General features: G+C 56.7%; 100 protein-coding genes and 1 pseudogene (2 of these 101 cut by a window edge). 41 read left to right on the plus strand and 60 right to left on the minus strand.

All coding sequences use genetic code 11. The annotated features are described in order from the left end of the window. Positions 1-830, minus strand: partial view of a GMP reductase gene (locus tag LGL98_RS20900; RefSeq protein WP_136028971.1) — the 5' portion only. Its footprint begins 214 nt before the window's first position; the window shows 830 of its 1,044 coding nt (coding positions 1-830); the start codon lies at positions 828-830; its stop codon lies off the left edge, out of view. Between the two features lie 343 nt (positions 831-1,173). On the opposite strand from LGL98_RS20900, the gene coaE reads away from it, so the two are divergent. From coaE to yacG, 3 genes are read left to right on the plus strand one after another with little or no spacing between them, the layout of a single operon-like run. Then, positions 1,174-1,794: a dephospho-CoA kinase gene (gene coaE, locus LGL98_RS20905; RefSeq protein ID WP_136028969.1), complete on the plus strand. Its 621-nt coding sequence runs from the start codon at positions 1,174-1,176 to the stop codon at positions 1,792-1,794. After that, positions 1,794-2,537, plus strand: coding sequence for a cell division protein ZapD (gene zapD / locus LGL98_RS20910; RefSeq protein WP_136028967.1), 744 nt, complete (start codon positions 1,794-1,796; stop codon positions 2,535-2,537). The genes coaE and zapD overlap by 1 nt, the downstream gene beginning before the upstream one ends. A gap of 9 nt (positions 2,538-2,546) precedes the next feature. Next, positions 2,547-2,741 (plus strand): DNA gyrase inhibitor YacG, encoded by a 195-nt coding sequence (gene yacG / locus LGL98_RS20915; protein WP_136028965.1) that lies wholly within the window; start codon positions 2,547-2,549, stop codon positions 2,739-2,741. A gap of 52 nt (positions 2,742-2,793) precedes the next feature. On the opposite strand, the gene mutT is transcribed toward yacG, so the two are convergent. The 23 genes from mutT to leuO form a co-directional block, all read right to left on the minus strand. Next, the gene (mutT, locus tag LGL98_RS20920; RefSeq protein WP_136028963.1) at positions 2,794-3,186 is read right to left on the minus strand and encodes an 8-oxo-dGTP diphosphatase MutT; all 393 of its coding nucleotides are present in this window, start codon (positions 3,184-3,186) and stop codon (positions 2,794-2,796) included. A 60-nt stretch (positions 3,187-3,246) separates the two neighbouring features. Beyond that, positions 3,247-5,952 carry a preprotein translocase subunit SecA gene (gene secA, locus LGL98_RS20925; RefSeq protein WP_136028961.1) on the minus strand — a complete coding sequence of 902 codons (2,706 nt, stop codon included), beginning with the start codon at positions 5,950-5,952 and terminating at the stop codon, positions 3,247-3,249. 63 nt (positions 5,953-6,015) lie between these two features. Further along, positions 6,016-6,513, minus strand: coding sequence for a secA translation cis-regulator SecM (gene secM, locus LGL98_RS20930; protein WP_168435171.1), 498 nt, complete (start codon positions 6,511-6,513; stop codon positions 6,016-6,018). Between the two features lie 322 nt (positions 6,514-6,835). Next, the gene (gene lpxC / locus LGL98_RS20935) at positions 6,836-7,753 is read right to left on the minus strand and encodes a UDP-3-O-acyl-N-acetylglucosamine deacetylase (RefSeq protein WP_025710992.1); all 918 of its coding nucleotides are present in this window, start codon (positions 7,751-7,753) and stop codon (positions 6,836-6,838) included. Positions 7,754-7,853: 100 nt separating this feature from the next. Then, positions 7,854-9,005, minus strand: coding sequence for a cell division protein FtsZ (gene ftsZ / locus LGL98_RS20940; protein ID WP_136028958.1), 1,152 nt, complete (start codon positions 9,003-9,005; stop codon positions 7,854-7,856). A 62-nt stretch (positions 9,006-9,067) separates the two neighbouring features. Then, a complete protein-coding gene (gene ftsA, locus LGL98_RS20945) occupies positions 9,068-10,330 on the minus strand; it encodes a cell division protein FtsA (RefSeq protein ID WP_002888625.1) in 1,263 nt (420 codons plus the stop codon). Beyond that, positions 10,327-11,157, minus strand: a complete 831-nt coding sequence (gene ftsQ, locus LGL98_RS20950) for a cell division protein FtsQ (protein WP_004204342.1) — start codon at positions 11,155-11,157, stop codon at positions 10,327-10,329. Before ftsQ ends, ftsA begins: the two co-directional genes overlap by 4 nt. Position 11,158: 1 nt before the next feature. Continuing rightward, positions 11,159-12,079 (minus strand): D-alanine--D-alanine ligase, encoded by a 921-nt coding sequence (locus LGL98_RS20955; RefSeq protein WP_136028956.1) that lies wholly within the window; start codon positions 12,077-12,079, stop codon positions 11,159-11,161. Then, on the minus strand, positions 12,072-13,547 hold the full coding sequence (gene murC / locus LGL98_RS20960; protein WP_136028954.1) for a UDP-N-acetylmuramate--L-alanine ligase: 1,476 nt from the start codon (positions 13,545-13,547) through the stop codon (positions 12,072-12,074). Before murC ends, LGL98_RS20955 begins: the two co-directional genes overlap by 8 nt. Before the next feature lie 47 nt (positions 13,548-13,594). Next, the gene (gene murG, locus LGL98_RS20965) at positions 13,595-14,665 is read right to left on the minus strand and encodes an undecaprenyldiphospho-muramoylpentapeptide beta-N-acetylglucosaminyltransferase (RefSeq protein ID WP_136028952.1); all 1,071 of its coding nucleotides are present in this window, start codon (positions 14,663-14,665) and stop codon (positions 13,595-13,597) included. Then, on the minus strand, positions 14,662-15,936 hold the full coding sequence (gene ftsW, locus LGL98_RS20970; protein ID WP_136028950.1) for a cell division protein FtsW: 1,275 nt from the start codon (positions 15,934-15,936) through the stop codon (positions 14,662-14,664). The genes murG and ftsW overlap by 4 nt, the downstream gene beginning before the upstream one ends. Then, entirely contained in the window at positions 15,936-17,252 is a 1,317-nt protein-coding gene (gene murD / locus LGL98_RS20975) for a UDP-N-acetylmuramoyl-L-alanine--D-glutamate ligase (RefSeq protein WP_136028949.1), read from the minus strand. Before murD ends, ftsW begins: the two co-directional genes overlap by 1 nt. 2 nt (positions 17,253-17,254) lie before the next feature. Further along, a complete protein-coding gene (mraY, locus tag LGL98_RS20980) occupies positions 17,255-18,337 on the minus strand; it encodes a phospho-N-acetylmuramoyl-pentapeptide-transferase (RefSeq protein ID WP_004204335.1) in 1,083 nt (360 codons plus the stop codon). Continuing rightward, positions 18,331-19,689, minus strand: a complete 1,359-nt coding sequence (gene murF, locus LGL98_RS20985) for a UDP-N-acetylmuramoyl-tripeptide--D-alanyl-D-alanine ligase (protein WP_136028947.1) — start codon at positions 19,687-19,689, stop codon at positions 18,331-18,333. Before murF ends, mraY begins: the two co-directional genes overlap by 7 nt. Beyond that, complete coding sequence (gene murE / locus LGL98_RS20990) at positions 19,686-21,173, minus strand: UDP-N-acetylmuramoyl-L-alanyl-D-glutamate--2,6-diaminopimelate ligase (RefSeq protein ID WP_136028945.1); 1,488 nt, start codon at positions 21,171-21,173, stop codon at positions 19,686-19,688. Before murE ends, murF begins: the two co-directional genes overlap by 4 nt. Beyond that, entirely contained in the window at positions 21,160-22,926 is a 1,767-nt protein-coding gene (locus LGL98_RS20995; RefSeq protein WP_032736662.1) for a peptidoglycan glycosyltransferase FtsI, read from the minus strand. The genes murE and LGL98_RS20995 overlap by 14 nt, the downstream gene beginning before the upstream one ends. A gap of 15 nt (positions 22,927-22,941) precedes the next feature. Beyond that, positions 22,942-23,307, minus strand: coding sequence for a cell division protein FtsL (gene ftsL, locus LGL98_RS21000; RefSeq protein ID WP_002888550.1), 366 nt, complete (start codon positions 23,305-23,307; stop codon positions 22,942-22,944). Continuing rightward, on the minus strand, positions 23,304-24,245 hold the full coding sequence (gene rsmH, locus LGL98_RS21005; RefSeq protein WP_025711004.1) for a 16S rRNA (cytosine(1402)-N(4))-methyltransferase RsmH: 942 nt from the start codon (positions 24,243-24,245) through the stop codon (positions 23,304-23,306). Before rsmH ends, ftsL begins: the two co-directional genes overlap by 4 nt. Positions 24,246-24,247: 2 nt before the next feature. Further along, on the minus strand, positions 24,248-24,706 hold the full coding sequence (gene mraZ, locus LGL98_RS21010) for a division/cell wall cluster transcriptional repressor MraZ (RefSeq protein ID WP_004204327.1): 459 nt from the start codon (positions 24,704-24,706) through the stop codon (positions 24,248-24,250). A gap of 640 nt (positions 24,707-25,346) precedes the next feature. Further along, entirely contained in the window at positions 25,347-26,351 is a 1,005-nt protein-coding gene (gene cra, locus LGL98_RS21015) for a catabolite repressor/activator (protein WP_109546653.1), read from the minus strand. Positions 26,352-26,531: 180 nt separating this feature from the next. Continuing rightward, positions 26,532-27,023 carry an acetolactate synthase small subunit gene (ilvN, locus tag LGL98_RS21020; protein ID WP_136028943.1) on the minus strand — a complete coding sequence of 164 codons (492 nt, stop codon included), beginning with the start codon at positions 27,021-27,023 and terminating at the stop codon, positions 26,532-26,534. A gap of 2 nt (positions 27,024-27,025) precedes the next feature. Continuing rightward, a complete protein-coding gene (ilvI, locus tag LGL98_RS21025) occupies positions 27,026-28,750 on the minus strand; it encodes an acetolactate synthase 3 large subunit (protein WP_136028941.1) in 1,725 nt (574 codons plus the stop codon). Positions 28,751-29,142: 392 nt separating this feature from the next. Next, on the minus strand, positions 29,143-30,111 hold the full coding sequence (gene leuO, locus LGL98_RS21030) for a transcriptional regulator LeuO (RefSeq protein ID WP_136028940.1): 969 nt from the start codon (positions 30,109-30,111) through the stop codon (positions 29,143-29,145). 614 nt (positions 30,112-30,725) lie between these two features. Here leuO and leuL point away from each other — a divergent pair. The 9 genes from leuL (at position 30,726) to aroD (ending at position 40,903) form a co-directional block, all read left to right on the plus strand. Then, positions 30,726-30,812, plus strand: coding sequence for a leu operon leader peptide (leuL, locus tag LGL98_RS21035; RefSeq protein WP_136029099.1), 87 nt, complete (start codon positions 30,726-30,728; stop codon positions 30,810-30,812). 95 nt (positions 30,813-30,907) lie between these two features. Further along, positions 30,908-32,479 carry a 2-isopropylmalate synthase gene (gene leuA / locus LGL98_RS21040; protein ID WP_136028938.1) on the plus strand — a complete coding sequence of 524 codons (1,572 nt, stop codon included), beginning with the start codon at positions 30,908-30,910 and terminating at the stop codon, positions 32,477-32,479. After that, positions 32,479-33,570 carry a 3-isopropylmalate dehydrogenase gene (gene leuB, locus LGL98_RS21045; protein WP_025711010.1) on the plus strand — a complete coding sequence of 364 codons (1,092 nt, stop codon included), beginning with the start codon at positions 32,479-32,481 and terminating at the stop codon, positions 33,568-33,570. The genes leuA and leuB overlap by 1 nt, the downstream gene beginning before the upstream one ends. Before the next feature lie 2 nt (positions 33,571-33,572). Beyond that, a complete protein-coding gene (leuC, locus tag LGL98_RS21050) occupies positions 33,573-34,973 on the plus strand; it encodes a 3-isopropylmalate dehydratase large subunit (RefSeq protein WP_136028936.1) in 1,401 nt (466 codons plus the stop codon). Between the two features lie 10 nt (positions 34,974-34,983). Further along, on the plus strand, positions 34,984-35,589 hold the full coding sequence (gene leuD / locus LGL98_RS21055; RefSeq protein ID WP_136028935.1) for a 3-isopropylmalate dehydratase small subunit: 606 nt from the start codon (positions 34,984-34,986) through the stop codon (positions 35,587-35,589). Between the two features lie 394 nt (positions 35,590-35,983). Beyond that, positions 35,984-38,017, plus strand: coding sequence for an oxidoreductase (locus tag LGL98_RS21060; RefSeq protein ID WP_136028933.1), 2,034 nt, complete (start codon positions 35,984-35,986; stop codon positions 38,015-38,017). 11 nt (positions 38,018-38,028) lie between these two features. Further along, positions 38,029-38,892 (plus strand): shikimate dehydrogenase, encoded by an 864-nt coding sequence (locus LGL98_RS21065; RefSeq protein ID WP_025711014.1) that lies wholly within the window; start codon positions 38,029-38,031, stop codon positions 38,890-38,892. Positions 38,893-38,902: 10 nt separating this feature from the next. Further along, positions 38,903-40,117: an MFS transporter gene (locus tag LGL98_RS21070; protein WP_004178591.1), complete on the plus strand. Its 1,215-nt coding sequence runs from the start codon at positions 38,903-38,905 to the stop codon at positions 40,115-40,117. A 30-nt stretch (positions 40,118-40,147) separates the two neighbouring features. Then, on the plus strand, positions 40,148-40,903 hold the full coding sequence (aroD, locus tag LGL98_RS21075) for a type I 3-dehydroquinate dehydratase (RefSeq protein WP_136028930.1): 756 nt from the start codon (positions 40,148-40,150) through the stop codon (positions 40,901-40,903). Positions 40,904-40,940: 37 nt separating this feature from the next. Here the strand turns inward: aroD and LGL98_RS21080 are convergent, their stop codons facing one another. Continuing rightward, positions 40,941-41,837: a LysR family transcriptional regulator gene (locus tag LGL98_RS21080; protein WP_095033450.1), complete on the minus strand. Its 897-nt coding sequence runs from the start codon at positions 41,835-41,837 to the stop codon at positions 40,941-40,943. A 231-nt stretch (positions 41,838-42,068) separates the two neighbouring features. On the opposite strand from LGL98_RS21080, the gene LGL98_RS21085 reads away from it, so the two are divergent. Continuing rightward, positions 42,069-43,379 (plus strand): MFS transporter, encoded by a 1,311-nt coding sequence (locus tag LGL98_RS21085; RefSeq protein ID WP_136028927.1) that lies wholly within the window; start codon positions 42,069-42,071, stop codon positions 43,377-43,379. A 40-nt stretch (positions 43,380-43,419) separates the two neighbouring features. Here the strand turns inward: LGL98_RS21085 and LGL98_RS21090 are convergent, their stop codons facing one another. Then, positions 43,420-44,604 (minus strand): sugar efflux transporter, encoded by a 1,185-nt coding sequence (locus LGL98_RS21090; protein ID WP_136028926.1) that lies wholly within the window; start codon positions 44,602-44,604, stop codon positions 43,420-43,422. A 279-nt stretch (positions 44,605-44,883) separates the two neighbouring features. Continuing rightward, on the minus strand, positions 44,884-45,036 hold the full coding sequence (gene sgrT, locus LGL98_RS21095) for a glucose uptake inhibitor SgrT (RefSeq protein ID WP_004204309.1): 153 nt from the start codon (positions 45,034-45,036) through the stop codon (positions 44,884-44,886). An 87-nt stretch (positions 45,037-45,123) separates the two neighbouring features. Between sgrT and sgrR the strand changes: the two genes are divergently transcribed. From sgrR to thiQ, 4 genes are all read left to right on the plus strand, one after another. After that, positions 45,124-46,779, plus strand: a complete 1,656-nt coding sequence (gene sgrR, locus LGL98_RS21100) for an HTH-type transcriptional regulator SgrR (protein WP_136028924.1) — start codon at positions 45,124-45,126, stop codon at positions 46,777-46,779. Between the two features lie 288 nt (positions 46,780-47,067). Then, positions 47,068-48,051: a thiamine ABC transporter substrate binding subunit gene (gene thiB / locus LGL98_RS21105; RefSeq protein ID WP_136028922.1), complete on the plus strand. Its 984-nt coding sequence runs from the start codon at positions 47,068-47,070 to the stop codon at positions 48,049-48,051. Further along, a complete protein-coding gene (gene thiP, locus LGL98_RS21110) occupies positions 48,027-49,637 on the plus strand; it encodes a thiamine/thiamine pyrophosphate ABC transporter permease ThiP (protein ID WP_136028920.1) in 1,611 nt (536 codons plus the stop codon). Before thiB ends, thiP begins: the two co-directional genes overlap by 25 nt. After that, positions 49,621-50,322 (plus strand): thiamine ABC transporter ATP-binding protein ThiQ, encoded by a 702-nt coding sequence (gene thiQ, locus LGL98_RS21115; RefSeq protein ID WP_136028918.1) that lies wholly within the window; start codon positions 49,621-49,623, stop codon positions 50,320-50,322. Before thiP ends, thiQ begins: the two co-directional genes overlap by 17 nt. Here the strand turns inward: thiQ and LGL98_RS21120 are convergent. After that, positions 50,309-51,076, minus strand: a complete 768-nt coding sequence (locus LGL98_RS21120; RefSeq protein ID WP_136028916.1) for a DedA family protein — start codon at positions 51,074-51,076, stop codon at positions 50,309-50,311. The two genes, thiQ and LGL98_RS21120, sit on opposite strands and share 14 nt — an antisense overlap. A gap of 128 nt (positions 51,077-51,204) precedes the next feature. Beyond that, positions 51,205-52,050: an arabinose operon transcriptional regulator AraC gene (araC, locus tag LGL98_RS21125; protein WP_004204301.1), complete on the minus strand. Its 846-nt coding sequence runs from the start codon at positions 52,048-52,050 to the stop codon at positions 51,205-51,207. Positions 52,051-52,387: 337 nt separating this feature from the next. On the opposite strand from araC, the gene araB reads away from it, so the two are divergent. The 6 genes from araB to rluA all read left to right on the plus strand — a co-directional run bounded on the left by araB (position 52,388) and on the right by rluA (position 62,982). Beyond that, on the plus strand, positions 52,388-54,097 hold the full coding sequence (gene araB, locus LGL98_RS21130) for a ribulokinase (protein ID WP_136028914.1): 1,710 nt from the start codon (positions 52,388-52,390) through the stop codon (positions 54,095-54,097). A 10-nt stretch (positions 54,098-54,107) separates the two neighbouring features. Continuing rightward, complete coding sequence (gene araA / locus LGL98_RS21135; RefSeq protein ID WP_025711021.1) at positions 54,108-55,610, plus strand: L-arabinose isomerase; 1,503 nt, start codon at positions 54,108-54,110, stop codon at positions 55,608-55,610. A 378-nt stretch (positions 55,611-55,988) separates the two neighbouring features. Further along, a complete protein-coding gene (araD, locus tag LGL98_RS21140) occupies positions 55,989-56,684 on the plus strand; it encodes an L-ribulose-5-phosphate 4-epimerase (RefSeq protein WP_136028912.1) in 696 nt (231 codons plus the stop codon). Positions 56,685-56,859: 175 nt separating this feature from the next. Continuing rightward, on the plus strand, positions 56,860-59,217 hold the full coding sequence (gene polB, locus LGL98_RS21145; RefSeq protein WP_136028911.1) for a DNA polymerase II: 2,358 nt from the start codon (positions 56,860-56,862) through the stop codon (positions 59,215-59,217). A gap of 187 nt (positions 59,218-59,404) precedes the next feature. Beyond that, complete coding sequence (gene rapA / locus LGL98_RS21150; protein WP_136028909.1) at positions 59,405-62,311, plus strand: RNA polymerase-associated protein RapA; 2,907 nt, start codon at positions 59,405-59,407, stop codon at positions 62,309-62,311. 11 nt (positions 62,312-62,322) lie between these two features. Next, the gene (rluA, locus tag LGL98_RS21155) at positions 62,323-62,982 is read left to right on the plus strand and encodes a bifunctional tRNA pseudouridine(32) synthase/23S rRNA pseudouridine(746) synthase RluA (protein ID WP_136028907.1); all 660 of its coding nucleotides are present in this window, start codon (positions 62,323-62,325) and stop codon (positions 62,980-62,982) included. A 42-nt stretch (positions 62,983-63,024) separates the two neighbouring features. On the opposite strand, the gene citX is transcribed toward rluA, so the two are convergent. Together citX and LGL98_RS21165 are read right to left on the minus strand one after the other, a co-directional pair. After that, positions 63,025-63,564, minus strand: a complete 540-nt coding sequence (citX, locus tag LGL98_RS21160; protein ID WP_136028905.1) for a citrate lyase holo-[acyl-carrier protein] synthase — start codon at positions 63,562-63,564, stop codon at positions 63,025-63,027. Positions 63,565-63,743: 179 nt separating this feature from the next. Then, positions 63,744-65,108, minus strand: coding sequence for a 2-hydroxycarboxylate transporter family protein (locus LGL98_RS21165; RefSeq protein WP_136028903.1), 1,365 nt, complete (start codon positions 65,106-65,108; stop codon positions 63,744-63,746). A gap of 314 nt (positions 65,109-65,422) precedes the next feature. Between LGL98_RS21165 and LGL98_RS21170 the strand changes: the two genes are divergently transcribed. Then, entirely contained in the window at positions 65,423-67,048 is a 1,626-nt protein-coding gene (locus tag LGL98_RS21170; RefSeq protein ID WP_136028901.1) for an ATP-binding protein, read from the plus strand. Next, a complete protein-coding gene (locus LGL98_RS21175; protein WP_136028898.1) occupies positions 67,038-67,736 on the plus strand; it encodes a response regulator in 699 nt (232 codons plus the stop codon). Before LGL98_RS21170 ends, LGL98_RS21175 begins: the two co-directional genes overlap by 11 nt. A 33-nt stretch (positions 67,737-67,769) precedes the next feature. On the opposite strand, the gene djlA is transcribed toward LGL98_RS21175, so the two are convergent. Beyond that, positions 67,770-68,597 (minus strand): co-chaperone DjlA, encoded by an 828-nt coding sequence (gene djlA, locus LGL98_RS21180; RefSeq protein WP_136028897.1) that lies wholly within the window; start codon positions 68,595-68,597, stop codon positions 67,770-67,772. A 243-nt stretch (positions 68,598-68,840) separates the two neighbouring features. On the opposite strand from djlA, the gene lptD reads away from it, so the two are divergent. The 6 genes from lptD to apaH are packed head-to-tail and all read left to right on the plus strand — an operon-like array spanning position 68,841 to position 75,576. Beyond that, the gene (gene lptD, locus LGL98_RS21185; protein ID WP_136028895.1) at positions 68,841-71,189 is read left to right on the plus strand and encodes an LPS assembly protein LptD; all 2,349 of its coding nucleotides are present in this window, start codon (positions 68,841-68,843) and stop codon (positions 71,187-71,189) included. Between the two features lie 54 nt (positions 71,190-71,243). Further along, positions 71,244-72,530 carry a peptidylprolyl isomerase SurA gene (surA, locus tag LGL98_RS21190; RefSeq protein ID WP_136028893.1) on the plus strand — a complete coding sequence of 429 codons (1,287 nt, stop codon included), beginning with the start codon at positions 71,244-71,246 and terminating at the stop codon, positions 72,528-72,530. A gap of 5 nt (positions 72,531-72,535) precedes the next feature. Beyond that, a complete protein-coding gene (gene pdxA, locus LGL98_RS21195) occupies positions 72,536-73,525 on the plus strand; it encodes a 4-hydroxythreonine-4-phosphate dehydrogenase PdxA (RefSeq protein WP_136028891.1) in 990 nt (329 codons plus the stop codon). Further along, on the plus strand, positions 73,522-74,343 hold the full coding sequence (rsmA, locus tag LGL98_RS21200) for a 16S rRNA (adenine(1518)-N(6)/adenine(1519)-N(6))-dimethyltransferase RsmA (protein WP_004204275.1): 822 nt from the start codon (positions 73,522-73,524) through the stop codon (positions 74,341-74,343). The genes pdxA and rsmA overlap by 4 nt, the downstream gene beginning before the upstream one ends. 2 nt (positions 74,344-74,345) lie before the next feature. Beyond that, entirely contained in the window at positions 74,346-74,723 is a 378-nt protein-coding gene (gene apaG / locus LGL98_RS21205) for a Co2+/Mg2+ efflux facilitator ApaG/CorD (protein WP_002888323.1), read from the plus strand. Between the two features lie 4 nt (positions 74,724-74,727). Further along, positions 74,728-75,576, plus strand: coding sequence for a bis(5'-nucleosyl)-tetraphosphatase (symmetrical) ApaH (gene apaH, locus LGL98_RS21210; protein WP_136028889.1), 849 nt, complete (start codon positions 74,728-74,730; stop codon positions 75,574-75,576). Between the two features lie 501 nt (positions 75,577-76,077). On the opposite strand, the gene folA is transcribed toward apaH, so the two are convergent. From folA to LGL98_RS21240, 6 genes are all read right to left on the minus strand, one after another. Beyond that, positions 76,078-76,557: a type 3 dihydrofolate reductase gene (gene folA, locus LGL98_RS21215; RefSeq protein WP_002888320.1), complete on the minus strand. Its 480-nt coding sequence runs from the start codon at positions 76,555-76,557 to the stop codon at positions 76,078-76,080. 173 nt (positions 76,558-76,730) lie between these two features. Beyond that, positions 76,731-78,596 (minus strand): glutathione-regulated potassium-efflux system protein KefC, encoded by a 1,866-nt coding sequence (gene kefC, locus LGL98_RS21220; RefSeq protein ID WP_136028886.1) that lies wholly within the window; start codon positions 78,594-78,596, stop codon positions 76,731-76,733. Beyond that, positions 78,589-79,122 carry a glutathione-regulated potassium-efflux system oxidoreductase KefF gene (gene kefF / locus LGL98_RS21225; protein ID WP_136028884.1) on the minus strand — a complete coding sequence of 178 codons (534 nt, stop codon included), beginning with the start codon at positions 79,120-79,122 and terminating at the stop codon, positions 78,589-78,591. The genes kefC and kefF overlap by 8 nt, the downstream gene beginning before the upstream one ends. Positions 79,123-79,217: 95 nt before the next feature. Further along, positions 79,218-80,522, minus strand: a complete 1,305-nt coding sequence (locus LGL98_RS21230) for an MFS transporter (protein WP_023297059.1) — start codon at positions 80,520-80,522, stop codon at positions 79,218-79,220. Between the two features lie 70 nt (positions 80,523-80,592). After that, positions 80,593-81,543 (minus strand): 2-hydroxyacid dehydrogenase, encoded by a 951-nt coding sequence (locus LGL98_RS21235; RefSeq protein WP_012542880.1) that lies wholly within the window; start codon positions 81,541-81,543, stop codon positions 80,593-80,595. 210 nt (positions 81,544-81,753) lie between these two features. Further along, positions 81,754-82,746: a LacI family DNA-binding transcriptional regulator gene (locus tag LGL98_RS21240; RefSeq protein WP_008807481.1), complete on the minus strand. Its 993-nt coding sequence runs from the start codon at positions 82,744-82,746 to the stop codon at positions 81,754-81,756. Between the two features lie 236 nt (positions 82,747-82,982). On the opposite strand from LGL98_RS21240, the gene idnO reads away from it, so the two are divergent. The 3 genes from idnO to LGL98_RS21255 are packed head-to-tail and all read left to right on the plus strand — an operon-like array spanning position 82,983 to position 84,757. Then, complete coding sequence (gene idnO / locus LGL98_RS21245; RefSeq protein ID WP_008807482.1) at positions 82,983-83,747, plus strand: gluconate 5-dehydrogenase; 765 nt, start codon at positions 82,983-82,985, stop codon at positions 83,745-83,747. Between the two features lie 15 nt (positions 83,748-83,762). Continuing rightward, positions 83,763-84,293: a gluconokinase gene (locus LGL98_RS21250; protein ID WP_008807483.1), complete on the plus strand. Its 531-nt coding sequence runs from the start codon at positions 83,763-83,765 to the stop codon at positions 84,291-84,293. Further along, positions 84,290-84,757, plus strand: coding sequence for a NanQ anomerase/TabA/YiaL family protein (locus LGL98_RS21255; RefSeq protein ID WP_008807484.1), 468 nt, complete (start codon positions 84,290-84,292; stop codon positions 84,755-84,757). Before LGL98_RS21250 ends, LGL98_RS21255 begins: the two co-directional genes overlap by 4 nt. Before the next feature lie 47 nt (positions 84,758-84,804). Here LGL98_RS21255 and LGL98_RS21260 read toward each other — a convergent pair whose 3' ends face one another. The 5 genes from LGL98_RS21260 to LGL98_RS21280 form a co-directional block, all read right to left on the minus strand. Beyond that, on the minus strand, positions 84,805-85,038 hold the full coding sequence (locus LGL98_RS21260; protein WP_002888059.1) for a YgdI/YgdR family lipoprotein: 234 nt from the start codon (positions 85,036-85,038) through the stop codon (positions 84,805-84,807). 170 nt (positions 85,039-85,208) lie between these two features. Beyond that, complete coding sequence (carB, locus tag LGL98_RS21265; RefSeq protein ID WP_136028882.1) at positions 85,209-88,433, minus strand: carbamoyl-phosphate synthase large subunit; 3,225 nt, start codon at positions 88,431-88,433, stop codon at positions 85,209-85,211. Positions 88,434-88,450: 17 nt separating this feature from the next. Continuing rightward, positions 88,451-89,599, minus strand: a complete 1,149-nt coding sequence (gene carA / locus LGL98_RS21270) for a glutamine-hydrolyzing carbamoyl-phosphate synthase small subunit (protein WP_025713778.1) — start codon at positions 89,597-89,599, stop codon at positions 88,451-88,453. Between the two features lie 457 nt (positions 89,600-90,056). Further along, the gene (gene dapB, locus LGL98_RS21275) at positions 90,057-90,878 is read right to left on the minus strand and encodes a 4-hydroxy-tetrahydrodipicolinate reductase (protein WP_136028880.1); all 822 of its coding nucleotides are present in this window, start codon (positions 90,876-90,878) and stop codon (positions 90,057-90,059) included. A gap of 294 nt (positions 90,879-91,172) precedes the next feature. Further along, positions 91,173-91,802, minus strand: coding sequence for an alanyl-tRNA editing protein (locus LGL98_RS21280; RefSeq protein ID WP_136028878.1), 630 nt, complete (start codon positions 91,800-91,802; stop codon positions 91,173-91,175). 92 nt (positions 91,803-91,894) lie between these two features. Here LGL98_RS21280 and LGL98_RS21285 point away from each other — a divergent pair, with 92 nt between their 5' ends. Further along, entirely contained in the window at positions 91,895-92,824 is a 930-nt protein-coding gene (locus LGL98_RS21285; protein ID WP_136028876.1) for a LysR family transcriptional regulator, read from the plus strand. Here the strand turns inward: LGL98_RS21285 and LGL98_RS21290 are convergent. The 8 genes and pseudogenes from LGL98_RS21290 to LGL98_RS26355 form a co-directional block, all read right to left on the minus strand. After that, positions 92,772-93,137 (minus strand): DUF805 domain-containing protein, encoded by a 366-nt coding sequence (locus tag LGL98_RS21290; protein WP_136028874.1) that lies wholly within the window; start codon positions 93,135-93,137, stop codon positions 92,772-92,774. The genes LGL98_RS21285 and LGL98_RS21290 overlap by 53 nt on opposite strands. A 30-nt stretch (positions 93,138-93,167) precedes the next feature. Further along, positions 93,168-94,082, minus strand: coding sequence for a ribonucleoside hydrolase RihC (gene rihC / locus LGL98_RS21295; RefSeq protein ID WP_136028872.1), 915 nt, complete (start codon positions 94,080-94,082; stop codon positions 93,168-93,170). 66 nt (positions 94,083-94,148) lie between these two features. Further along, complete coding sequence (gene ispH, locus LGL98_RS21300; protein WP_136028871.1) at positions 94,149-95,099, minus strand: 4-hydroxy-3-methylbut-2-enyl diphosphate reductase; 951 nt, start codon at positions 95,097-95,099, stop codon at positions 94,149-94,151. Position 95,100: 1 nt separating this feature from the next. Next, the gene (fkpB, locus tag LGL98_RS21305) at positions 95,101-95,550 is read right to left on the minus strand and encodes an FKBP-type peptidyl-prolyl cis-trans isomerase (RefSeq protein WP_004204241.1); all 450 of its coding nucleotides are present in this window, start codon (positions 95,548-95,550) and stop codon (positions 95,101-95,103) included. Between the two features lie 117 nt (positions 95,551-95,667). Continuing rightward, positions 95,668-96,168, minus strand: a complete 501-nt coding sequence (gene lspA, locus LGL98_RS21310) for a signal peptidase II (RefSeq protein ID WP_136028869.1) — start codon at positions 96,166-96,168, stop codon at positions 95,668-95,670. Then, positions 96,168-98,984: an isoleucine--tRNA ligase gene (ileS, locus tag LGL98_RS21315; protein ID WP_136028867.1), complete on the minus strand. Its 2,817-nt coding sequence runs from the start codon at positions 98,982-98,984 to the stop codon at positions 96,168-96,170. The genes lspA and ileS overlap by 1 nt, the downstream gene beginning before the upstream one ends. Positions 98,985-99,027: 43 nt before the next feature. After that, positions 99,028-99,966: a bifunctional riboflavin kinase/FAD synthetase gene (gene ribF / locus LGL98_RS21320; protein ID WP_008807494.1), complete on the minus strand. Its 939-nt coding sequence runs from the start codon at positions 99,964-99,966 to the stop codon at positions 99,028-99,030. Positions 99,967-99,973: 7 nt separating this feature from the next. Further along, positions 99,974-100,179: pseudogene (locus LGL98_RS26355) on the minus strand (DUF2575 domain-containing protein); the annotation flags it as partial. A 116-nt stretch (positions 100,180-100,295) separates the two neighbouring features. Here LGL98_RS26355 and rpsT point away from each other — a divergent pair. Beyond that, on the plus strand, positions 100,296-100,559 hold the full coding sequence (rpsT, locus tag LGL98_RS21325) for a 30S ribosomal protein S20 (RefSeq protein WP_002887965.1): 264 nt from the start codon (positions 100,296-100,298) through the stop codon (positions 100,557-100,559). 118 nt (positions 100,560-100,677) lie between these two features. Here the strand turns inward: rpsT and nhaR are convergent, their stop codons facing one another. The 4 genes from nhaR to dnaK all read right to left on the minus strand — a co-directional run bounded on the left by nhaR (position 100,678) and on the right by dnaK (position 106,118). Next, on the minus strand, positions 100,678-101,574 hold the full coding sequence (gene nhaR, locus LGL98_RS21330) for a transcriptional activator NhaR (protein ID WP_002887961.1): 897 nt from the start codon (positions 101,572-101,574) through the stop codon (positions 100,678-100,680). A 54-nt stretch (positions 101,575-101,628) separates the two neighbouring features. Further along, positions 101,629-102,804, minus strand: coding sequence for a Na+/H+ antiporter NhaA (gene nhaA, locus LGL98_RS21335; RefSeq protein WP_136028864.1), 1,176 nt, complete (start codon positions 102,802-102,804; stop codon positions 101,629-101,631). 176 nt (positions 102,805-102,980) lie between these two features. Further along, positions 102,981-104,114, minus strand: a complete 1,134-nt coding sequence (gene dnaJ / locus LGL98_RS21340; protein WP_002887955.1) for a molecular chaperone DnaJ — start codon at positions 104,112-104,114, stop codon at positions 102,981-102,983. An 87-nt stretch (positions 104,115-104,201) separates the two neighbouring features. Next, positions 104,202-106,118 (minus strand): molecular chaperone DnaK, encoded by a 1,917-nt coding sequence (dnaK, locus tag LGL98_RS21345; protein ID WP_004204234.1) that lies wholly within the window; start codon positions 106,116-106,118, stop codon positions 104,202-104,204. 383 nt (positions 106,119-106,501) lie between these two features. Here dnaK and LGL98_RS21350 point away from each other — a divergent pair, with 383 nt between their 5' ends. The 3 genes from LGL98_RS21350 (at position 106,502) to satP (ending at position 108,339) form a co-directional block, all read left to right on the plus strand. Next, entirely contained in the window at positions 106,502-106,906 is a 405-nt protein-coding gene (locus tag LGL98_RS21350; RefSeq protein WP_136028862.1) for a DUF2541 family protein, read from the plus strand. A 28-nt stretch (positions 106,907-106,934) separates the two neighbouring features. After that, on the plus strand, positions 106,935-107,684 hold the full coding sequence (gene msyB, locus LGL98_RS21355) for an acidic protein MsyB (RefSeq protein WP_136028860.1): 750 nt from the start codon (positions 106,935-106,937) through the stop codon (positions 107,682-107,684). An 88-nt stretch (positions 107,685-107,772) separates the two neighbouring features. After that, the gene (gene satP / locus LGL98_RS21360; protein ID WP_136028858.1) at positions 107,773-108,339 is read left to right on the plus strand and encodes an acetate uptake transporter; all 567 of its coding nucleotides are present in this window, start codon (positions 107,773-107,775) and stop codon (positions 108,337-108,339) included. A gap of 46 nt (positions 108,340-108,385) precedes the next feature. Here satP and LGL98_RS21365 read toward each other — a convergent pair whose 3' ends face one another. The 3 genes from LGL98_RS21365 to tal all read right to left on the minus strand — a co-directional run bounded on the left by LGL98_RS21365 (position 108,386) and on the right by tal (position 111,450). Then, positions 108,386-109,690 carry an MFS transporter gene (locus tag LGL98_RS21365; protein WP_136028856.1) on the minus strand — a complete coding sequence of 435 codons (1,305 nt, stop codon included), beginning with the start codon at positions 109,688-109,690 and terminating at the stop codon, positions 108,386-108,388. A 119-nt stretch (positions 109,691-109,809) separates the two neighbouring features. Further along, positions 109,810-110,397, minus strand: a complete 588-nt coding sequence (mog, locus tag LGL98_RS21370) for a molybdopterin adenylyltransferase (protein ID WP_136028854.1) — start codon at positions 110,395-110,397, stop codon at positions 109,810-109,812. Positions 110,398-110,496: 99 nt separating this feature from the next. Then, positions 110,497-111,450 carry a transaldolase gene (gene tal / locus LGL98_RS21375; protein WP_136028852.1) on the minus strand — a complete coding sequence of 318 codons (954 nt, stop codon included), beginning with the start codon at positions 111,448-111,450 and terminating at the stop codon, positions 110,497-110,499. Between the two features lie 202 nt (positions 111,451-111,652). Between tal and LGL98_RS21380 the strand changes: the two genes are divergently transcribed. Beyond that, on the plus strand, positions 111,653-113,083 hold the full coding sequence (locus LGL98_RS21380; RefSeq protein WP_136028850.1) for an alanine/glycine:cation symporter family protein: 1,431 nt from the start codon (positions 111,653-111,655) through the stop codon (positions 113,081-113,083). Between the two features lie 77 nt (positions 113,084-113,160). Beyond that, complete coding sequence (gene yaaA / locus LGL98_RS21385; RefSeq protein ID WP_136028848.1) at positions 113,161-113,934, plus strand: peroxide stress protein YaaA; 774 nt, start codon at positions 113,161-113,163, stop codon at positions 113,932-113,934. A gap of 69 nt (positions 113,935-114,003) precedes the next feature. On the opposite strand, the gene LGL98_RS21390 is transcribed toward yaaA, so the two are convergent. Next, entirely contained in the window at positions 114,004-114,381 is a 378-nt protein-coding gene (locus LGL98_RS21390; protein WP_136028846.1) for a hypothetical protein, read from the minus strand. Between the two features lie 314 nt (positions 114,382-114,695). Beyond that, a protein-coding gene (thrC, locus tag LGL98_RS21395) for a threonine synthase (RefSeq protein ID WP_136028844.1) crosses the window boundary here: on the minus strand, positions 114,696-115,343 show its 3' portion. Its footprint extends 633 nt past the window's final position; 648 of the gene's 1,281 nt are visible here — the last part of the coding sequence; its start codon lies off the right edge, out of view — the gene reads right to left on this strand; the stop codon is at positions 114,696-114,698.

Below are 115,343 nucleotides of genomic sequence, written 5' to 3' on the forward strand. Positions count from 1 at the left end.
CGCGTCATCGCCGACTCGGAGCTCATGCCATAGAACAGCATGAATTTCTCGCCGTTCTCTTCGACAATGGTGCCACCGCTCTCTTCGTGGCCTGCCAGCATGCCGCCAAGCATCACGAAATCGGCGCCGCCGCCAAAAGCTTTCGCCACATCCCCCGGCATGGTGCAGCCGCCGTCGCTGATGATCTGGCCACCAAGACCGTGCGCAGCATCGGCACATTCGATTACGGCGGAGAGCTGCGGATAGCCGACGCCGGTCTTAACGCGGGTGGTGCAGACAGAGCCTGGGCCAATCCCAACTTTGACAATATCGGCACCGGAGAGGATCAGCTCTTCACACATTTCACCGGTGACCACGTTCCCGGCGATAATGGTTTTTTGCGGCCAGGCTTCGCGGGCTTTCGCCACGAACTGAACGAAGTGTTCAGAGTAGCCGTTAGCAACGTCGATGCACACAAAGTTCAGTTGCGGATTCTGAGAAAGGATCTGTTGCGTTTTTTCGAAATCCGCATCGGACGTGCCGGTGGAAACCATCACATGCTTGAGGACGTCTGCGGAGGCTTCCTGCACAAATGCCTGCCACTCTTCAGCAGTGTAGTGCTTGTGTACCGCGGTCAGAATGCCAAAAGTGGCCAGTGCTTTCGCCATGCTGAAGGTGCCGACGGTATCCATGTTAGCCGCAATAATCGGCACACCGGACCAGGTCTGGCCTGAATGTTTAAAGGTGAATTCACGTTCCAGCTCAACATCAGAACGGCTTTTGAGGGTAGAGCGTTTCGGGCGGATAAGAACGTCTTTGAAACCAAGCTTCAGATCTTCTTCAATACGCATGTGCGAATTCCTGGGGTTAATGGCATTAATGTGAGAGCACAACTCCAGTGACGTTATCATACGCACGAATCAGGCCCGCGCAAGACTGCGATTTTCACTTTTTTTACGCTACAATCGTATAAATTTACCTGGTGAATAGTGAAAAAAGCGCTAACGCCTTCACCCGCCAGTGTATTATTTTTAACCATTTGATTTGCTTGATTAAAAGAAACAGAATAGCGGACGGCGTTCCCGGTTGGCACGGGACCTCACGACATGATCACTGTTGCCTCCCCGGCGTACCGCCAGTTATCGCTGTCTGAATACAAATAAATACGAGCAATCCGTTTCAGGGTCAGAAGATATGGGGTACACAGTCGCGTTAACAGGCGGGATCGGTAGCGGTAAAAGTACGGTCGCCGACGCCTTCGCGCAGCTCGGGGTTAACGTTATCGATGCCGATGTCATCGCCCGTCAGGTCGTCGAGCCCGGTACCCCGGCACTCCAAGCCATTGCCGGCCACTTCGGGCCACAGATGATTGCCGCCGACGGCACGCTAAACCGTCGCCTGCTACGGGAAAAAATTTTTGCTCATGTGGAGGAAAAAGCCTGGCTCAACGCGCTGTTGCATCCGCTGATTCAGCAGGAAACGCGCCGCCAGATGCAGGCCGCTACCTCCCCTTATCTCCTCTGGGTCGTACCTTTGCTGGTCGAAAACCGCCTGTCCAGCCAGGCCGATCGCGTACTGGTCGTCGATGTGCCAAAAGAGACGCAAATCGAACGCACTATGCTGCGCGATAAGGTCAGCCGCGAACATGCTGAACATATTCTTGCCGCCCAGGCCACGCGCGAGCAGCGTCTGGCCATCGCGGACGATGTTATTGAAAACACTGGCACGCCGGATGCAGTGGCATCGGATGTTGCCCGCCTGCACGAAAAGTATTTAACGCTGGCATCGCAGGCCGCCTCACAGGAAAACTCGTAATGCATACCCCCGTTCTGTTTGAACATCCTCTTAATGAGAAAATGCGCACCTGGCTGCGCATTGAATTTCTGATCCAGCAGATGGCTTTCCATCCGCTGATTGCCACTCATGCCGATGCGCTCCATTTTTTCCGTAACGCAGGCGATCTGCTGGATGTCCTGGAGCGCGGCGAGGTGCGCACTGATCTGGTTAAAGAGTTGGAACGCCAGCAGCGTAAGCTCCAGTCCTGGGCAGAAGTGCCTGGCGTCGATCAGGAGCGTATTAACGAGCTGCGCCATCAGCTGAAGCAGTCCTCCAGCACCCTGATGGCCGCGCCGCGCATTGGTCAGTTTCTGCGTGAAGATCGCCTGATTGCGCTGGTGCGTCAGCGTCTGAGTATTCCTGGCGGCTGCTGCAGCTTCGATTTACCGACCCTGCATATCTGGCTCCATATGCCGCAGGCGCATCGAGACGAGCAAGTAGCCAGCTGGCTCGCCAGCCTCGATCCGCTGGTCCAGTCCCTGAGCCTGATCCTCGATCTGATCCGTAACTCTGCACAGTTCCGCAAACAGACAAGCCTCAATGGCTTTTATCAGGATAATGGCGAAGATGCCGATCTGTTGCGCCTGCGTCTCGATCTGGCCTATCAGCTTTATCCACAAATTTCCGGCCATAAGAGCCGTTTCGCCATCCGTTTTCTGCCGCTGGACAGTGAATATGGGATTGTGCCGGAACGCTTTGATTTTGAACTGGCCTGCTGTTAAGGAGATATCATGTCAGAAGAGACTATCGTCAACTGCCCGACCTGCGGCAAAAACGTGGTGTGGGGCGAGCAGAGCCCGTTTCGTCCGTTCTGTAGCAAGCGCTGCCAGCTGATCGATTTGGGTGAATGGGCTACGGAAGAGAAGCGCATCCCCAGCGCGGGGGATCTCTCCGATAGCGATGACTGGAGTGAGCAGCAGCCCTGATTTACCGGCACGCTAACCCGAAAATTATCGGGTTAGCGTTATAGCCTGATGCTCAGCCCTGGGCAATAAGTTTGCTGATAACTGGTTCATTCGCCGGAGGAAACGCCGCCGGATCCAACGTCGGTCCCGCCATCCACTGCCCCGGCTGCCCTTCTTTACCCCACGGCTCGCCTTGCCAACTTTCCACGAGGAAAAACCACAGCGTAATATGGCGATCGGGGAACTGATACTCCAGCTTATCAAAGAGCGAAGAGGTGGTGACCGTAATCCCAACCTCTTCCTGCAGCTCACGTACTAGCGCCTGCTCCGGCGTCTCATCAGATTCAATCTTCCCGCCCGGGAACTCCAGCTTATTCGCCATATGGGCATCGGCAGCGCGCTGGGTAATAAAGATTTCGCCTTGCGGATTGCGAATGATCCCGACGGCGATTTGCAGTTTTTTCAATGAATCAGCTCCATAAAAAAGGCGCAGAAATCTGCGCCCTGGTTTTCTTTTTATCAGCCCTTAGCTCAGACGGCCGTGGCACTGTTTGTATTTTTTGCCAGATCCGCACGGGCATGGATCGTTACGGCCCACTTTACGCTCACCGGTTTGCGCCGCCAGATCCTGGGCTGCGGCTTCATCATCGCTCTGATGGCTGAGCTGCTGCATCTGCGCCAGGCGCTCGGCCTCTTCACGACGCTGCTGCTCCATCGCCTCGACTTCTTCCGGCATCCGCACCTGGACTTTGCTCAGGGTGCTGATCACTTCATACTTCAGTGACTCCAGCATCGCGGCAAACATCGAGAACGATTCGCGCTTGTACTCCTGCTTCGGATCTTTCTGCGCATAGCCGCGCAGGTGGATACCCTGGCGCAGGTAATCCATCGCCGCCAGGTGCTCTTTCCACAGTGAATCCAGGGTCTGCAGCATCACACCTTTCTCGAAGTGGCGCATCATCTCGGCACCGACCACTTCTTCTTTACGCTGGTAGGTTTCTACCGCGCTCTGCAGAATACGTTCGCGCAGGGTTTCTTCATGCAGCTCCGGCTCTTTATCCAGCCACTCTTTGATTGGCAGGTCGAGGTCGAAGTCGTTTTTCAGGCGCTCCTGCAGACCGTCGATATCCCACATCTCTTCCAGCGACTGCGGCGGAATATGGGCATCGATAGTCGCTTTAAAGACGTCTTCGCGAATGCTGTTGATGGTTTCGCTGACGTCAGACACGTCCAGCAGCTCGTTACGCTGGGTGTAGATCGCCCGGCGCTGGTCGTTGGCCACATCATCATATTCCAGCAGCTGCTTACGAATATCGAAGTTACGGCTTTCCACTTTACGTTGGGCATTGGCGATAGCCTTGGTCACCCACGGGTGTTCGATAGCTTCGCCCGGCTTCATCCCCAGTTTGCGCATCATGCCGGACACGCGATCGGAAGCGAAGATACGCATCAGGGCATCTTCCATTGACAGGTAGAAGCGGGAAGAACCGGCATCCCCCTGACGACCAGCACGGCCGCGCAGCTGGTTATCGATACGGCGAGATTCATGACGCTCGGTACCGATGATGTGCAGACCGCCTGCGGCCAGTACCGCATCGTGGCGTACCTGCCAGTCGGCTTTGATTTTCTCAATCTGCTCTGGCGTTGGGTTTTCCAGCGCGGCGACTTCGGCCTGCCAGCTACCGCCCAGCATAATATCGGTACCACGACCCGCCATGTTGGTGGCGATGGTCACCGCAGAAGGGTAGCCCGCCTGGGCGACGATATCTGCTTCGCTGGCGTGGAATTTGGCGTTCAGGACATTGTGCTTGATGCCGGCTTTGGTCAGTTCGCGGGAAACCACTTCAGATTTTTCGATCGAGATAGTACCGACCAGCACCGGCTGACCGGCAGCGGTACGGGTTTTGATATCTTCGATAATCGCCTGAATTTTTTCCGCTTCGGTCATATAGACCAGGTCCGCCATATCTTTACGGATCATCGGACGGTTGGTCGGCACAACCACGGTATCCAGCTTATAGATAGAGCTGAATTCAAAGGCTTCGGTATCGGCTGTACCGGTCATCCCGGCCAGCTTCTCGTACAGACGGAAATAGTTCTGGAAGGTAATTGAAGCCAGAGTCTGGTTCTCGTTCTGGATCTCCACGCCCTCTTTGGCCTCCACGGCCTGGTGCAGACCATCGGACCAGCGGCGGCCCTGCATCGTACGACCAGTGTGTTCATCGACGATAATGACTTCACCATCTTTAACAATGTAGTCAACGTCGCGGGTAAACAGCGCATGGGCGCGCAGCGCAGCGGTCACGTGGTGCATCAGCATAATGTTGGTCGGAGAGTACAGGGACTCACCTTCATCCATAATGCCTTCCTGTACCAGCAGCTCTTCGATCAGCACCAGACCACGTTCAGTCAGGTTGACCTGGCGCGCTTTCTCGTCAACGGAGAAGTGGCCTTCACCGGTGAAGGTATCCGAATCCTCTTTTTCCTGACGGATCAGGTGCGGAATGATCTTGTTGACCTTGCGGTACATTTCCGAGCTGTCTTCCGCCGGGCCGGAAATAATCAGCGGGGTACGCGCTTCGTCGATCAGGATGGAGTCCACCTCATCCACCAGCGCATAGTGCAGTTTACGTTGAACGCGCTCTTCCGGGCTGAAGGCCATATTGTCGCGCAGATAGTCGAAGCCGTATTCGTTGTTGGTGCCGTAGGTAATATCGGCAGCGTAGGCTTCACGCTTCGCCGGTGCCGGCAGACCGGACATGTTGACGCCAACCGTCATGCCAAGGAATTCAAACAGCGGGCGGTTATTTTCGGCGTCACGCTGGGCCAGGTAGTCGTTGACGGTCACTACGTGAACGCCTTTACCGGTCAGCGCGTTGAGGTACGCCGGCAGGGTCGCGGTCAGAGTTTTACCTTCACCGGTACGCATCTCGGCGATGCAGCGATCGTTAAGCACCATACCGCCCAGCAGCTGGACGTCAAAGTGCCGCATGCCGAACACGCGCTTACTGGCTTCGCGAACGACGGCGAAGGCTTCCGGGATCAGGTTCTCCAGCACTTCGCCTTTTTCCAGGCGCGCGCGGAATTCAGCGGTTTTCGCTTTCAGCTCGTCATCAGAGAGTTTTTCCATCGCCGGTTCCATACCGTTGATGATATTGACGACTTTGCGCATACGACGCAGTGTACGGTCGTTACGGCTACCGAAAACCTTGGTTAACATTTTAATAAGCATAATAAAATCTCAAACGCCCCGCGGTGCGGAGTCACAAAAAAATAAGATGGTCCGTGTATATTTTCAGCTGAGACGTTGAGGCCCTGCGCGGATCCCCGTCACCTGGCTTATCCAGGCGCTGACGCGGAACGCGGAATAGGAGGAAGGAATATACGCCGCCTGGCGGATCACCACCGGCGGCGTGCTGTCCTGAGTCAGTAGCGCACTGAGCGTGTCGAGCAGCGCCAGATGCTGCGCCTGTAATGGGGACGCTTCTTCCGCCACTGGCAACGCCTGCGGCGCCATGGCGAAAGAGAGATGACGAATGACAGTGCGAATGGCGTGTTGATGCCAGTAATCGACGGTAAAGTTGGGCCGACGATTGGTCTCCAGTAGCGCCAGCTGAGAGAAATTAACTTTGCTCGGATTGTGGTTGCTGGCGGTCGCTTTCGCCGGCGCCGTGGTTTCATGGCCGTTGTTTAGCGCAGGCAGGCCGAGGCTAGCCGCGACCATCCCCAACAGGAGATGCGGCCAAAAATACCGTCTGCCAAACTGTCGCCAACGCGTCAGCAATCCACTCACGTTCATTACCTTTCTTTGGTATACCCGTTGTCGTTCAGGCTGTCTCTTTATTGACGTTTTTCGCAGGACAACCTGATGTCCACGGGGTAAAGCAACCCGGAGAAATAATTTTGCGCTCAAATACTAACATTAATACCGCCCAGAGGCAGCAGGAATGAAGTCGATTGCCCGGGCAAAACGCTTAATAAAGCAGCGAACGCGCGCTAATTATTATCCAGGGATTGCAGCGAAAAATAACCGATAGGGACTAAAAAGAAAAACGACTGGCTCCCTGGTCGGAGAGAGTACCAGGTTACCAGTCGAATTTACTGAATGGTCAGGCTTACGCCAGAACCATCGACGGTGCGCGGAACGCCAGGGGCAGTTTTGCGTCGTCTTCGAAGGTCACATACTCCCAAGCTTCCTGTTTTGCCAGAACAGCCTGCAGCAGTTTGTTATTCAACGCGTGACCCGATTTGTACGCCGTGAATGCGCCGATAATATTGTGACCACACATAAACAGGTCACCGATCGCATCCAACATTTTGTGGCGAACAAATTCGTCTTCAAAGCGCAGACCGTCTTCGTTCAGTACGCGATAATCGTCAACAACGATGGCACAATCGAAGCTACCGCCCAGGCACAGGCCGCGGGACTGCAGATATTCGATATCGCGCATAAAACCGAAAGTACGCGCCCGGCTAATTTGACGCATGAACGCATCGGCCGAGAAGTTCAGCGTATAGCGCTGGGTGCTGGCATCAATTGCCGGATGGTTAAAATCGATGGTGAAATCCAGCGAAAAACCATTGTACGGTTTGAATTCAGCCCATTTGTCGCCATCTTCGACGCGAACCGTCTCTTTGATACGAACAAATTTCTTGGCGCAGTTCAGTTCATCGATGCCGGCGTCCAGCAACAGATAAACGAACGGAGCCGCACTACCGTCCATAATCGGGATTTCTGGCGCATCGACTTCAACAATGATGTTGTCGATACCCAGGCCAGCCAATGCGGCGTTCAGGTGTTCAACCGTAGAAATCCGCACGTCATGCTCATTAACCAGGCAAGTACAGAGCATGGTATCACGCACAGATTTGGCATCAGCCGGAAAATCAACCGGTGGATTCAAGTCGGTGCGACGATAGATGACCCCGGTATTTGCCGGCGCAGGGCGTAACGTCAGCGTGACTTTCTTGCCGGTATGCAAACCGACACCAGTCGCCTGAACGATACGTTTAAGAGTCCTTTGTTTGATCATCGTATAATCTCGCCAATTTACCTATCCAACCGAAGTGTACACCACTATCGGGAGGCCAGTTTAGCACAAAGAGCGCAGATGCCCAACTTCCAGTCGATTCTTAATCGGCTTGCTTACGCAGGAAAGCAGGGATATCCAGATAATCTGGCTCTTTCGCGGTTTGCGGCGTGTTGTCGTTCACCACTTTTGCTGCCGGCTTCTGGTCTTGCGTCAGCGGCGACATACCGTGCTGCTGGTAACGATCCATTACCGGCTGCTGAACCTGCTTGTTGGTCACCAGGGTAATTTCCGGACGCTTGTCCATGCCGATGCCGGTCGCGACCACGGTCACGCGCAGCTCGTCGTTCATATCCGGGTCCAGAGAGGTACCGATAACCACGGTCGCATTATCCGAGGCAAATGCACGGATGGTGTTCCCCACCGTTTCGAACTCGTCCAGACGCAGGTCAAAGCCCGCAGTAATGTTGACCAGCACGCCGCGCGCACCGGACAGATCGATGTCTTCCAGCAGCGGAGAAGAGATAGCCATTTCAGCGGCTTCTTCCGCACGGTCTTCACCGCTTGCCACGCCGGAGCCCATCATGGCGTAGCCCATTTCAGACATCACGGTACGCACGTCCGCGAAGTCAACGTTCATCAGACCCGGGCGGGTAATCAGTTCGGCGATACCCTGCACTGCACCTTTCAGAACGTCGTTTGCTGCGCCGAATGCGTCGAGCAGGGAAATGCCACGACCGAGGACCTTCAGCAGCTTGTCGTTCGGGATGGTGATCAGTGAGTCAACGTGCTTGGACAGCTCGGTGATCCCCTGCTCAGCAAACGCCATGCGCTTCTTGCCTTCAAAATTAAACGGCTTAGTGACTACCGCAACGGTGAGGATCCCCAGATCCTTCGCCACTTCCGCAACAACAGGTGCCGCACCGGTACCGGTACCGCCGCCCATGCCTGCCGCGATGAACACCATGTCTGCGCCATCAAGGGCCGCACGCAGCGCTTCACGGTCTTCATCAGCCGCGTTACGGCCGACTTCCGGGTTCGCACCCGCGCCCAGACCTTTGGTAATACCGCTACCGATCTGGATGGTCTGGCCAACAGCCGTCTTACGCAGCGCCTGCGCATCGGTGTTCACCGCGAAGAATTCAACACCCTCAATGCGCTCGCGCACCATGTGTTCAACGGCATTACCGCCGCCGCCACCGACGCCGATGACTTTAATCACCGCGTCGTTGGTCAGTTCCATAGGTTCAAACATAGTTTCTCTCCGTCTTGTGCCTGTCGCCTGAGAACGCTAATTGTCTGCGTTCTCTTAAAAAATTAAAACTCTTTTCGCAGCCAGCTGTTCAGTCGTTTGATCCACGACCCCACTGAGGCTGTCACACGTTTTTCCACTTCTGCCTCACCACTGAGATGTGACTCTTTCCCGTAGTGCAGCAGCCCCACTGCCGTTGAATAATACGGCTCCTGGGCATAATCCGTTAAACCGGTGATGTTCAGCGGCGCGCCAATACGCACCTGAGTATGGAATACCCGCTGAGCACAGGCGGCAAGCCCTTCAATTTGCGCCGCACCGCCGGTTAACACAATTCCCGCTGCAAGATGATGTTTGACACCCTGCTGGCGGAGCTGTTCCTGCAGCTGCAGGATCTCTTCATTGACCAGATTAAGCAGCTCGGTGTAGCGTGGTTCAATGACCTCTGCCAGCGTCTGACGCTGCAGACTACGCGGCGGACGCCCACCAACGCTCGGTACCTCGACGTTTTCGTCTTTGCCGACAATGGAACCTAATGCACAACCGTGACGAACCTTGATCGCTTCGGCATCACTCGGCGGTGTACCGAAGGCATAGGCGATATCGCTGGTCACCACGTTCCCTGCATAAGGGATCACCTTGGTGTGACGCAGCGCGCCGCCGGTGTAGACGGCGATGTCCATTGTACCACCGCCAATGTCCACGACGCAGACGCCCAGCTCACGTTCGTCTTCTGTTAATACCGAATAACTGGCCGCTAAACCGGCGAAAATCAGTTGGTCAACTTTCAGACCACAACGTTCCACCGCTTTAACAATGTTTTTTGCCATATCGTTATGGCAGGTAATTAAATGTACCTTCGCCTGCATACGCACGCCGGACAGCCCTACCGGGTTTTTAATGCCTTCCTGGTAGTCAATGGCGTATTCCTGCGGGATGACATGCAGGACGCGATGCTCATCGCGTACACGAACCGATTTCGCGGTATGGACCACGTTCTCGACGTCGTCCTGTGTCACTTCTTCTTCCGAAATCGGTACCATCCCGATTTCATTCTGACAGCTTATATGTTTACCCGAAAGTGCCAAATAAACTGATGAAATCTGGCAATCCGCCATCAGTTCGGCCTGATCGATGGCGCGCTGTACGCATTTCACCACCGACTCAAGGTCGTTCACACCGCCTTTATCCATACCCCGCGATGGGCAACTGCCCACGCCGATGATATTAATCATGCCGTCGGGCAGAACTTCCCCTACTAAAGCGGCCACCTTGGCGGTGCCAATCTCCAGTCCAACTACCAGTTTTCTGTCCGTCGCCTTGATCATTGTTGTTCTGCCTGTGCCTGATTCTGTTGTTGATTAGTTTCCTCTGCGGGAGCAGGTACCCAGCCTACTGCCGCACCCGAGTCATAACGCAAATCAACGTAGCTAATCCGTTTGCCGTCGGTCTGCGCCTGCTGCTGAAGAACCGGGTAGAGTTCCATAAAGCGCTGAAGCCGTTTCATGGTATCGCCACGGCCAAGGTTGAGCTTAATGTCATTATTAAGCGTCAACTGCCAGGAGCGACGGGCGGTCATCGCCGCCACTTTCAACGTGAATTTATCCTTTGCCAGCACCTGCCCCATGTCACGATACCCTTGCAGCACTTCGTTCTCACTGCCTTCCGGGCCGTATAACATCGGTAAATTCTGTTTACTGGTGCGATCCGCCGGTACGCTGAAGGCATTTCCTTCTGCATCCACCATATGTTGATCATTCCAGCGCGCAATCGGCACATATTCAACCAGATGAATCTTCAATTCATCGGGCCACTGCTTACGAACGCTCGCCTGCTTAATCCACGGTAGGCGTTCAATTTGACTCTGAATGATATTCACATCCTGAGTCATAAAGGTGCCCGGCGATCCTAGCGCCAGGATCGCCTGGCGGATGTCATCATTGCGCGTATAGTGGCGCTCACCGGTAACGACCATCTTCGACAGCGGCAAGCGCTGCGCATCTTCCATCCAGCCAAGAACCATCCACCCGCTGACCAGCACGGTAAACAGCACCGCCAGCAGGAAAACAATCCCTGCCAGCCGCGTTCCATTACTCCGACGCGAAGAAGAAACGTCCTCTTCATGGTTCCGCGTATTCAGCGCAGCCTGCGACATATCACCCCGCCAGGTCCAGAATTCTTACAACAAGCTGGGAGAAGCTCATTCCTGCCTGACGCGCCGCCATCGGTACAAGGCTATGGCTGGTCATGCCCGGGGAAGTATTTGCTTCCAGCAGATAAAACTGGCCATCGCTGTCCAGCATCACGTCAATACGGCCCCAGCCTTTGCAACCCAAAACATTCCAGGCTTTAAGCACCAGGCTCTGGATAGCTGACTCACGCGCGGGATCTTTAAATCCTGGGCAGAAATATTGCGTCTCATCAGAGAGATACTTTGCCTCATAATCATAGAAGGTTCCCGCGGCCTGGATACGTATTGACGGTAAAATTTCTTCACCGACGATTGCGACGGTAAATTCCGGCCCACTGAGCCATTTTTCAACCAAAACTTCATCATCATGCTGAAAAGCCAGCGCCAATGCACTCGATAAATCACAGCTTTCACTGACTTTCGACATCCCGACACTTGAGCCTTCACGGCTGGGCTTGATGATGACCGGCAACCCCAGCGCCGCAATCTGTTGTTCGTCGTCAGCAGAAAGTCCTGCATTAAACTGTGCACGGGTCAGTGCGACCCACGGCGCGACCGGCAATCCTGCCCCCTGCCATAGCCATTTGCTGCGCAGTTTATCCATCGACAGCGCGGAGGCCATCACACCGCTGCCGGTATAAGGCAACTGGATCAGATCCAGCAGCCCCTGCAGTGTGCCATCTTCCCCGCCGCGGCCATGCAGGGCAATAAACGCTTTCTTAAAGCCCAGATTTTTTAGCTGGGTAATATCGACATCGCGCGGGTCAACCGGATGGGCATCCACCCCGCCTTCACGCAACCCGGCCAACACCGCGGCGCCTGAATTCAGCGACACTTCACGTTCAGCGGAGGTTCCACCGAAAAGCACCGCGATTTTATCAGCCATGGCGCTCTTCCTCCGTTTTTTGCGGAACCAGTTTGATTTCAGCCAGGTGACGGGCAATTTTTCCGATGTTTCCGGCGCCCTGCACCAACACGAGATCGTTACCGGTCAGTACCGAGGCCAGCATCTCCGCCGCCTGAGCCGGATCGGATACCAGGATCGGGTCCACCTTCCCGCGGCCGCGAATGGTGCGACACAGGGAACGACTGTCGGCGCCCGGGATCGGCGCTTCGCCCGCCGGATAGACGTCCAGCATCAGCAGGGCATCGACCTGGGTCAGCACGTTGGCGAAATCGTCATACAGATCGCGCGTACGGGTGTAACGGTGCGGTTGGAAAACCATCACCAGGTTTTTATCCGGCCAACCGGCACGTGCTGCTTTAATCGTGGCGTCCACTTCCGTCGGATGGTGGCCATAATCATCGATCAGCATCGCGCTGCCCGGCTTGCCGTTGACTTCCGCCAGCGGAAACTCACCGAGAAAATCAAAGCGGCGCCCGGTACCCTGGAAGCTTTCCAGCGCGCGCAGGATCGCCTGGTCATCAATACCCTCTTCCGTCGCCACAGCGACAGCGGCCGCCGCGTTCAGCGCGTTATGGCGCCCTGGGGCATTGAGAGTAACCTGGAGCAATTCTTTGTCCTGACGCACCAGGCGGAAATGTCCCTGCGCGCCAACCTGACGGTAATCCTCAACGCGAACGTCAGCATCGTCGCTAAAACCATAGGTGGTGATTTGGCGGCCGACGCGCGGCAGAAGCTCCCGGATCACCGGATCGTCCACGCACATCACCGCGCGTCCATAGAACGGCAGGTTGTGCAGGAAATTAATAAAGGTCTGCTTCAGATTCTCAAAGTCGCCATGGTAAGTATCCATATGGTCGGCTTCGATGTTGGTCACAATGGCGACCATCGGCTGCAGATGCAGGAACGACGCGTCGCTTTCATCCGCCTCCGCAATCAGGTAACGGCTATGGCCGAGACGGGCATGCACGCCCGCCGCTTTTACCAGCCCGCCGTTGACGAAGGTTGGATCAAGCCCTGCCTCGGCGTAAATACTGGACACCATCGCGGTGGTGGTGGTTTTGCCATGCGTCCCGGCAATCGCAATCCCGTGGCGGAAGCGCATCAGCTCCGCCAGCATTTCCGCACGGCGGATCACCGGGATGCGCGCCTCGTGCGCGGCAACAATTTCCGGGTTATCCGCGGAAATTGCGCTGGAAACGACCACAACGCTGGCATCGCGCACATTCTCCGGGCGATGGTTGAAATAAATAGTGGCGCCAAGCTGCGACAGCTGCTGGGTCACCGGATTCGGCGCCAGGTCCGAGCCGCTTATCTGATAACCTTCATTCGCCAACACTTCGGCAATACCGCCCATACCGGCACCGCCGATGCCGACAAAGTGAATGTGCCGAACGCGACGCATCTCGGGCACTATGGAACGCAGTTTTGCCAAATCTTGTGTATTCATTCTTTACGCCATCAACTTCTTTATTCGGGCGGTGAAACTCACCGCAATTAGCGCGCCAAAGCTACGGCGCTGACCTCTTCTGCTACTCGCTCGGTGGCGTCTGGAATCGAAGCACCACGCGCTCGTTCCGCCATATTCAACAGTGTTTCCCGATCCCAGCTCGCCAAAGTAGAAGCCACCGCCTCTGCCGTAAACTCGGGCTGTTCGAGAATTTTCGCCGCGCCGGCTTTCTCCAGCGGCAGCGCATTCCAGTACTGCTGGCGATCCTTATGCTGGAACGGCACAAACAGCGCCGGTAATCCGGCGGCAGCGATTTCGCTGACCGTCAGCGCACCGGAACGGCAAACCACCACGTCGGCCCAGGCATAAGCCGCGGCCATATCATCAATAAATTCCGTCACTTTATGCTGCGGTTGGCCCGCAGCAGCATAAGCCTGCTGCACGGTTTGCTGGCCACCTTTGCCGCTTTGATGCCAAATGGTTACCGCATCGCCGAGCTTCGCGGCCACCTGCGGCATCGTCTGGTTCAGGACGCGCGCGCCCTGAGAGCCCCCCACCACCAGCACGCGAATCGGCCCCTGACGCCCCACCAGACGCTGACCCGGCAGCGGCAGCGCCAGAACGTCGGTACGCACCGGGTTTCCAACGACGTCCGCATGTGGGAAAGCGCCGGGAAACGCCTGCATCACTTTCTTCGCAATCTTCGCCAACCACTTGTTAGTCAGGCCGGCAATACCGTTTTGTTCATGGAGGACCACCGGGATCCCCAGCGACCACGCCGCCAGACCGCCAGGCCCGGAAACATAGCCGCCCATGCCCAGCACCACGTCCGGCTGGAAACGTTTCATGATCGCCCGCGCCTGTCGCCAGGCGTTGAAGATACGCACCGGCGCTAACAGCTGCGCCTTGATCCCTTTGCCACGCAGGCCGGAGATACGGATAAAATCAATCTCGATGCCGTGTTTCGGCACTAAATCCGCTTCCATACGATCGGCGGTACCCAGCCAGCGAACCTGCCAGCCCTGGTCCATTAAATGGTGCGCGACCGCCAGCCCCGGGAACACATGCCCACCGGTACCGCCCGCCATCACCATCAACCGCTTTTCCTGACCGCTCATCGCACACCCCGTGTAAACGCCTGGGCTTTTTCCAGACGCGTTTCATAATCAATTCGCAACAACAACATAATGGCCGTCGACATAATCAACAGACTGGAACCACCATAACTGATCAGCGGCAGCGTCAGACCTTTCGTCGGCAGCATCCCCGCCGCCGCGCCGACGTTAACTAACGCCTGGAAGCTAAACCAGATGCCAATCGCACACGCGAGGAAGCCGGAAAAACGATGATCGATCTCCAGCGCTTTACGGCCAATCGACATGGCGCGGAAAGCGACGAAGAATACCATTAAAAGCGCCAGTACCACACCGATATAACCGAGTTCTTCGCCGATAATGGCGAAGATGAAGTCAGTGTGAGCTTCCGGTAAATACTCCAGTTTTTGCACCGAGTTGCCGAGGCCCTGCCCCCACATCTCGCCGCGGCCAAAGGCCATTAGCGACTGGGTCAACTGATAGCCGCTGCCGAACGGGTCTTCCCACGGGTTCCAGAAGGAGGTGACGCGGCGAATACGGTAGGGTTCGGCGAGGATCAGCAATACCACCGCCGAGATGCCCATGCCGATAATAGCGATGAACTGCCACAGCTTCGCACCGGCGAGAAACAGCATCGCCAGCGTGGTGACGAACAGTACCACTACGGTACCGAGGTCAGGCTGCGCCAGCAGCAGAATCGCCAGTACGAAAATCACGCCCATCGGCTTTAAGAAGCCGCGCAGGTTGTTACGCACTTCATCGGCTTTACGCACCAAATAGTTGGCGATGTAGCAGAACAGCGACAGCTTGGTAAACTCCGCCGGCTGAATACGCAGCGGGCCAAGGGCTATCCAGCGCGACGCACCGTTAACCGAGCTTCCCACCACCAGTACGATCAGCAGCATCACAATCGAAGCGATAAGCATCGCGGTGCTGTGCCGTTGCCAGAAGTCCATCGGCAGACGTAGCGTAATCATCGCCAGCGCGAAGGCCAGCACAATGTACAGGCCATCACGCTTAGCAAACAGGAACGGATCGTTCGCCAGACGCTGCCCTACCGGCATTGAGGCCGAGGTCACCATGATAAAGCCAATTGCCGCCAGGCCGAAGGTCAGCCACAGCAGCATCCGGTCATACATCACCAGACTGTCGTTATCCTTCGGGCGCGAGCCCATCACCCAGCCTTTCAGCGCGGCGAACAGCCAGGCGAAGATAAACATCCCCGGCAGTCGCGGCAGTCTCAACCGAGGCAGGCTCAGCTGCGGCATTTTCAGGCGTGGGAGAGAGAAACGCATCAACCTAACTCCTTCGCCAGACGGGCAAAAATATCGCCCCGTTGTTCAAAGTTTTTAAACTGATCCAGGCTGGCGCAGGCGGGTGACAAGAGGACCATATCGCCTGCTTTCACCAGCGTTGCAATCTGGCGCATCGCCTGTTCCATGGTCTCGGTTTGTACCGCCACCTCAGGACGCAGTTCGGCAAGCTCGGCGCCGTCACGACCAAAGCAGTACAGGCGGATACGATCGCCGCCAAGATAGCGCTTCAGCGGGGTGAAATCGGCGGACTTGCCGTCGCCGCCCAGCAGCAGGTACAGCGTGCCATCCAGCTGCAGTCCATTCAGCGCCGCCTCGGTACTACCGACGTTGGTTGCCTTGGAGTCATTAATCCAGCGCACACCGTTGTGATCCAGCACCAGTTGGAAGCGATGGGCCAGACCGCTAAAGGTGGTCAATGCCTTCAGGCTACTGGCCCGCGGCAGACCCGCGGCATCAGCCAGCGCCAGCGCCGCCAGCGCATTGCTGTAGTTATGCTGACCGGTGAGAGGCATCTCTTTCACATTGAGGACCTTCTCACCTTTAACGCGCAGCCAGGTTTCGCCCTGCTGACGGTTAAGGTGGTAGTCACCGACATCCACCCCAAAGCTGATGCAGCGATCGTCCGCGCCGCGTACCGGCATGGTGAGCGCATCGTCTGCGTTCACCACACAGGTCTGTGCGTTCTCGTAAATCCGCAGCTTCGCCGCACGATACTGCTGCAGACCTAGCGGGTAGCGGTCCATATGGTCCTCAGTCACGTTGAGGATGGTTGCCGCCACTGCCCGCAGGCTGGAAGTGGTTTCCAGTTGGAAGCTCGAGAGCTCCAGCACATACAGCTCACGATCGGTGTCCAGCAGCATCAGCGCCGGCAGGCCAATATTGCCGCCCACGCCGACGTTAATCCCGGCCGCTTTCGCCATCTCACCCACCAGGGTAGTGACGGTGCTTTTGCCGTTAGAGCCGGTAATGGCGATAATCGGCGCCTGCGCTTCACGGCAGAACAGTTCGATATCGCCAACGATCTCTACGCCAGCCTCGGCCGCTGCGCTGAGCGAAGGATGGGCCAGCGCAATCCCCGGACTGGCGACAATCAGATCCGCCCCCAACAGCCAGGTATCATTGAGTCCGCCAATATGGCATTCGACCGATTCGGGTAATTTATCCAGACCCGGAGGCGCGACGCGGGTGTCCATCACGCGCGGGGTTACGCCGCGCGCCATGAAAAAGTCCACGCATGACAGGCCGGTCATGCCCAGCCCAATAATGACGACTTTTTTACCCTGATAATCTGCCATGATTAACGTACCTTCAGCGTCGCCAGGCCAATCAGCACCAGCATCAGCGAAATAATCCAGAAGCGCACGATAACGCGCGGCTCCGGCCAGCCCTTCAGTTCATAGTGATGGTGGATCGGCGCCATGCGGAAGATGCGCTGGCCGCGCAGCTTAAAGGAGCCAACCTGCAGGATAACGGACAGCGTTTCCACCACGAAAACCCCGCCCATGATCACCAGCAGGAACTCCTGGCGCAGCAGGACGGCGATAATACCTAACGCGCCGCCGAGCGCCAGCGAACCGACGTCCCCCATAAAGACCTGCGCCGGATAGGTGTTGAACCACAGGAAGCCCAGCCCCGCGCCGACAATCGCCGTACAGACGATCACCAGCTCGCCGGCATGACGCAGATACGGAATGTGCAGGTAGTTAGCGAAGTTCATGTTACCGGTGGCCCATGCCACCAGCGCAAAGCCGGCGGCGACGAAGACAGTCGGCATAATCGCCAGACCATCGAGACCATCGGTCAGGTTGACCGCGTTGCCGGTACCGACGATCACGAAGTAGGCCAACAGGATATAGAACAGCCCCAGCTGCGGCATGACGTCTTTAAAGAACGGCACCACCAGCTCGGTTGCTGGGGTGTCTTTCCCCGCCAGATACAGAGCAAAGGCTACCCCAAGGGCGATCACCGACATCCAGAAATACTTCCAGCGGGCAATCAGGCCTTTGGTATCTTTGCGCACGACTTTACGGTAGTCATCAACGAAGCCAATGATGCCGTAGCCGATTAATACCGTCAGTACGCACCAGACGTACGGGTTGGAAGGGTAAGCCCACAGCAGAACGGACACGGTGATCGCGGTGAGGATCATGATCCCGCCCATCGTCGGCGTGCCGCGTTTGCTGAAGTGGGACTCCGGTCCGTCGTTACGTACGACCTGACCGAAGGAGAGTTTTTGCAGACGGGCGATCATGCGCGGGCCCATCCACAACGAGATGAACAGCGCGGTCAGCAGGCTGACGATGGCGCGAAACGTCAGGTAAGAAAAGACGTTAAAGCCGGAATAATATTTGACCAAATGTTCGGCCAGCCATACTAACATGTCCCAGTCTCCTGTAATGCGCGTACTACCTCTTCCATGGCGGCACTACGTGAACCCTTCACTAAAATGGTCATTATCTTGTGCTCCGCCAGTAGCTCGCGCAGGCGAGCCACCACGGCGGCTTTATCGTTAAAATGTTCGCCCACGCCGCTGGCGCGGCTGATATCTGCGCTCAAGGTACCAACGCTGAGGACGCAATCCAGACCCGCCGCTTTCGCCGCTTCGCCGACTTCGCGATGGCAGGCCGCGCTTTCCGCGCCAAGCTCCGCCATATCGCCGACTACCATCGTCCGGAAACCGGGCATCTCTGACAGCACTTGCACCGCCGCGGTCATCGAACCGACGTTGGCGTTATAGGAGTCATCCAGCAACAGCTGGCTCTCCGTCAGCCGGATCGGGAACAGACGTCCCGGAACGGCCTGCAGCTGCGCCAGCCCGGCTTTTACCGCAGGCAGATCGGCGCCTACCGCCATCGCCAGCGAAGTGGCGGCCAGCGCATTAGCGATGTTGTGGCGTCCCGGCAACGGCAGGAGTACATCAACGTTGCCAGCTGGCGTCTGCAACGTAAATTCGGTGCCGTGGCTGGTAATCTGCACGTTGGTTGCCGTGAAATCGCTGTTGGCCGCGTTCGGCGAGAAGCGCCACACTTTGCGCTCGCCAATCACCGCCTGCCAGTTCAGCCAGTCGTTATTGTCGGCATTGAGAATAGCGATGCCATTTTCCGGCAGACCGGTATAGATCTCTCCCTTCGCCTTCGCCACGCCTGCCAGCGAGCCGAAGCCTTCGAGGTGCGCCGCAGCAAGGTTGTTAACCAGCGCCGCTTCCGGACGCGTCAAACTGACGGTCCAGGCGATTTCGCCCTGGTGGTTGGCGCCGAGCTCAATCACCGCGTACTGATGCTCTTTAGTCAGACGCAGCAGCGTCATCGGTACACCGATATCGTTGTTCAGGTTGCCGGCGGTATACAGCGTGTTGCCGCACTGGCTGAGGATCGCTGCGGTCATCTCTTTGACCGAGGTTTTACCGGACGAGCCGGTCAGGGCGACGACGCGGGTCGGCACCTGCTGACGCACCCAGGCGGCTAACTCGCCGAAAGCCTGGCGGGTATCTTTCACGATCACCTGCGGGAGATCGCAGGCCAGCGGGCGACTTACCAGCAGCGCGCCGGCGCCAGCCGCTTTCGCCTGCTCAGCAAAATCATGGGCGTCGAAACGCTCGCCTTTCAGCGCCACAAACAGGCAACCTGCCGTCACTTTACGGGTATCGGAGGTCACCTCGTCGATAGCGATATCGCTACCCTGCCGTTCGCCGTGGGTGATCGCGGCGAGCTGGCTTAACGTAAAGCGAATCATGCTACCGCTCCCAGCAGACGCGCGACGGTCACGCGGTCGGAATAATCCAAACGGCGATTGCCGACGATCTGGTAATCTTCATGGCCTTTCCCCGCCACCAGTACCACGTCGTTCTCTTTCGCCTGCATCACGGCGTTAGTGACCGCTTCCGCGCGGCCTTCCATCACCTTCGCATGACCGGCATCAAGCATACCGGCCAGAATATCGTTGATAATCGCCCGCGGCTCTTCAGTACGCGGGTTGTCATCAGTGACCACCACGATGTCAGCAAATTCTTCAGCGATAGCCCCCATTAGCGGACGCTTGCCTTTATCACGGTCGCCGCCGCAGCCGAAAACGCACCACAGCTTGCCGCTGCAGTGCAGGCGCGCAGCCTGCAGCGCTTTCTCCAGCGCGTCAGGCGTATGGGCATAATCCACCACCACGGCTGGTTTACCCGGCGCGCTGAACACCTCCATACGACCGCAAACCGGCTGTAAACGCGCGGCGGTTTTCAGCAGATCCGCCAGCGGATAGCCCAGCGCCAACAGCGTGGCCAGCGCCAGCAGCAGGTTGCTAACGTTAAAGGCGCCCATCAGGCGGCTTTCGATTTCGCCCTTGCCCCAGCTGGAATCAAACTGGATGGTGGCGCCGCTGTCGTGATAGTTGACCGCGGTGGCCTTCAGCCAACGGCCGTGGCAATTCGGGTTAATGTGATCTTCCATCGATACCGCCACCGCATCCGGCAGTTTTGCCAGCCAACGACGACCGACTTCATCGTCAGCGTTGACGATGGCCTGACCGCAATGATGGGTGGAGTACAGCAGCCATTTCGCCGCTTCGTAGTGCTCCATGTCGCCATGGTAGTCCAGGTGGTCGCGGCTCAGGTTGGTAAACACCGAGGCGGCAAACTGCAGCGCCGCCACGCGGTGCTGCACCAGACCATGGGATGAAACTTCCATCGCGCCGAAGGTAGCCCCTTGCTCGACCAGACTGGAGAGCACATGCTGAACGTCTACCGCAGAACCGGTGGTATTTTCGGTCGGGACGACTTTATCCAGCAGGCCGTTGCCGACAGTTCCCATCACCGCGCTGGTTTCGCCCAGCAGCTTCGCCCACTGCGCCAGCAGTTGGGTAGTGGTGGTTTTCCCGTTGGTTCCGGTCACGCCAACCAGACGCAGTTGCTCCGACGGCTGATGATAAAAACGCCCGGCCAGCGCCGATAAGCGTTCGTTAAGCTGGCTCAGGAAGATAACCGGTACGCCGTGCATTTCACGGATTTCACCGTCTTCAGCTTCACCCTGTGCTTCAGCAATAATGGCAGCCACACCTTGCGCTATCGCCTGCGGGATATAACGACGCCCGTCCGCCTGATGACCCTGTACCGCGATAAAGAGATCGCCGGAAGCAGCCACCCGGCTGTCCAGCGTCATCTCTCGCAGAATGCGCTCCGGTGCGTTTGGCACCCATGGAGCGAGTAGGTCGCGCAAATTACGATCTGCCACCTGTTCCCTCGCCTTGATTAATTACAAATTCACTTTTTTCGCCCGTTGCCAGCGCATCCGGTTCGATGTTCATGGTGCGCAATACGCCGCCCATGATGGCACCGAACACCGGCGCAGAAACGGCGCCACCGTAGTATTTACCTGCCTGCGGGTCGTTGATCACCACCACCAGCGCGAAGCGCGGATGGCTGGCGGGCGCAACGCCTGCGGTGTAAGCAATATATTTGTTGATATAGCGGCCATCCGGCCCCACTTTTTTCGCCGTACCGGTTTTAATCGCGATGCGATAGCCTTTGATCGCCGCTTTTACACCGCCGCCGCCGGGCAGCGCCACGCTTTCCATCATATGAACGACGGTACGAACGAGTGATTCCGGGAAGACACGCTCGCCCGGAACAGGTGGATCAACCTTGGTAATCGACAGCGGGCGATAGATGCCGTAGCTGCCGATCGTTGCGTAGACTCGCGCTAACTGTAACGGGGTTACCATTAGCCCGTAGCCGAAAGAAAAGGTGGCCCTCTCTATGTCAGACCACCGTTGTTTTTGAGGATATAAGCCACTGCGTTCTCCGACCAACCCCAAATTGGTCGCCTTTCCAAGCCCAAAACGTGAGTAAGTATCTACTAACGCTGAGGACGGCATCGCTAACGCCAGCTTAGAAACACCGACGTTACTCGACTTCTGTAGCACCCCGGTCAGGGTCAATTCGCTGTAACGCGCCACGTCTTTGATTTCGTGGCCGTTAATTCGATAGGGAATGGTATTCAGCACGGTATTTTCGTTGACGATGCCGCGCTGCAGTGCCGTCATCACCACCATCGGTTTCACTGTCGAACCCGGTTCGAATACGTCGGTGATGGCGCGGTTACGCATGGTATCTTTTGCCGTACCGGCGAAGTTGTTCGGGTTATAGGAGGGGCTGTTGGCCATCGCCAGCACTTCACCGGTGTTCACATCCACTAACACGGCGCTACCCGACTCGGCTTTGTTAAAGGCCACGGCGTTGTTCAGCTCGCGATAGACCAGCGCCTGCAGACGTTCGTCGATGCTCAGCGCCAGGTTATGCGCCGCCTGGCTGTCGGTGGAGGAGATGTCTTCAATTACCCGGCCATAACGATCTTTACGCACGATACGCTCGCCCGGCTGGCCGGTGAGCCATTTATCAAAGCTTTTTTCAACCCCTTCAATCCCCTGGCTATCGACGTTGGTAAAGCCGATGAGGTGGGCGGTAACTTCGCCGGAAGGATAGTACCGACGAGATTCTTCGCGCAGATGAATGCCCGGCAGCTTCAGTTTTTTGATGTAGTCGGCCATATCAGGGTTAACCTGACGTGCCAGATAGATAAACCGCATCCGCGGATTGGTATTGATGCGTGTTGCCAGTTGATCCAGCGGCATATTGAGGGCATCTGCCAGTGCCTTCCAGCGCGTATCCAGGGTGACCCCGCCAGCGTCGTGGAGTTCCTTCGGATCGGCCCAGATAGCCTTCACCGGCACGCTGACCGCCAGCGGCCGTCCGGAGCGGTCGGTAATCATCCCGCGCGCGGTCGATACCTCCTGCACGCGCAGCGAGCGCATATCGCCCTGACGCACCAGCATATCCGGACTAACCACCTGCAGCCAGGCGACGCGCCCCAGCAGGAAAGCCAGCGCCAGCAGAATGCAGCCGCACAGCAACGCAAAACGCCAACTGATAAAGTTGGCCTGTTCTTCCTGACGTTTTGCTTTTGGCGTTTTTGGCGCTGCTTTCATCCGTCGCAATAATCCTTATTTCTGTACAACGATATTTTCTTGTGATGGATCGACATGTTGCATCTGCAACTTCTCGGTCGCGATCCGCTCAACCCGGCTGTGATCGCCGAGCGCGTTCTCTTCGAGGATCAGGTTGCGCCACTCAATGTCCAGAGCATCGCGTTCCAGAACCAGCTGTTCACGCTGCGCGGTCAACAGGCGCGTGTGATGGGCGGTGGTGACCACAGTAATCGCCGTAATAATGATGCAAATGAACAGGCAGAGTGGCAGCTTCCCAAACCGCAGCAGGTCGTCACCGATCACGCCAGGCAAAGCATGGCGCTCGTTGCTTCCTATCGACCCTTTAACCTTGCTTAAGGCCTCTGTCACTCTGCCGATCATGCGTTCGTCCTCTCTGCAATACGCAGCACTGAACTACGGGCACGTGGATTCTCTGCCACCTCTTCTTCGCCCGGCATCAACTTGCCTAGTGCTCGCAACTCACGGCCGCCCAGTTTTTTAAGCTGCGCTTCGGTCATCGGTATTCCCGCTGGAACCTGCGGACCGCGACTTTGCTCACGCATAAAGCGTTTCACAATGCGATCTTCCAGCGAATGAAAACTAATGATCGACAGCCGCCCACCTGGAGCCAGCACGCTGAGCGAGCTTTTTAGCGCCTGCTCTATCTCCTCCAGTTCACTGTTTACCCAAATGCGCACCGCCTGGAAGGTACGGGTCGCGGGATGTTTGTGCTTATCTTTTACCGGCATCGCTGCGGCAATGACCTCCGCCAGCTCTTTGGTACGGGTCATCGGTTCAATCCGATTACGTTCGACGATCGCCCGGGCGATACGCTTGCCGAAACGCTCTTCGCCAAAGGTTTTGATTACCCAGGCGATATCGGCTTCTTCAGCCGTCTGCAGCCATTCGGCCGCGGACTGACCGCGCGTCGGATCCATGCGCATATCCAGCGGCCCGTCGCGCATAAAGGAAAAGCCGCGTTCCGCATCGTCAAGCTGCGGCGAGGAGACGCCGAGATCGAGCAAAATGCCGTCGATTTTGCCGGTAAGATTGCGCTCGGCGACATAGTCAGCGAGCTGTGAAAAAGGACCATGCACGATGGAAAAGCGGGGATCATCGATGGTTTGCGCAACGGCAATGGCCTGCGGATCGCGATCGATTGCCAGCAGGCGTCCTTCCGCCCCCAGTTGGGAGAGGATCAGGCGCGAGTGACCACCGCGACCAAAAGTACCATCAATATAGATACCGTCTGGACGAATATTGAGGCCATTAACGGCTTCATCCAGAAGTACCGTAGTGTGTTTAAAATTTTCCATCATTTTTATAAAGACAAATCCTGCAGGCGCTCCGACAGTTCACCGGTCGCGGACTGCTCAGCGTCGATATCTTCCTTGACCCGTTGATACCAGGTCGTTTCGTCCCACAGTTCAAATTTATTAAACTGCCCGACCAGCATCACTTCTTTTGTCAGCCCGGCATGTTGCCGTAACACTGGCGCTATCAACAAGCGACCAGCATTATCCATCTGACATTCGCTGGCATGACCCAGAAGCAGACGCTGCACGCGCCGCTCAACGGGATTCATGCTCGATAAACGCGACAATTTTTGCTCGATGACTTCCCATTCAGGCAATGGATAAAGCAGCAGGCACGGGTGATGAATGTCAATGGTGCATACCAATTGACCGGCAGCGTCCTCGATCAGCCCATCGCGATAGCGCGTTGGCACGGCCAGGCGGCCTTTGCTGTCAAGATTGACTAACGTTGCTCCACGGAACATGCCAGCCTCACCCCTTTTCGCCACTTTACCCCACAAATTCCCACCAGAAGGAGTTTACGGAGCGGAGGAAAAGCTTGTCAAGCCAGCACGGATGCCAACGGAGCGCAAAAACCCATTATTTACAGCCGACATTAGCCCTGATGAAAAAATCATCAACAGGCGAGGCAAATTAACGTTATGAATACGTGTAAGAAAATAACCAACAAACTCGTAACAGTTATAAACAGCAAAATATCTTCGGCGGGAAAATATAAAGTGTCAGTTTGCGACGCGAGCGGCATTTTAGGCCATTATGCCGGCCGTTAACAGTACCTGTTGCTGCCTGAGGGACCGACCAGACGCGGGATACGGCACAAGCGAAGAACCGGCATGAACAAAATGAGTGTTAATTCAGCAATTAACCTGGTGAATGTAACAAAATAATACAATTAAACACCGGGTAAACATTTTCCAGACGCTGTTTTGCCTGACAAAACGTTTGCCCAGGAATAAAACAAAATAAGGCATATAGAAGTTTAGGGATTTGTCTGAAATATATTCAGTTTTGCTTTTTTGACATTCGTTGCCTGATTTATCGCCAAAGGCCTGCTCTTCTGCAGGCCTACCAGGAATAATCCTGGGCGCTGGCGATCTTTCACTGTCAACGGCGATTCAGGCTGCCGCGGCGATAGAGGTTACGGCGAATACGGCTGAGGCCCGGCTTCGGCTTGCGCGGCTCATCAAGGCTGGCGAGGACGATCTCCAGCACCCGTTCAGCCACATCGCGATGACGCTGCGCCACGGCCAGCACCGGACACTGCAGGAAATCGAGGAGTTCGTTATCGCCGAAGGTGGCAATTGCCAGCTCGGAAGGCAGCTTGCCTTCGCGGCGCAAAGTCACATCCATCACCCCCTGCAGCAGTGCGAAAGAGGTGGTAAACAGCGCCTGCGGCATCGGATGCGTTTCCAGCCATTTCTCAAACAGCTGGGCCGCCGCTTCACGCTCATAGCTGTTGGCATAGAGATAATGCACCTCACGCGGATCATCCTGCCAGGCTTTGCGAAAGCCTTGTTCGCGCAGGAAGCTCACCGATAGCTCCGGCAGCGCGCCGAGATAAAGCACCGTTTCGCCAGGGAAAGTCCGCAGCTCGGCAGCGAGCATCTCGGCGTCGTCTTGGTCTGCGCCGACCACGCTGGTGAAGTGCTCGCGATCAAGGGCGCGGTCAAGAGCGACAATCGGGAACGGGTCGTTGGCCCAGCGCTGATAGAACGGATGCTCCGGCGGCAGCGAGGTGGAGACGATAATAGCGTCAACCTGACGCTGCAGCAGATGCTCAATGCAGCGCATCTCGTTATCAGGCTGATCCTCTGAACAGGCAATCAGCAACTGATAGCCGCGCTGGCGTGCCTGACGTTCCAGATAATTTGCAATGCGGGTATAGCTGGTGTTTTCCAGATCCGGAATCACCAGACCGATAGAGCGTGTGCGTCCTGCACGCAGGCCAGCAGCGACCGCATTCGGATGATAGTTGTGCTCTCGCACGACAGCCATCACCTTCTCGACCGTTTTGTCACTTACGCGGTACTGCTTCGCTTTGCCATTAATCACATAGCTCGCGGTGGTTCTTGAAACACCGGCCAGCCGGGCGATTTCATCCAGTTTCACAATTGCCCCTTGGGTAAGAAGTGCCAAACATAACCATTATTCAGGTATGGAACCCTTTTTATAACATCTAAGCGCAGAATAGTTAGCGCAGCAACCGCTTTCGCTTACAGTTCCTACTGATTTCGCAAAAAAAAAGCCCGACAGTCGCTGCCGGGCTATTTTTACAGCAGTTCCCGCTCCTCAGCGCATGATTTTATCACCGCGAGACAGGCCGACCACGCCGGAGCGAGCCACTTCGACAATGCGCGCGACATCACGCAGCGAAGCGAGAAAGGCGTCAAGCTTATCGCTGGTACCGGCGAGCTGGACGGTATAGATAGTAGGCGTCACGTCGATTATCTGTCCGCGGAAGATTTCGGTGTTGCGCTTCACTTCTTCACGGCCATAGCCGCTGGCCTGAACCTTCACCAGCATAATTTCGCGTTCAACATGAGCCCCCTGCCCCAGCTCGCTGACCCGCAGAACATCCACCAGCTTGTGTAACTGCTTTTCGATCTGCTCAATCGCTTTTTCATCGCCCACGGTCTGGATGGTCATCCTGGAGAGAGTGGGATCGTCCGTCGGCGCGACCGTCAGGCTTTCTATATTATAGCCGCGCTGGGAAAAGAGGCCGATAACGCGGGACAAAGCGCCCGATTCGTTTTCCAGTAATACCGATAATATCCGGCGCATAATCAGGTCCTCTCCGTTTTACTCAACCACATCTCATCCATGCCGCCGCCGCGGATCTGCATGGGGTACACATGCTCACTGCCGTCGACGGTCACATCGACAAATACCAGCCGGCGCTGGCGCACCTGCTCCAGGGCTTCAGCAAGCTTCGTCTCCAGCTCCTGCGGCTCGCTGATGCGGATCCCGACGTGGCCATAGGCTTCCGCCAGACGGACAAAGTCCGGTAGCGATTCCATATAGGACTGCGAGTGACGCCCGGAATAAAGCATATCCTGCCATTGCTTCACCATCCCGAGATAACGGTTGTTGAGGTTAAGCACCAGGACCGGCAGCTCATACTGCAGCGCAGTGGAGAGTTCCTGAATGTTCATCTGGATACTGCCGTCGCCGGTGACGCAGACCACCATTTCGTCCGGCAGGGCCATTTTGACCCCCAGCGCAGCCGGTAAGCCAAAGCCCATGGTGCCGAGACCGCCGGAGTTAATCCAGCGCCGCGGTTTGTCAAAGGGATAATAGAGTGCGGCAAACATCTGATGCTGACCTACATCAGAAGTGACATAAGCATCGCCATGCGTCAGACGCCAGATAGTTTCAATGACCGCCTGCGGCTTGATCTTATCGCTCTGCGCATCGTAACGCAGACAATGACGGGCGCGCCATTGCTCAATCTGCTGCCACCAGTCGCGAATGTCATCCAGCGGTTGCTGCGCCTCTTCCTGCTCTAATAGCTCCAGCATCTGCTCCAGCACCAGGCGGGCATCGCCGACGATCGGTACATCTGCCGGTACCGTTTTCGAGATCGAGGTCGGATCGATATCAATATGCAATACCGTCGCGTTCGGACAATACTTAGCCAGATTATTGGTCGTCCGATCGTCAAAACGCACACCAACGGCGAAAATGACGTCTGAATGGTGCATCGTCATGTTGGCTTCATAAGTGCCATGCATCCCCAACATCCCCAGCGCCTGCGTATGCGTCGCCGGAAAAGCGCCGAGTCCCATCAGGGATGAGGCCACCGGTAGCTTCAGCTTTTCAACCAGCTCGCGCAGCTGAGGTTCGCAATGCGCATTGATCGCCCCGCCGCCGACATAAACGACCGGTTTTTTAGCCGCCACCAGAGTCTGAAGGGCACGTTTAATTTGTCCTTTATGACCGCTGGTCGTCGGATTATACGAACGCATACTGACCGAATCTGGCCAGGCGTACGGCAGTTTTTTCGCCGGATTGAGGATATCTTTCGGCAAATCGACCACCACCGGTCCGGGACGGCCACTGGCTGCCAGCCAGAAGGCTTTCTTCAGAACCCCCGGAATATCTTCAGTCTGTTTCACCAGAAAACTGTGTTTTACCACCGGCCGGGAAATACCGACCATATCGCACTCCTGGAAAGCATCGTAGCCGATAAGCGATGTCGCCACCTGCCCGGAGAGGATCACCAGTGGGATGGAGTCCATATAGGCCGTCGCGATGCCAGTGATCGCGTTTGTCGCCCCCGGTCCTGAGGTGACCAGCACCACACCGACCTCTCCGGTCGCCCGTGCCAGGCCATCCGCCATATGCACAGCCGCCTGCTCATGACGAACCAGCACATGATCGATACCGCCAAGGGTATGTAACGCATCATAGATATCGAGGACCGCGCCTCCGGGATAGCCGAATACTTGCTTGACGCCCTGATCGACAAGCGATTGGACGACCATCTCGGCTCCTGACAACATCTCCATGGTTTGCCTCCAGGCTTATTGTTTTACGACAGCGGAACTCAATTTCCGCGCGCTCGCACGATGCGAAGGGGAAACCCTCCGCACTGAGGTGAATGGACTGCCTGCCACTACCATAACTGCTCGCCAGCGGGCAGGCAATTCGCTACCCGGCTAGCTTTCCTTGCGTAATAAGAAGAAAAGAAAGCGGAGAGATGAAAATATGGTGGAATGCTTCAGAGATAAGAAAAGGGAATAGTAAATACTCGGGGAAAAGGCGCGTTCACAGGAATTGATCCATTTTTCATGCACCCGGCAAGCCATGCCGACAACGTGAACAGAATAAAATTCTGCATTATCGAATTTTAATCATATAAAAAAAGGAGCCGAAGCTCCTTTCATTCCTGCGCCATGACTCAGCGCTTACAAATATCCACCAGCAACTCTTCCATCCACTGGTGGCCTTTATCACGACCGGCGGCCTCATGCCAGGAGAGATAGCAGGTCCGGCTGTTGATCTTCAACGGCAACGGTAATATTTGCAGTGCTAATTGATCGGCATACTCATTAGCCAGCCAGCGCGGTGCAATGGCAACCATCTGCGTTTGTGATACCACGTTTAATACGCTGACCATGGCATTTCCCTGATAGGCGATTCGCGCCTGTTTATCGGCAGTGTCATACCATGGCTGGCTGAATGATGCATACCGGTCGAGGGCAACAGCAGCATGCTCTTCCTGGTAAATATCAGCCTCCATGATCGGCCCTGAAATACGCGGATGGTGACGACTGGCAACCAAAACCATTTCATCTTTGAATAACGGTACGCAGGCAAACTCAGGGCGTCGGAACTCCTCATAGCTAATCACAAATTCCGTTTCCTGATAACGTAACTGATGCTCTGTATTTTGATTCAGCGCGGATTTAAAGACCAAATGAATATTGGGTGCGATCTCAGCGACTTTATTAAAAATGACCGACGTCAGGATGTTATCCAGCGGACTGCAAACGCACAGATGGAAAACGCGCTCACTGCTCAGCGGTTCAAAACCGGATCCCGGCAGTTCGTTTTGCACCAGCTGCAGCGCCTGACGCACCGAACCAAACAGCTGATAGGCCCGCGCCGTTGGCTGGATGCCGCGGCCATAGCGCACAAACAGTTCGTCATTAAACATCACCTTCAGGCGCGATACGGCATTGCTCACGGCGGGCTGCGACATGCCAAGTGCATGGGCCGCACGGGTAATATTCTGCTCTTGCATAACCGCATCAAAAACGGTGAGCAGATTGAGATCAACCATCCGTAGTTGAGGTTTAACGACTTCCTGTCCGGGGGCTGTTTTATATTCTGGACTTTCAATTAACATATCTAACTCCGCCGTCACGATGAATTCCCTTTACTAAATCACTATAATTAGCGTCAAAAATATCATTTATCATGTAAATGACATTTGCAAAATAGCAAAGGAGATTTTTAGGAATATATCAAGGCTATGAGTGGCAGTGAAAAAAAGGTACTTACGGGAAAAATGAACCACTTAAACCATACCAATTACTTAATGATGGTGAGTGTAACCATAAACCACAAAAATAAAAACAGCACCGAGAGTTAAGTGTAATTTAAGCATTAATAAAGCATTTTATTTTTAACACCATAAAATTAACAAACCATTATCATTGAAAAATATTCCGTTAGCGCGCAAATACATTCACATAAAAAATAAATGTAATATTTTCATTCAGATAGCGCTTTCTTACCGTTTCGAATCCCTCTATCTGGTAGCGACATATTGAATGCAAAGCATTTTTTCAAATGAAACAAATGCAGGCCTCGCCACGCAAGTCCAAAAAAGGATCTTCGGCAAAACAGGCACTTTATCAGCACATTTTGCTAATTCTTTCACTCAGCTTACAGCGCTTTTTCCGCGCCAGGGGTTGACTTTAAAACGGCTATCCAGTAACTCTAAAAGCATAACGATTTCATCTGGAGTTTGACGCAATGATTCGCACCACTCGTTTCACCAGCCTACTACTACTAAACGCATGCCATTTGCGCGGTAGGCTGTTGGGCGACGTTCAGCGTTAAGTCATCTTCCAGCAAGACTATAAAACCCGCGCCTTGGCGCGGGTTTTTTTATGCTCGTCAACAAGGCGCCAGGACACAGACTAAGGATCCAAACCATGAGCCAGCAAGTCATTATTTTCGATACGACCTTACGTGATGGCGAACAAGCGTTACAGGCAAGCCTGAGTGTCAAAGAGAAACTGCAGATCGCTCTGGCCCTTGAGCGGATGGGTGTCGATGTGATGGAGGTCGGTTTTCCGGTTTCCTCTCCGGGCGATTTTGAATCGGTGCAAACCATCGCGCGCACCATTAAAAACAGCCGTGTTTGCGCCCTGGCGCGCTGTGTCGAGAAAGACATCGACGTGGCGGCGGAATCCTTAAAGGTGGCCGAAGCTTTCCGCATCCATACCTTTATTGCTACCTCGCCGATGCATATCGCCACCAAACTGCGCAGTACCCTGGATGAAGTCATTGAGCGTGCGGTCTACATGGTGAAACGGGCGCGTAATTATACGAACGATGTCGAATTCTCCTGTGAAGACGCAGGCCGTACGCCGATTGCCGATCTGGCTCGCGTCGTGGAAGCGGCGATCAACGCCGGCGCTACCACCATCAATATCCCGGATACCGTCGGCTACACTATGCCGTTCGAATACGCCAACATCATCAGCGGACTGTATGAACGCGTGCCGAATATCGATAAGGCGATTATTTCCGTCCACACCCATGATGACCTGGGTATCGCCGTCGGTAACGCCCTCGCCGCCGTCCACGCCGGTGCGCGCCAGGTAGAAGGCGCAATGAACGGTATCGGCGAACGCGCCGGGAACTGCGCGCTGGAAGAAGTGATCATGGCAATCAAAGTGCGCAAAGACATCATGAATGTGCACACCAACATTAATCATCATGAAATCTGGCGCACCAGCCAGACCGTCAGCCAGATCTGCAATATGCCGATCCCGGCCAACAAAGCTATCGTCGGTACCGGCGCCTTCGCCCACTCCTCTGGCATCCACCAGGACGGCGTGCTGAAGAACCGCGAGAACTACGAGATCATGACCCCGGAATCTATCGGCCTGAACCAGGTGCAGCTGAACCTGACTTCCCGCTCCGGCCGCGCGGCGGTAAAACACCGGATGGAAGAGATGGGCTACCAGGAGAGTGATTACAACCTGGATCATCTGTACGACGCGTTCCTGAAGCTGGCGGACAAAAAGGGCCAGGTCTTCGATTACGATCTGGAAGCGCTGGCGTTTATTAACAAACAACAGGAAGAGCCGGAGCATTTCCGTCTGGATTACTTCAACGTCCAGTCCGGCTCCAGCGATATCGCTACCGCCTCGATCAAACTGGTCTGTGGGGATGAAGTCAAAACTGAAGCCGCCAACGGCAATGGTCCGGTTGACGCTATCTACCAGGCAATTAACCGCGTTACCGATTACAACATTGAATTAGTGAAGTATGGCTTAAGCGCGAAAGGTCACGGCAAAGACGCCCTGGGCCAGGTGGATATCGTGGTTGACTATAACGGCCGCCGCTTCCATGGCGTCGGTCTGGCAACGGATATCGTTGAGTCGTCAGCAAAAGCCATGGTACACGTGCTGAACAACATCTGGCGCGCCGCCGAAGTCGAAAAAGAATTGCAACGCAAAGCTCAGAATAAAGAGAACAATAAGGAAACCGTGTAATGTCGAAGAATTACCATATTGCCGTTTTGCCGGGTGATGGCATTGGCCCGGAAGTGATGAACCAGGCGATGAAAGTACTGGAAGCCGTGCGTCAACGTTTTGCCATGCACATTACCACCAGCCAATACGACGTCGGCGGGATTGCCATCGACCGCCAGGGTACTCCCCTGCCGCAGGCGACCGTCGCCGGATGCGAACAAGCCGATGCGATCCTGTTCGGCTCCGTTGGCGGCCCGAAATGGGAACACTTACCGCCTGCCGAGCAGCCAGAGCGTGGCGCGCTGCTGCCGCTGCGTAAACACTTCAAACTGTTCAGCAATCTGCGCCCGGCCAAACTGTATCAGGGGCTGGAAGCGTTCTGTCCGCTGCGCGCCGATATTGCCGCCAACGGCTTCGACATTCTCTGCGTTCGCGAACTGACCGGCGGCATTTACTTCGGCCAGCCGAAAGGCCGCGAAGGCAGCGGTCAACATGAGAAAGCCTTTGATACTGAGGTGTATCACCGCTTTGAGATCGAACGTATCGCGCGCATCGCTTTTGAATCCGCTCGTAAACGTCGTCACAAAGTCACTTCCATCGATAAAGCCAACGTCCTGCAGTCGTCCATTCTGTGGCGCGAAATCGTCAGCGAGATTGGTAAAGAGTATCCGGACGTTGAGCTGGCACATATGTATATCGACAACGCCACCATGCAGTTGATTAAAGATCCGTCCCAGTTCGACGTGCTGCTGTGCTCCAACCTGTTTGGCGACATCCTCTCTGACGAGTGCGCGATGATCACCGGTTCGATGGGAATGCTGCCGTCCGCCAGCCTGAACGAAGAAGGTTTTGGCCTGTATGAACCGGCGGGCGGTTCCGCACCGGATATCGCCGGTAAAAATATCGCCAACCCGATTGCGCAAATCCTCTCCCTGGCCCTGCTGCTGCGCTACAGCATGAATGCCAACGAGGCCGCAACCGCGATTGAAAACGCGATTAACCGCGCTTTGGAAGAAGGCGTTCGTACCGGTGACTTAGCGCGCGGCGCGGCGGCGGTCAGCACTGATGAAATGGGCGATATTATTGCCCGCTATGTCGCAGAAGGGGTGTAATCATGGCGAAGACGTTATACGAAAAATTGTTTGATGCGCACGTGGTATATGAGGCGCAAAACGAAACCCCGCTGCTGTATATCGATCGTCACCTGGTGCATGAAGTGACCTCGCCGCAGGCGTTTGATGGTCTGCGTGCACACGGTCGCCAGGTGCGTCAGCCGGGTAAAACCTTCGCCACCATGGATCACAACGTCTCGACGCAGACTAAAGATATTAACGCGTCCGGTGAGATGGCCCGCATCCAGATGCAGGAGCTGATTAAGAACTGTAAAGAGTTCGGCGTTGAGCTGTATGATCTGAACCATCCGTATCAAGGTATCGTTCACGTCATGGGCCCGGAACAAGGCGTCACTCTGCCGGGGATGACCATTGTTTGCGGCGACTCCCATACCGCCACCCACGGCGCATTCGGTGCGCTGGCGTTTGGCATCGGTACCTCCGAAGTGGAGCATGTGCTGGCGACCCAGACCCTGAAACAGGGCCGGGCGAAGACCATGAAAATCGAAGTGCAAGGCAAAGCGGCGCCGGGCATTACCGCCAAAGATATTGTGCTGGCTATCATTGGTAAAACCGGTAGCGCCGGCGGCACCGGCCATGTGGTTGAGTTCTGCGGCGAAGCAATCCGCGATCTGAGCATGGAAGGCCGCATGACCCTGTGCAACATGGCGATCGAGATGGGCGCAAAAGCGGGCCTGGTCGCGCCGGACGAAACCACTTTCAATTACGTACGTGGCCGTCTGCACGCGCCGAAAGGCAAAGATTTTGACGATGCCGTAGCGTACTGGAAAACCCTGAAAACCGACGAAGGCGCGACCTTTGATACGGTAGTGACGCTGCAGGCGGCAGAGATTGCTCCGCAGGTGACCTGGGGCACCAACCCGGGCCAGGTGATTTCGGTGACGGATATTATCCCCGATCCGACGTCATTTAGCGATCCGGTGGAACGCGCCAGCGCCGAGAAAGCGCTGGCCTATATGGGCTTGAAATCCGGCATCCCTCTGACGGAAGTGGCTATCGATAAAGTGTTTATCGGCTCCTGCACCAACTCGCGCATCGAAGATTTACGCGCCGCGGCAGAGATCGCCAAAGGTCGTAAAGTGGCGCCGGGTGTGCAGGCACTGGTAGTGCCGGGTTCCGGTCCGGTGAAAGCGCAAGCGGAAGCGGAAGGTCTGGACAAGATCTTTATCGAAGCCGGCTTTGAGTGGCGTTTACCGGGCTGTTCTATGTGCCTGGCGATGAACAACGACCGCCTGAATCCCGGCGAGCGCTGTGCCTCCACCAGCAACCGTAACTTTGAAGGCCGCCAGGGTCGCGGCGGACGCACGCACCTGGTGAGCCCGGCCATGGCCGCCGCGGCAGCCGTTACCGGTCATTTCGCCGATATCCGTAATCTGAAGTAAGGAGACCATCATGGCAGAGAAATTTACCCAACATACCGGCCTGGTGGTTCCGCTGGATGCTGCAAACGTCGATACCGATGCGATCATTCCTAAGCAGTTTTTGCAGAAGGTCACTCGCACCGGCTTTGGCGCGCACCTGTTTAACGACTGGCGTTTCCTCGACGATAAAGGTCAACAGCCGAACCCGGAATTTGTACTGAATTTTCCTGAGTACCAGGGCGCATCTATTCTGCTGGCGCGGGAAAACTTCGGCTGCGGCTCCTCACGCGAGCACGCGCCATGGGCGCTGACCGATTACGGCTTTAAGGTCGTTATTGCCCCGAGCTTTGCCGATATCTTTTACGGCAACAGCTTTAACAACCAACTGCTGCCGGTTACCCTCAGCGACGAGCAGGTCGACGAACTGTTCAAACTGGTACAGAGCAACCCGGGCATTACGTTTGAAGTGGATCTGGAAGCCCAGGTGGTTAAAGCGGGGGATAAAACCTACAGCTTTAAGATTGACGACTTCCGCCGCCACTGCATGCTCAATGGCCTGGATAGCATCGGCCTGACGCTGCAACATGAAGAGGCGATCTCCGACTATGAGCGGAAACTGCCGGCGTTTATGAATTAATTTCGGGCCCGGTCTTCTGACCGGGCTTATATTTTATTGCCGCGAAAACTGCGATCTCACGCACAAAAACAATATTATTTTCTTCATCACCAGAGCAAAATGCGGACCTGGTAGACGCCATAAAGACGAATCATTTCGCTTTTTCCCTCTCCTTCCTGACTGTTTTTTGTATTATCCCCTCACTGCAAGTAAAAATAAGGCACGAGTATTTACGATAAAAATATAACAATGTGAAAGAAGCGTTAATCCCATAGAGAACCCCTATAGCTCAGGACAAAAAAAAGCATTATTTTTCGATTTTCCTCCTCGTTATCTTCTCCCACAGAGAAATATTAACTAAGGATACGCCCGGGCCCCCGCATATCGGCCTCCCGGCCTCCTGTGGAGAGAAGAGATGAGCCACTACCCGCACCTTTTCAGTCCGTTGACCATCAACGGCATGACGCTAAAAAACCGCATAATCATGCCCCCAATGGGCACCAACATGGCCACGCTCAACGGTGAGGTCTCGCAGGAACAGCTTGAATACTATGAACTTCGAGCCAAAGGCGGTACCGGTCTTATTACCATCGAAAACATCTGTATTGATTTTCCCTTCGCCTCCAACGGCACCACACAGCTACGTATCGATAACGATCAATACATTCCACGCCTGTTTAAATTAACCGAGACCCTGCATAAACATGGCGCCTGCGTATCCATTCAGTTAAATCATGCTGGCGCTTCCGCTTATGCCTATCGACTGGAAGGCCAGACGCCGCTCTCTTCTTCCACCACGCCATCGAAGAAGCACGGTAATATTCCGCGCCCGATGACCCATGAAGAGATTTATCACGCGGTAGAAAAATTTGGCGATGCCGCAGAACGCGTTCGTCGTGCCGGCTTTGACAGCGTCGAAATTCATGCTGGCCACTCCTATTTAATTAGCCAGTTTTTATCACCGTTATTTAATAAGCGTACCGATGAATTTGGCGGCAGCGTCGAAAATCGCACCCGGATATTAAGTCTGATTGTCGACAAAGTTCGCGCCTGCGTCGGACCTCGTTTTCCTGTCAGCTTGCGCATCAGCGCCGACGACTTCCTCAAGGGCGGTAATACCCTTGAAGATTCCCTGCGCATTCTTGAGCTCTGTCAGGATAAAGTCGATATCATTAACGTCTCGGCGGCACAGAACGACAACCTGAATCTGCAGATCGATCAAATGTCGCTGGAGGATGGCTGGAAGCGCTATCTTTCCCGCGCGGTACGCGACAAATTCCATAAGCCCACGGTCATCGCCGGCAATATCCGCTCACCGCAGGTGGCCGAGGATATTCTCGCCAGCGGTGATGCCGATCTTATCGCTATTGGCCGCGGTCTGATTGCTGAACCGGAGTGGGTGCAGAAAGTACAAAGCGGTAATGAGCGCCTGATGCGTAAATGCATATCCTGCAACATCGGCTGCGCCGACCATCGCATCGCTCGCTCCCGCCCGCTGCGCTGTTCGATTAATCCGGACATCATTCATGGCGACGCCTACAAAATGCGTCGCGTCAATCGCGAAACGAACGTGGTGGTCATCGGCGCCGGTACCGCCGGGATGGAAGCCGCCTGCACCGCGGCGGAAGTTGGTTGCCATACCTGGCTGCTGGAAGCGAAAAACCACGTCGGCGGCCTCGCCAGCGAAATCTCCCGCCTGCCAGAGAAAAAACGCATCGCTGATTTCCCGCAGTTTATGAAAAATCGTATCGCCTCGCTGGACAACCTGTTGCTGCAGGTCGGCAAACGGGCCGACGTGGCGTCAGTCTCCGCCCTGCGTCCGCATCTGATTGTCAATGCCACCGGTTCAACTCCGCTACTGCCGCCAATCGAAGGATTACGGGAAAACATTGACGTCGAGAACGGCAAGGTCTTTTCCATTACCGGCATGATCGACAATCTGGCGAAATTTACCGACATCAAAGGTAAACGCATCGCCGTCGTCGGCGCAGGTGCCGTTGGCCTTGACGTTATCGAATATTTTACCGCTCGCGGCGCACAGGCGGTGCTAATCGAGATGCAGGACGCCGCAGGTCGCGATCTCGACATCATTACTAAAAATGCCATGTTGACCATGCTTGACGAGTATCAGGTCGAGCAGCACATGAATACCCAATTAATGGCGGTCGCAGCCGATCACTTCCAGGTGAAAAATGCGCAACAGACCTTCGATATCCCCTTCGACTACGGCTTTGTCTGCCTGGGGATGCATGCCAACCGGGCCGGTCTCGACGAGATCGAACGCTGGGCCAATGCCAATAACGTCAAAATCATGAATATCGGCGACAGCCTGATGGCACGGCGCATTATCGACGGCATCCGCGAAGGCCGCAACGTGCTGGACACCCTGGAAGACATGGGTGCGCTTGGCAGCCGCGAAGCACAACGAATTCCCTTTCTAACTTATTGAGGATTTTTGTCATGGCAGAACGTATTACTGGACACACTGAGCTGATTGGCCTGATCGCGACTCCGATTCGTCACAGCATGTCACCCACCATGCACAACGAAGCTTTCGCCCATCTCGGGCTGGACTATGTCTATCTCGCTTTTGAAGTGGGTAACCAGGAGCTGAAAGACGTGGTGCAGGGCTTCCGGGCGATGAAGCTGCGCGGCTTTAACGTCTCTATGCCGAACAAAACCGAGATTTGCCAGTATCTCGATAAACTGTCGCCGGCGGCACAGCTGGTCGGGGCGGTCAATACCGTGGTCAACGACGACGGCGTACTGACCGGACATATCACCGATGGCACCGGCTACATGCGCGCCCTTAGCGAAGCCGGTATCGATATCATCGGCAAGAAGATGACCGTACTCGGCGCCGGCGGCGCGGCAACGGCGCTCTGCGTCCAGGCAGCACTGGATGGCGTGAAGGCGATCTCTATCTTTAACCGTCGCGATAAATTCTTCGCCAACGCAGAAGAAACCGTGGCCAAGATCCGCAACAACACCAACTGCGAGATCCATCTGTTCGATCTGGACGATCATGACAAGCTGCGCGCCGAAATCGACAGCAGTGTGATCCTCACCAATGCTACCGGTGTAGGCATGAAGCCGTTCGAAGGCCAAATGTTGCTGCCGGATGACAGCTTCCTGCGCCCGGACCTGATCGTCTCCGACGTCGTCTACAACCCGCGTAAAACCCACCTGCTGGAAGTTGCAGAGAAAAAAGGCTGCCGTACGCTGAACGGCCTGGGCATGATGCTGTGGCAAGGCGCGCGCGCGTTCGAAATCTGGACGGGCAAACAGATGCCGGTTGATTACATCAAAAGCATCCTGTTCTAAGGGGCAAGCGATGAAAAATAAATACATCCCTACTGCGGCAGGGCTGTACCTCAACTACCTGATTCATGGCATGGGGGTGCTGTTAATCACGCTCAACATGGCCCATCTTCAGGAACAGTGGGGAACGGACGCGGCCGGCGTATCGGTGGTGATCTCTTCGCTAGGTATCGGCAAACTGGCAACCATCGTGACCGGCTTCCTGTCGGATCGCTTTGGTCGTAAGCCCTTTATCTATCTTGGGATCCTGAGCTATCTGATCTTTTTCGTCGGCATCCTGCTGACCAAAAATATCTATCTGGCTTACGTATTCGGCATTATGGCGGGCCTGGCGAACAGCTTCCTCGACTCCGGTACCTATCCGGCGCTGATGGAGTCTTTCCCTCACTCCGCCAGCCGGGCCAACGTGCTGATCAAAGCCTTCGTTTCCGCCGGACAGTTCCTGTTGCCGTTCATTATCAGCTTCCTGATATGGGCAAATCTGTGGTTCGGCTGGTCGTTCGTGATTGCGGCAGCACTCTTTGTACTGAGCGGGATTTACCTGCTTAAAATGCCGTTCCCTGACAGCCAGGCAGCGAAAAAAGAGGAAGCCCCTACGGCGCAGGCGGAAACAGCTGTCCGGCCACAGGCTAATAAGCTGGATATGGTAATCTTCACCCTGTACGGTTATATCGGCATGGCGACCTTCTATCTGGTCAGCCAATGGCTGGCGCAGTACGGCCAGTTCGTCGTCGGCCTGCCCTATGCCTCGGCGATTAAACTGCTTAGCATCTATACCGTCGGCTCGCTGGTTTGCGTCTTTGTAACTGCCGCCTTCGTCAAAGAGGTGTTTAGCTCGGCCATTGCGATGATTATTTATACTGGCCTGTCGATGATTTCGCTGCTGCTGGTGTGCCTGTTCCCGACGCCGATGATGGTGACCGGCTTTGCTTTTGTCATCGGCTTTGCCGCTGCTGGCGGAGTGCTGCAGCTGGGTGCGACAATCATGGCGATGAGCTTCCCGAACGGAAAAGGCAAAGCAACCGGCATCTTCTACACTGCCGGCAGTATTGCCAGCTTCACGATCCCGTTGATCACCGCAAAGCTTTCGCAGATCAGTATCGCCAGCATTATGTGGTTTGATTTTCTGATCGCCGTTATCGGCTTTGTGATCGCCCTGTACATCGGCTATCGTCAACTGCAGGCTCGGGCGGCGCAAAAAGTGTCACGCACCGCAGTCACCGCCTGAAGTTCAACGCGAAAAATAATGGATACCTACATGACAAATGCAGTAACCGTAAAGAACATCACCTTCCAGGAAGGGGAAACCTTAATTTGCGTACCGCTGATCGGTAAAACGCAGGATGAACTGCTGCGTAACGCCCAAGGTCTGGTTGATGCCGGCGCCGATATTATCGAATGGCGCGTGGACCATTTTACCCAGGTCAGAGAAGTGGCTCAGGTAATGGCCGCGCTGGCGGAAATCCGTCACGCGCTGAAAGCACTTCCGCTGCTGTTCACCTTCCGCAGTAAGAAAGAAGGTGGCGAGACTGAGATCAGCGACGAAGCCTATTTTGCGCTCAACCGCGAAGCCGCGCGCAGCGGACTGGTTGATGTTATCGATATCGAGCTGTTCAATGATGAAGCGCAGATCCGCGCGCTGGTTGACGATGCGCATGCCGCGGGCGTCAAGGTGATCATGAGTAATCATGATTTCCATAAGACCCCGGCTCAGGAAGATATTATCTATCGCCTGCGCCGCATGCAGGATCTGGGGGCCGACCTGCCGAAGATCGCGGTGATGCCGCAGTCACCGCAGGATGTTCTGACCCTGCTGGCCGCCACGCTGACCATGAAAGAGAAGTATGCCACACGTCCGCTGATCACTATGTCGATGGGCAAATCCGGTGGCGTTAGCCGGGTCACCGGGCGCTTGTTTGGTTCGGCGATGACTTTCGGTACCGTTGGTCAGGCCTCCGCGCCGGGGCAGATCGCCATCGCCAAGCTGCGTGAAGTAATGGATATTCTTTCCTGATAAACCGATGGCCCGGAGGCATTCTCCGGGCCATCCGCTAACAGATATTCTGGCTGTCGTGGATAACCACATTTTTAAAAGACTGTAGCGCTGGAGAAAGCACCCTGTCTTTCATCGTCGCCAGATAGATATAGCGCGGGGGAATGGTATTTTTAATCGTCAGGATATGAACATTGTAATAGGAGAGCGCCGAGATACGCGGCATGATCGCGATCCCATAGTCAATACTGACCAGCCCAGCCATCGCGGTATCCTCATCCACATAGCAGGCAATCTCTGGCAGCAACTTTTGCTGCATAAATACATTATCGATAAAGGGACGCAGACCGCTATTTTCTGAAAAATAGATATAGGGATAATGGATCGTCTCTACCAGGTCGACTTCATGTTCATACAACCGGGCCAGCGGGTGATCCTTTGCCGTGACCACGACCAGCTCCTGCTGAATCACAGGAATAAAATCAATATCTGGTTCGTCAGCAATATAGGAACAGATCGCCAGGTCGACTTTTCCTGCTTTTAATTCCTGCAATAGCGTTAATGACGTCCCCTGAGTAAAAGAAAAAGTCACATTGTGACATTCAGGTGAAAGAGAATATTTATTAATTAACTGTGGAACAACATATTCACCCATCGTGTAGATAAAGGCGATGCGAATATTCTCTTTGTTCTCAGCGCCATTTTTTTGCAACACCATTCGGCCATTTTCCAGCGAGGCCAACGCGTCATCTACATACGGCAGAAAACGTTTACCGTTTTGGGTAATTTTGACATTGCGTCCCTGTCTGGCGAACAGCGCGACCCCTAACTCCTTCTCCAGCTCAGATATCGCATGGCTTAGCGAGGGCTGAGTGATGCACAAACTGGAGGCCGCTTCGGTGTAATGTTCGGTTTCAGACAAACGCTTAAAATAATAAAGTTGCTTTAGGTTCATTATTTTTGCCCGTATAATATAAGAATAAATGCACTGACGCTAATATACCATGCAAGCCACCAATAATGCGTATGAGCGGGTAAATATCGGCGTTACATCAAATATTATTTTGAGAAGCGTATGAATGTGCAACAAGGCATTGCCATTCATAGATAACATCTATGGTTCCGGGAGATGTTTTTGCATGTGCGAATATATGCAAAAATATTTTAAACTTTAAAGGAACTCACTATGAGTATGTCAAACTCTCAGGAAGTCCTCACTTCCTCATCGGGGACAAAAAAAAGAAGCCGCGTAAGGATATTTATTCTCCTGCTGTTGTCTCTCGGAACGATGATCAATTATCTCGACCGCACTATCCTGGGTATTGTTGCCCCACAGTTAACCAAAGAAATCCATATCGATCCGGCGATGATGGGGATCATCTTCTCCGCTTTTGCCTGGACCTATGCTCTGGCGCAGATCCCCGGCGGTGTGTTTTTAGACCGGTTTGGTAACAAGTTGACCTACACGCTGGCCATTTTCTTCTGGTCACTGTTTACCCTATTACAGAGTTTCACCCTCGGGCTTAAATCTTTGTTACTCCTGCGCCTGGGGCTTGGCGTCAGTGAAGCGCCCTGTTTTCCGGCCAACAGTCGCATCGTCAGTACCTGGTTCCCCCAGCACGAGCGCGCCCGGGCAACAGCCACTTATACAGTTGGTGAATATATAGGACTTGCCGCCTTCTCACCGTTATTATTTTTAATCCTCGAACACCATGGCTGGAGAACGTTATTTTTTCTTACCGGCGGGTTAGGTATCTTATTTACTTTTGCATGGTGGCGTTTTTATCACGAACCCTACGAATCACGCACGGCTAATAAAGCAGAGCTGGAATATATCGGGGTTAACAGTGTTAACAATAAAATCCAGAACGTTCCATTTAACTGGCGTGATGCCAGACGTCTGCTGGGCTGTCGTCAGATCGTCGGCGCCAGTCTTGGCCAGTTCGCCGGGAACACCACGTTGGTGTTTTTCCTGACATGGTTTCCCAGCTACCTGGCAGACCAGCGCCATCTTCCCTGGCTTCATGTCGGCTTCTTCGCCACCTGGCCCTTCCTCGCCGCCGCGATCGGCATCCTGTTCGGTGGCTGGCTGTCTGACCGCTTACTGAAGCGTACTGGCTCCGTCAACATTAGTCGAAAATTACCAATAATTTCCGGATTATTACTTTCCAGCTGTATTATTGCAGCGAACTGGGTAAGCGCCAATAGCACGGTAATTATTATTATGTCGGTGGCATTTTTTGGTCAGGGGATGGTCGGTCTCGGCTGGACATTAATTTCTGATATTGCTCCGGAAAATATGGCAGGCCTCACCGGAGGCATATTTAATTTCTGCGCCAATATGGCGTCAATTATTGCGCCACTGATAATTGGCGTGATTATCTCCGCCACGGGTGATTTCTTTTATGCGCTGATCTATGTCGGACTGACGGCGCTGATCGGGGTGATTGCCTACATTTTTATCATCGGCGACATCAAGCGTATCGTTCTGAAGTAGTCCTGGTTGCCCCGGCGTCGCTGCGCGCCGGGGCCTTCACTCAAATATCCTTTACCTTGCTGGTCAAAAACAGCGTCACCAGCGAAATCGCGGCGATCGTCCAGTAGACGCTGGCGTGGCCATAACTTTGCGACAGCGCCCCCTGCATCACCCCGGCGAGGATCACACCGGTGGAAATACTGTTGGTGAACAGGGTGGTCGCCGCCCCGGCGCGCCCCGGCATCAAATCCTGGAACCACAGCATGCCAATCCCGGCGACAATGCCGATAAAGACCGCGTTAAACAGCTGCAGGGCCAGCAGCGCCGTGCGGCCATGAAACAGAATCAGTCCCACATAAAACAGCACGCCGGCGGCTACTGCTGCGACCATCATTTTACGTTTGCCAAAGCGCTTCACGTAGTAGCCAGCGAGGATCATCGCCGGTATCTCCAGTCCGGCGGCAGTGCCCATCAGGATCCCGGCCAGGCTGTCCGGAAGCCCGAGATCGCTACTGATCCACAGCGGCATATCAATGATATACATGGTGTTACAGGTCCACATGAGCGTGGAAGCGATAAACAGCATCCGTACGTTTTTGTCATGCCAGCCGCCGGCCTGCGCCAGCGCCGCCGCCTCTTCCGAAGGCTGTTCCACACGCGGAACCGAGGGCAATTTAATGGCAATCAGCGCCAGGCTGATTACAAAGATGCCCGCCGCGATAGAGAACATGGTGGTGAAGCCATAGTTGAGCGCCAGCATAAAGGCCAGCGGCGGGCCAATCACCCACGCCAGGGAGAGCTGGGCACGCATGATCGAGCTGAACATCACCACTTCCCGCGCTGAACTGTCAGCATACTCCCGCGCCAGCGCAAAGAGCTGCGGCATGGCGGCGTTAGCGATGGACGCCAGCATTACGCCGCAGGTGATCAGCGTCAAATAGTGGCGGTTGAAGGCAAACAGCAGCGCATTACCCACCGCCATCAGGCAGCAGAACATAATTAATCGCCGCCGATCGCCGCGGCTATCGGAGCGCTTCGCCAGCGCAAGGCTGACCAGAATCCCCGCTATCGCATTCACGGTGTAGAACAAGCCTACCCAGAACGGTTGCGCCCCTACTTCACGGCTGAGAAACAAACTCAACGTCGGCGCCTGCAGCGCACCCGCCACGCCCATCATAAATGCAACCAGCATAAAGGCGGCATACACGCCGTTTAGCCGTCGTCCCATCGTCATCAACCACAGCATGGAATGTCCTTAACACACGCGAAGTAAACGAAAAAAGCCAGCAGAAGCTTTCTGCTGGCGGGTGATTCTATACTCTATGCGTTTCATGTTGCAGGACAAAACGGTTATCCGTTTTGCACAGCGCTTGCGCAGGCCCTGAAAGGGTGAGTCCCGTAGGGGCGAATCACGTGGCCAGAACCTTAGGCCTTGAGCGCATCGACAACGAGGCGATCGGGCCACCTGCAGCGTGAAAGACGACGAGTATAACACCAATACTCAGTCACACATGATGTCTGCAAGTCAATGATCCGAGGTCTTTGACGTCACTCCCCACTGCATCAGTTCCCCCAGGATTTCCTGCTGTCTTCCTGCCATCAGGCGGGCCAGCCAGGACGCTTCCTGCGTCGCAGAAAAGTAGCGCTGGTAGAACGATTTTGCGGTTGACCTCATCATATTCACCTCCTCGCTTCATCGGGAATCATTATTGGCTTAATATGGGGAGTAATAAATTGCTGAGTTTTCCGCAGGAGTTCCCCTTTTATGTCTTCCAGCCGTCTGCAACAACAGTTCATCCGCTTATGGCAGTGCTGCGACGGCAAGTCGCAGGAGACTACGCTTAACGAGCTGGCGGAAATGCTGAGCTGCTCGCGCCGCCATATGCGCACCTTGCTCAATATGATGGAGTCCCGCGGCTGGTTGGCCTGGGAGGCAGAAGCAGGCCGCGGTAAGCGTTCGCGGTTGACCTTTCTCTATACCGGTCTCGCCCTGCAGCAGCAGCGTGCCGAGGATCTCCTTGAGCAGGATCGCATCGATCAACTGGTGCAGTTGGTCGGTGATAAGTCCGCCGTTCGCCAGATGCTGATCTCGCATCTTGGCCGCAGCTTCCGCCAGGGACGCCATATCCTGCGCGTGCTCTACTACCGTCCGATGAAAAATTTACTGCCTGGTAGCGCGCTGCGGCGTTCGGAAACCCATATCGCCCGACAAATATTCAGCGCCCTGACGCGGGTAAATGAGGAAAATGGGGAACTGGAAGCCGATATTGCCCACCACTGGCAGCAGTTGAGCCCCACCCACTGGCGCTTTTTTCTCCGTCCGGGTATCCATTTTCACCACGGACGCGAGCTGGAGATGACGGATGTGATCGCCTCTCTGCAGCGCAGTAATGCGCTTCCGCTCTATTCGCATATTGAACGTATCGAATCCCCCACCGCCTGGACGCTGGATATTCATCTGCGTCAGCCCGACCGCTGGCTGCCCTGGCTGCTGGGCCAGGTGCCGGCCATGGTGCTGCCGCAGGAGTGGCAGACCATGCCCCACTTCTCGTCGATGCCGGTCGGCACCGGCCCTTATGCCGTGGTACGTAACAATCAAAACCAGCTCAAGATCCATGCCTTTGAGGACTATTTTGGCTACCGGGCGCTGATCGATGAGGTGAACGTCTGGGTGCTGCCGGAGATTAGCGAAGAGCCTAACGGTGGCCTGACGCTGCAGGGCAACACCGAAAGTGAAAAAGCGGTGGAAAGTCGCCTGGAAGAGGGCTGCTACTACCTGCTGTTTGATTCGCGAAGCACGCTGGGCGCTAACGACGCGGTGCGCCGCTGGTTAAGCTATCTGTTCCAGCCCGCAAATCTGCTCTACCATGCGGGTGAACACTACCAGGGCAACTGGTTTCCCGCCTACGGCCTGCTGCCGCGCTGGCATCACGCCAGCAACCATGCCTGTGAAAAACCGGCGGGACTGGAAGCGGTCATCCTCACCTATTACCGCGATCACGTCGAGCACCGGGTGATCGGCGGGATCATGCGCGACCTGCTGGCCGCGCATCACGTGAAACTGGAGATTCAGGAACTGGAGTACGATGCCTGGCATCGCGGCCAGGTGGTCAGCGACATCTGGCTCAATAGCGTAAACTTCACCTTGCCGATCGATTTCTCACTGTTCGCCTATCTGTATGAAGTCCCGCTGATTCAGCGCTGCATCCCCATTGACTGGCAAGAGGATGCCAGCCGCTGGCGCGCAGGGGAATTTAATCCTGCCACCTGGAGCCAGCGGTTGCTGGCCAGCCAGCATATTGTGCCACTGATCCATCACTGGCTGATGATTCAGGGTCAGCGCAGTATGCGCGGCGTGCGGATGAACACCCTCGGCTGGTTCGATTTTAAATCCGCGTGGTTTGCGCCGCCGGAGCCGTAAGCGCTTTCCGTCATCTGACAAAATCATTACACTAAGGCCGTTCTCAACGGGGTGCTAATAAACATACGCAATATCATTCAAGTTGCATCAAGGCAGCAAGCGGGTGAATCCCCTGGAGCATAGATAACTATGTGACTGGGGTGAACGCGCGAAGCTAACGCAGATGCGGCTTGAAGGATGAAGCGTATGGGCTGAGAAAATACCCGTCGAACCTGATCCGGATAACGCCGGCGAAGGGATTTGAGGCTCACTCAAAATCCTTTGCCACCCTTTTTTCTGAGGTGCAAAGTGTTGAAAAAACTACTCCCGCTGCTGGCGCTGGTCGCCCTGCCCGCTCTGGCTAAACCTGTCCTTACCGTCTATACCTACGACTCCTTCTCTGCCGACTGGGGCCCCGGCCCGGCGGTGAAAAAAGCGTTTGAAGCAGACTGCGGCTGCGAGCTGAAGTTCGTCGCGCTGGAAGATGGTGTTTCGCTACTGAATCGCCTGCGCATGGAAGGCAAGAACAGCAAGGCCGACGTCGTGCTTGGTCTGGATAACAACCTGCTGGCAGCCGCGGCGCAGAGTAAATTGTTTGCCAAGAGCGGCGTGCCGGCCAGCGCGGTCAGCGTGCCGGGCGGCTGGGATAATGACACCTTTGTCCCCTACGATTACGGCTATTTCGCCTTCGTCTATGACAAAAATAAACTGGCTAATCCGCCGAAGAGCCTGAAAGAGCTGGTCGAGAGCCCGCAAAAATGGCGCGTGATTTATGAAGATCCGCGTACCAGCACCCCAGGACTGGGCCTGCTGCTGTGGATGCAAAAGGTCTATGGGGATAAAGCGCCCGAGGCGTGGCAGAAGCTAGCGGCGAAAACCGTCACCGTCACTAAGGGCTGGAGTGAAGCCTACGGTCTGTTCCTGAAAGGGGAAAGCGACCTGGTCTTAAGTTACACCACCTCGCCGGCCTACCACATGATTGAAGAGAAGAAAGACAACTATGCGGCGGCAAACTTCGCCGAAGGCCATTATCTGCAGGTCGAAGTTGCCGCGCGTACCGCCGCCAGCAAGCAGCCGGAACTGGCGGAGAAGTTCCTCAAATTTATGGTCTCGCCTGGCTTCCAGAACGCCATCCCCACCGGGAACTGGATGTATCCGGTGACCCAGGTCACGCTGCCGGCCGGGTTTGATACCCTGGTGAAGCCGCAGACCACCCTGTCCTTTACCCCGCAGCAGGTCGCCAGCGATCGTCAGACCTGGATTAATGCATGGCAACGCGCCGTCAGCCGCTAAACCTCGGCGGTCTGCTGCCGGGCCTGTTCGCCGCCACGCTACTCTGCGCCGTCGCGCTGGCGGCGTTTCTGGCGCTGTGGTTGAGCGCCCCCGGCGCGGGCTGGCAATCAGTCTTCAGCGATAGCTACCTGTGGCACGTGGTGCGCTTCTCCTTCTGGCAGTCGTCGCTGTCAGCGCTGCTCTCGGTGGGGCCGGCGATCTTTCTTGCCCGCGCGCTTTATCGGCGTCGCTTCCCGGGCCGCTCGCTGCTGCTGCGCCTGTGCGCGATGACCCTGATCCTGCCGGTGCTGGTGGCGGTATTCGGCATCCTCAGCGTCTACGGGCGCCAGGGCTGGCTGGCCTCCCTTTTTCACACGCTCGGCTGGCAATGGGAGTTCTCGCCCTACGGTCTGCAGGGCATCCTGCTGGCGCACGTCTTTTTCAATATGCCAATGGCGACCCGCCTGCTGCTGCAGGCGCTGGAAAATATCCCCGGCGAACAACGGCAAATTGCCGCCCAGCTTGGCATGCGCGGCTACGCTTTCTTTCGCCTCGTCGAATGGCCATGGATGCGCCGGCATATTCCCGCCATCGCCGCGCTGATCTTTATGCTCTGCTTTGCCAGCTTCGCCACCGTACTCTCGCTGGGCGGCGGCCCGAAAGCCACCACGATCGAGCTGGCTATCTACCAGGCGCTGAGCTTTGACTACGATCCGGCGCGAGCGGCAATGCTGGCGCTGATCCAGATGCTTTGCTGCCTTGGGCTGGTGCTGCTCAGCCAGCGACTCAGTAAAGCTGTGGCTATCGGCGTCAGCCATGTGCGCGGCTGGCGCGACCCTGACGATCGCCTGCATAGCCGCCTGGGCGATGGACTCTTGATCGGCGCCGCCCTGCTGCTGCTGCTCCCGCCGCTGCTGGCGGTCATCGTCGACGGGATCAACCGCAATATGCTGGACGTGCTGGCGCAGCCCGCGCTCTGGCAGGCATTAAGTACCTCTCTACGCATCGCCATCGCCGCCGGGCTGTTGAGCGTAACCCTGACGATGATGCTGTTGTGGAGCAGCCGGGAGCTGCGCGCTCGCCAGCGGCCGTTGGCCGGGCAGGCGATGGAGCTGAGCGGCATGCTGATCCTTGCGATGCCGGGAATTGTGCTGGCGACCGGCTTCTTCCTGCTGCTCAATAACACTATCGGCCTGCCGGAGTCCGCCGACGGCATCGTCATCTTCACTAATGCCCTGATGGCGATCCCCTATGCGCTGAAAGTACTGGAAAACCCGATGCGTGACATTGCCGCCCGCTACAGCATGCTGTGCCAGTCACTGGGTATTGAAGGCTTTGCCCGGCTGCGGGTGGTCGAGCTTCGCGCTCTCCGGCGCCCGCTGGCTCAGGCGCTCGCCTTCGCCTGCGTGCTGTCGATTGGCGATTTCGGCGTCGTAGCGCTGTTCGGCAACGAGGCGTTCCGTACCCTGCCTTTCTATCTGTATCAGCAGATAGGCGCCTACCGCAGCCAGGACGGCGCCGTCACCGCCCTGCTCCTGCTGCTGCTCTGTTTCTTGTTGTTTACGCTGATTGAAAAACTTCCGGGGCGTGATGCTAAAACTCAATGATGTGACCTGGCTGTACCAGCATCTGCCGATGCGCTTTACCCTCGACGTCGCGCGCGGCGAGCGCATTGCGGTTCTCGGCCCCAGCGGCGCCGGAAAGAGCACCCTGCTGAATCTGATCGCCGGTTTTCTGCCGCCCGCCAGCGGCAGCCTGCTGATTAACGGCGAGGCGCATAACGCGACGCCACCGGCGCAGCGCCCGGTCTCGATGCTGTTTCAGGAGAATAACCTGTTTAACCATCTGACCATTCGACAAAATATCAGCCTCGGGATCCACCCAGGCCTCAAACTGAGCCGCGAGCAGCAGGCGCAGGTCGCGGCGATAGCCGGACAGATGGGAATTGATGCACTACTGGAACGCCTGCCGGGAGCGCTTTCCGGCGGTCAGCGGCAGCGCGCGGCGCTGGCCCGCTGTCTGGTGCGCCAGCAGCCGGTTCTGCTGCTGGATGAGCCCTTCTCGGCTCTCGATCCGGCACTGCGCCAGGAGATGCTGGCGCTGGTCGCCGATGTCTGCGAGCAGCAGCAGCTCACTCTGCTGATGGTCTCCCACAGCGTGGAAGATGCCGCGCGCATCGCGCCGCGCGCGATCGTGGTCGCCGAAGGGCGCATTGTCTGGGATGGCGTCACCGCCGAACTGTTAAGCGGCCGCAGCAGCGCCTCGCTTCTGATGGGGATCAGCGCGCAATAACCTTGTGTAGGATCGCCAGATAGACCGGCATCAGCGGATGGCGGAAGACAAATGTTAACGCCGTCGCTGCCAGCACGACCATCAGCGGTGACAGCCACAGCAGCCGTCCGCGCGGTAACCAGCGGGTCAGGCGGTCGCCTGAGGTTTTCGCGCTCCGCCACAGCCGCCAGCACAGCCAGCCCGCCAGCCAGGCCAGTAGCGCCGCGCCCAACAGCAGCCATTTAAAGCTGGCGCTGTTTTCATCAGCCGGAATATCAATCGCCGCCCCGGCGAGAATGCCGGGCAGAAAATAGAGCGGCGGCCAGAGCAGGCAACCGATAATATTTGGTAGCACAAACTTGGCCACCGGCAGGTCGAGCATCCCGGCGACCATCGGCACCAGCGGACGCGTCGGCCCGACAAAGCGGCCAATCAGAATGGTGATCATGCTGTGCTGGTGCAGCGCATGCTCAGTCTTCTCCAGCAGCGCACGGTTTTTCTTCATAAACGACCAGCGGTGCAGCGGCTTTTTAAAGCGCCAGCCGAGCCAGAATGAGATCCAGTCGCCAAGCAGGCAGCCCACGATCCCCGCCAGCCACGCCTGCCAGAAGTTAACCTCACCGCTACCAATAAGCGCCCCCAGGCCGGCCATCATCACCGTTCCGGGTAAGATAAGCCCCACCAGCGCCAGTGACTCGAGAAAGGCCACCAGCATCACGGCTAACAATGAGTAGACCGTGGATTGGGTGATAAAGTGTTCCAGCAATGCTTGCATAATGTACCCGGTTAAAAAACGAAGCCCGGATTCTCCGGAGCCATCGCGCCGCCGTCAAGCCACCAATTGTCTTAATAGTTTACTGGCTGTGACATTTAAGCGGGTCATCATTTCACTTTCTTTACTTTTTATTCACATCCCGCGCGGAATTCGCTCGGGCTGGCGCCGGTGCATTTTTTAAATACACGCGAAAAATAGAGCTGATCTTCAAAGCCGACGTTGCGTCCGACGGTGGCGATCGGCATCCGCGTGGTACTCAGCAACAGTTTGGCCTGACTAATACGCTGGTCTTCACGCCAGCCGAGCACGCTGATCCCCAGCTGCTGGCGGAACAGGTGCGACAGACGCGAGGGCGACAGACAGACGTGCTGGGCGACGCTGGCGATATCAAAATGGCTGTCCGCCAGATGGTCGCTGATGTACTGGCAGGCATCGCGAACCCGGTTATCCAGCGGCGGATGTAGCGATTCGTTGATCGCCTCCATGCGCCGCAGCAGCAGCTGTTCCAGTAGATTAATCGCCAGCAGTTCGGAATAGCGCCCCGCCCCCTGCCCGGCATCGACGATCTGGCCGAACAGCTCGCCAAAGCGCGCCTGCCACTGTTCATCCGGACGGAAAAAGCCGGTCTGGGCAAAAATCGTCGGCCAGTTGAGCCACTCGTGCCAGTAGGCGCGCGGCCGGAAGTAGACCCACTGGTGATACCACTCGCTGGCGTCGGGATGGCGGCCGTAGTGGTGGATCTCCCCCGGCGGGAACAGCAGCATATCGCCCGGTCGGCAGACGAACTGCTCGCCGTGGTTGTTGATAACACCCTCGCCGCGAATGGTCAGGTTGAGAATATAGCCTTTCATGCCCAGCGGGCGGTCGATAAAGAAATCCAGGTATCCCTGCGCCTCAATCGGCGTGAGGCCGGTGACCAAATGAGCGTTAAAAGAGTAGCCCGGCAACAGCGGATCGTTTTGCGTTTCGGCCATACGCGTGGTTCTCCCCGAAGGTAGTAGTGACACCAATTGTCCATATTCATCATTTTATCGCTCTCGGCCCTGTCGCGACTGCGACGGCGGTGGGAATTTGGCTAAAAACCCGCACAGCAAGCGAAAAAAGCGCCAGCAGCGTGCATTCCACCCTGATATGCCGGGTAACAAAAGTGTCTATAAATACGGCAGGAAAGTCCACATCGAATATTTGCACGGCGTCACACTTTACGAGGTGACAGCAAAATAATCCATAAGATTAGCGAATACAGCCTGACGGATTTTGCCGGGGATATCTACTGTTGCTGCATGAATGATTTCTGCATGGAGTAACAAGATGGCAATTGCGATTGGCCTCGACTTTGGTAGTGACTCAGTCCGCGCCCTGGCGGTGGAATGCGCGTCCGGCACAGAACTGGCGGCAAGCGTGGAGTGGTATCCGCGCTGGCGGGAGGGACAGTATTGCGATGGCGCTAACAACCGGTTCCGCCACCACCCGCGAGATTACATCGAGTCCATGGAAGCGGCGCTGAAAAGCGTACTGGCCTCGTTAAGCGCCGATCAGCGCGCCGATGTCGTGGGCATTGGCGTTGACAGCACCGGCTCAACCCCGGCTCCCGTTGATGCCGAGGGCAACGTGCTGGCGCTGCGCGCAGAATTCGCTGACAACCCTAACGCCATGTTTGTCCTGTGGAAAGATCACACCGCGGTCGAAGAAGCCGAGGCGATCACCCGCCTGTGCCATCAGCCAGGCAAAGAGGATTATTCCCGCTATATCGGCGGGATCTACTCCAGCGAATGGTTCTGGGCCAAAATTCTCCACGTCACCCGCGAAGATAGCGCCGTCGCCGAGACAGCCGCCTCGTGGGTGGAGCTTTGCGACTGGGTGCCCGCCCTGCTCTCTGGCACTACGCGCCCGCAGGATCTGCGCCGCGGCCGCTGCAGCGCCGGACATAAATCGCTGTGGCACGAAAGCTGGGGCGGTCTGCCGCCGGCCAGCTTCTTCGATGAGCTTGATCCCATCATTAACCAGCATCTGGCCTGGCCGCTGTTCACCGATACCTGGACGGCCGATGTGCCGGTCGGCACGCTGAGCGCAGAGTGGGCCCAGCGTCTGGGTCTGTCGCAGACTGTGACCATCTCCGGCGGCGCCTTCGACTGTCATATGGGCGCCGTTGGCGCCGGGGCACAGCCTAACGCGCTGGTGAAAGTCATCGGCACGTCCACCTGCGACATCCTGATTGCCGATAAAGAGAGCGTCGGCGACCGTACGGTGAAAGGCATCTGCGGTCAGGTCGATGGCAGCGTGGTTCCACATTTTATTGGCATGGAGGCAGGCCAGTCCGCCTTCGGCGATATTTACGCCTGGTTTGGCCGCATCCTCGGCTGGCCGCTGGCGCAGCTCGCCCGGCAGCATCCCGAACTCAGCGAGCAGATCAAAGTCAGCCAGCAGCAGCTTCTGCCGGCCCTCACCGAAGCCTGGGCCAATAACCCGTCGCTGGAACATCTGCCGGTGGTACTCGACTGGTTCAACGGCCGCCGCACGCCGAATGCCAATCAGCGTCTGAAAGGGGTGATCACCGACCTTAACCTCGCCACCGACGCCCCCGCGCTGTTTGGCGGGCTGATCGCCGCTACCGCCTTTGGCGCGCGCGCCATTATGGAGTGCTTCACCGAGCAGGGGATCCCGGTTAACAACGTGATGGCCCTCGGCGGTATCGCGCGGAAAAACCAGGTCATCATGCAGGCCTGCTGCGACGTGCTGAACCGTCCGCTGCAGATTGTCGCCTCCGATCAGTGCTGCGCGCTGGGGGCGGCTATCTTCGCCGCCGTCGCCGCCGGCGTCTATGAGGATATTCCAGCCGCCCAGCAGCGGATGGCAAGCCAGGTGGAAACTACCCTGCAGCCGCGTCCGGCGCAGGCGCAACGTTTCGAACAACTTTATCAGCGCTACCAGCAGTGGTCGGTCAGCGCCGAACAACACTATCTCCCTTCGGCTGCAAAGGCGGAAAAAGCCCCGCAATCTCAGGCAGCGCTCACCCATTAAGGATACGAAAATGACGATTTTTGATAACTATGAAGTATGGTTCGTTATTGGCAGCCAACATCTGTACGGCCCGGAAGCCCTGCGCCAGGTGACGAAGCATGCCGAACATGTGGTGAACAGCCTGAATGCGGAAGCCAAACTGCCGTGCAAACTGGTTCTCAAGCCGCTGGGCACCACCCCGGACGAGATCACCCATATCTGCCGCGACGCCAACTATGATGACAAATGCGCCGGGTTAGTGGTCTGGCTGCATACCTTCTCGCCGGCAAAAATGTGGATCAACGGCCTGACTATCCTCAATAAGCCGCTGCTGCAGTTCCATACCCAGTACAACGCCGCGCTGCCGTGGGACAGCATCGATATGGACTTTATGAACCTGAACCAGACCGCGCACGGCGGCCGCGAGTTCGGCTTCATCGGCGCCCGTATGCGCCAGCAGCACAGCGTGGTAACCGGCCACTGGCAGGATAAAGAAGCCCACCAGCGTATCGGCGGCTGGATGCGTCAGGCGGTCTCCAAACAGGATACCCGTCAGCTGAAAGTGTGCCGTTTCGGCGATAACATGCGCGAAGTGGCGGTGACCGACGGCGATAAAGTCGCCGCGCAGATCAAATTTGGCTTCTCGGTGAATACCTGGGCGGTCGGCGATCTGGTGCAGGTGGTCAACAGCATCAGCGATGGCGATATCAGCGCCCTGGTCGATGAATATGAGAGCAGCTACCGTCTGACCCCAGCGGCGCAGGTTCACGGCGACAAGCGCCAGAACGTGCTGGACGCCGCGCGCATTGAGCTGGGGATGAAACGCTTCCTTGAACAAGGTGGTTTCCACGCCTTTACCACCACCTTTGAAGATCTCCACGGCCTGAAACAGCTCCCGGGGCTCGCCGTGCAGCGCCTGATGCAGCAGGGCTACGGCTTTGCCGGCGAGGGCGACTGGAAAACCGCCGCTCTGCTTCGCATCATGAAGGTGATGTCAACTGGTCTGCAGGGCGGCACCTCCTTTATGGAGGATTACACCTACCACTTCGACAACGGCAACGATCTGGTGCTCGGCTCCCACATGCTGGAAGTGTGCCCGACGATCGCCACCGCCGAGAAACCGATCCTCGACGTCCAGCCGTTGGGCATTGGCGGTAAAGCGGATCCGGCACGCCTGATCTTCAATACCCAGACCGGCCCGGCGATTGTCGCCAGCCTGATTGACCTGGGGGATCGCTTCCGTCTGCTGGTCAACACCATCGAAACCGTCCCGACGCCGCACGATCTGCCGAAGCTGCCAGTGGCCAACGCCCTGTGGAAAGCACAACCGGATCTGCGTACCGCTTCGGAAGCCTGGATCATCGCCGGTGGCGCGCACCATACCGTCTTCAGCCATGCGCTGAACCTCGACGATATGCGCCAGTTTGCCGAGCTGCACAATATCGAGCTGACCGTTATCGACAACGACACCCGCCTGCCGTCCTTCAAGGACGCGCTGCGCTGGAATGAAGTCTATTACGGTTCAAAACGCTAAGAGGCCGCCCCTCACCCTAACCCTCTCCCCAGAGGGGAGAGGGAACCGACCGGCGCGGTGTCATCTTTCCCCTCCCCCTTTGGAAGAGGGTCGGGATGAGGGGAACCGACCCGGCGCGGTGTCAACTTTCTCCCTCTCCCTTTGGGAGAGGGTCGGGGTGAGGGGAACCGACCGGCGCGGTGTCATCTTTCCCCTCCCCCTTTGGGAGAGGGTCGGGATGAGGGGAACCGACCGGCGCGGTGTCAACTTTCTCCCTCTCCCTTTGGGAGAGGGTCGGGATGAGGGGAACCGACCGGCGCGGTGTCAACTTTCTCCCTCTCCCTTTGGGAGAGGGTCGGGGTGAGGGGAACCCAACTCGCCTGCTATTCGGAGCACACTATGTTAGAAGATCTTAAACGCCAGGTCCTCGAAGCTAACCTGGCCCTGCCAAAGCATAATCTGGTGACCTTAACCTGGGGTAACGTCAGCGCCGTCGACCGTGACCAGGGCGTACTGGTTATCAAACCCTCTGGCGTGGATTACAGCGTGATGACCGCCGACGATATGGTGGTGGTCAGTCTGGAGACCGGCGAGGTGGTGGAAGGCAATAAAAAGCCCTCATCGGATACCCCGACCCATCGTCTGCTGTATCAGGCCTTCCCGACGCTGGGCGGCATTGTGCATACCCACTCGCGCCACGCCACCATCTGGGCGCAGGCCGGACAATCCATTCCAGCGACCGGCACCACCCACGCTGACTATTTTTATGGCCCGGTCCCCTGCACCCGGTTGATGACCGATGCGGAGATCAACGGCGAATATGAGTGGGAAACCGGCAACGTGATTGTCGAAACCTTCCGCCAGCAGAGCATCGACCCGGCGCAGATGCCCGGCGTGCTGGTGCATTCCCACGGCCCGTTCGCCTGGGGCAAGAACGCCGAAGATGCGGTGCATAATGCCATCGTGCTGGAGGAGATCGCCTATATGGGGATATTCTGCCGCCAGCTGGCGCCGCAGCTGCCGGCTATGCAGCAGACGCTGCTCGATAAGCACTATCTGCGTAAGCACGGAGCCAAAGCCTACTACGGCCAGTAATCACCCTGCTCGCGCTGCGCTTAGCAGGCCTACGGCTCTGCACCGTCTGGTAGCCCGGATAAGGCGCAAGCCGCAATCCGGGACAACCTTAGCGCCTAACACCTGTATAAAACCCCAGCACCCATCATGAAACCAGGCTATAATCAGGCCTGGTTTTTTATCATTGAGAGCACCCGTGACCCAGCCACGAGCAGGTTTTTTACTCACCCGTCACTGGCGGGACACTCCGCAGGGCACCGAACTGTCCTTCTGGCTGGCCACCGACGATGGCCCGCTGCAAGTCACGCTGCCGCCGCAGGAGTCCGTCGCCTTTATCCCTGAAGCGCAGCAGGCGCAAGCTGAGCGACTGCTGCAGGGTGAAAAAGGGCTCCGCTTCGCCCCGCTGGCCCTGAAAGATTTCCACCGTCAGCCCGTTGTCGGTCTCTACTGCCGCGCCCATCGCCAGCTGATGCGGCTGGAGAAGATGCTCCGCGACAGCGGCGTCACCGTTTACGAAGGCGATATTCGCCCGCCGGAGCGCTATCTGATGGAGCGCTTTATCACCGCTCCAGTGTGGGTGGAAGGCGAAACGCGCGGTTCGCAGTTGGTCAACGCGCGCATGAAGCCAAACCCTGACTATCGTCCGCCGCTGAAATGGGTGTCGCTGGATATCGAAACCAGCCGCCACGGCGAGCTGTACTGCATCGGCCTGGAAGGCTGCGGTCAGCGGGTGGTCTACATGCTTGGCCCCGAACCGGAAACGCCGCCAGACGTCGATTTCGATCTGGTCTACGTCGCCAGCCGTCCCCTGCTGCTGGAAAAGCTCAACGCCTGGTTTGCCGAACACGACCCTGACGTGCTGATCGGCTGGAACGTGGTGCAGTTCGATCTGCGCGTCCTGCAAAAGCACGCCGAACGCTATCGTATCCCGCTGCGCCTCGGCCGCGGTAACAGCGAGCTGGAGTGGCGCGAACACGGCTTCAAAAATGGCGTCTTCTTCGCCCAGGCCAACGGCCGGCTGATTATTGACGGCATCGACGCGCTGAAATCAGCGTTCTGGAATTTCTCCTCCTTTTCGCTGGAGGCGGTGGCCCGCGAGCTGCTGGGTGAAGGCAAAGCCATCGACAACCCATGGGATCGGATGGATGAGATCGATCGCCGGTTTCATGAAGACAAACCGGCGCTGGCCATCTATAACCTGCAGGATTGCGAACTGGTGACGCGGATTTTCCACAAAACGGAGATCATGCCATTTCTGCTCGAGCGGTCGACGGTCAACGGCCTGCCCGCCGACCGCCACGGCGGCTCGGTCGCCGCTTTCAGCCATCTCTATTTTCCACGCATGCACCGCCTGGGTTACGTGGCGCCAAACCTCGGTGACGTGCCGCCCCAGGCGAGCCCCGGCGGCTACGTAATGGACTCCCGCCCCGGTCTGTATGACTCGGTGCTGGTGCTGGACTATAAAAGCCTGTATCCGTCGATCATCCGTACCTTTTTAATCGATCCGGTCGGCCTGGTTGAAGGGCTGGCGCAACCCGATGACCAGCACAGTATTGAGGGCTTCCTCGGCGCCCGCTTCTCGCGAGACAAGCACTGCCTGCCGGGGATTGTCAGCCAGATCTGGCACGGCCGCGACGAAGCCAAGCGCCAGCACAATAAGCCGCTCTCACAGGCGCTGAAGATCATCATGAACGCCTTTTACGGCGTGCTGGGCACCAGCGCCTGCCGCTTCTTCGACCCACGTCTCGCCTCGTCGATCACCATGCGCGGCCATGCGATCATGCGCCAGACCAAAGCGTTAATTGAAGCCAAAGGCTATGACGTTATCTACGGCGATACCGACTCCACCTTCGTCTGGCTTAAGCGCCCGCACAGCGAAGCGCAGGCGGCGGAGATCGGCCGCGAGCTGGTCAGCGATGTCAATGACTGGTGGGCGCAGGAGCTTGGCAAAAGCCAGCTTACCAGCGCCCTGGAACTGGAGTATGAAACCCACTTCAGCCGCTTTTTAATGCCGACGATCCGCGGCGCCGATACCGGCAGCAAGAAGCGTTATGCCGGGATGATTCAGGAGGGCGATGCCCAGCGCATGGTCTTTAAGGGTCTGGAAACGGTGCGTACCGACTGGACGCCGCTGGCCCAGCAGTTTCAACAGGAGTTATACCTGCGTATCTTCCGCCATCAGCCGTATCAGGATTATGTGCGGGAGACTATCGCCAGGCTGATGAACGGCGAGCTCGACGAACAGCTGGTTTATCGCAAACGCCTGCGCCGCCCCCTGGCGGAGTACCAGCGTAACGTACCGCCGCACGTGCGCGCCGCGCGGCTAGCCGATGAACACAACGTGAAGCGTGGGCGGGCGCAGCAGTATCAGCAGCGCGGTACCATCAAATACGTCTGGACCACCAGCGGCCCGGAGCCGGTGGATTACCAGCAGTCGCCGCTCGATTACGATCACTATTTAACAAAGCAGTTGCAGCCGGTGGCGGAAGGGATCCTGCCCTTCGTCAACGATGACTTTGCTACAATAGTGACAGGACAGTTGGGGCTATTTTGATTTTTTGTCACCCATTCCACGGGCACGAAAGCCTAAAAATGAAGCGTGAGGAGAACGTGACGAACGTTCTGCCATCCAGTAATATAGCGCCCTTTCCATTCCTGGCCCCAATTTTGACGCATCTCCGATTGTTCATGGAGATGATCAACTATTGCCTGCAATTAAAGAACTAAAGAGCCGAACATATATGCCTTTTACACTTGGTCAACGCTGGATTAGCGACACAGAGAGCGAACTAGGATTAGGGACGGTGGTAGCGCTGGATGCGCGCATGGTCACTCTCCTTTTCCCCGCCATCGGCGAAAACCGTCTGTACTCTCGCAACGATTCCCCAATCACCCGCGTGATGTTTAACCCGGGCGACACCATTACCAGCCATGAAGGCTGGCAGCTCCACGTTGACAAAGTGAATGAAGAGAACGGGCTGCTGTCCTACACCGGCACCCGCCTGGACACCCAGGAAGCGAACGTCACCCTGCGTGAAGTGCTGCTCGACAGCAAACTGGTATTCAGCAAACCGCAGGACCGCCTGTTCGCCGGCCAAATCGACCGCATGGATCGCTTTGCTCTACGCTACCGCGCACGCAAGTTCCAGAGCGAGCAGTACCGTATGCCGTGGAGCGGCCTGCGCGGCCAGCGCACCAGCCTGATCCCGCACCAGCTGCATATCGCTCACGACGTGGGCCGTCGTCACGCGCCGCGCGTCCTGCTGGCGGACGAGGTAGGTCTCGGTAAAACCATTGAAGCCGGGATGATCCTGCATCAGCAGCTGCTCTCCGGCGCCGCCGAGCGCGTGCTGATCGTGGTCCCGGAAACCCTCCAGCACCAGTGGCTGGTGGAGATGCTGCGCCGCTTCAATCTGCGCTTCTCGCTGTTCGACGACGAGCGCTACGCCGAAGCGCAGCACGATGCCTACAACCCGTTCGAAACCGAACAGCTGGTGATCTGCTCTTTAGACTTCGTGCGCCGCAGCAAGCAACGCCTGGAGCACCTGTGCGACGCCGAGTGGGACCTGATGGTGGTCGACGAAGCGCATCACCTGGTGTGGAGCGAAGAGGCGCCGAGCCGTGAATATCAGGCCATTGAACAGCTGGCTGAGCGCGTGCCGGGTATCCTGCTGCTGACCGCGACGCCGGAACAGCTGGGGATGGAGAGCCACTTTGCGCGCCTGCGTCTGCTGGATCCGAACCGCTTCCACGATTTCGCGCAGTTTGTTGAAGAACAACAGAACTACCGCCCGGTCGCCGACGCCGTTGCCCTGCTGCTGGCGGGCAACAAGCTGAGCGACAGTGAGCTCAATACCCTGGGCGATCTGATCGGTGAGCAGGATATCGAGCCGCTGCTGCAGGCCGCCAACAGCGATCGTGAAGATGCTCAGGCCGCGCGCCAGGAGCTGGTCTCGATGCTGATGGACCGCCACGGCACCAGCCGCGTACTGTTCCGTAATACCCGTAACGGCGTGAAAGGTTTCCCGAAACGCGAGCTGCACACCATTCGCCTGCCGCTGCCGACCCAGTACCAAACAGCCATCAAAGTCTCCGGCATTATGGGCGCGCGCAAAACCGCGGAAGAGCGTGCGCGCGACATGCTCTACCCGGAGCAGATTTATCAGGAATTTGAAGGTGATACCGGAACCTGGTGGAACTTCGACCCGCGCGTCGAATGGCTGATGGGCTACCTCACCAGCCACCGTTCGCAGAAGGTACTGGTAATCTGCGCCAAGGCCGCCACCGCCCTGCAGCTGGAGCAGGTGCTGCGCGAGCGCGAAGGCATCCGCGCCGCGGTGTTCCATGAAGGGATGTCGATTATCGAACGCGACCGCGCCGCGGCGTGGTTTGCCGAAGAAGACACCGGCGCCCAGGTGCTGCTGTGTTCCGAAATTGGCTCCGAAGGGCGTAACTTCCAGTTCGCCAGCAACCTGGTAATGTTCGATCTGCCGTTTAACCCGGACCTGCTGGAGCAGCGTATCGGCCGTCTCGACCGTATCGGCCAGGCGCACGATATCCAGATCCACGTGCCGTATCTGGAGAAAACCGCGCAGTCGGTGCTGGTGCGCTGGTATCACGAAGGCCTCGACGCCTTCGAACATACTTGCCCGACCGGCCGGACCGTCTACGACAGCGTCCATGACGAACTGATTAACTACCTGGCGGCACCGGAATCCACCGACGGCTTTGACGATCTGATCAAATCCTGCCGCCAACAGCATGACGCCCTGAAGGCGCAGCTGGAGCAGGGCCGCGACCGTCTGCTGGAGATCCACTCCAACGGCGGCGAGAAAGCCCAGGCCCTGGCGGAGAGCATCGAAGAGCAGGATGACGACACCAGTCTGATCGCCTTCTCGATGAACCTGTTCGATATCGTCGGCATCAACCAGGATGACCGCGGTGAAAACCTGATCGTCCTCACCCCGTCCGACCACATGCTGGTGCCGGATTTCCCGGGCCTGCCGGAAGACGGTTGCACCATTACCTTCGAACGTGACGTGGCGCTGTCGCGTGAAGACGCGCAGTTCATCACCTGGGAGCACCCGCTGATCCGCAACGGTCTGGACCTGATCCTCTCCGGCGATACCGGTAGCAGCACCATTTCCCTGCTGAAGAATAAAGCGCTGCCGGTCGGCACCCTGCTGCTGGAACTGATCTATGTCGTCGAAGCGCAGGCGCCGAAACAGCTGCAGCTTAACCGCTTCCTGCCGGCGACCCCGGTTCGCCTGCTGCTGGATAAAAACGGCAACAACCTCGCCGCGCAGGTGGAGTTTGAAAGCTTTAATCGCCAGCTGAGCGCGGTCAACCGCCATACCGGCAGCAAGCTGGTCAACGCGGTGCAGCAGGACGTTCACGCGATTTTGCAGCAGGGTGAAGCGCAGATAGCCAAAGCAGCACAGGCGCTGATCGACACCGCGCGTAATGAAGCCGATGATAAGCTGACAGCGGAGCTGTCCCGTCTGGAAGCGCTGAAGGCAGTGAACCCGAACATCCGTGACGACGAACTGGCGGCGATCGAAAGTAACCGTCAGCAGGTGCTGGAGGCGCTGGGACAGGCCGGATGGCGTCTGGACGCGCTGCGTCTGATCGTCGTCACCCACCAGTAACGGAACGCGAAATGGCGATGGAAAACTACAATCCGCCGCAGGATCCCTGGCTGGTGATCCTGTATCAGGATGAACACATCATGGTGGTCAACAAGCCAAGTGGCTTGTTGTCCGTGCCCGGCAGGCTGGAGGAGCATAAAGACAGCGTGATGACGCGTATCCAGCGCGATTTCCCGCAGGCCGAATCGGTGCATCGCCTGGATATGGCCACCAGCGGCGTGATTGTGGTGGCGCTGAAAAAGGCCGCCGAGCGTGAACTAAAGCGTCAGTTCCGCGAGCGCGAGCCGAAGAAACAGTACGTCGCCCGCGTCTGGGGCCATCCGCAGCCGGCGGAAGGTCTGGTGGATTTACCGCTAATTTGCGACTGGCCGAACCGGCCAAAGCAGAAGGTGTGTTATGAAACCGGCAAAGCGGCGCAAACCGAGTATGAGGTGCTGGAGTACGCTGAGGATAACACCGCCCGCGTGCGCCTGAAGCCGATTACCGGGCGTTCGCACCAGCTGCGGGTACATATGCTGGCGCTGGGGCATCCGATCCTTGGCGACCGCTTCTACGCCACCCCGGAAGCGCTGGCGATGGCCCCGCGCCTGCTACTGCATGCAGAAACGTTAACCATCACCCATCCCGCCTACGGCAACGCGATGACCTTTCGCGCGCCGATCGACTTTTAGGATGTCCCCGGTAGCGCCTTGCCGCCGGGGAATACTGACCCGTTAGTCGCGGGCAAACCACGCATCAATCATCTGCTCAACGCGGGCCACGACGAGATCGGTGTCGTGACGACGGCTGCGCGCGCAGGCGTGCGCCGGCTCATCGCACAGCAGGCAGCGGCGCTGCGACTCACCCAGCGACTGGCGTCCCACCAGCCCGTTCTGCGGACAGATCACATCGATATCCCACAGGCGTCCCAGCGGATGGCTCTGCTCCAGCGTACTGCACATCGCTTTGATTTCGCTGGCCGGATACGCCACGCACCACAGCGCTTCTGGCCCGGTCGGCAGCCACAGCACTTGACGATCCAGCGTTTGCCAGCGGTGCTTCCACAGCAGCTGGTCGCAGGCCTGGAGGGCAACGCCCATCATGTTGCGATAGCGAATGCTGTCCTTCACCGCCCCCGGGGTCACCAGGGTCAGGGAAATAACAGGCTGCTGATAATGGGCCAGCCAGTCGGCCTGACGGGCTGCACGCTGCTCTTTCGCCGCCAGCAATGCGTCGATGCTGACGCCCGCCTGGGCGGGAGTATCCACTGACATTAATTCCTCTCCTACATATGATAAATGCGACAGCGCCTGGACTGTCATGATGATGGTTGCGATAGCCGATCGCGCGCTGATTGTAACGCTAAATGCGGAGCATTTAGGATACAGAACGCAGATATTTTCGGCGTTCTGTAGCGGAAAATAGCAGGTTTATCGCTGAGAGCAGCGTTAAATCACGCCAGATAGTGGCTGAGGAACAGTAGCGCCAGCGAGACATTTATCGCCCCGCCGATGCGGGTAGCGATCTGCGCGAACGGCATCAGGCTCATGCGGTTACCGGCGGTGAGGATCGCCACATCGCCGGTGCCGCCCTGCCCGCTCTGGCAACAGGAGACAATCGCCACATCGATCGGGTGCATCCCTATCTTTTTACCGACAAAGAAGCCGGTCGCCACCAGCGCGGAGACGGTACTGACGATCACCAGCAGGTTGGTGAAGGTGAAGGCGTTCACCAGCTCCTGCCACGGAGTGATCGCCACGCCGACGGCAAAGAGGATCGGATAGGTAACCGCGGTGCGGAAGAATTTATACACCATCTGCGATCCCTCCTGCAGGCGCGGAGAAACCACGTTAGCCAGCTTTAACAGCACCGCGAGGAACAGCATCCCCACCGGCGCCGGCAGGCCAATCAGTTTGTGACCGAGCATCCCCATCATATACAGCAGCACCGCCAGCAGCGCGCCGGAGGCCAGGGTCCCGACGTCGGTTTTGCCGCTCACGCCTTCACTCTCGCCAAGCGTGCGGGTTTCATGGCTGCGGTTCGGCATCAGTTGCCCTTCCCCGGTGAGATGCGGGAAGCGCTTGCCGAGCTGGTTGAGGCAGCCAGAGATGACTATCGCCGTCAGGCTGCCAAGCATCACCATCGGCAACACCCGGCCAAGGGCAACGCCCTGATCCATATGCATCAGCGCAGCGTAACCCATCGACAGCGGGATCGCCCCTTCTCCCACACCGCCGGCCATAATTGGCAGCACGATAAAGAAGAACACCTGGAACGGCTCCATACCCAGCAGCGTACCAACGCCGATGCCCACCAGCATGCCGACCACTTCGCCGCACAGCATCGGGAAGAAGATCTTCAGAAAGCCCTGAATCAGCGTGGTGCGGTTCATACTCATGATGCTGCCGACGATAATACAGCAGATGTAGAGATAGAGGATGTTGGTGGATTTATAGAATTTGGTCGTGGATTCAACGACCACGTCCGGCAGCAGACCATAGTGAACCAGCGCGGAAGGAATAAAAGTGGCGCAGATCGCCGCCGCGCCGAGTTTCCCCAACACCGGTAGGCGTTTACCAAACTCACCGCAGGCGAAGCCAAAGAACGCCAGAGTGGCCACCATCACCACGATATCGCTCGGCAGTTTACCGCCAAGGCAGTCGAGGGCAATCAGCCCCCCGGCCAGCAAAAACAGCGGCAGCGGGACGATGCCCACCTTCCAGTTATCCATGATGTGCCACCAGCGCTGCTTCAGCGTGGTTTTCGGCGTATTGATCGGTTCAAGGGTTGCAGAGAATGCATTGTCTGTGGTGCTCATAAATTCAGCCCTGTCGTTATTATTCATTTTCAGCGTAAAGGGACTGCGGCGTCGTTAATGTGAAGCTCCCCAGATTAAAAAAGAAGTTTTAATGGTCACTATGGTTTTTATGGTTTCTATTCGCGGAACCGTGCAGGAGTGATATATCGCTGATTTATTGTCGTGGTTTTTATGGTTTTTATTTCCCGCCGCGGCTGATTTCCGCGACAGCCCGCCAGCGCCTGCGTCGATGATCACAACTTTCCATTAACATTTACGTCACGAGACAGAAAAATGATAGAGTGCCGGGAGGGTATATACGCTGTCCGGGACCTATGAAATTATCTTTTCAATATAAGCTGTTTATTTCGCTGGTCGCTTTTTTTTCCGTCCTCTTTATCGCGCTCGGCATTTATTATTATTTTGACGCCAGCCGCCAGCTGTATCAGGAAATGAGTGGCCGGGCCAAAATTCAGGCTGAAGAAATAGCCCTGATGCCAAATTTACGTCAGCAGGTCAGCCAGCACGATCCGCAGGCGATTCGGGCGTTTATGCAGCAAATCGCCGCCCATAGCGATGCCAGCTTCATCGTCATCGGCGACCGTCAGGGGATTCATCTGTTTCACTCCGTCCACCCGGAATGGGTTGGCACGCGACTGGTCGGTGGCGACAACCAGGCGGTACTGGAGGGACACACCATCACCACCATACGCAAAGGCGGCCTTGGCGTCTCACTGCGTAGCAAAACGCCCATCGTCGATGACGAGGGGCAGGTGATCGGCATCGTCTCCGTGGGCTACCTGACCAGCTATCTCGACAGCATTACCCTGACCAAAGTGATCAATATTTTTATCGCTGCCATCCTGCTGCTCATCGCTCTGTTTATCTTCTCCTGGTACTTTACCCGCAGTATCAAGAAACAGATTTTTTCGCTCGAGCCGCGAGAGATAGGTCTGCTGGTGCGTCAGCAAAAGGCGATGATGGAGTCGATTTTTGAAGGAGTGATCGTCATCGATCGCCAGCGGCGTATTGAGGTGATTAACCATGCCGCCCGCAGCCTGCTGGGGCTCAGCCAGCCCGCCCGCCAGCTGCGCGGTCAGTTGATTGACAGCGTCATTTCGCCGCAGCCTTTTTTCGCCAGCGGCGACATGCTCGAGCGCGATACCCATGACGAACTGTGCCGCTTCAACCAGCTGACAGTACTTGCCAGCCGGGTGCGCATTATGCTGGAGAATACCCTGCAGGGCTGGGTGATCACTTTCCGCGATCGCAACGAAATCAATGCCCTCACCGCCCAGCTCAGCCAGGTGAAGCGCTATGTCGACAATCTGCGCATCATGCGCCACGAGCAGCTCAACCGGATGACCACCCTCTCCGGCCTGCTGCATATGGGCCACTATGACGAAGCGATCCGCTATATTCAGGCCCAGTCGGAGCATGCCCAGGAGCTACTGGACTTCATCTCCTCGCACTTTCAGTCGCCAACGCTGTGCGGCCTGCTGCTTGGCAAAGCCACCCGCGCCCGGGAAAAAGGCGTGGCCCTGAGCTTCGATCCGGCCTGTCGTATCGACCGTCCGCTGCCATCGCTGATGGAATCCGAACTGATCTCCATCATTGGCAACCTGCTGGATAATGCCATCGAAGCCACGCAGCGCGCAGAGTTTCCACACGAGCCGGTGGAGGTGTTGATCCAGCTCAACGCCCGGGAACTGATTATCGAAGTGGCTGACCGCGGCGTCGGCATCCGCCCCGATATTCGCGACCGTATTTTTGAACGCGGCGTCACCACCAAAACCCGTGGCGATCATGGTATTGGTCTGTATCTTATTGAACATTATGTCACTCAGGCGGGCGGCACTATCGAAGTCGCCGATAACGCGCCGCGGGGAACGATCTTCACCCTGTTTATCCCGGCCGATGCCCCCACCTGTCCGCAACCGGAGGCCCCCGATGCATCATGACCTGGTCGATGTGCTAATCATTGAAGACGAGAGCGAGCTGGCGCGCCTGCACGCCGAGCTTGTGCAGAAACATCCGCGTCTGCGGCTGGCAGGGATGGCGGCCTCCCTCGCCCAGGCGCGGCATTTGCTCCACGCAACGCCGCCGCAGCTGGTGCTGCTGGATAACTATTTGCCGGACGGCAAAGGGGTGACGCTGATGACCGACCCGGCGCTGGCGACCAGCCATTGTTCGGTGATCTTTATCACCGCCGCCAGCGATATGGAAACCTGCAGCCTGGCCATCCGCAACGGCGCCTTCGACTATATCCTTAAGCCGGTGTCATGGAAGCGACTGAGCCAGTCACTGGAGCGCTTTATCCAGTTCTACGATCAGCAGCGAGAATGGAAAATCGTCGATCAGCAGAACGTCGATTCCCTCTACCAACTGCAGGCGAAGAACTATCGCGTGGATAGCGGCAGCAAAGGAATTGAAGAAAAGACGCTGGCGCTGGTGCAGGGGTTATTTAGTGGCCGGGAAGCGCACTGTTTTTCCGTCGATGAGGTGGTCAGCGCCGCCGGACTCAGCAAAACCACCGCCCGTCGCTATCTGGAACATGGCGTTGAGACCGGCTTTCTGGAGGTGGAAATGCAGTACGGAAAAATTGGCCATCCGCGGCGGCTGTACCGCCGCGCCCAGAGCAAAAGCTAGAGGCCCCTCGCTGAACGGGAGGGGCGGGAAAACTCAGAAGCCGCGCTGCTCTTTGATCAGCTCCCAGGCTTTCTGAATCTCCTGAGCTTTCTGTTTGGCCATTTCCATCATCTCTGGCGGCAACCCTTTCGCCACCAGTTTGTCAGGATGGTGCTCGTTCATTAGCTTACGATAGGCGCGCTTTACCGTCGCCGCGTCATCGGTCGGTTTCACCCCCAGCACATTGCAAGCGTCTTCAAGGGTTGGCCCGCGCTGCGCCTGCTGCCAGCCGGCGTTGCCGCCACGCTGACCATAAGATTGCTGCTGTGAACTGCCGCCAAACTGGGCGCCGCCCTGCATCATCCGCAGGAATTGATCGAACTGGGCGCGGGAGATGCCGAGCTCGTCGGCAATGACGAACAGCACTTCCCGTTCGTTAGGGTGCAATTCGCCGTCGGCGAACGCCGCCTGCAGCTGAATTTCCAGAAACATCCGAATCAGATCGAAGCGACCAAAGCAGACGCTGCGCAGCTGACGCATTTTCTCGCGCAGCGGATAGTTGTCGGCCTTGCCATCGCGAAACGCCTGCTGCGCCGCCGTGCGCGAGGCGCCGTGCAGGTTCATGCGATCCATCAGCACATTGGCGACATGAATATCTGCTTCGGTGACGCGTCCCTTGGATTTGGTCAGGTGCCCCATCACTTCAAAGGTAGTGGAAAAGAAGAGCGACTGGCGCTCCTGTTGATTGGCGAAGAGATTCAACCGGCGGCTGCGCGCCCGGTCAAACATATGCCCCACCAGGAAGCCGAGCACCACGCCCCAAAACCCAACGCCCATCAGCAAAGCCACTGCCACGCCAATCACTTTACCCAAATACTGCATAGACTCCCCAACTGTTTATCGCCGTTAAGCTCGAATATGACCGCACGTTACCCGGCACTCACGCCTCGGTCAATTGTGGGACATAGCCTATAATTTGCTTTATCATACTCGTCATTCAACAGGGTGCCTAACGCTCGGGCTCGAAACGGGCAGGATTAACACTAGCGTGATAATGTTGAGTAAGTTAGGCTCTGACCGTTTGCAAGCCGCTGCCACAAGATGATGGAACAATAAATACAACGTATGAAAAAACGTATTCCCAGCCTCCTGGCTACGATGATTGCCAGCGCCTTGTATAGCCAACAAGGCCTCGCTGCCGATCTCGCAACGCAATGTATGCTTGGCGTGCCAAGCTTTGATCGTCCGCTCGTGGAAGGGCGGCCTGGCGATCTGCCGGTGACGATTAACGCCGATCATGCGAAGGGCAACTACCCGGATAATGCCGTCTTCACTGGCAACGTCGATATTAACCAGGGGAATAGCCGTCTACGAGCCGACGAAGTTCAGTTGCATCAGCAGCAGGCCGCAGGCCAGGCGCAGCCGGTGCGAACGGTGGATGCGCTGGGCAACGTCCATTACGACGATAACCAGGTGATCCTTAAAGGGCCAAAAGCCTGGTCGAATCTGAACACCAAAGATACCAACGTCTGGCAGGGCGATTATCAAATGGTCGGCCGCCAGGGACGCGGTACCGCGGACCTGATGAAACAGCGCGGCGAAAACCGCTACACCATTCTGGAAAACGGCAGCTTTACCTCCTGTCTGCCGGGATCCGACACCTGGAGCGTCGTGGGCAGCGAAGTCATCCACGACCGTGAGGAACAAGTCGCCGAGATCTGGAATGCCCGCTTCAAGCTTGGCTCCGTGCCAATCTTCTACAGTCCCTACCTGCAGCTGCCGGTGGGCGATAAGCGTCGTTCAGGCTTCCTGATCCCGAACGCCAAATACAGCACCAAAAACGGTGTGGAATTCTCCCTGCCGTACTACTGGAATATCGCGCCGAACTTCGATGCTACTATCACCCCGCACTATATGAACAAACGCGGCGGCGTGATGTGGGAAAACGAATTCCGCTATCTGACCCATCTCGGCAGCGGCTTGACCGAATTCGACTACCTGCCGTCGGATAAAGTCTATGAAGACGACCACTCCAAAGACAGCAACAGCCGCCGCTGGTTGTTCTACTGGAACCACTCCGGGGTTATCGATCAGGTCTGGCGTCTGAACGCTGACTACACCAAGGTTAGCGATCCTGACTACTTCAGCGATTTCAGCTCGAAATATGGCTCCAGTACTGACGGCTACGCCACACAGAAGTTCAGCGCCGGTTACGTCAATCAGAACTTTGACGCCACGGTCTCAACCAAGCAGTTCCAGGTCTTTGACCGGGAATCGAGCAACTCCTACTCGGCTCAGCCGCAGCTGGACGTCAACTATTACCAGAATGATGTCGGACCGTTCGATACCCATCTGTACGGTCAGGTTGCCCATTTTGTTAACTCCAATAACAACATGCCAGAAGCAACCCGCGTTCACTTCGAACCGACGATCAACCTGCCGCTGTCCAACGGCTGGGGTAGCCTGAATACTGAAGCCAAGCTGCTGGCGACCCACTACCAGCAGAGCAACCTCGATAAATACAATGCGGCCAACGGCACCGACTATAAAGAGTCCGTTAGCCGCGTGATGCCGCAGTTTAAAGTCGACGGTAAAATGGTCTTTGAACGCGACCTGCAGGAGGGATTCACCCAAACGCTGGAACCGCGTATGCAGTATCTCTACGTACCGTACCGCGATCAGAGTGAAATCGGCAGCTACGACTCCACACTGTTACAGTCAGACTATAGCGGTCTGTTCCGCGACCGCACCTATAGTGGTCTGGACCGCATTGCGTCGGCCAACCAGCTCTCCACCGGGATCACCTCCCGCGTATATGATGCCGCCGCCGTGGAACGTTTTAATATTTCCGTTGGTCAAATCTACTATTTCACCGAGTCACGCACCGGTGATGACAACATCAACTGGGAGAACAACGACACCACGGGTTCACTGGTCTGGGCTGGCGATACTTACTGGCGCATTACCGATGACTGGGGCTTGCGTGGGGGGATCCAGTACGATACGCGTCTGGATAACGTCGCCACCGGTAACGGCACCATTGAATACCGTCGGGATGAGAACCGCTTAGTCCAGCTTAACTATCGTTACGCCAGCCCGGAATACATTCAGGCCACACTGCCATCGTATTCCACGGCTGAACAATATAAACAGGGTATTTCGCAGGTGGGGATGACCGCCAGCTGGCCGATCGTCGATCGCTGGTCCGTGGTCGGGGCATACTACTACGATACCAATACCCGGAAAGCAGCAAATCAGATGTTGGGCGTCCAGTATAACTCCTGCTGCTACGCCATCCGTCTTGGCTACGAACGTAAAGTCAACGGCTGGAACAGCAACGACAACGGCGGTGAGAGCAAATACGACAACACCTTCGGAATCAATATCGAATTGCGCGGTCTGAGCTCTAACTACGGCCTCGGCACCCAGCAGATGCTGCGTTCGAACATTTTACCGTACCAGAGCTCCCTGTGATGCGGCTGGTTTACAACATCATCCGCATTTGCGGTTAATCGAAATGGAAAAAGTATGAAGAACTGGAAAACGCTGCTTCTCGGTATCGCCATGATCGCGAATACCAGTTTCGCTGCCCCCCAGGTGGTCGATAAAGTAGCGGCCGTCGTCAATAATGGCGTCGTGCTGGAAAGCGACGTCGATGGTTTGATGCAATCGGTTAAGCTCAATGCTGGTCAGGCTGGCCAACAGCTGCCGGATGACGCCACCCTGCGCCATCAAATTCTCGAAAGACTGATCATGGACCAGATCGTGTTACAGATGGGGCAGAAGATGGGCGTGAAGGTCTCTGACGACCAGCTCGATCAGGCTATCGCCAACATCGCCAAACAAAACAATATGACCATGGATCAGATGCGCAGCCGTCTGGCCTATGAAGGCATCAACTATAACACCTACCGTAACCAGATCCGTAAAGAGATGCTGATTTCGGAAGTGCGTAACAATGAAGTGCGTCGTCGCATCACCGTGCTGCCGCAGGAAGTGGAAGCGCTGGCGAAACAGATCGGCGACCAGAACGATGCCAGCACCGAGCTCAACCTGAGCCACATCCTGATCCCGCTGCCGGAAAACCCGACCTCTGACGAAGTCGCCGCGGCCCAGGAACAAGCAAACTCCATCGTTGAGCAGGCGCGCAACGGTGCGAACTTCGGCAAACTGGCTATCACCTACTCCGCTGACCAACAGGCGCTGAAGGGTGGCCAGATGGGTTGGGGCCGTATCCAGGAGCTGCCGGGCATTTTCGCTCAGGCGTTAAGCACGGCGAAGAAAGGGGATATCGTCGGTCCGATTCGTTCCGGCGTTGGTTTCCACATTCTGAAAGTCAACGACCTGCGCGGTGGTACCCAGAATATCTCCGTCACCGAGGTTCACGCCCGTCATATTCTGCTTAAGCCGTCACCGATCATGAACGATGCCCAGGCGCAGGCTAAGCTGGAACAGATCGCAGCCGAGATTAAGAGCGGGAAAATCACGTTTGCTCAAGCGGCGAAAAACTATTCTGAAGATCCGGGCTCGGCAAACCAGGGCGGTGATTTAGGCTGGGCCACGCCGGACATCTTCGACCCGGCATTCCGCGATGCGCTGATGCGTCTGAACAAAGGGCAGACCAGCGGACCGGTGCACTCTTCCTTTGGCTGGCATCTGATCGAACTGCTGGATAGCCGTCAGGTCGACAGAACCGACGCCGCGCAGAAAGATCGTGCTTACCGCATGCTGATGAACCGCAAATTCTCTGAAGAAGCGGCAACCTGGATGCAGGAACAGCGCGCCAGTGCGTACGTTAAAATTCTGAGCAACTAATATCGATGCCTGAAACCCGTAAAGTTGTTATCACTCCCGGCGAACCCGCCGGGATTGGCCCTGACCTGGTCGTGCAGCTTGCCCAGCGCGACTGGCCAGTTGAGCTGGTGATCTGCGCCGATGGCGCCCTGTTAACTGACCGAGCCCAGCGGCTCGGTCTTCCTTTATCTCTCCTGCCATACGATCCTGCGCAACCGCCCGTCCCGCAGCGTGCCGGCACCCTGACGCTGCTGAACGTGCCGCTGAACGTTCCGGCGGAACCCGGCGTGCTGAACGTGCAAAACGGCGCCTACGTAGTGGAGACGCTGGCGCGCGCCTGCGACGGCTGTCTGAACGGTGAATTTGCGGCGTTAGTGACCGGCCCGGTGCACAAAGGCAACATCAACGACGCTGGCATCGCCTTCACCGGTCATACCGAGTTCTTTGAAGAACGTGCCCAGGCCAGCAAAGTGGTAATGATGCTGGCGACTGAAGAGCTGCGGGTGGCGCTGGTCACCACCCATCTGCCGTTGAAAGCCATCAGCGAAGCGATTACACCCGACCTGCTGCGCGAGATCATCACCATCCTCGATCACGACCTGCGCACAAAGTTCGGTATTGCCCAGCCCCACGTACTGGTTTGCGGGCTTAATCCGCATGCCGGCGAAGGCGGCCATATGGGAACGGAAGAGATAGATACCATCATTCCGGTACTGGAAGAGATGCGCGCAAAGGGAATGCACCTCAGCGGCCCGCTGCCGGCAGACACCCTCTTCCAGCCGAAATATCTTGATCATGCCGATGCGGTTCTCGCGATGTACCACGATCAGGGCCTGCCCGTGCTAAAATACCAGGGCTTTGGCCGCGGCGTGAACATTACGCTCGGTTTACCTTTTATTCGTACCTCCGTCGACCACGGCACCGCACTGGAATTAGCGGGCCAGGGAAAAGCGGACGTCGGCAGTTTTATCACGGCGCTTAATCTCGCCATCAAAATGATTGTTAATACCCAATGAATAATCGAGTCCATCAGGGCCACTTAGCCCGTAAACGCTTCGGGCAGAACTTCCTCAACGATCAGTTTGTGATCGACAGCATCGTCTCGGCGATTAATCCGCAGAAAGGCCAGGCGATGGTTGAAATCGGCCCCGGTCTGGCGGCCCTGACCGAGCCGGTCGGCGAACGCCTTGACCAGCTGACCGTCATCGAACTGGACCGCGATCTGGCGGCTCGTCTGCAGACGCATCCATTCCTCGGTCCAAAGCTGACCATCTACCAGCAAGATGCGATGACCATGAACTTCGGCGAGCTGGCGGAGAAAATGGGTCAGCCGCTGCGCGTCTTCGGCAACCTGCCGTACAATATTTCCACCCCGCTGATGTTCCATCTGTTCAGCTATACTGATGCCATTGCCGATATGCACTTTATGCTGCAGAAGGAAGTGGTGAATCGTCTGGTTGCCGGACCGAACAGTAAGGCGTATGGTCGATTAAGCGTGATGGCGCAATATTATTGCCAGGTGATCCCGGTACTCGAAGTGCCGCCAAGCGCGTTTACCCCACCGCCTAAGGTCGACTCCGCGGTGGTACGCCTGGTGCCGCACAGCACCATGCCGTATCCGGTCAAAGAGATCCGGGTGCTGAGCCGCATCACCACCGAAGCGTTCAACCAGCGCCGCAAAACCATCCGCAACAGTCTCGGCAATCTGTTCAGCGTGGAAGTGCTGACCGAGCTGGGCATTGACCCGGCCATGCGTGCAGAAAATATTTCCGTGGCGCAGTACTGTCAGATGGCCAACTGGCTGTCTGACAATCTGCCATCGAAGGAGAGCTAACCATGATTCATTCGCCCCGGGTGTGTGTCCAGGTACAGAGCGTCTATATCGAATCGCAGTCTTCCCCGGAAGAAGAGCGCTATGTCTTCGCTTACACCGTCACCATTCGCAACCTGGGGCGGAGTCAGGTTCAGCTGCTTGGCCGCTACTGGCTCATCACTAACGGCCACGGTCGTGAGACTGAAGTTCAGGGTGAAGGGGTGGTCGGCGAGCAACCGCATATTCCCGCCGGCGGTGAATATCAATATACCAGCGGCGCAGTGATTGAAACGCCGCTGGGAACCATGCAGGGTCATTATGAGATGATCGATATCGACGGCGCGCCGTTCCGTATCGAGATCCCTGTGTTCCGTCTCGCAGTTCCAACGCTCATTCATTAAAACAATGTCAACATACCTTATTGGCGACGTTCACGGTTGCTACGATGAACTGATCGCATTATTAGCGCAGGTTAAATTCAACCCGGGCACCGACACGCTATGGCTCACCGGCGATCTGGTGGCCCGTGGCCCGGGGTCGCTGGAGGTCCTGCGCTATGTCAAATCTCTGGGCGACAGCGTGCGACTGGTGCTGGGCAACCATGACTTACACCTGCTGGCGGTCTTTGCCGGTATCAGCCGCAACAAGCCAAAGGATCGTCTGAAATCCCTGCTGGAAGCCCCGGATGCCGATGAGCTGCTCAACTGGCTGCGTCGCCAGCCGCTGCTGCAGGTGGATGAAGAGAAAAAACTGGTAATGGCCCATGCCGGCATCACGCCGCAGTGGGATCTGGAGACCGCCCAGCAGTGCGCGCGCGATGTTGAAGCGGTGCTCTCCAGCGACTCCTATCCTTTCTTCCTGGATGCCATGTACGGCGACATGCCGAACCACTGGAGCAACGAGCTGAGCGGTCTGGCGCGCCTGCGCTTTATCTCTAACGCCTTTACCCGCATGCGCTACTGTTTCCCGAACGGCCAGCTGGATATGTATTCGAAAGAAGCGCCCGAGGACGCCCCGGCGCCGCTGAAACCGTGGTTTGCCATTCCGGGCCCGGTCAGCAGTGCGTACAGTATTGCCTTTGGGCATTGGGCTTCGCTGGAGGGACGCGGCACGCCGGAGGGGATTTACGCCCTGGATACCGGCTGTTGCTGGGGTGGGGAACTCACCTGCCTGCGCTGGGAAGATAAGCAGTACTTCACCCAGCCGTCGAACCGGCAGAAAAGCCTCGACGAAGGGGAAGCCGTCGCGTCCTGAGTCTTCCCGGATGGCGGCGCGTTGCGCCTTATCCGGGCTACCTGCAGCGTCGTTTTGTCGGGTGGCGGCTAACGCCTTACCCGACCTACATTTCCGTGCGGGAACATGACGCAGTCCCGTAGGCCCGCGCAAGCGCAGCGCCGCCGGGCAAGAACTGCGGGCACAAAGCCACTTTTGTGTCGGGTGGCGGCTAACGCCTTACCCGACCTACAGTTCCGTGCGGGAACATGACGCAGTCCCGTAGGCCCGCGCAAGCGCAGCGCCGCCGGGCAAGAACTGCGGGCACAAAGCCACTTTTGTTTCGGGTGGCGGCTAGCGCCTTACCCGACCTACGTTTATATGCGATTTGTCTCCCCGGTGAGCGCTCCAGGAAGGCGGAGCCTGCGAAGGGATACATAACGCAGAAAAAATATTGGCTGCGCCATCGTCACGGAATTCATGCAAAAGAAAACCCCGGTTACGCCAGACGCGACCGGGGTTTTTCATGGCAATCCTTCCCGCTTAACGGCGTTCGAGGATCTCAAAGCAGTAGCTGTGGGAGTTCTGCGCATCGGCATCATGAAACTCGCTGAACACCGATTCCCACTCGTCCGGATCGTAATCCGGGAAATGGGTATCACCTTCCACTTCCGCATCGATATGGGTCAGATACAGCTTCTGCGCTTTCGGCAGAAACTGCTCATACACGCGGCCACCGCCAATCACCATAATCTCTTCCACATCGCCGCAGGCGGCAATCGCTTCCTCAACGGAGGAGACCCACTGCACGCGATCGTCGCTGCCGGGTTTGCTGCTGATCACGATGTTTTTACGCCCCGGCAACGGGCGCCCAATGGATTCCCAGGTCAGACGCCCCATCACTACCGGCTTATTTAACGTGTTGCGCTTGAACCAGGCGAGATCGGCAGGCAGGTTCCATGGCATGGCGTTTTCCATACCAATCACGCGATCTACCGCTAACGCCGCAATCAGACTGATCATTCATTCATTCCTGAGTACAAAAAATTGTCGCCACTATACGGAAAGCGTACAACTTCGTCGACTGGGCTGAGAGTAAAGAATCAGAAAATTTTCTGATTTGCTGGCAAGCCCACGTTCGTGCCGTGGGCCGCCAGATGAGGATCTAAAAGAAAACAAAATGTTACTGGTAAGCGTCAGGCAGACGGCTTATTTTCCGGCTCATCGGCAATATCCCCGGTGTGCCTGCCCTCTTCCGTACCCTGCCAGCCATGACGCTGCACCAGCGACAGATGATGACGATCTTCGTTGATGATGCCGGTGAGCATATCGCTGGTCCGCTTGAAGACCGCCACCCGCGACGCCGCGTCGTTTTCCGCCATCGCCACCATCTCTTCGACCATTTGCAGGTTGAAACGGCGGAACAGATCGGCCCGCTCACGCGCTTCATAGGCGCCAAGCCCCAGCGCCTCCAGCGTCATTCGGCCGGACTTCAGCGCCGCCTCGAAGGTTTCACGCTCCGGCGCCTCGACGCCAGCCTGACGCAGCTGGATATAATGATCGACATCGCGGGCGCGGGAGATAATCTGCAGATGCGGGAAATGTTCTTTCACCCTCGCCACCAGCTCCAGGCTGACGTGCGGATCGTCGATGGCATTGATCAGTACTTCCGCCTTTTCTGCACCGGCTGACTCCAGCAGATCGACCCGGGTGGCATCGCCGTAGAAAACCTTCATATCAAATTTGCGCAGGGTATCGACATGGTCCGGGTCGTGATCGAGGATCACCATCTTCACCCCGCTCGAGAGCAGCAGTCGCCCGGCAATCTGCCCGAAGCGGCCAAAGCCGGCGACAATCACCCGCGGCTGCTCTTCATCAATCTCGTCAGCATCCCGCGCCTGGCCGCTGGACGATTTCTCCATGCGGGTCAGCAGCACCAGCAGAATGGGGGTTGCCGCCATCGATAGCGCCACCGCCAGGGTCAGCGCCTTAGCCCATTCGCCGTCCAGTACATCCGCCATCCGCGCGGCGCCAAAGACCACAAACGCGAACTCACTCCCCTGCCCCAGCAACACCGCAAACCAGCGGCGCTGGGCGCGCGGTACGCCCAGCGGCCTGGCGATAAGCCACAACATCAGCATTTTTATCGCCAGGAAACCGACCAGCAAAATCACAATACGCAGCGGATGGGTAACCAGGGTGCCGAAATCAATCGACATGCCGACGCCGATAAAGAACAGCCCCAGCAGCAGTCCTTTAAACGGCTCAATATCGCTTTCCAGCGCATGGCGATACTCGGAGCTGGCCAGCAGCACCCCGGCGAGAAACGCCCCCATCGCCATCGACAGCCCCACCTCTTCCAGCAATAAGCCAAAGCCGAAGACCAGGAACAAGGCCACGGCGCTGAACACTTCGCGCAGGCCGGAACGGGCGACAAAGCGCAGCAGCGGGCGGGTCAGATAGCGCCCCAGGACCACAACCAGCGCCAGCGCTGCGGCCACTTTCAGCGCGGAGAGGGCAAACGCCATCAGCGAAGTGGCGCCGCCGCTGGCCGCCAGCAGGGGGATCATCGCCACCAATGGAATCGCCGCAATATCCTGAAACAGCAGCACCGCGAAGGCGCTCCGCCCCATCTGCGACACCGTCAGATTGCGCTCATTCATCGCCTGCATCGCAATGGCTGTGGAAGAGAGCGCCAGGGTCATGCCTATCAGCTCGGCCACCTGCCAGCGCAAGCCCAGCAGCATGCAGAACAGACCGATCAACACCCCGCAGGCCACCATCTGCAGCGCGCCGCCGCCAAACACCGAGGCGCGTAGCTTCCACAGGCGCTGCGGATCCAGCTCCAGACCAATCACAAACAGCATCAGCACCACGCCAATCTCGGCAAAGTGCAGAATCGCCTCGGCATCGGTCACCAGCCGCAGCCCCCACGGGCCGATAATACAGCCGGCGATGAGATAGCCCAGCACCGACCCCAGCCCCAGACGGACGGCGATGGGCACAATCAGCGCCGCGGCGCCCAGGTAAATCAGCGCTTGTATCAGCGTATGGCTATCCATTCTGGTGTGCCTCCTGCCAGTCGATTAAGCGTTGACGATAATGGCGGGCCTGCGCCTGCAGCGTTTCGTCATCGCAGATAAAGGTGCAGTGCATGGCGAACGGCGGCAGCCATTTCATCCCGCAGTAAAGCGCGGTTGCCTGCAGAGGCTGCGCCAGCACCGGAAAACCAGGGAATGAGCCGATGTCGAAGTGGCTTTCACCGCCGCCGGTGGTCACCGCCCACATCAGCGATTTACCGCGCAGCGCAATACCGTTATGGCCATAGGCCCAGCCGTGCGCCAACACTTTGTCCATCCACAGCTTGAGCAGCGGCGGTACGCTATACCATTGCATAGGGTGCTGCCAGATAACCAGATCGGCACGGGCCAGCGCCGCCTGCTCGGCGGCGATATCGATATTAAAGTCAGGATAGAGTTGATAGAGGGAGCGTATCTCTACGCCTTCAAGCGTCCCTGCCTGTTCAAGCATTCGCTTATTCGCATGAGAATGCTGCGGATAAGGATGCGCATAAATTATCAGAATCATTGATTGGCCTGCGTTTGCTCTTGTCGTAATCAGCAAGAGTGTAGACAGTTAAGCCAACCGCTTACAATGATAACTGTGATTTATGTCGCGGGGGTTTACGCATTTCGGGGTTGCTTCTTGATCGCCACATCAGAATCGCTGTCGACCAGATCGCATTGCTTCGGTAGCAGAAAGGTCATTGTGCCGGCGATAATCAACGAACCGGCCAGGGCACAGACCGCCACATTCTGTCCGTAGAGATACATCATCACGCCCACCAGATAGGGGCCACAGAATCCGCCGAGGTTGCCTAGGCCATTGATCACCCCGCGTGCGCTGCCCGCCACCTCCGGCGAAGCGATACGCCCCGGCATCGACCAGAACGGACTGGTAGCCGATTTGAGAAAGAAACCGCAGATCACCAGTGCGATATAGGCCGCCACCATCTGGTCGCGGAGCACTACCGACGCCACCAGCGCTGCCGCAAAACTGTAGAGCGAGAAGCGAACCCACAGACGACGCTTACCGCTGTGGTCGCTGAACAACGAAATCACATAGATCCCGGCCAGCGTGGCGACAAACGGCAGCACCGCCAGGAAGCCAACGCTGGCCATGTTGCCGCCGGTTAACCCCTTCAGAATGGTCGGCAGCCACAGCGTGTAGCCATAATCCCCGGTCTGGTAGAAAAAATTGAGGATCACCAGCTTCATCAGTCCGGCATTACCAAACACATCCTTCACCGGCGCCTTGCTGACAGGGGCTTCTGCCTGCTTCGCCGCACGCTCGGCGGCCAGGGTGGTCACCAGATAGTCACGCTCGCGGGCGGGCAACCAGTGGGCCTCTTGCGGACGGTCGCTGATCATAAACCACCACACGACCAGCACCACCAGCGACAACAGCCCTTCGATGATAAACAGCCAACGCCAGTCAAGCGCCGCAATAATGGCGCCGGAGACCGGCGCGGTGAGCATGCCGCCGAGCGGGGCAAACATCATCACAAACGCGTTCGCGCGACCCAGCTCTTTTTCCGGAAACCAATTGCTGACCATGGTCAGCACTACCGGCAGCATTCCCCCTTCCGAAACCCCGAGAATAAATCGCAGCACCAGCAGTTGATATTGATGAGTCACAAACCCTGTCGCCACGGAAACGATAGCCCAGGCTACCAGCGACCAGGCAATAAATTTTTTACCGCTGCCGTTAACCGCAATTCGCCCACCGGGAATTTGCAAAAATAAATAACCAATAAAAAAGATACCGCTGGCCACGCCGGCCATTTGGCTGGTAATGCCTAAATCGGCCTCCATGCCGCCTGGCAGGGCAAAGCTAATATTAACCCGGTCCATAAATGACATAATGCAGGCAATTAACACCGGCACAATGATACGCAGCCAACGGGTGCTGGGAATTTTCTCGTTCATATATTTGCACTCTCTATGCAGAGGTTATTGTTTTGATTGAGATCGCGCGGGTACAGAAATAAAAAGCTAATTAATCGATAGCGTTTGGCAGCGCTGCGCCGGCAAACCAGGCGGCGACGTTAGCAAAAACCACTTCGCTCATTTTCTGTCGTGTTTCCTGCGTGGCGCTGGCGACATGCGGCTGCAGCACCACGTTATCGAGGGCGATCAGCGCCGCCGGGACCTGGGGTTCCTGTTCGAAAACATCGAGCCCGGCCCCGGCGATAACGCCGTTTTGTAACGCGTGGATCAACGCCTTTTCATCCACCAGCGAACCGCGGGCAATATTGATAAGCCAGGCATGCGCCGGCATCACGTTAAACACCGAGGCGTCGATGATGCCGCGGTTCGCCTCGCCGCCGGATGCGGCAATCACCAGAAAATCGCTCTCATGCGCCAGGGTATGCAGGTCGGCACACCACTGATAATCGAGGCCCGCTATCTTTTTACGGTCGGTATACAGCACCTGCATATCAAAACCCCGCGCCCGGCGGGCGATCGCCTGGCCAATATTCCCCATACCCAGCAGGCCGATACGCTTCCCGCTGACCTGAGTCGCCAACGGCATACCACCGCTCAGCCAGCGTCCCTCGCGGACAAAGCGATCGCCCTGACAGAGCTGACGGGAACCGGCCAGCAGCAGCCCCATCGCCAGGTCAGCGACATCATTCGTCAACACCCCGGAGGTGATGGTGACGGCAATTTGCCGCGAGCGGGCATACGCCAGATCCACCGCATCGGTACCGACGCCGAAGATGGCAATCAGCCCAGCCTGAGGCAGCAACTCAAGGACGCTGTTTGCTACGCCGACGTCGCCGCGAGTGACCACGACGGCAATGTTCTCTCCTTGTTCACGCAGAAAGGCGATCGGATCGTCCTGCTCGTAGAGACGCAGCAGCGGGAAATGCTCCGCCAGCTGCAGCTGCAGAGTTTCAATTACGGGGGCCACTAAAAGGACAGCGCGGGGAATAACACTCTTCATCAGATCACCTGTTTGACGTTTGGTTACGACGGTAGCCACTATCAAACGGGTTTTTATCGGGGGATTTTGCGATCTGTATCACGCTGAATCGTGTTAAAAATGCATGTTACCGGACGCGTGATCGTGAAGACAAAACGGCGACCAGACAGGCGATGGACCGCGCGCGCATTAACCTTTCGCTAACACACGACAGGCGCTAGCTGGTGGCCGTTAAATCGTTTCGCCCATCGACAGGCGGTAGTGGAGATCCACCTTTTCAATAGTGGGCAGTCCTTTGATTTTCTTTATTAAAATCTCTGTCGCCACCTTACCCATCTCGAAGCGCGGCGTCAGGACGCTGGCCAGCCGGGGAGAGACGATCTGGCCGATCTCCAGGCCATGAAAGCCCGCGATAGCCAGCTCCTGGGGCACGCTGATACCGGATGCCAGGCACTCCTGTAACACGCCCACCGCCAGGTCGTCATTAGTGCACAGGATACCGTCCATATCGGCGTACATTTGCCGCGCCAGGGTCATCATGCCGGTGCCAATGGAAACCGACGAGACTTTATTCGGCGCAATGCGCCCCACCGCCAGCCCGGCATTCTCCATCGCCCGACAGTAGCCCAGATAACGCTGCTCGTCGCGGACGTCGGACATTGAGCCGAAGTAGATGATCCGTCGTTTACCGCTGGCCAGCAGCATGGTGGTCATATCGAAGCCGGCCTGGAAGTTATCGAATCCGACGTTAATGCGTCCTGGATTCTCCGCCAGCCCCATCACTTCGGCGATCGGGATCTTCGCGGCATTCAGATACTTGTCCGCCCGCAGGGAGTGCACCGACTCGGTCAGCAGCAGTCCTTTCACGTTAAACGCCAGCACGGCGGCAATCTGCTCCTCTTCACGCTGACGATCGTAGTCGTAATTCACCACCAGCGTCTGGTAACCATGCCCGGCGGCAACAGATTCGATGCCGGCCAGCAGATCGGCAAAAATTTGATTATGAAAGGAGGGAATGAGTACGCCAATCCGCGGCACGGCGACGCTGGTCATCGCCGGATTATCCGGGTCGGGCTGATAGCCGATCTCCGCTATCACGCTGGCAATACGCTCCGCCGTCTCCGGTTTCACCTTTTCCGGGGTGCGCAAATAGCGGCTAACGGTCATCTTGGTTACGCCAGCCAGCTCGGCAATATCATGGAGAGTAATGCGTTGTGCTTTCATCTGTGTGTCCGCCAAATACCTGACTGCTTCAGGCCATTATGCCTGTCGGGGTGGCAAAAGAGAATGCCAGTCCGTAGCCGTTAACCCGTTGAGTCAGCGAGATTTACCGGCAGCGTCACGTTTAAAGTAACCCCTTTTTGTAACACGGTTCCGAGTGATCTTCATCACAGTTTCCCCCGGTAAAAATCCGTGAGATAGGGCACAGGTTTTCTTCAGCCGCTAATCAGGATATCGAGATGAACGATCTTTTCAGCTTACAAGGTAAACGCATTTTAATTACGGGCGCAGGACAGGGGATCGGTTTTGTCATGGCTCAGGGTCTGGCGCAATATGGCGCAGAAATCATTATTAATGACCTTTCTGCCCCGCGAGCGGACGATGCGGTGATGAAGCTCCGCGACGAAGGCGCCACCGCCCATGCTGCGGTATTTAACGTGACCGATGCCGAGGCCGTTGAAGAAGCCATTGCCAATATCGAAGCGCATCTTGGCCCGATTGACGTGTTATTCAATAACGCCGGGATCCAGCGCCGCCACCCGTTTACCGAATTCCCGGTGCAGGAATGGAATGACGTGATTTCAGTTAACCAGACGGCGGTGTTTCTCGTCTCTCAGGCCGTCGCGAAGCGCATGGTTGACCGCCAGCAGGGAAAAATCATCAATATCTGCTCCATGCAGAGCGAGCTGGGGCGCGACACCATCACCCCCTACGCCGCCGCCAAAGGCGCGGTGAAGATGCTAACCCGCGGAATGTGCGTTGAGCTGGCGCGGCACAACATTCAGGTCAACGGCATTGCCCCGGGCTACTTTAATACGGCGATGACCCGGACGCTGGTTGAGGATAAGGCGTTTACCGACTGGTTATGCAAACGCACCCCTGCCGCCCGCTGGGGCGATCCGCAGGAGCTGGTCGGCGCTGCCGTCTTTTTATCGTCAAACGCGTCGAATTTCGTCAACGGCCATCTGCTGTTCGTTGACGGCGGCATGCTGGTCGCGGTCTGAGAGAAGGAGCGTATGATGGCAGGACAATGCATTATTTTGATGGGCGTCTCCGGAACCGGCAAATCCACCGTCGGTCAGGCATTGGCCCACGCGCTGGGAGCGAAATTTATCGACGGCGACGACCTTCATCCACGCAACAATATCGTCAAAATGGCCACCAGCCAGCCGCTGAATGATGAGGATCGTCAGCCGTGGCTGACGCGTATCGCCGACGTCATTTTCAGTCTTGAGCAGAAAAACGAGTCAGGTGTATTGGTCTGTTCCGCATTAAAAAAGCGCTATCGCGACCGCCTGCGTGAGGGGAACGCGAAGCTACGCTTCCTGTGGTTGACCGGGGATTATGACTGCATTTTGCAGCGAATGCGCCAGCGTAAAGGCCACTTTATGCCAGAAGCGTTACTGCGTAGCCAGTTCGCCGCCCTGGAAACACCCGACGCCAGTGAAAGCGATGTTCTGGCCGTCGATATTACCCCCGACGTCGCCAGTATTGTCGCTCACTCATTAACGTTACTTCATTCGCAACAACCGCAGAGGATCCCGGCATGATTATCGATACCTTAACCGCCGCCGCCGAAAATGAGCTCTATCCGCCGGTGATCCGCCAGGCGCTGCAGGCCGTGTTACAGCAACAACCGCACGCGCTGCCGCCGGGGAAATATACCGTCGAGAGTGATAATGTGTTTTTTACCGTCGTCGAAGGCCATACCCGGCCGCTGAGCGAGCAACGCCCGGAATATCATCGTCAATATCTCGACATTCACATTGTGCTGAAAGGTGAAGAGATCATCGGTGCCGGGAATAAAGGGCTGCCGGTCGTTGAAGATGGTCACTTCAACACGACGCAGGATATCGGTTTCTGTCAGGCTATCGACAGCGAAACGCTGATTCATCTCTACCCGGAAGAGCTGGCGATCCTCTTCCCTGGCGAATTACACCGCCCGATGGCCTGCCTCGAACAAGGCGCAGCGTTGCGTAAAATCGTGGTTAAAATCGATCGCGCGCTACTGTAACTCGCTCGTTCGGCCCCGCAAACTCCCCGCGGGGCCTGGGATAACCATTAGTTATCCAGCTCATCCATGGACTTCACCTGGTCGCGGTTAATCTGCTCCACGCGGCCGGTTTCGGCATTTTTGTATGAGACGAGGCCGGTATCATCATCCACCTGCGGTTTGCCGCTGGTGACAATGGTCTTGCCGTCGGTGGTTTTGATCGACTGATTCGATGAGCAGCCAGCCACGAACATGATTGCCGTCGCTGCCAGTGCGGATGCCACCAGAATATTGTTCCGCATTGTATCCTCCTGTCTTTTCATCAATAGGTATCGTTATGGTGCTAACTATAGTTAGCCTGACCCGACAGGGGGTTAAAAGCAGAACTCTCCGAAGATGACCGCAGCCCATAAAAAAGGGCTGACGATGTCGTCAGCCCACGTTTGTTGCTATCCGGCCGGGCCGGTGGCAGTTATTTGGTGATTTGCGCGTGCATTTCCTGAACCGAAATCACCTTCTCGGTGGCGTCAGCGTTCAGCGCCATCGCGGTGGCAAAGCCGCCGTTCAGGGTGGTGTCGTAATGCACTTTGTACTGCAGCGCGCTGCGGCGGATCAGCTTGGAGTCTTCAATCGCCTGACGACCTGCGGTGGTGTTGATGATGTAGGTATATTCGCCATTCTTGATGCGGTCCTGAATGTGCGGACGACCTTCATGCACCTTGTTCACCAGACGCGGGTTAATGCCTGCTTCACCCAGCACAATCGCGGTGCCGTGAGTCGCATCCAGCTCGAAGCCAAACTTCAGCAGCTTCGCCGCCAGGTCGACTACGCGCTCTTTGTCGCCTTCGCGGACGGAGAGCAGTGCGCGACCCTGTTTCTTCATGGTCGAGTTGCTGCCCAGCTGCGCTTTGGCGAACGCTTCAGCGAAGGTACGGCCGACGCCCATCACTTCCCCGGTGGAGCGCATTTCTGGCCCCAACAGCGGGTCAACGCCCGGGAATTTGTTGAACGGCAGGACCACCTCTTTCACCGAGTAGTACGGCGGGATGATCTCTTTGGTCACGCCCTGCTGCGCCAGGGTTTTACCAGCCATCACGCGCGCCGCCACTTTCGCCAGCGGGACGCCGGTGGCTTTGGAGACGAACGGCACGGTGCGCGCCGCACGCGGGTTGACTTCAATCAGATAGACTTCGTTATCTTTTACCGCGAACTGGACGTTCATCAGACCACGAACCTGCAGCTCGAAGGCCAGCTTCTGCACCTGCTCGCGCATCACATCCTGAATCTCTTTACTCAGGGTGTAGGCAGGCAGGGAACAGGCGGAGTCGCCGGAGTGGACGCCTGCCTGCTCGATATGCTCCATGATGCCGCCAATCAGCACCATTTCGCCATCGCAAATGGCATCGACATCCACTTCAATCGCGTCGTCGAGGAAGCGGTCCAGCAGTACCGGAGCGTCGTTGGAGACGCTGACCGCGGTCTGGAAGTAGCGGCGCAGATCCTGCTCGTCATAGACGATCTCCATCGCCCGACCGCCGAGCACGTAAGACGGACGCACCACCAGCGGGTAGCCAATCTCTTTCGCTTTCTCTACCGCCTGCTCAATGGCGGTGACGGTGGCGTTCGCCGGCTGCTTCAGCTTCAGACGGTCAACCGCGTGCTGGAAGCGCTCGCGGTCTTCCGCACGGTCGATAGCATCCGGGCTGGTACCGATAACCGGCACGCCAGCAGCTTCCAGCGCGCGCGCCAGCTTCAGCGGGGTCTGACCGCCGTACTGGACGATAACGCCCTTTGGCTTCTCGATGCGCACGATTTCCAGCACGTCCTCCAGGGTCACCGGCTCGAAGTACAGACGGTCGGAGGTGTCGTAGTCGGTGGAGACGGTTTCCGGGTTACAGTTGACCATGATGGTCTCGTAACCGTCTTCACGCAGCGCCAGCGAGGCGTGTACGCAGCAGTAGTCAAATTCGATACCCTGACCGATACGGTTCGGGCCGCCGCCGAGAACCATGATTTTATCGCGGTCAACGGACGGGTTGGACTCACACTCTTCTTCATAAGTGGAGTACATGTAGGCGGTATCGGTAGCAAATTCCGCCGCGCAGGTGTCCACGCGTTTGTAGACCGGATGCAGGTCATACTGGTCGCGCAGCTTGCGGATTTCCGCTTCACGCACGCCCGCCAGCTTCGCCAGACGCGCATCGGCAAAGCCTTTACGCTTCAGAGTGCGCAGGAAGTCAACGTCGAGGCCGTTGATGCCCACTTCTGCCACTTTCTCTTCCAGACGTACCAGCTCTTCAATCTGCACCAGGAACCAGCGATCGATGTTGGTCAGGTTGAAGACGCCGTCGACGGAGAGGCCCGCGCGGAACGCGTCAGCGATATACCAGATACGCTCAGCGCCGGCGTCTTTCAGCTCGCGGCGGATTTTGGTCAGCGCTTCCGGATCGTCGAGGCTCACTTTCGGATCGAAGCCGGTGGCGCCCACTTCCAGACCGCGCAGCGCTTTCTGCAAGGATTCCTGCTGGGTGCGACCAATCGCCATCACTTCGCCGACAGACTTCATCTGGGTGGTCAGACGGTCGTTGGCGCCGGCGAATTTTTCGAAGTTAAAGCGTGGAATTTTAGTGACCACGTAGTCGATGGACGGCTCAAAAGAAGCCGGCGTGCGGCCGCCGGTGATGTCGTTCATCAGCTCGTCAAGGGTATAACCTACCGCCAGCTTGGCTGCCACTTTAGCAATCGGGAAGCCGGTCGCTTTGGAGGCCAGCGCCGAGGAGCGGGAGACGCGCGGGTTCATTTCAATAACGATCAGGCGACCGTTTTTCGGGTTGACCGCGAACTGTACGTTAGAGCCGCCGGTTTCGACACCGATTTCACGCAGCACCGCCATCGAGGCGTTACGCATGATCTGGTACTCTTTATCAGTCAGGGTCTGCGCCGGCGCAACGGTGATGGAGTCACCGGTGTGGATACCCATGGCGTCAAAGTTTTCAATCGAGCAGACGATGATGCAGTTATCGTTCTTATCGCGCACCACTTCCATCTCGTACTCTTTCCAGCCGATCAGTGATTCATCAATCAGCAGTTCGTTGGTCGGAGAGAGATCCAGGCCGCGTTCGCAGATTTCTTCGAACTCTTCGCGGTTATAGGCGATACCGCCGCCGGTGCCGCCCATGGTAAAGGACGGACGGATGATGCACGGGAAACCAACGTCGGCGGCAACCGCCAGCGCTTCTTCCATCGTGTGGGCGATACCAGAGCGCGCGGTGTCGAGACCGATTTTTTTCATCGCGATATCGAAACGGCGACGGTCTTCGGCTTTATCAATCGCATCGGCGGTGGCGCCAATCATAGTCACACCGAATTCAGCCAGAACGCCCTGACGCTCCAGCTCGAGCGCGCAGTTCAGCGCAGTCTGGCCGCCCATGGTCGGCAGCACCGCGTCCGGGCGCTCTTTTTCGATGATTTTACGCACCACTTCCCAGTGAATCGGCTCGATATAGGTGGCATCGGCCATTTCCGGGTCAGTCATGATGGTCGCCGGGTTAGAGTTCACCAGGATAACGCGGTAGCCTTCTTCACGCAGGGCTTTACAGGCCTGGGCTCCGGAGTAGTCAAACTCACACGCCTGACCGATAACAATCGGGCCCGCGCCCAGAATCAGGATACTTTTTATGTCTGTACGTTTTGGCATTGCTCTTTTACTCCTGATTATTTCGCGGACTGACGGTAGAGCTCAATTAACTCGATAAAGTGGTCGAACAGCGGTGCGGCATCGTGCGGCCCCGGGCTCGCTTCCGGGTGGCCCTGGAAGCTGAACGCCGGTTTATCGGTACGATGGATCCCCTGCAGGGTGCCGTCGAACAGCGACTTGTGGGTCACGCGCAGGTTAGCCGGCAGCGTGGCTTCATCCACCGCGAAACCGTGGTTCTGGGCGGTGATCATCACCACATTGTTGTCGATATCTTTCACCGGATGGTTGCCGCCGTGGTGGCCGAACTTCATCTTAATGGTCCTGGCACCGCTCGCCAGCGCCAGCAGCTGATGGCCAAGGCAGATGCCGAATACCGGAATATCGGTCTCAAGGAATTTTTCAATCGCCTCGATAGCGTAATCGCACGGCGCCGGGTCGCCAGGGCCGTTGGAGAGGAAGATACCGTCCGGATTCAGCGCCAGTACGTCCGCGGCGGAGGTCTTCGCTGGCACCACCGTCAGGCGGCAGCCGCGGTCAACCAGCATCCTCAGGATGTTACGTTTCGCGCCGAAGTCATATGCCACGACGTGGAACGGCAGCTCGCTTTCCGCTTTCGCTTCCGGCAGGTCGCCCGCCAGGGTCCAGCTGCCTTGCGTCCAGCTATAGGTTTCTGCGGTGGTCACTTCCTTCGCCAGATCCATGCCGTTCAGGCCCGGGAACGCTTTCGCTTTTTCCAGCGCCAGCTGGGCATCCGGGCTGTCGCCCGCGATGATGCAGCCGTTCTGCGCTCCTTTCTCACGCAGCAGACGCGTCAGCTTGCGGGTATCGATATCGGCAATCGCCACGATGTTATGGCGCTTCAGATAGGAAGAGAGGTCTTCGGTACTGCGGAAGTTGCTGGCAATCAGCGGCAGGTCGCGAATAACCAGCCCCTGCGCATGTACCTGAGAAGATTCTTCATCGGCGGCGTTGGTGCCGACATTACCAATATGGGGATAAGTAAGAGTGACGATTTGGCGGGAATAGGAAGGATCAGTGAGGATTTCTTGATAACCGGTCATTGAAGTATTGAAAACGACTTCCCCAACCGCCGTGCCGGTTGCCCCGATGGCCCGACCGTGAAACTGGGTTCCGTCTTCCAGAACCAATAGCGCTGACTTAATCAAAACATCCTCCAGAGAATATCCACTCACTTTATTTGCATATTAATTCATAAACACGATCTGAATCAATGCAAATCTGTTGCCCGCAGATTTTTGGCAAACGGCGGCATTCTGGAGAGATGTCGGATAAAAGTCAACTCAAAGCGGAGATTTTTAATGTCATTTTACGCCACTGGCGCATAACACGTGATTTTTACGCTAAAAAGATCAACAAACCTGGCTGAGAAAACGCTTGCGGACGTGAAAGAGTGTAAAACAGAGCCCTAACCAGCAAAAAAGTGGACCAGATGGTCAAAATTTACATTTCATTCACTAAAAAACAGGTTAATACTTCATATTTTACCAATCACGCCACAAAAACACTTCGTAATCCGCAAAAATAAAGAAGGGCAACAAAATATTGCCCCTTGCATCAATAACTTATTGATAGCAATAACCACATCACGATGGGTAATAATCGTTATAAAGCATTCAGATCCAGCACGTCACGCATATCAAATAGGCCATTTTTCTTAGCTTTCAGCCATAAAGCTGAACGAACCGCGCCATTAGCAAAGGTCATTCGGCTGGACGCTTTATGGGTGATCTCGATACGCTCACCGATATCAGCAAACATTGCCGTATGCTCCCCGACGATATCGCCCGCACGGACGGTCGCGAAGCCAATGGTACCCGGAATGCGTTCGCCGGTATGACCTTCACGACTGTAGACAGCGCAGTCCTTCAGATCTTTGTTCAATGCTCCGGCGATCGCTTCGCCCATCGCCAGCGCGGTGCCTGACGGCGCATCCACTTTATGCCGGTGATGCGCTTCGATAATTTCGATGTCGGTATAGTCGCCCATCACCTTCGCCGCCTTCTCCAGCAGCTTCAACAGGACGTTGACGCCGACGCTAAAGTTAGCGGCGAAGACAATGGCAATCTCCTGCGCGGCGTCGCGAATCGCCTGTTTGCCGGCGTCGTCAAACCCGGTGGTGCCGATGACCATTCCTTTGCCGTGCTCGCGGCAAAACGCCAGGTGGTTCAGCGTGCCTTCCGGGCGGGTAAAATCGATCAGGACGTCGAAATCGTCTTTAACCGCCGACAGGCTGTTTTGCACCGTAACGCCCGCTTTTCCTGCGCCCGCCAGCTCGCCAGCATCGCTGCCCACCAGGCTTGACCCTTCGCGCTCCAGCGCCGCGCCCAGCGCCACGCCTTCCATCTGCAATGCAGCCTGAATTAACTGGCGTCCCATCCGGCCGCCCGCGCCGGCGATGGCCACGCGGATTTGTGCATCATGCATAGCTATTCTCTTTTGTTAACATTACGTAAATTGTTTTCAGAGTAACCAGCCCATCAGCGGGCCGCTACTCAAAAACGCCGATAATTAGAAATTTATGACAAACGGCGAACGATATCAGTAAAAACTATAAGATTGGGCTGAAATGCGTGCTTTGCGGGTGCTCTCTCAGAGACGATAATGGACGTTTTCGTCATCTGTTGGTTTCAAGAAATAAGATGGACTAAATCTGGCAAACTCGACCGACCAGCGTTGAAATGCTATGGAAACATTATACTTCCGGTAGAGCAGAAAGCCTTACGCCAGGGTATAGCTGACCACCAGCTGCCCCTTCTTCATCTTAATCTGACTGATAACAATGTCGCCCAGCTCTGACAGACGGGCGACATGGGTCCCCCCGCAGGGATAAGCGGGCAGGTCGCCGAATCCCACCTGGCGTAAGCCATCAGCGAACGTCACCTGACGCGGTAAGTCCTGCGCCTGCCATCCCTTCACCTGCGTCAGCAGCGCGCTGGCGTCCGGCAGCGCGGCGCTATTCCGGCTGGTAAAGGTTATCCGCCCTTCGCCGGGCCAGTGGTGCGCTTTCACCGGTTGCCAGCCAAGCTGTTCGCCCGCCAGGCCAAGCAGATGACCGGCGGAATGCAGACGGGCGTGCAACTGTCTCGTAGGTGCATCAATTTTCATCTCCACTTCACCAGCAGAAAGCGGCTGCGCCACGATGTGCAATACGCTGTCGCCACGCACGATAACCGTCTCCACCACCTGGCCAGCTAACCAGCCGCGGTCCGCCGGTTGTCCCCCTCCCTGTGGATGAAACAACGTATGATCCAGTTCGATAGCGTAGCGGCCATCCGCTTCAGCGGTGCAGGTGATGATCTGGGCACGCCCGTCAGTGGCGTCGCTGGTGTAATAAACCCGTTCAGTCATGATGATTCTCCTCTCTGTCCGCTCAGTATATTGTTAATATCGACAGCGATAATCCCACCACCCGCCAATGCACTCTTGCTCCGGGAGCACAAATGAATCTGAAACTCCTGCCGGATCTCGCCCTCTTCGTCCAGATCGTCGACCAGGGCAGCTTCTCCGCCGTCGCCCGCCAGAACGGCATTACCCCTTCTGCCGTAAGCCGCAGCGTATCGCGGCTGGAACGGGAGATGGGCTGTAAACTTCTGCAGCGTACCACCCGAAAGCTACGCCTGAGCGATGCCGGAGAAACGGTCTATCACCATGCGCAGGAGATGCAGGATGCGGCGCGGCAGGCGATGGATTCCGCCAGCAGCAACCAAACGGTCGCCCAGGGGAAGCTGACCCTCAGCGTACCGAAAGCCGTCGGTCGCTTTGTGATCCACCCGCTGATGATGGCGTTTTTCCAGCGTTACCCGCAGGTGGATGTCTGCCTGCGGCTGGAAGATCGCCCTCTGGATTTTATCGATGACGGTATTGATCTGGCGCTACGCATCACCGATACCCCCTCCCCCGGCCTGCATGGCAAACCACTGATGCCAATCAGGCACGTTATTTGCGCCACTGAGGCTTATTTACAGCAGCACGGTACGCCGCACACGCCGCAGGATCTGCGCATACATAGCTGCATCAGCCTTGGCGAAACGCCTGCCGACGCGCGCTGGAAGTTTCGCCGGGAAGGGAAAACCGAAACGGTGCAAACGTACGGGCGGTACGCCGCCAACCATACCGCCGTACGCCTCGACGCGGTCAGGCAGCATGTGGGGATCGGCAGCCTGCCGCTGTTCACCGCCCGTGAGGCGCTGGCGAACGGCGATATCGTGCAGGTGCTGCCAGAGTGGGAATTTATCAGCAGCTATTCCGGCGATCTGTGGCTGCTGTGGGCGGGAAATAAGCATATGCCCGCCAGAATGCGGGCAATGATTGATTATCTCAGCGAGACGGTGCCGGCGCTGAACGCAGGCAGCACATTAACAGCGAAATAACGCCAAACCAGGGAATAATGACCCCCAGTACGAACCAGATCCCGGAGCGACCGATATCATGCATCCGCCGGCAGCCAACAGCCAGCAAAGGGATCACCATCAACAGTAGCCACAGCGCCGCAAAGGGTATGACAACAAAACTGAGGATCCCGTAGTGAGGGTCAACAAGGGTGGCCAGACTCCAGGCGGCCATTGGCGCGGTGGCGATCAGCACATTGATAAGAAAAAACGTCCAAAACTGCTGCCGGCTGGCGCGTCCGCTAAAGTTAAAGGTCTCTTTCCAGCCGCTCAAATACGCCTGTCCATAGGTCATTGCTTTTCTCCTTGAAAATCGAGTGATATATCACGGCGCCAGGGCAATCACCTCCGCTGCCCAGCGCTGAAACCCTTCGACGTCGATGTCCAGCGCCACCTGCGCATTCGCCGGCTGGCCCAGCCGCCCTTCGATATCCACCACCGTGGTGCCGGCGGTCCAGGTGCCCTGTGTCTCTACGGTCACAAAACACGGCTGGAGAGTGAACAGTTCCGGGCGTACCAGCCATGCGATAGCGCACAAGTCGTGCATGCGCAGACCACTGCTCATGCTGCCGCTGCGATAGTGGCTAAACAGGGCATGAAGCATTTTACCGGTCTGATTCAGCGTCGGCAGGGTCGCCAGATAATCTGCCGTCAGCAGCGCCCGGTTGGTGACGTCCAGCCCACACATTACAATCTCCAGTCCACTGTGGAACACTTTTGCGGCGGCTTCCGGATCGATAGCAATATTGAATTCCGCATTCGGCGTGAAGTTGCCGCGCCCCGCCGAGCCGCCCATAATCACCAGTCGGCGAATGTTAAACACACATTCCGGATACTGGGTCAGCAGCAGCGCAATATTGGTCAGCGGACCAATCGCCACCAGGGTGATCGGCTCGGCAGCGTGCATGAGCGCATCGCGGATCGCCTGGAAGGCCGGCTTGGCCAGCGGTTGACGTTGATGCTCAACAAAGTCATACCCTTCCATGCCAGATTCGCCATGCACCGAGGCGGCGTCGCGCAACGGACGCACCAGCGGCATTGAAGCGCCCTGCGCCAGCGGCACATCGGCATTCCAGAAGTGCAGCAGCTGCAGCGCGTTACGGGTCGTCTTCTCCACCGAGACATTGCCCGCCACGGTGGTCATCAGCTGCAGATCCAGCTCAGGCGCGAAGAGCGCCGCGGCAATGGCGGCGGCATCGTCGATGCCCGGATCGGTATCAAGAATGATTGGTAAGCGCATGGTTTCTCCCTAAAAAAAATGCCAGACGTGAGTCTGGCATCTTCTCATATTGCAGTCGGAAAGAACTTATTCTACTTCACGGACATCCACACGCAGCTCTTTCGGCACTTCAAAGACGATATTCTCTTCACGGCCTTCCAGCGGCACGGCTTCACCGCCGCCCAGCTCCTGCAGGCGGGTAATAACGTTCTGCACCAGAATATCCGGGGCTGACGCCCCCGCCGTCACGCCGACGCAGGCAACATCTTTAACCCATGCTTCCTGAATATCAGAAGCATCGTCAATCAGATAGGCCGCCTTACCCATCCGCTGTGCCAGCTCGGCGAGGCGGTTAGAGTTGGAGGAGTTTTTCGACCCGACCACCAGCACCACGTCAGCTTGCTCCGCCAGCGCGCGCACGGCTTCCTGACGATTGGTGGTGGCATAGCAAATGTCATCTTTACGCGGACCAACGATTTTCGGGAAACGCGCGCGCAGAGCGTCAATAACGTCGGACGTATCGTCGACGGAGAGCGTGGTCTGGGTCATAAAGGACAGCCGGGCGTCATTTTTCACTTCCAGCTTCAGCACATCTTCCGGCGACTCGACCAGGTACATTCCCCCTTCCGGGTTGTTGTACTGCCCCATGGTGCCTTCAACTTCCGGATGGCCGGCGTGGCCAATCAAAATCGACTCTTCGCCGCGGCGGCTGGCGCGGGCGACTTCCATATGGACTTTGGTCACCAGCGGACAGGTGGCGTCGAACACCGTCAGGTCGCGGCTCTTCGCTTCATTACGTACCGCCTGCGACACGCCGTGGGCGGAGAAAATCAGGATCGCGCCGTCCGGAACTTCGCTAATCTGTTCGATAAAAATAGCGCCACGCTTGCGCAGGCTATCCACCACATAGCGATTGTGCACCACTTCATGACGAACATAGATCGGTGCGCCATACAGCGTCAGCGCGTTTTCTACAATGCTGATAGCGCGGTCAACACCAGCGCAAAAGCCGCGCGGGTTAGCCAACAGGATCTGCATGTTACTCCTCCAGCGCCGGATCGATCTCCAGCACTTCAATATCAAAATGAACAGTGCGCCCGGCCAGCGGATGGTTGAAGTCAACGGTGATGGAATCGCCGTTCACTTCGCGGATCACGCCAGGCATTTCGCTGCCATCCATTGCGGTAAAGAGCATAATCGCGCCGATCTCCGGCTCGCCAGCGTCGATAAACTCGCGGCGAGAGAAATACTGAATCAGGTCCGGGCTGGGTACGCCAAAGGCGGCGTCAGGCTCCAGCGAAAAGGCCTTTTTCTCCCCCTCTTTCAGACCGAGAAGCTGTTGCTCCAGCCCTTCAGACAGAGAGGTGTCGCCGAGGCGAAACAGCGCCGGTTTACCGTTATTGCGGGTAGATTCAGCCGTGGAGCCATCATCCAGCTTCAGGGTGAAGTGAACGAGGACCGCGCTGTTGCTCTGTACGGATTTAGACATGCAAATTGCTCGCTTGTTTTAGGCCACCTGCTGCCCGGAGGCGCTACGCTTACCGGGCCTAAGGGAGGCCACTAATTCTGTAGGCCGGGTAAGCGTAGCGCCACCCGGCATTGAGATTTACGCCTGCTCTTTCGCGTTCGGTTTCGGCAAGAAACCTTCCAGCACAATCAGCGCTGCGCCGATGCAGATCGCACTATCGGCGAGGTTGAAGGTGGCGAAATGCCAGTCGCCGACGTAGAAGTCGATCATATCGACCACAAAGCCGTGCCACAGGCGATCGAACAAGTTGCCCAGCGCGCCGCCGATAATCAGCGCGTAGGCAATGTTGTTCAGCTTTTGCGTTGCCTTCGAACGGTACATCAGCACCGTCAGTACCACGCAAATGCCGATCGCGATCCCGGAAAAGAACCAGCGCTGCCAGCCGCCACTGTCGGCGAGGAAGCTAAAGGCCGCGCCGTAGTTGCGGGCATAATGCAGATTAAGCGACGGGAACAGCGGAACCGTCTCCCCCAGAGCGAAGTTCTGGAGGATCAGGAATTTGCTGCCCAGATCGATAATCAGCACGGCTACGACCACCCACAGCCAGCGTAGCCCCGTTGAACAGATCGATTTACTCATCAGGCGAATTTACGTTGCTCGCCGTCACCGGCGACGTTGCTCACACAGCGTCCGCAGATTTCCGCGTGTTCCGCCACCTTGCCGATATCAGTGGTGTAATGCCAGCAGCGCGGGCATTTCTCACCTTCGGCCTTACTCAATGCGACTTTCAGCCCTTTGAGCAGTTCGCTCTGCTGCGCATCAACAGGCGCGCTCGCATAGTCTGCGACGTTCGCCCCAGAGGTCAACAGGACAAATCGCAATTCATCGCCCAGCGCGTTGAGTTTTGCCGCCAGATCGGCATCGGCATACAGCGTGACCGCCGCTTCCAGCGAGCCGCCGACTTTCTTATCCGCACGCGCCTGCTCGATCACCTTGTTGACTTCGCCGCGTACCTTCAGCAGCTCATCCCAGAAACCGTCGTTCATCGCTTCGTCGTCGGCCAGGCCGAACAGACCTTCATACCACTCGCCGGTGAAGACGTATTTCTCACGCTCGCCCGGCAGGTAGCCCCAGATTTCGTCCGCGGTGAAGGACATGATCGGCGCCATCCAGCGCACCAGCGCTTCCACGATATGGAACAGCGCAGTCTGGCAGCTACGACGCGCCACGCTGTCCGCCTTGGCGGTGTACTGGCGGTCTTTGATGATGTCGAGGTAGAACGAGCCCATCTCGATGGAGCAGAAGCGCATCAGGCGCTGCACCACTTCATGGAAGTCGTAGGATTCGTAGGCTTTCAGGATATCTTCCTGTGCCGCCTGCGCGCAGCCGACCGCCCAGCGGTCCAGCACCACCATATCTTCCGGTTTAACCATGTCTTTCGCCGGATCGAAACCATTCAGGTTCGCCAGCAGGAAGCGCGCGGTGTTACGGATACGACGATAGCTGTCGGCGGCGCGTTTGAGGATCTCATCGGAGACCGCCATTTCGCCGGTGTAGTCGGTGGAAGCCACCCACAGGCGCAGGATATCGGCGCCGAGCTTGTTCATCACGTCCTGCGGGCTAACGGTGTTGCCGATAGACTTGGACATTTTACGGCCCTGGCCGTCGACGGTGAAGCCGTGGGTCAGTACCTGACGATATGGCGCCTTGCCTTTCATCGCCGTGGAAATCATCAGCGAAGACATGAACCAGCCACGATGCTGGTCAGAACCTTCCAGATACATATCGGCAGCGTGACCGGCGAATTCCGGACGCACGTCAACCACGGAGGAGTGGGTCGACCCGGAGTCAAACCAAACGTCAAGGGTATCCGGCACTTTCTCGTAGCTGTCAGCGTCATCGCCAAGGATGTCGCGGGAATCGAGATCCCACCACGCCTGGATGCCGTCGACTTCAACACGCTTCGCCACTTCTTCCATCAGCTCAAGGGTACGCGGGTGCAGTTCGTGAGTTTCTTTATGCACGAACAGCGACATCGGCACGCCCCAGGTGCGCTGACGGGAGATACACCAGTCAGGACGGTTAGCAACCATCGATTCGATACGCGCCTGGCCCCAGTCCGGGATCCACTGCACGCCTTTGATCTCTTTCAGCGACTGCGCGCGCAGGCCTTTCTGATCCATGCTGACGAACCACTGTGGGGTGGCGCGGAAGATGATCGGCGACTTGTGGCGCCAGCAGCACGGATAGCTGTGCTGCATTTTTTCCACATGCAGCAGCGCGCCACGCTCACGCAGCATCTCAACGATGATGTCGTTGGCTTTGAAAACATTAATGCCGTCCAGAGACGGATAGGTACCTGGCAGGTAAGCGCCGTCCGGGCCAACCGGGTTAGCGATTTCCAGACCGTATTTCTGGCTAATGGTGTAGTCGTCCGGACCGTGGCCACCGGCGGTATGTACCGCACCGGTACCCGCATCCAGCGTCACGTGGTCGCCAAGGATCGCCGGCACGTCGAAATCGAGGAACGGATGCTTGAAGCGCATCAGTTCGAGCTCGGAACCCTGTACCGCCGCCAGGATAGTGTAATCCGTCGCGCCAACGCGCTTCATTACGCTCTCAACCAGGTCTTTCGCCAGGATTAGCGCCTGGCCGTCAACCTGCACCAGCGCATAGTCAAATTCCGGCGACAGGGAGATAGCGCGGTTAGCCGGCAGGGTCCACGGGGTGGTGGTCCAGATAACCAGCGACACCGGGCCGTTGACGTCGGCTACGCCGAATTTCGCCAGTATTGCGGCTTTGTCTACCGCGTGGAACGCGACATCGATAGACGGAGAGGTTTTGTCGTAATACTCCACTTCCGCTTCCGCCAGCGCGGAACGGCAGTCTACGCACCAGTGCACCGGTTTGGCGCCTTTATGCAGGTGGCCATTACCGATGATTTTGCCCAGCGCGCGGATGATGTTGGCTTCGGTTTTGAAGTCCATGGTCAGGTACGGATGCGACCAGTCGCCTAGCACGCCGAGACGGATAAAGTCTTTACGCTGGCCGTCGATCTGCTCGGCGGCATATTCGCGGCACTTAGCGCGGAATTCGGCGGCGGTGAACTTCTCGCCCGGCTTGCCGTATTCCTGCTCCACTTTCAGCTCGATCGGCAGGCCGTGGCAGTCCCAGCCCGGAACGTAAGGCGAGTCATAGCCCGTCAGTCCTTTGGACTTAACGATAATGTCTTTCAGAATCTTATTTACCGAGTGACCAATATGAATGCTGCCATTCGCATAAGGAGGGCCATCATGCAGAATGAAGGTTTTTTTGCCTTTTTTGGCTGCACGAATGATGCCGTACAGGTCATCATCAGTCCAACGCGCCAGCATTCCCGGTTCGCGTTTGGCGAGGTCGCCACGCATAGGGAACCCTGTTTCCGGCAAATTCAGGGTCGATTTATAGTCACTCATCAGATTCTCGGTTCCGTATTTCGGTTTGATAAACACCAGTGGCTCAGGCCTGGCTGGTCAGCCCAAATAATTCGCGGGCCGTTAACTCATCACGTGCGATTTGCGCCTTCAGCTCGTCCAGCGACGCAAACCGCTGCTCGTTACGTATCTTTTTACGCAGTACTACATTGATATGGCGACCGTAGAGGTCCATTACAACGTCCAACAGATGTACTTCGAGCTGCTGACGCACGCCCGCAACCGTTGGACGGGTGCCAATATTGGCGACGCCCGCTATCGGTTTGTCGCCCAGCCCTGTCACTTCTACCGCATAGACCCCTTTAACCGGGGAAACCTGACGACGCAGCGGTAAGTTCGCCGTCGGAAAACCTATGGTACGGCCCAGTTCGTCGCCATGCACGACGCGTCCGGAGATGCTAAATGGATGGCCGAGCAGTGTCTCCGCAAGAAGAAGATCGTCATCGGCCAGCGCCTGGCGCACCGCCGTGCTGCTGATCCGCACCCCGCCTTCACAGAAGGTCTGGGTGCTGGTAACGTCAAAGCCATATTCCGCCCCCGCCTTTTGTAATAACAAGAAATCCCCCTGGCGACCAGCGCCAAAGCGGAAATCGTCACCAACGGCGAGGAACTGCACGCCCAGGCGGCGCACCAGCAGTTCACTGATAAAATCCTGTGCGGTTAGCGCGGCGAACCGGCGGTCAAAGCGAACGCACAATACATAGTCAACCCCGCTTTCAGCCAGATAGCCCAGCTTTTCACGCAGGCGGGTCAGCCGTGCCGGGGCTTTATCGGCGGCAAAGAGCTCCAGCGGCTGGGGTTCAAAAATCATTACCACGACCGGTAAACCGCGCTGGCGGCCCTCTTCGCGCAACCGCTGCAGCAGCGCCTGATGCCCACGATGCACGCCGTCGAAATTACCAATGGTCAGCACGCACCCGTGCGGGGCCTGACTGAGATTATGTATGCCGCGTATCAGCTTCATGTCTGGCTCAAAACAGTGAAAATCGTCCGAGTATACCTTGTACAACTGTCAACGTTAACCAGCGATTGCACCTCGGCAACGAAAGTTCTCAGGAATTCATTCACTCAGCGCGAGAAAGCGGGAAAACTGCCCGCGCCCGGCGATTTTTATGGTGGAAAGGCTGTATTCGCCTGCAACAAGCTGGTAGAATCTTGCGCCATCACTACGTAATGAAGCGCTGTGGTGTTAAACGGCGCTTATTTGCACAAATCCATTGACAAAAGAAGGCTAAACGGGCATATTCCTCGGCCTTTGAATTGTCCATATAGAACACATTTGGGAGTTGGACCTTGGCTAATATCAAATCAGCTAAGAAGCGCGCCGTTCAGTCTGAAAAGGCTCGCAAGCACAACGCTAGCCGTCGCTCTATGATGCGTACTTTCATCAAGAAAGTATACGCAGCTATCGAAGCTGGCGACAAAGCTGCTGCACAGAAAGCATTTAACGAAATGCAACCGATCGTGGACCGTCAGGCTGCTAAAGGTCTGATCCACAAAAACAAAGCTGCGCGTCATAAAGCTAACCTGACCGCACAGATCAACAAACTGGCTTAATCGCTGCTTGTTGTCGCTTTGTGAAAAAACCCGCGAAAGCGGGTTTTTTTATGCCTGTTATCCTCTCCCGGCGCCGCACGCTGGCGCGATCTGAGCCACGCCAGCCCACGCCTTCCGGCTATCGGGGTTCGGTGAACAGCGACGAATAATCGCGATTACAGATACGCTGTACCGCCGGGTGCTGAATCATTCGTTCAGCGAAAATAGCGTGATACTCCTCCATCACGCTATCCATACGGCCAATTTCGACAATTGATTCATCATGGTAGAAATCATGCGCGTAGAGCGTCGGCGCGACAAATATCGCATTATGTGCGGCGCCGAAGGCTTTCATGAGCGCCGCGTCGTCAAACTCGCCGAGGATCTCCACTTTCAGCCCCTGCACATTAATCCAGTTCAGCAGCTTACGTCCCAGCATCGATCGCCGGCCGGGGATCAGCAGCCGTCGCTCTTCGAGACAGGCCGGGAACGGCTTCGTCGGCGCCGGGTTCATGCACCAGAAGCTGACGCTGCACTCGCCGATCTTCACCGAAAACAGCCCTTCCTGCTGCGTCGAGTCGATCGGGCAGTCAGAGATAATCATGTCGAGCTTATGCTGGCTCAGCTGCTCCAGCAGTAGCTCATGGGTGGATTCAAAACAGCGCAGATGGATCTGCTCGCTCTCAACGACGGCGGCATCCAGCACGCCGCTCACCAGCCGTTTCGAGAGCGCATCGGCCACGCCGACGTCAAACAGCAGGTTCGACTCTTTGCGATAGTTGACGATGTCGAGCATCTCCTGGCTGAGGGTAAACATCCGGTCGGCGTAACGGAAGACCAGCTCTCCCAGCTCGCTCGGCTCAAGCCCTCTTCCCTTTCGCTTAAATAACTTACCCTGCAGGCGCTCCTCCAGGGCTTTGATCTGCCCGGTAATGGTCTGCGGCGTCAGAAATAGCGCCTCCGCCGCGCCCACGACGGACCCTTCTTTATAAACGTGCCAGAAGTAGTACAGATGGTTGTAGTTGATATGTGACATGCTTCTCTCCCTGATAATGTCCAGGAGGGCCTGGCAGGCCCTCCTGCGGAAAGGTTATACCGCGAGGCGAGTATCCGTCACGCGCTGACGCAGTATGAGGTAGCCGGTGACTGCCGATAACACTGAGCCAATTAAGATGCCCAGCTTAGCCCAGTTGATCAACGCAGGATCCACGTTGCCGAAAGCCAGAGTGGCGATGAAAATCGACATCGTAAAGCCAATCCCACACAGGATACCCACCGCCATAATCTGCTTGCAGGTGGTCCCCGCCGGCAGCGAAGCCCACTTCAGCTTCAGCGCCAGCCAGCAGAACAGGCTGATCCCCAGCGGCTTACCGATAAACAAGCCAGCCATGATGCCCAGCGGCAGGAGCGACGTCAGCCCGGCAAGGGTGACCCCCTGCAGTGAGACCCCGGCGTTAGCGAAGGCAAACAGCGGCAGGATCATAAACGCCACCCACGGGTGCAGGACATGCTCAAGCGCTTTAGCCGGTGACTTGCCATGCTTTTCCTCGAGCGGGATCATAAAGCCGACAATCACCCCGGCAAGGGTCGCGTGAACGCCAGACTTTAGCACCGCCGTCCACAGCACCGCGCCAACCAGAATATAGATCCCGGTACGCCGTACGCCGCTCAGATTCAGGGCCACCAGCACCGCAATCGCCGCCGCCGCCACGCCCAGCGAGAGCATGGACAGGTCATGGGTATAAAACAGCGCGATAATCACGATAGCCCCGAGGTCATCAATAATCGCCAGCGCCATCAGGAAAATCTTCAGCGCCGTCGGCACGCGACTGCCTAGCAGCGCCAGCACGCCGAGGGCAAAGGCAATATCCGTCGCCGCCGGGATCGCCCACCCTTCTCTGGCGACAGGATCCTGGGCGTTAAAGGCCAGATAGACCAGCGCCGGGACAATCATGCCTCCCAGTGCGGCGATTACCGGGAAGACCGCCTGACGACGACTGGCCAGAGAGCCCTGAATCAACTCGCGCTTGACCTCCAGGCCAATCAGCAAAAAGAACACCGCCATCAGGGCATCATTGATCCATAACAGCATGTTCTTGTTGATCTCCAGCGCGCCCACACGCAGCTGTACTGGCGTCTCAAGGAAGGAGTGATACAGACCGCTGGTCACACTGGTGTTGGCCATCACCATCGCCAGCGCGGCAGCGATGATTAAGACAATGCCGCCGGAAGCATCGCTACTAAAGAATCGTTGCAGATGTTTCACTTTTACTTTCATCCTGTTGGTGAATAACTCGATAAAAGCATAATACACATACTGATAACTCGAAAAAATCAGATTTAAGTTGGGTTAACACTCGTTTTTTACGAGTTAAACGGCGTTTCTAAGACAAAAAAAGCCCGGGCAGCAAAGGCCCGGGCCGGATATCAACAAAGGCGGTATTAGCGGGTCAAGTCGTCGAAGAACTTCTTCACGCCGTCAAAGAAGCTTTTCGAGCGCGGGCTGTTATTTTCCCCGGTCGGACCGCCGAAGCTTTCCTGCAGCTCTTTCAGCAGCTGTTTCTGCTTCTCATTCAGCCCCACCGGCGTCTCCACCACTACGCGGCACAGCAGATCGCCCTGCGCGCCGCCGCGAACAGACTTCACGCCCTTCCCACGCATGCGGAACAGCTTGCCGGTCTGGGTTTCACCCGGAATTTTCAGGTTTACGCGGCCGTCAAGCGTTGGGACCTCAATCTCACCGCCCAGCGCTGCCATGGTGAAGTTGATCGGAACTTCGCAGTACAGGTTATTACCTTCACGCTCAAAGATAGCGTGCTGCTTCACCTGGACCTGAACGTACAGATCGCCTGCCGGTGCGCCATGCTCGCCGGCCTCGCCTTCGCCCGCCAGACGGATCCGGTCACCGGTATCCACGCCCGCCGGAATTTTAACCGACAGGGTTTTGGTCTTCTCTACGCGGCCATGGCCATGACATTTATTGCACGGATCTTTAATCAGCGTACCGCGTCCCTGGCAGTGCGGACAGGTCTGCTGTACCGCAAAAAAGCCCTGGCGCATCTGCACCTGACCTGCACCATGACAGGTAGGACAGGTCTGCGGTTTGCTGCCGGCCTTGGCGCCGCTGCCGTGGCAGACGTCGCACTCTTCCAGCGTCGGAATACGGATCTCTTTAGTGACGCCACGCACCGCTTCTTCCAGCGTCAGCTCCATGTTGTAACGGAGATCGGCACCGCGTGCCGCGCGCTGACGACCACGTCCGCCGCCAAAGATATCGCCGAAAACATCGCCAAAGATATCGCTGAAATCAGCACCGCCGCCAAAACCGCCGCCGCCGCCCATGCCGCCCTGTTCGAAGGCCGCGTGGCCGTACTGATCGTAGGCCGCACGCTTCTGGGCATCAGTCAGGATTTCATACGCTTCTTTGATTTCTTTAAATTTGGCTTCAGCCTCTTTATCACCCTGGTTGCGGTCCGGGTGATATTTCATGGCCAGGCGCTTATAAGCCTTTTTGATTTCACGCTCTTCCGCTGTTTTGGAAACGCCTAAAATCTCGTAGTAATCTTGCTTTGCCATCGGTGTTTTTCAGCCCCTTAACATGCGTGCACGGGCGGAGAGGAAACCTCTTCGCCCGTGCCAGTGTTTTACCCGTTCAAAGGGCGATTATTTTTTATCTTTCACTTCTTCGAACTCAGCGTCGACAACATCGTCGTCTTTCGCGTTGCTCGCCTGAGCGTCAGCGGAACCCGCCTGCTGCTGAGCGTGCTGCTGCTGAGCGATTTCCATCAGCTTCTGAGAAGCCTGCGCCAGCGCCTGCATTTTCGCTTCGATATCCGCTTTGTCTTCGCCTTTCAGCGAAGTTTCCAGCGCGGTCAGCGCAGACTCAATGGCAGTTTTGTCGTCAGCCGGCAGTTTATCGCCTGCTTCTTCAACCTGCTTACGAGTGCTGTGCAGCAGATGATCGCCCTGGTTGCGGGTCTGTACCAGCTCTTCGAACTTACGGTCAGATTCAGCGTTAGCTTCTGCTTCGCGAACCATTTTCTGAATTTCTTCTTCATTCAGACCGGAAGACGCTTTGATGGTGATCTTCTGCTCTTTACCGCTGTTTTTGTCTTTCGCGGAAACGTGCAGGATACCGTCAGCATCGATATCGAAAGTCACTTCGATCTGCGGCATGCCGCGCGGCGCCGGGTTAATACCATCCAGGTTGAACTGACCCAGAGATTTGTTATCAGACGCGCGTTTACGCTCACCCTGCAGCACATGGATGGTTACCGCAGACTGGTTGTCTTCAGCGGTAGAGAACACCTGGCTGTGCTTGGTCGGGATGGTGGTGTTTTTGCTGATCAGCGCAGTCATTACGCCACCCATGGTTTCGATACCCAACGACAGCGGGGTTACGTCGAGCAGCAGTACGTCTTTCACATCGCCAGTCAATACACCGCCCTGAACGGCAGCACCGATCGCCACGGCTTCATCCGGGTTAACGTCTTTACGCGGTTCTTTACCAAAGAACTCGGCCACTTTCTTCTGCACCATCGGCATACGAGTCTGACCACCAACGAGGATCACGTCGTTGATATCAGAAACGGACAGACCGGCATCCTGCAGAGCGACTTTCAGCGGCTCGATGGAACGGTTAACCAGGTCTTCTACCAGGCTTTCCAGTTTCGCGCGAGTCACTTTGATGTTCATGTGTTTCGGACCGGTCGCGTCTGCAGTGATGTACGGCAGGTTAACGTCGGTCTGCTGAGCAGAAGACAGTTCAATCTTCGCTTTCTCAGCGGCTTCTTTCAGGCGCTGCATAGCCAGCGGGTCGTTGCGCAGGTCAATGCCCTGATCTTTCTTGAACTCATCAACGAGGTAGTTGATCAGACGCGTATCGAAGTCTTCGCCGCCCAGGTGGGTATCACCATTGGTCGCCAGAACTTCAAAGGTTTTTTCGCCATCAACTTCGTCGATTTCGATAATAGAGATATCGAAAGTACCACCACCGAGGTCGTAAACCGCGATAGTACGGTTGCCCACTTCTTTATCCAGACCATAAGCCAGCGCGGCCGCGGTTGGTTCGTTGATGATACGTTTAACTTCCAGACCGGCGATACGGCCGGCATCTTTGGTTGCCTGACGCTGCGCATCGTTAAAGTAAGCCGGTACGGTGATAACCGCTTCAGTTACCGGTTCACCCAGGTAATCTTCAGCCGTTTTCTTCATTTTCTTCAGCACTTCTGCAGAGATCTGCGGCGGTGCAGTTTTGGTGCCTTTCACATCCAGCCATGCGTCGCCATTGTCTGCGGCAACAATTTTGTATGGCATGATAGAAACGTCACGCTGAACTTCTTCGTCCTGGAAGCGGCGGCCAATCAGGCGTTTAATCGCAAACAGGGTGTTTTGCGGGTTTGTCACTGCCTGACGTTTAGCCGGCTGACCAACCAGAGTTTCACCATCCTGGGTATAGGCAATGATAGAAGGCGTGGTGCGATCGCCTTCGGCGTTCTCCAGCACGCGTGCAGTAGTGCCATCCATAATCGCTACACAAGAGTTGGTAGTACCCAGGTCGATACCAATAATTTTACCCATCTAAACGTCTCCACTAAAAATTCGATCAACATGTGGTTGTGAACCTGTAATAAGGGCGAAACGTGCGGTTTCAACTGCCCAGACATCATTTTTTTTCAGGTTCTTCACTGCGGTTGACTACAAGATGGGGTCGCCCACTCCGGCATCAAGGGGCAAGCATAAAAATTTTTTGCGTCGGATTCACACACAGTTACGGATGGCTTACCGAACAAGGTTGTTGGATGGCAAAAACGGCAGCGAAATATGTATACAAAAAACAAATTAAAACACCAAATATATTCATAATATCATTGACATAACCCGCAATACTTGCGCGCTAAAAGCCCCGTTTTCGCAGTGATAAACTCCCGCCACTGCACTTTGCTTATTCAGGGGACAAATTAATGAAATCGCTATACCGGCTTTCCGTGGGGCTTATCCTCGGCGCGTCATTTATCACCTCGGCGGCCGCTAACGACCATAAAATCCTCGGCGTGATAGCTATGCCGCGCAATGAAACCAACGACCTGACGCTGACGCTCCCCGTCTGCCGGGTGGTCAAACGCATTCAGCTCAGCGCCGACCGCGGCGATATACAGCTCTCCGGGGCAACGGTCTACTTTAAAGCCAGCCACGGCGCCAGCCACACACTGAACGTCCCCGCCGGGATCAAAGAGGGCAGCACCACCGGCTGGATCAACATCAATAGTGATAACGACAGCAAACGCTGTGTGAAAAAAATCGCTTTCTCCGGCCACACGGTGCACTCCTCAGATATGGCGTCACTGAAAATTATCGGCGATGACTAACGTCGTTCCCTGCCCGAGAGAAAACGTTATGCATATTAATTACCTGGATGATGACGATCTCGCCTTTCTGCGTGAGTGCAGCGAGGCGCATCTGGAAGCCTTTACCCGCATTCTGACCCACGGGGAAAATGGCAAACCCCGTCTCTCCAGCACGCTCCTGCGCAACGAGACTTTTTTAGCGATGGAGGGGCATCCGGAGCGCTATCGTCGCAACTGGCAGTTGATTGCTGGCGAGCTGCAGCATTTTGGCGGCGACAGCATCGCCAACACCCTGCGGCGCCATGGCAAATTTTATCGCGCGATCCTGCTGGATGTATGCAAGCGGCTGAAAGCGAAAGTCGACAAACAGATGTCGACGCCGCAGATCGAGCAGCAGTTGCTGACCCATTTTCTGCAAAATAGCTGGAAGAAGCTCGATGCAGCGCAAAAAGCGCAGTTTCTCGCCGCAGTGGAATGCCGGAGCAACGAGCTGGACACCCTGATGCCCCATCTGCTAAGGCATCGTAAGCTGAGCGAAGGCGTCACCCTGTTGCTGGATGAACGCTTAACCGCCATCCTGCGCACGCACGCCGCAGTAAGCGTTATCGGACATGGCCTGGTGCGCGGTGCCGGGCTGGGTGGACCGCTCGGCGCCGCGCTGAACAGCGTTAAAGCGGTGAGCGGCAGCGCCTATCGGGTCACCATCCCCGCGGTCCTGCATATTGCCTGTTTACGGCAAATGCTCCAGCCGCCGTCAGACAGCGCGGAAATTGGTGAAAAATACCCCGCCAGATCATAGACAGCCCTTTAGCGCCTCATTATTATGCCGCGCCCCGCCGCCAAGTCGCGGGGTAATGCTTCCCTTTTAATGATAATTTTGAGGAATTATGGGCAACACTAAGTTGGCTAATCCGGCACCGCTGGGCCTTATGGGCTTCGGCATGACCACTATTCTGCTTAACCTGGCGAATAGCGGCCTGTTCGCATTCGATGTAGCTATCCTGGCGATGGGCATTTTTTACGGCGGCATTGCGCAAATTTTTGCTGGCCTGCTGGAATACAAAAAAGGCAACACTTTTGGCTTAACCGCTTTTACCTCCTACGGCAGCTTCTGGCTGACGCTGGTGGCTATCCTTCTGATGCCGAAAATGGGCCTGGCAGACGCGCCTAACGCGCACTTCCTCGGTATGTACCTCGGCCTGTGGGGCGTCTTTACCCTGTTTATGTTCTTTGGCACCCTGAAGGCAGCCCGCATGCTGCAGTTTGTCTTCCTGAGCCTGACCGTACTGTTCGCGCTGCTGGCGATTGGCCATTTGGCCGATAACGAAAGCATTGTGAAGGTGGCCGGCTGGGTCGGCCTGGTTTGTGGCGCCAGCGCTATTTACCTGGCGATGGGTGAAGTGCTGAACGAGCAGTTCGGCCGCACCGTGCTGCCGATTGGCGAACCGCGCTAATCTTCTGCCGCCGTCCTGTCACAGGGCGGCGGCATGTCAGTCATCTTTAGCGCTGTAGCTCCCCTTCCGGCATTCCCGTCGGCGCCGTCAGCCCCTGACGTAGCCAGATACCTAATCCCAGCCCCATCAGCGACAGGGCCAGCACATACCATGCCGGCGCCATCGGCGACACGCCCATCAGCATGGTAACGGCAATCGGCGTCAGGCCGCCAAAGATCGCGTATGACAGGTTGTAGGAAAACGAGATGCCGGTGAAGCGTACTTCCGCCGGGAAGGCCCGTACCATCACATATGGCACCGCCCCCACCACGCCGACGCACAGCCCCACCGTGCCATAGAGCAGAAACAAGCGCTGCGGGCTGGCGCCGGCAAGATGATAAAAGGCCCAGCTGGCGACCGCCAGCAGCAGACTGCCGACGATAAAAGTGCGGCTGGCGCCGAAGCGGTCCGCCGCCAGCCCGGCGAGCAGACAGCCGATACACAACATAATGGTGGCGATGCTGTTGGCCTGCAGGGTAATGGCCGGCGCAAAACCATAGTGCTTCTGCAGCCAGACCGGTGACATCAGGATCACCACCACCACGCCTGCTGACAGCAGCCAGGTCAGTAGCATAGAGATCACTACCGCCTTCTGATGCTTGAGCGCCACCGCTTTCACCGGCAGCTCCTGCGCCAGCGCTTTGCGCTGTTGCATCTCAAGAAAGATGGGCGTCTCCTGCAACCAGCGGCGCAAATACATCGCGATCAGACCAAATATGCCGCCCAGCAGGAAGGGGATCCGCCAGCCGCCGTCGTGGATACCCTGCGGCGTCAGGCTGGTATTGATTAGCGTCGCCACTACCGATCCCAGCAGGATGCCTACCGTCAGGCCGGCCGTCAGCGTGCCGCAGGCGATACCAATGCGTTTTTCCGGGACATGCTCGGCGACAAACACCCAGGCGCCAGGCACCTCCCCGCCGATCGCCGCTCCCTGCAGAATACGCATCAGCAGCAACAGCAGCGGCGCGACGATACCCACCGAGCTATAGGTCGGCAGCAGGCCAATCGCCAGGGTCGGCAACGCCATTAGCAGGATGCTAAGGGTGAACATTTTCTTGCGCCCTACCAGATCGCCAAAGTGGGCCATGATGATCCCACCCAGCGGACGTGCCAGATACCCGGCGGCGAAAATGCCAAAAGTCTGCACCTGACGCAGCCATTCCGGTATATCCGCGGGGAAGAAAAGCTCACCGACAACGGTGGCGAAGAAAACAAAAATGATGAAGTCATAAAACTCCAGCGCGCCGCCAAGGGCGGCCAGCGTTAGCGTTTTATAATCCTGGCGGTCGAGCGGTCGGTTTGCATATGACATAACGCGATTTCATCCTGAGGTGTGCAGCGTATTTTATAGTGTGTAAAGTAAACAGCACTATATCGTAAATAAAACGGCACACCATCAGCGATGCAGGTTATGTCACAATTGCATCAAATTCAGGATAAAGTTTCGCGTCTGGCGCTCTTGGGACGAAATGCTTCTACTATAAGGCCATCGGTTTCCACATAGGGCCCCTCAAGCAACTGTATACAATAAGGTACACTTGCGAAAATACCGTGCACCAGCACGTTGCCGTCAGCATCTTTCACGCCTTCCAGGGTCTCCTGAATCGCTTTCGGTTGTCCAGGAAGATTGAGGATCAGCGCCTGCTTGCGGATCACCCCGACCTGCCGGGAAAGGATAGCCGTCGGCACAAAGTGTAGGCTAACCTGGCGCATTTGCTCGCCGAAGCCCGGCATCTCGCGATCGGCGATCGCCAGCGTGGCGTCAGGCGTCACATCGCGACGCGCAGGGCCGGTTCCGCCGGTGGTCAGCACCAGGTGGCACCCCATTTCGTCAACCAGTTCGCACAGCGTTTGCTCAATGATGACCTGTTCGTCCGGAATCAGGCGGGTCTGCAGTTCGAAGGGGGTGGTAAGGGCACGCGTCAGCCACTCTTCCAGTGCCGGGATGCCTTTATCCTGATAGACGCCGCTGGAGGCGCGATCGGAGATGGAAACTAAGCCGATTCGTAAGGTATTCATGGTTATTCCGTTCAAACTATGGCGTTAAACGAAATGATACACTGCCGGAGGCGGGACAGACAGTGTAAAGTGGCCGACGGGCGTCGGCCACCTGCGGTATTACAGCAGTTCGTCGATCATTTTTTCCAGTTTTTCCTGGTCGATCGCAAACTTACGGATACCTTCCGCCAGTTTGTCTACCGCCATCGGATCCTGGTTATGCTGCCACAGGAACTCAGACTCGGTAATACGCTCCGGACGGGCTTTCACTTCACCGGTATACACCAGTTTACGCTCAACCGCGCCTTCGCTTTCGGACAGCTCTTTCAGCAGCGCCGGGGCGATGGTCAGGCGGTCACAGCCAGCCAGTTCCAGAATTTCGCCAACGTTACGGAAGCTTGCGCCCATCACCACGGTTTCATAACCGTGCTGCTTGTAGTACTCGTAGATTTCGCTGACGGAAACCACGCCCGGATCTTCTGCCGGCGCGTACTCTTTCTTGTCAGTGTTGGCTTTGTACCAGTCGAGGATACGGCCAACGAACGGTGAAATCAGGAAGACGCCCGCTTCGGCGCAAGCGCGAGCCTGAGCGAAGGAGAACAGCAGCGTCAGGTTACAGTTGATGCCTTCTTTTTCCAGCTGTTCAGCGGCGCGAATGCCCTGCCAGGTGGAAGCCAGCTTGATAAGGATGCGATCGTTGCTGATGCCTGCGTCGTTGTACAGCTTGATGATGCGCTTGGCTTTAGCGATAGACGCTTCGGTGTCATAGGAGAGACGAGCATCGACTTCGGTGGAGATACGGCCCGGGATCAGTTTCAGAATTTCGAGACCAATATTCACCGCCAGCTTGTCGGAAGCGTCGAGGATCTGCTGCGCGCGATCGCTGCTCTGGCTACGCGCCCAGGTCACTGCGTCGTCAATCAGCTTACGGTACTCAGGGATCTGAGCCGCGCCGAGAATCAGGGAAGGGTTGGTGGTGGCATCCTGAGGCTGATACAGCTTCATTGCCGCAATATCTCCGGTGTCAGCGACGACAGTGGTGTACTGACGCAGAGAAGTTAATTTATCCGTCATGATATATTTCTCTTAAACAGCAGTTAAGGGGATGTAACCGGTCTGCCCAGATGATAACACGCTGCCGGGTCAGCGCAACCGCCGACGAGAGAAGACCGCAGAGTGTGATAAACTATGCAGATTAATTTGCTGAAAGCGAAAGGATTGTCACTTAATTGGTAACGCTTACACTGGCGTGCCGGCATAGACAAGAGGACGTTTAATGCCTGATTTTCTCTCATTTATCAACGAAATACTCTGGGGCTCGGTAATGATTTATCTGTTACTGGGCGCCGGCATCTGGTTTAGCTGGCAAACCCGGGGTATTCAGTTTCGTTACGTCCGCAAGTTTGGCCGCAGCCTGAAAAAAAGCCTCCACCCGCAGCCGGGTGGTTTAACGTCTTTTCAGGCGCTCTGTACCAGTCTTGCCGCCCGGGTGGGTAGCGGCAATCTGGCCGGGGTGACGCTGGCGATCGCCGCCGGCGGGCCCGGCGCTGTATTCTGGATGTGGGTTTCCGCCCTGCTCGGCATGGCCAGCAGCTTTGCTGAATGTTCCCTTGCTCAGCTGTATAAAGAGCGCGATAGCCGCGGGCAGTTTCGCGGTGGCCCGGCCTGGTATATGGCGCGCGGGCTCGGCATGCGCTGGATGGGCGTCCTGTTTTCGATCCTGCTCCTGCTGGCCTATGGTTTTATCTTCAACACTGTGCAGGCCAACTCCGTAGCCCATGCCCTGCATTATGCGTTCGATCTGCCGGCGGCAGTCAGCGGCGGCGTGCTGGCCATCCTCGTTTTGCTAACGATCCTCCGTGGTTTACGCGGCGTGGCGCGCCTGATGCAGTGGATTGTTCCCACCATGGCGCTCATGTGGATTGCCACCAGCTTGCTCATCGGCCTGTGGCATATCACCGCCCTGCCGACGATTTTCGCCACCATCTTTCGCTGCGCCTTCGGCTGGCAGGAGGCCGCCGCCGGCGCGGTGGGCTACACCATCAGCCAGGCGCTGACCAGCGGCTTCCAGCGTGGCATGTTTTCCAATGAAGCCGGGATGGGATCTTCACCTAACGCCGCCGCCGCCGCCGCCTCCTGGCCGCCGCACCCGGCGGCGCAGGGGATCGTGCAGATGATTGGCGTGTTTATCGATACCATCGTGATCTGTACCGCCAGCGCGGTCATCGTCATGCTGGCGCCGCGGCCCGACAATGAATATACGCTCAACGGTATTCAGGACTTGCAACACGCAATGAGCGTGCTGGTCGGCAGCTGGGGAGCGGATTTTATCGCCTTCATCGTGATGCTGTTCGCCTTTAGCTCTATCGTGGCCAACTACGTGTATGCGGAAAATAATCTGGTTTTCCTGCGCCTGGACTCACCGCGCTACATCTGGGCGCTACGGATAGTCACCGTCCTGATGGTGCTGCTGGGAACCATGATTAGCCTGCCGGTCATCTGGCAGAGCGCGGATATCATTATGGCGCTGATGGCGATGACCAATCTGACGGCTATCCTGCTGCTCTCCCCGACGGTGCGGATTATCGCCAGCGATTATCTGCGTCAGCGGCGGCTGGGTATCCAGCCGACTTTCGATGCCACTCGTTACCCGGATATTGACCAACAGCTGGCCCCGGGCGCCTGGAATGAATTGCCGCGCGAATAGCGCGGCAATTGCAGCTATCGATCCCACCATGCGCTTTTTTTGTTAAAATTCGTCGAAATTACCTGCAAGGACTGGATATGCTGATTCTGATTTCACCTGCTAAAACGCTCGATTATCAAAGCCCGCTGGCAACGACTCGCTATACCCAGCCCGAACTCCTGGAGTATTCTCAGCAGCTTATCGGCATCGCCCGTAAGCTGAGCGCACCGCAGATTGGCAAGCTAATGAGTATTAGCGACAAGCTGGCGGATCTGAACGCTACCCGTTTCCACGACTGGCATCCTGATTTTACGCCGCAAAATGCCCGTCAGGCGATCCTGGCGTTTAAGGGCGATGTCTACACCGGTCTGCAGGCAGAAACGTTCACCGAAGATGACTTCGACTTCGCCCAGCAGCATCTGCGTATGCTCTCCGGGCTGTATGGCGTACTGCGCCCGCTGGACCTGATGCAGCCCTATCGCCTGGAGATGGGGATCCGCCTGGAAAATCCGCGCGGCAATGATCTGTATCAGTTCTGGGGCGATACCATTACCGAGAAGCTGAATCAGGCGCTGCGCGATCAGGGCGACGATATCGTCATCAACCTTGCTTCCGATGAGTATTTTAAATCGGTGAAAACGCCAAAACTGCAGGGCCAGCTGATCAAGCCGGTGTTCCTCGATGAGAAGAATGGCAAATTCAAAGTGATCAGCTTCTATGCGAAGAAAGCCCGTGGCCTGATGAGCCGCTACATTATTGAAAACCGCTTAACCCAGCCCGAACAGCTCAAAGCCTTTAATAGCGAAGGCTATTTCTTTGATGCAGATGCGTCGGAGAAAGGCGAGCTGGTGTTTAAACGCCACGAGCAATAACACGTTGCGGTAATAAAAAAGGGGAGTCATTCCCCTTTTCAATATAAATAAACGAGATTATTACTTATTTTAACGAACCCAGTTTTCCACCACGCCTTTTTCATCGAAGAAAACCATCAGTGAATTCGAATCTTTTTGGCTGGACTTATCGACCGCATCGGCAGCTTGCGATGCCCCGGTCACCGGAATTATGGAACCCGCGAGACTGACCAGATTGATCCCTTTATCTACTGAATAATACCAGCTCTCTTTGCCCGATGCCGTCACCGTCGTATGACCAGAATCCGGGGCACCAAAATACTGACGAACTTCGGCCTTGGTGGTTTTCCCGACAATCAGATGTTGTTTCAGATAGGCTGGCGTTAATTTATCTTCATTACCGCCAATCGTAGTCCCGGAACAGCCTGTTAAAGCGAACACCACAAAAAAAAGAGATAAAATACGCATGTTTCCTCCTTGAAAACTTTGTGCATTAACAATGCATCTATAACAAATGATATCTATAGCTGATTCATAATAAAATCAGCAGCATAAATATAACCAGCATGAAATAATAATTAAAAAAGATAATCCAGTGGAATTACCCTGCAAAGAGGCCAATCCGTAAAAGAGTTTGCAATAAAAGCAGTGCACTGACAATAAAATAGTGGCGGGAATTTTATGGAGAGAAATTTTGTTGATATGGAAAAAGTGCGTTAAATATAAAACCGGGCAATAGCTGCCCGGTTTTATCAATCATGTTGCCGATATTATTGCCTGACTTAGCCCATCATCAGCTTACGCAGCGCGGCGAAATCCGCCGGCAGGTTGTGAGACAGCAGCGGCAGGTCGGCGCGGTCGGCCAGCTCCTTCGGCAGCGGCAGAGTCTCCTGCAGGATCTCCTCCACGCTCTCTTTGAACTTCGCCGGATGCGCGGTGCCAAGGAACAAGCCGTACTCTCCCGGCTGCAGCTGATCGCGCAGCGCGCGCCAGGCAATTGCCGCATGCGGCTCAGAGATGTAGCCAATGTCCTTCAGCTCGCGCATGGCCGCTTTGGTGGTCTCATCATCGACCGCGGCATAGCCCAGCTCGCTCAGGCGCCAGATTTTACGGCGGAACAGCTCTTCAACGCGCGGCCAGTTGTTCGGCTGGCTGACGTCCATGGCGTTGGACAGCGTCGCCTGGGTGGCTTTTGGCGCCCACTCGCCGCCCTGCAGATAGCGGGGAACGGTGTCGTTGGCGTTGGTGGCGGCAATAAAGCGCTTGATCGGCAGACCCAGCGATTTCGCCAGCAAACCGGCGGTCAGATCGCCGAAGTTACCGCTCGGTACGGAAATCACCAGCTGATTGCGGGCTTCCTGCGGCAGCTGCGCCGCCGCTTCGAAATAGTAACAGATCTGCGCCAGCAGGCGGCTGATGTTGATGGAGTT

Origin of the sequence: Klebsiella africana, assembly GCF_020526085.1 — a bacterium.
Classification (GTDB): domain Bacteria; phylum Pseudomonadota; class Gammaproteobacteria; order Enterobacterales; family Enterobacteriaceae; genus Klebsiella; species Klebsiella africana.

Excerpts from the sequence above, each read along its gene's own strand:
- thiP (WP_136028920.1), top strand. The coding sequence starts at position 48,027 with ATGGCAACGCGCCGTCAGCCGCTAAACCTCGGCGGTCTGCTGCCGGGC.
- dapB (WP_136028880.1), bottom strand. The coding sequence starts at position 90,878 with ATGCATGATGCACAAATCCGCGTGGCCATCGCCGGCGCGGGCGGCCGG.
- LGL98_RS21090 (WP_136028926.1), bottom strand. The coding sequence starts at position 44,604 with ATGCTGTGGTTGATGACGATGGGACGACGGCTAAACGGCGTGTATGCC.
- yacG (WP_136028965.1), top strand. The coding sequence starts at position 2,547 with ATGTCAGAAGAGACTATCGTCAACTGCCCGACCTGCGGCAAAAACGTG.
- ileS (WP_136028867.1), bottom strand. The coding sequence starts at position 98,984 with ATGAGTGACTATAAATCGACCCTGAATTTGCCGGAAACAGGGTTCCCT.
- lptD (WP_136028895.1), top strand. The coding sequence starts at position 68,841 with ATGAAAAAACGTATTCCCAGCCTCCTGGCTACGATGATTGCCAGCGCC.
- murF (WP_136028947.1), bottom strand. The coding sequence starts at position 19,689 with ATGATTCGCTTTACGTTAAGCCAGCTCGCCGCGATCACCCACGGCGAA.
- LGL98_RS21240 (WP_008807481.1), bottom strand. The coding sequence starts at position 82,746 with ATGAAAGCACAACGCATTACTCTCCATGATATTGCCGAGCTGGCTGGC.
- LGL98_RS21070 (WP_004178591.1), top strand. The coding sequence starts at position 38,903 with ATGAAAAATAAATACATCCCTACTGCGGCAGGGCTGTACCTCAACTAC.
- LGL98_RS21085 (WP_136028927.1), top strand. The coding sequence starts at position 42,069 with ATGAGTATGTCAAACTCTCAGGAAGTCCTCACTTCCTCATCGGGGACA.
- LGL98_RS21065 (WP_025711014.1), top strand. The coding sequence starts at position 38,029 with ATGGCAGAACGTATTACTGGACACACTGAGCTGATTGGCCTGATCGCG.
- araA (WP_025711021.1), top strand. The coding sequence starts at position 54,108 with ATGACGATTTTTGATAACTATGAAGTATGGTTCGTTATTGGCAGCCAA.
- LGL98_RS20995 (WP_032736662.1), bottom strand. The coding sequence starts at position 22,926 with ATGAAAGCAGCGCCAAAAACGCCAAAAGCAAAACGTCAGGAAGAACAG.
- leuL (WP_136029099.1), top strand. The coding sequence starts at position 30,726 with ATGATTCGCACCACTCGTTTCACCAGCCTACTACTACTAAACGCATGC.
- araB (WP_136028914.1), top strand. The coding sequence starts at position 52,388 with ATGGCAATTGCGATTGGCCTCGACTTTGGTAGTGACTCAGTCCGCGCC.
- coaE (WP_136028969.1), top strand. The coding sequence starts at position 1,174 with ATGGGGTACACAGTCGCGTTAACAGGCGGGATCGGTAGCGGTAAAAGT.
- apaH (WP_136028889.1), top strand. The coding sequence starts at position 74,728 with ATGTCAACATACCTTATTGGCGACGTTCACGGTTGCTACGATGAACTG.
- LGL98_RS21350 (WP_136028862.1), top strand. The coding sequence starts at position 106,502 with ATGAAATCGCTATACCGGCTTTCCGTGGGGCTTATCCTCGGCGCGTCA.
- thiQ (WP_136028918.1), top strand. The coding sequence starts at position 49,621 with ATGCTAAAACTCAATGATGTGACCTGGCTGTACCAGCATCTGCCGATG.
- ispH (WP_136028871.1), bottom strand. The coding sequence starts at position 95,099 with ATGCAGATCCTGTTGGCTAACCCGCGCGGCTTTTGCGCTGGTGTTGAC.
- LGL98_RS21280 (WP_136028878.1), bottom strand. The coding sequence starts at position 91,802 with ATGACTGAACGGGTTTATTACACCAGCGACGCCACTGACGGGCGTGCC.
- LGL98_RS21250 (WP_008807483.1), top strand. The coding sequence starts at position 83,763 with ATGGCAGGACAATGCATTATTTTGATGGGCGTCTCCGGAACCGGCAAA.
- rsmA (WP_004204275.1), top strand. The coding sequence starts at position 73,522 with ATGAATAATCGAGTCCATCAGGGCCACTTAGCCCGTAAACGCTTCGGG.
- mraZ (WP_004204327.1), bottom strand. The coding sequence starts at position 24,706 with ATGTTCCGTGGAGCAACGTTAGTCAATCTTGACAGCAAAGGCCGCCTG.
- LGL98_RS21120 (WP_136028916.1), bottom strand. The coding sequence starts at position 51,076 with ATGCAAGCATTGCTGGAACACTTTATCACCCAATCCACGGTCTACTCA.
- mog (WP_136028854.1), bottom strand. The coding sequence starts at position 110,397 with ATGAATACCTTACGAATCGGCTTAGTTTCCATCTCCGATCGCGCCTCC.
- murD (WP_136028949.1), bottom strand. The coding sequence starts at position 17,252 with ATGGCAGATTATCAGGGTAAAAAAGTCGTCATTATTGGGCTGGGCATG.
- LGL98_RS21380 (WP_136028850.1), top strand. The coding sequence starts at position 111,653 with ATGCCTGATTTTCTCTCATTTATCAACGAAATACTCTGGGGCTCGGTA.
- LGL98_RS21165 (WP_136028903.1), bottom strand. The coding sequence starts at position 65,108 with ATGAGCACCACAGACAATGCATTCTCTGCAACCCTTGAACCGATCAAT.
- fkpB (WP_004204241.1), bottom strand. The coding sequence starts at position 95,550 with ATGTCTAAATCCGTACAGAGCAACAGCGCGGTCCTCGTTCACTTCACC.
- LGL98_RS21290 (WP_136028874.1), bottom strand. The coding sequence starts at position 93,137 with ATGACCTATGGACAGGCGTATTTGAGCGGCTGGAAAGAGACCTTTAAC.
- leuA (WP_136028938.1), top strand. The coding sequence starts at position 30,908 with ATGAGCCAGCAAGTCATTATTTTCGATACGACCTTACGTGATGGCGAA.
- araC (WP_004204301.1), bottom strand. The coding sequence starts at position 52,050 with ATGGCCGAAACGCAAAACGATCCGCTGTTGCCGGGCTACTCTTTTAAC.
- LGL98_RS21255 (WP_008807484.1), top strand. The coding sequence starts at position 84,290 with ATGATTATCGATACCTTAACCGCCGCCGCCGAAAATGAGCTCTATCCG.
- idnO (WP_008807482.1), top strand. The coding sequence starts at position 82,983 with ATGAACGATCTTTTCAGCTTACAAGGTAAACGCATTTTAATTACGGGC.
- murG (WP_136028952.1), bottom strand. The coding sequence starts at position 14,665 with ATGAGCGGTCAGGAAAAGCGGTTGATGGTGATGGCGGGCGGTACCGGT.
- yaaA (WP_136028848.1), top strand. The coding sequence starts at position 113,161 with ATGCTGATTCTGATTTCACCTGCTAAAACGCTCGATTATCAAAGCCCG.
- LGL98_RS21285 (WP_136028876.1), top strand. The coding sequence starts at position 91,895 with ATGAATCTGAAACTCCTGCCGGATCTCGCCCTCTTCGTCCAGATCGTC.
- sgrR (WP_136028924.1), top strand. The coding sequence starts at position 45,124 with ATGTCTTCCAGCCGTCTGCAACAACAGTTCATCCGCTTATGGCAGTGC.
- zapD (WP_136028967.1), top strand. The coding sequence starts at position 1,794 with ATGCATACCCCCGTTCTGTTTGAACATCCTCTTAATGAGAAAATGCGC.
- rapA (WP_136028909.1), top strand. The coding sequence starts at position 59,405 with ATGCCTTTTACACTTGGTCAACGCTGGATTAGCGACACAGAGAGCGAA.
- araD (WP_136028912.1), top strand. The coding sequence starts at position 55,989 with ATGTTAGAAGATCTTAAACGCCAGGTCCTCGAAGCTAACCTGGCCCTG.
- djlA (WP_136028897.1), bottom strand. The coding sequence starts at position 68,597 with ATGCAGTATTTGGGTAAAGTGATTGGCGTGGCAGTGGCTTTGCTGATG.
- nhaR (WP_002887961.1), bottom strand. The coding sequence starts at position 101,574 with ATGTCACATATCAACTACAACCATCTGTACTACTTCTGGCACGTTTAT.
- tal (WP_136028852.1), bottom strand. The coding sequence starts at position 111,450 with ATGACGGATAAATTAACTTCTCTGCGTCAGTACACCACTGTCGTCGCT.
- surA (WP_136028893.1), top strand. The coding sequence starts at position 71,244 with ATGAAGAACTGGAAAACGCTGCTTCTCGGTATCGCCATGATCGCGAAT.
- LGL98_RS21390 (WP_136028846.1), bottom strand. The coding sequence starts at position 114,381 with ATGCGTATTTTATCTCTTTTTTTTGTGGTGTTCGCTTTAACAGGCTGT.
- kefC (WP_136028886.1), bottom strand. The coding sequence starts at position 78,596 with ATGGATAGCCATACGCTGATACAAGCGCTGATTTACCTGGGCGCCGCG.
- apaG (WP_002888323.1), top strand. The coding sequence starts at position 74,346 with ATGATTCATTCGCCCCGGGTGTGTGTCCAGGTACAGAGCGTCTATATC.
- ftsQ (WP_004204342.1), bottom strand. The coding sequence starts at position 11,157 with ATGTCGCAGGCTGCGCTGAATACGCGGAACCATGAAGAGGACGTTTCT.
- pdxA (WP_136028891.1), top strand. The coding sequence starts at position 72,536 with ATGCCTGAAACCCGTAAAGTTGTTATCACTCCCGGCGAACCCGCCGGG.
- ribF (WP_008807494.1), bottom strand. The coding sequence starts at position 99,966 with ATGAAGCTGATACGCGGCATACATAATCTCAGTCAGGCCCCGCACGGG.
- secA (WP_136028961.1), bottom strand. The coding sequence starts at position 5,952 with ATGCTTATTAAAATGTTAACCAAGGTTTTCGGTAGCCGTAACGACCGT.
- aroD (WP_136028930.1), top strand. The coding sequence starts at position 40,148 with ATGACAAATGCAGTAACCGTAAAGAACATCACCTTCCAGGAAGGGGAA.
- rluA (WP_136028907.1), top strand. The coding sequence starts at position 62,323 with ATGGCGATGGAAAACTACAATCCGCCGCAGGATCCCTGGCTGGTGATC.
- rihC (WP_136028872.1), bottom strand. The coding sequence starts at position 94,082 with ATGCGCTTACCAATCATTCTTGATACCGATCCGGGCATCGACGATGCC.
- LGL98_RS21235 (WP_012542880.1), bottom strand. The coding sequence starts at position 81,543 with ATGAAGAGTGTTATTCCCCGCGCTGTCCTTTTAGTGGCCCCCGTAATT.
- ftsW (WP_136028950.1), bottom strand. The coding sequence starts at position 15,936 with ATGCGTTTCTCTCTCCCACGCCTGAAAATGCCGCAGCTGAGCCTGCCT.
- ftsZ (WP_136028958.1), bottom strand. The coding sequence starts at position 9,005 with ATGTTTGAACCTATGGAACTGACCAACGACGCGGTGATTAAAGTCATC.
- LGL98_RS21175 (WP_136028898.1), top strand. The coding sequence starts at position 67,038 with ATGCATCATGACCTGGTCGATGTGCTAATCATTGAAGACGAGAGCGAG.
- LGL98_RS21060 (WP_136028933.1), top strand. The coding sequence starts at position 35,984 with ATGAGCCACTACCCGCACCTTTTCAGTCCGTTGACCATCAACGGCATG.
- lpxC (WP_025710992.1), bottom strand. The coding sequence starts at position 7,753 with ATGATCAAACAAAGGACTCTTAAACGTATCGTTCAGGCGACTGGTGTC.
- kefF (WP_136028884.1), bottom strand. The coding sequence starts at position 79,122 with ATGATTCTGATAATTTATGCGCATCCTTATCCGCAGCATTCTCATGCG.
- ilvI (WP_136028941.1), bottom strand. The coding sequence starts at position 28,750 with ATGGAGATGTTGTCAGGAGCCGAGATGGTCGTCCAATCGCTTGTCGAT.
- dnaJ (WP_002887955.1), bottom strand. The coding sequence starts at position 104,114 with ATGGCAAAGCAAGATTACTACGAGATTTTAGGCGTTTCCAAAACAGCG.
- leuD (WP_136028935.1), top strand. The coding sequence starts at position 34,984 with ATGGCAGAGAAATTTACCCAACATACCGGCCTGGTGGTTCCGCTGGAT.
- LGL98_RS21170 (WP_136028901.1), top strand. The coding sequence starts at position 65,423 with ATGAAATTATCTTTTCAATATAAGCTGTTTATTTCGCTGGTCGCTTTT.
- murC (WP_136028954.1), bottom strand. The coding sequence starts at position 13,547 with ATGAATACACAAGATTTGGCAAAACTGCGTTCCATAGTGCCCGAGATG.
- leuB (WP_025711010.1), top strand. The coding sequence starts at position 32,479 with ATGTCGAAGAATTACCATATTGCCGTTTTGCCGGGTGATGGCATTGGC.
- satP (WP_136028858.1), top strand. The coding sequence starts at position 107,773 with ATGGGCAACACTAAGTTGGCTAATCCGGCACCGCTGGGCCTTATGGGC.
- rsmH (WP_025711004.1), bottom strand. The coding sequence starts at position 24,245 with ATGATGGAAAATTTTAAACACACTACGGTACTTCTGGATGAAGCCGTT.
- ftsA (WP_002888625.1), bottom strand. The coding sequence starts at position 10,330 with ATGATCAAGGCGACGGACAGAAAACTGGTAGTTGGACTGGAGATTGGC.
- lspA (WP_136028869.1), bottom strand. The coding sequence starts at position 96,168 with ATGAGTAAATCGATCTGTTCAACGGGGCTACGCTGGCTGTGGGTGGTC.
- ilvN (WP_136028943.1), bottom strand. The coding sequence starts at position 27,023 with ATGCGCCGGATATTATCGGTATTACTGGAAAACGAATCGGGCGCTTTG.
- carB (WP_136028882.1), bottom strand. The coding sequence starts at position 88,433 with ATGCCAAAACGTACAGACATAAAAAGTATCCTGATTCTGGGCGCGGGC.
- citX (WP_136028905.1), bottom strand. The coding sequence starts at position 63,564 with ATGTCAGTGGATACTCCCGCCCAGGCGGGCGTCAGCATCGACGCATTG.
- msyB (WP_136028860.1), top strand. The coding sequence starts at position 106,935 with ATGCATATTAATTACCTGGATGATGACGATCTCGCCTTTCTGCGTGAG.
- folA (WP_002888320.1), bottom strand. The coding sequence starts at position 76,557 with ATGATCAGTCTGATTGCGGCGTTAGCGGTAGATCGCGTGATTGGTATG.
- LGL98_RS21080 (WP_095033450.1), bottom strand. The coding sequence starts at position 41,837 with ATGAACCTAAAGCAACTTTATTATTTTAAGCGTTTGTCTGAAACCGAA.
- ftsL (WP_002888550.1), bottom strand. The coding sequence starts at position 23,307 with ATGATCGGCAGAGTGACAGAGGCCTTAAGCAAGGTTAAAGGGTCGATA.
- LGL98_RS20955 (WP_136028956.1), bottom strand. The coding sequence starts at position 12,079 with ATGGCTGATAAAATCGCGGTGCTTTTCGGTGGAACCTCCGCTGAACGT.
- mraY (WP_004204335.1), bottom strand. The coding sequence starts at position 18,337 with ATGTTAGTATGGCTGGCCGAACATTTGGTCAAATATTATTCCGGCTTT.
- sgrT (WP_004204309.1), bottom strand. The coding sequence starts at position 45,036 with ATGATGAGGTCAACCGCAAAATCGTTCTACCAGCGCTACTTTTCTGCG.
- LGL98_RS21260 (WP_002888059.1), bottom strand. The coding sequence starts at position 85,038 with ATGCGGAACAATATTCTGGTGGCATCCGCACTGGCAGCGACGGCAATC.
- leuC (WP_136028936.1), top strand. The coding sequence starts at position 33,573 with ATGGCGAAGACGTTATACGAAAAATTGTTTGATGCGCACGTGGTATAT.
- dnaK (WP_004204234.1), bottom strand. The coding sequence starts at position 106,118 with ATGGGTAAAATTATTGGTATCGACCTGGGTACTACCAACTCTTGTGTA.
- LGL98_RS21365 (WP_136028856.1), bottom strand. The coding sequence starts at position 109,690 with ATGTCATATGCAAACCGACCGCTCGACCGCCAGGATTATAAAACGCTA.
- LGL98_RS21230 (WP_023297059.1), bottom strand. The coding sequence starts at position 80,522 with ATGAACGAGAAAATTCCCAGCACCCGTTGGCTGCGTATCATTGTGCCG.